Origin of the sequence: Pseudomonas sp. SF2 (assembly GCF_036858055.1) — a bacterium.
Taxonomy (GTDB): domain Bacteria; phylum Pseudomonadota; class Gammaproteobacteria; order Pseudomonadales; family Pseudomonadaceae; genus Aquipseudomonas.
The window spans coordinates 1-112,393 of the sequence record NZ_JAMBDI010000026.1; the positions used below are offsets into that span (position 1 = coordinate 1).

A 112,393-nucleotide genomic window follows, 5' to 3' on the forward strand; every position below is an offset into this window, starting at 1 on the left:
GCGGATCGCTTGCGATTTCAGTTATCTGTGCGACAGCGCAGCCCAAAGGGCTGGGCAATCTCCCACAGGTACAACGAAGATATCACGATCTGCGTGAGCTCTGTCGGAGCTGGCTTGCCGGCGATGGGCTGCGAAGCAGCCCCGGCAATCTCAAGCCTCGCTCATTTCTTCCAGCCGTCGCGGCACAGGCTCTTGCGATACACGCCCGCTCAACCCCACCCGCATGTCGTTGCCACTCGGCTGCTGATACAGGCTCAAGCCAAATTCCGGCAACACCGCTAGCAGGTAGTCGAAGATATCCCCCTGAATTCGCTCGTAATCCGCCCACACCGTGGTGGTGGTAAAGCAGTAGATCTCCAGCGGTACGCCCTCGGCGGTGGTCTGCATCTGCCGCACCATGCAGGTCATGTTCGGGTGCACGTTGGGGTGGTTCTTCAGGTAGGCCAGGGCAAACGCGCGGAAGGTGCCGATATTGGTGAGCTTGCGGCGGTTGGCCGACAGCTCGGCCACCGGCCCCATGGCCTCGTTCCAGCGCTGCAGTTCCTGGCGCTTGGCGGCCAGGTAGTCGGCCAGCAGGTGCACCTGGCTCAGGCGATGTTCCTCTTCGCGGGTGAGAAAGCGCACCCCGGCCGCATCGATGAACAGGCTGCGCTTGATGCGCCGGCCACCGGACTGCTGCATGCCGCGGTAGTTGCGGAACGACTCGCTCATCAGGCGCCAGGTAGGGATGGAGACGATGGTCTTGTCGAAGTTCTGCACCTTCACGGTGTGCAGGGTGATGTCCACCACGTCGCCATCGGCGCCCACCTGGGGCATCTCGATCCAGTCGCCCACATGCAGCATGTCGTTGCTGGTCAGCTGCACGCTGGCGACGAATGACAGCAGGGTGTCCTTGTACACCAACAGCAGCACCGCCGACATGGCACCCAGGCCCGACAGCAGCAACAGTGGCGAGCGGTCGATCAGGGTGGCGACGATGACGATGGCGGCGAAGATCCACAGCATCATCTTGGCCAGCTGCACGTAGCCCTTGATCGAGCGGGTGCGGGCGTGTTCGGTGCGGGCATAGATGTCGAGCAGGGCATCCAGCAGGCACGACAGCGCCATGGTCATGAACAGCAGGGTAAAGGCCAGAGCGACATTGCCGAGGAAGTGCTGGGCGGTGTCGGACAGCTCGGGCACCAGTTTCAGGCCGAACTGCAGCACCAGTGACGGCGTGGTCTGCGCCAGGCGGTGGAACACCTTGTTGTTGCGCAGGTCATCCAGCCACTTCAGCGCTGGCTGGCGGGCCAGCAGGCGGGCGCCATGCAGCACCAGGAAGCGCGCCAGGCGGCCGATGACCAGGGAAACCAGCAGCAGCACCGCCAGGCCGATGGCCGCGTGCAACATCGGATGTTGGTCAAGGGTGCCCCACAGGTCGAGGGAGTCACGCCAGATTCGTTGGATATCCATGGGCTTGCGTACAGTCTTGTTGCCAAACGAAGCGCCATTAGAGCGCGTATGGCGACAAAGTTGCCAAAAGAAATTCGGCTAAGGCGGCAGAAAACGTTACCCTATGCAACTGAATTTCCCGCACTTGCCTGAGGTTACCTCCGTGTTCTCCCAATTCGCCCTGCACGAACGCCTGCTTAAAGCCGTGGCCGAGCTTAACTTTGTCGAGCCAACCCCGGTGCAGGCCGCGGCCATCCCCCTGGCCCTGCAAGGGCGTGACCTGCGCGTGACCGCGCAGACCGGCAGCGGCAAGACCGCAGCCTTCGTGTTGCCGCTGCTCAACCGCCTGGTCGACCTGCGCGAGCGCCGCGTGGAGATCCGTGCGCTGATCCTGCTGCCGACCCGTGAACTGGCCCAGCAGACCCTCAAGCAGGTGCAGCTGTTCTCGCAGTTCACCTACATCAAGTCGGGTCTGGTCACCGGTGGTGAAGACTTCAAGGAACAGGCCGCCATGCTACGCAAGGTGCCGGACGTGCTGATCGGCACCCCGGGCCGCCTGCTGGAGCAGCTGAACGCCGGCAACCTCGACCTGTCCCACGTGCAGGTGCTGATCCTCGACGAAGCCGACCGCATGCTCGACATGGGCTTCGCCGAAGACATGGAGCGCCTGTGCAAGGAGTGCGAGAACCGCCAGCAGACCCTGCTGTTCTCTGCCACCACCGGTGGTGCGGCCCTGCGCGACATGATCGGCAAGGTGCTGAAAGACCCTGAGCACCTGATGCTCAACAGCGTTTCGCAGCTGGCCGAAGGCACCCGCCAGCAGATCATCACCGCCGACCACGACCAGCACAAAGAGCAGATCGTGCAGTGGCTGCTGGCCAACGAAACCTTCGACAAGGCGATCATCTTCACCAACACCCGCGCCCTGGCCGACCGTATCTACGGCCACCTGGTGGCCAAGGACGTGAAGGCCTTCGTGCTGCATGGCGAGAAGGACCAGAAGGACCGCAAGCTGGCCCTGGACCGCTTCAAGCAGGGCAGCTCCAAGGTGCTGGTAGCTACCGACGTGGCGGCCCGTGGCCTGGACATCGACGGCCTGGACCTGGTGATCAACTTCGACATGCCGCGCAGCGGTGACGAGTACGTGCACCGCGTGGGCCGTACCGGCCGCGCCGGTGGCGAAGGCCTGGCGATCTCGCTGATCACCCACAACGACTGGAACCTGATGTCGAGCATCGAGCGCTACCTCAAGCAGCAGTTCGAGCGCCGGGTAATCAAGGAAGTGAAGGGCACCTACAGCGGGCCGAAGAAGGTCAAGGCCTCGGGCAAGGCGGCGGGCAGCAAGAAGAAAAAGGTCGAGAAGAAGACCGGTGACAAGAAGGCAGCCGCCAAGCGCAAGCCAACCGCCAAGCCGAAGGCCAACGCACCGCTGGCCAGCGCCGACGGCCTGGCGCCGCTGAAGAAGCGCAAGCCTGCGGCTGAGTAACGCTCGGTAACGGTGTTAGCTTCTTCGCGGGTGAACCCGCTCCCACAGCGACCCTACAGGCTTCCAGGCCTGTGCGATCCCTGTGGGAGCGGGTTTACCCGCGAAGAGGCCAGCACAGGCGGCCACTATTCAGCCTTTTTCTCCGCCTCTTTCAACTCCTTGATCCGCTTGTCGATCAGCTGACACTTGTCGGGCAAATCCTTGCTCGCCGTCCCCAGCTCCATCCCTTGAAGCTCGTCATTGATCTCCTTGGCCTTCTGCGGGTTCTGCTCGGTCAACTGGGTGACCAACCCGGCCAGCTCTTCGCGTTTCTGCGTTGCTTCTTCCGGTGTGCAGGCCCAGGCGGGCAGGGCGCAGGACAGGGCAGTAGCACAGGCAATGGGCAGCAGCAGTTTCATCCTTCCTACCTCCGGCGGTGGTAATGCCCGGTGGAGGCATGTGCCTGGCCGTTAGTTCAGCGCCTTCGACCGGTGGCACTTCATGGTCAGCCTGTCCGCAGCCGGGCATCTGACCTAGCCTTGTGAGCCATTTGGCCAGGCCACTTCCCTCCAGGTTGTAATCCCTTTCCCAAAACCTCCTGAAGCTATTGAAGAGTGGGCGATCGCTCCCTAGCCTTGGCCTGGATCAGGAGGTATCGTATGTACAGATGTAAATACGGAGCGTCCCATGTTCTTTGAATGGGACGATGCCAAGAACCAGATAAACATCCGCAAGCACGGCATCGACTTCAGCGATGTTCCGGATATGTTCAATCACCCGATGCTGATTCGCCGCGATGACAATCCGGACCACGATGAGGAACGCTGGGTCTGCCTGGGCTGGCTGAAGTGTCTGATAGGCGTGGTCGTGTACACGGAAAGGCAGGGTGATGTCATTCGCATCATTTCTGCATGCAAAGCCACCAGATGGGAGGCCAAACATTATGACCAAAGCATCGAAAACTGACTGGAGTCGCCTGGCTCGACAGGACGACCAGGCTATTGATACCTCGGATATTCCTGAGCTGGATGAAAATTTCTTCCGAGAGGCCGAGCTGCGAGTTCCAGCCAAGCAGACGGTGACCATTCGCCTCGATTCCGATGTCCTCGCCTGGTTCAAAGAGCAGGGTAGTGGCTACCAGACCCGGATCAACCAGTTGCTGCGCCAGTACATGCAAGCGCAACAACGCCAGCGCTGAGATATTTCGGAACGCCGGGCAACCTCGACAGGTCCCAACCTGTGTACCCCTTCCGTCCACAGCAGGAGCCCGTAGCCATGAGCATCGCCTACGACTGGGACCTGATCGAGCGTTTGCTGCACGAGGTGCAGAACGGCGCCGGTCACAGCTTCACGCCACGCCCCTATGCCGAGCAGCACGCTGCGGCACTGGCCGCCAAGGGGGAGCCGGTGGGCGACCTGGACCACCTGAAAACCCGTGCCTGCGAGTACGAAAGGCTGCTGTTCGAACGTGGCTTTATCGAAACCCGGCCCGAAGAGGACGGTGGCAATGGCGAGAACTTCGTGCTGACCGAGCGCGGTTCGCGGCTGCTGAGCCTGATCGACAGCAGCATCCCCGGCTTCGAGCACCCGCGCCAGGTGCTGGACGAGCAGGAGGACGCGCTGGACGAAACCACCTTCGAGCAGGTGTCGGCGAAGGCGCAGATTGCCTGAGGTCGTTTTGAGGCTGGCAAGGGCGGCCATGGAAACCCGATAATCGGTAGTTCCTGAACACTGCCGAGCCCTTGCCCATGCCAATGACCACCGCAGAGGCCCGCCCATGAGCGCGGTCCGCAAGAACCCTGATGCCTTTGCCTTCCAGGTGATGCTGGGGCTGTGCCTGATCTGGGGCTGCCAGCAGGTGTTGATCAAGACCGCCGCTGTCGATATCGCGCCGGTGATGCAGGCGGCCTTGCGCAATGGCATCGCCGCCGTGCTGGTGGGCCTGATGCTGTGCTGGCGCGGGGGCTGGGAGCAGGTCGGCAGCACTTGGCGAGCCGGGGCGGTGGCGGGCGGGCTGTTCGGCCTGGAGTTCCTGTTCATTGCCGAGGGGCTGAAGCTGACCTCGGCGGCGCATATGTCGGTGTTCCTCTATACCGCGCCGGTGTTCACCGCGTTGGGCCTGCATTTCAGGTTGCCCAGCGAACGCCTGCGGCTGCTGCAATGGCTGGGGATTCTGCTGGCCTTCGGCGGCATTGCCATGGCATTTGCCGGCGGTATGTCGTTCGAGCACATGGATGGCCGCACCCTGTTGGGGGATGCGTTTGGCGTGATTGCCGGGCTGGCCTGGGGCGCGACCACGGTGGTGGTGCGTTGCTCGCGGCTGTCGGAAGCGCCGGCCACCCTGACCCTGTTCTATCAGTTGGCGGTGGGCTTTGCCGGCTTGCTGCTGATTGCCTTGCTCAGTGGGCAGATCGGCGCGGTGTCGTTTACACCGTTGGCGATGGGTAGCGTGCTGTTCCAGGGGATTGTGGTGTCGTTCATCAGCTACCTGACCTGGTTCTGGTTGCTGCGCAAGTACCTGGCGTCGAACCTGGCGGTATTTTCGTTCATCACCCCGCTGTTCGGGGTGACCTTTGGCGTGTTGCTGCTGGATGAGCCGCTGAGCCTGAACTTTGTGGTTGGCGCGTTGATGGTGCTGCTGGGGGTGATCCTGGTGAGTGCCGAGCCTTGGGTGAAGCAGCAACTGCGTAAGCTTGTTGGGTAATCTGTAGCCTGTGCCGGCCTCTTCGCGGGTAAACCCGCTCCCACAGGGGGGCGCGATCCTCAAGACCTGTGCAGTACCNNGAAGAGGCCGGCACAGGCAACTGCAATTCAGGATGCAGCCTTGGCCTGACAGGTGCTGCCCTGCGGTGCAGAGCCGGCAAACAGCACCAACCCCCCAGCCACCACCAACCCTCCCGCCGCCACCATCAGCGCCGGCTGCAGCCCGCCGCTGTAATGGCTGCTGAGCGCGGCCAGCAACGGCCCGCTCAACTGCCCCAGGGCAAAGCACGCCGTCAGCAGCCCGGCATTGCGCTGCGTGGCATGCGGCGCCAGCTCCCGCGAGCGCTGCATCACCAGCTGCATGCAGGCCAGGAACGGCCCGCCACACAGCACCACGCCCAACGCCAGCCCGACACCCCCGCCCATCAGGCAGGCCAGCACGCCCAGCCCCTGCAACCACAGGGTGGCGGTCAACCAGGTCGAGGTGCGGCCACCACGCCGCAGGCTCACCAGCAGCACCCCCAGCGCCGCCGCCAGGCCGAACGCCGGCCAGAACAGGTCGGCCAGCCACTGCCCGCGGAACTGTTGGTTGGCCATCTGCGACAGAAAGGTGGCCGGCAGGATGTAACCCACGCCATACAGCGCATAAACCAGCCCCAGGCGGCCGATGCCGACACTGCGCGTCGGGCCCTGGCCTGCAGCCGACGGCACCGGCGCCGCTTGCAGCGCCCGGGGCAGCCAAGGCCGGAGCGCCAGCAGCATCACCAGCGCGGCCACGGCATAGATCAGCCACAGTGCAGCCGAGCCCAGCCCCCACAAATGCGCCACCAGCGCCAGCAAACCCGTCAGCGCAATGCCCAGGCCGGGCCCGGCGAACACCAGGGCACCCAGGCGCTGGCGGTTGTTGGCATTGGCTACCTGCTGGCTGAGGCTGGTGATCATCACCAGTACCCAGGCGCTGGCCACGCCGGTGCCGAAGCGTAGCAGCAGGTGGCTCCAGAACCCGTCGGCGGCCCATGAGGCCAGGGTCAGCAGCACGCACAGCCACAGCCCGCCATGCAGGCGCAGGCGCACCTGGCCCGGCGCGCGGGCGAACATGGCGTCGACCGCGCCGATGAAGTAACCCAGGTAGTTGGCCGCTGCCACCAGCCCGGCGACCGTCAGGTCGAACTGGCCTTCGGCGATCAGTTGTGGCAGCTGCGGGGTAAGGGCGAAGCGGCCGATGCCCATGGCCATCATCAGCGCCACGGCGCTGGCCAGCAGTTGAATGAGTGGCGACATGGCAAGTCTCCTGCACGGATGTAAGCGATGGCTGGCAGGTTAGGGCGGTTTCTTTTTCAATAAAATTGAATAATTATGATCAAGTTGTTCTGTTTTGGAGAATGCCGTGGAATTCAGCCAGCTGCGTATCTTCCAGGCCGTGGCCGAGGAGGGTTCGGTCACCCGCGCCGCAGAGCGCCTGCATCGGGTGCCGTCGAACCTGTCGACGCGCTTGCGCCAGCTCGAAGAGCAGCTGGGTGTCGAGCTGTTCCTGCGCGAGCGCCAGCGCCTGCAGCTGTCGCCGGCGGGCAAGGTGCTGCTGGACTACGCCAGCCGCATGTCAGCCTTGCGCGACGAGGCGCTGGCCGCCGTGCGGGGTGGCCAACCGGCCGGGGACTTCGTGCTGGGGACCATGTACAGCACGGCAGCGACCCATTTGCCGGCGTTGCTGGCGCGTTATCATCAGGCCTACCCGGCGGTGAACCTGCAGGTGCGCGCCGCGCCCAGTGGCGAACTGCTGGAAGGCCTGCTCAACCACAGCCTGGACGCGGCCCTGGTGGACGGGCCGCCGAGCCTGGCGGGGCTGGATGGCGTGCCGTTGTGCGAGGAGGAGCTGGTGCTGATCACCAGCCCTGAGCATCCTGTGGTGCACACTGCCAAGGATGTGGCGGGCAAGGCGGTGTTCACCTTCCGTCAGGGCTGCTCGTACCGCATGCGTCTGGAGGCCTGGTATGCCCATGCCCATACGCCCATGGGCCGGCTGATGGAGATCGAGTCTTACCAGAGCATGCTGGCCTGCGTGATCGCCGGCGCGGGGGTGGCGATGATGGCCCGGTCGATGCTCGACAGCCTGCCCGGGCGCGACCGGGTGCGGGTGCACCAACTGCAGGCACCGTTCGATCAGGCGGTCACCTGGTTGATGTGGCGCCAGGGCATGCGCGGGGCGAATTTGCAGGCCTGGATCGACCTGCAACAAAGCGAAACGATTAACCAGTCGTCGGAATGCGCCGCTACGGCTTGATCCGTATCAAAATGGCCCGTATCTGTAGGTGTAGAGGCATGCGTAATACAGGACATAGGGCTATGATCTGTATGAAACATCGCAGGATTGAATTGCCGTGAGGCTGACCCGTCAAGGGGGCATTATGAATAAACCACTGTCCAACTGGCTCCACGACCTGGCTGTCGCCTTGGGGCTGATTCCACCACCCTTGCAGCCGGTGCCGATCCCGACTGATGAGGAGCAGCGCAAACGCCAACCGCGTCGTCGCTGATAAATACAAAGGCCGCTGCACCTGGGTGGGTGCAGCGGCCTTTTCGTGTCTGCCAGTTGTGTTGCCTGTACCGGCCTCATCGCGGGCTTGCCCGCGAAGAGGCCAGTTCAGGCTGTAGATCAGGCCAGTTTCACCGCCGCCACCGATTTACGCGACATCAGGCTAACGACCACAAAACTCACCAGGCCAACCGCCAGGCTGTAGTAGATCGGCGTATTGGCCTCCAGCCCATCCTTGAACATGAACAGCAGCGCGGTAGCGAAGCCCAGCGACATGCTGGCGATCGCCCCGGCGGTGGTAGCGCGTTTCCAGAAGATCGCCCCGATCAGCGGGATCAGCATGCCGCCGACCAGCAGGTTGTAGGCCAAAGTCAGGGCGTTGATCACATCGTTCACCATCAGGGCGATGCCCAGCACCACCAGCCCGGTGAGCAGGGTGAACAGGCGGCTGACGCCCAGGCTCGACTGCTTGCCGCCACGCAGCTTGGGCAGCAGGTCTTCGGTCAGGGTGGTCGACGCAGCCAGCAGGCCGGCGCTGGCGGTGGACATCATGGCGGCCAGCGCCGCTGCCATCAGCAGGCCACGGATGCCATCGGGCAGGGTGGTCTTGATCATCTCGGCAAAGGCATTGTTCGGGTTGGCCAGGTCGGGCATCAGCACGTGCGCAGCCATGCCGATCGTGGCGCAGGCCAGGCCGTACAGTACGCAGTACACACCGGCAGTGGTACCGGCACGCTGGCAGACCTTCTCGTCACGGGCAGTGAACACCCGCTGCCAGATGTCCTGGCCGATGAGGATGCCGAAGAAGTAGATCAGGAAGTAGGTGATGATGGTGTCCCAGCCAATGGTGGTCAGCTGGAAGCTGGCCGCCGGCAGCTTGGCCACCAGGGTGTCCCAGCCACCGGCCTTGTACAGGCACACTGGCAGCAGGATGAACATCAGGCCGACGGTCTTGATCACGAACTGGACGATGTCGGTCAGGGTCAGCGACCACATGCCGCCAATGGTCGAGTACAGCACCACCACACCACCACCCAGCAGCAGCGAGGCCCAGAACGGCAGGTCCAGCAGCACCTGCAATACGGTGGCCATGGCCAGGGTCGAGGTGACGCCGATCATCAGTGCGTAGGCCAGCATGATCACGGCGCTGGCCTGGCGTGCGGTCGGGTTGTAGCGCTGCTCCAGCACCTGGGTCACGGTGAAGATGCGCAGGCGCAGCAAGGGTTTGGCCAGGAACAGGTTGAGGGCGATGATGCCCAGGCCCAGGGCTGCGCACAGCCAGAAGCCGGAGATGCCGTGGACGTAGCCCAGGCGTACGGTGCCGACGGTAGACGCACCACCGAGCACGGTAGTGGCCATGGTGCCCATGTACAGGACCGGGCCGAGGTTGCGCCCGGCCACCAGGTAGTCCTCATGGGTTTTCGCGCGCCGCATGCCATACCAGCCAAGCCCGAGCATGCCGACGGTATAGATCATTACAACAATGATGTCCAAGGCCATTGGGGGTCTCCCGATTATCTTTATTATGGCGAGATCGACCACGCGGGCGGGTTCACGGCGCCCGGCGGTCTTGTCGTGTTGTTGGCGGGCCTCTGTGGCCCTCCCTCATGGCTCCTGCCGGGGTGTAGCGGTATTAACGACGCACTACGCCTGGTAGCACGCAGAGCATTTCGAACAACAGGTTGGCACCGAGCAGCGAGGTGTTGCCGGTGGTGTCGTAAGGCGGGGAGACTTCGACAAGGTCACAGCCGATCAGGTCCAGGCCGTGGCAGCCGCGAATGATCTCCATCGCCTGGATGGTGGTCAAGCCGCCGATTTCCGGGGTGCCGGTGCCTGGTGCCCAGGCCGGGTCGATGCCGTCGATGTCGAATGACAGGTACACCGGGCCACCGCCGACCTTTTCCCGCACTTCGGCCATCAGTGGCGCCAGCGACTTGTGCCAGCACTCTTCGGCCTGGACCACGCGGAAGCCCTGGCGGCGGCTCCAGTTGAAGTCATCGGCGGTGTAACCCTGGGCGCGCAGGCCGATCTGCACCACGCGCTCGCAATCGAGCAGGCCTTCTTCCACGGCGCGGCGGAAGGTGGTGCCGTGGGCGATCTTCTCGCCGAACATGTGGTCGTTGACGTCGGCATGGGCATCGATGTGCACCAGGCCGATCTTGCCGTGCTTCTTGTGCAGCGCGCGCAGGATCGGCAGGGTGATGGTGTGGTCGCCACCCAGGGTCAGCGGGATGACGTTGTGCTCGAGGATCTCGTCATACGCTTCTTCGATGATGCGCACTGCATCCAGCAGGTTGAAAGTGTTGATTGCCACGTCACCGATGTCGGCCACCGACAACGAGTCGAACGGTGCAGCCCCGGTGGCCATGTTGTACGGGCGGATCATCACCGATTCGGCGCGGATCTGCCGCGGGCCGAAGCGGGTGCCGGAGCGCAGCGAGGTGCCGATATCCAGTGGCACGCCGATGAACGCGGCGTCCAGGCCTTGGGCACTTTGCAGGTGGGGGAGGCGGAGCATGGTGGCGATGCCGCCGAAACGCGGCATTTCGTTGCCGCCCAGTGGTTGGTGGAGGATCTTGTCCACGGTGGGCCTCATCAGTCGGTCGATTGTTCTGTTTGTTCGAACCTGTGCCGCCGCGCGCCTTCCAGGAGTGGTCTTGTCGGCGGGCAGGGACATTTCGGCCAAGTCTGCTGAAGGTAGTGCCGGGGAAAAATCGCTACCGGCAAATACTTAGTTCAGGAATTTCTGAACTAAAGGCCGGCAGAGCGGTTAGACTGCGCGCACATACCCTTGCGGAACGTTGCACCATGGCCTCGACCCTGCCCGACCTGAAACTGCTGCGCATCTTCGTCAGCGTGGTGCGCCACCAGGGTTTCGCCAACGCCCAGCGCGAGCTGAACCTGTCGACCTCGGCCATCAGCACCTACATGAGCCAGCTGGAAGGCGCCCTGGGGATCGTGCTGTGCCACCGCGGCCGTGGCGGTTTCAGCCTGACCAGCAAGGGCGAGCTGTTCCATCAGGAGACCCTGCGCCTGCTGGCCGAGCTGGACGGTTTCGAGCAGTATGCAGCCGCCCTGAAGGGCGAGTTGCGTGGCACCCTCAACCTGGGAGTGATCGACTCCACCGTCGGTGACCGGGCCTTGCCGCTGGCCGAAGCCATCGGCGCCTACAGCCAGGAGCACCCGGCGGTGCACCTGCACCTGTCGGTGTCCAGCCCTTACGAGCTGCAGCTGGGCGTGCAGGACAACCGCCTGGACCTTGCCATCGGGGCGTTTTCCTCGCGCATGAGCGGGCTGCTTTACCAGCCGCTCTACCGTGAGCAGCACTGGCTGTACTGCAGCAGCCGCCACCCGTTGTATGCCGAACGGCGCATTCCCGAGCCGGTGGTGACCCAGCAGCGCATGGTCGGACGGGGCTACTGGAGCCAGGCCGAGCTGGCCCGGCATGGCTTCAAGCACAGCGCAGCGACGGTGGAGAGCATGGAAGCGCAATTGATCCTGATTCTCTCCGGGGCCTACATCGGCTACCTGCCCGAGCACTATGCCCAGGCCTGGGTCGACAAGGGCGACTTGCGCGTGCTGTCGCCGTCCACTTTCGGTTACCAGGCACCGTTCTCGCTGATCATTCGCCGCGGGCGCAGCCGCGAGCCGTTGATCCAGACTTTCCGCGACCTGCTCAAGAGTCAGCTCAACGTCGGCTGAGGTACGGCGCATGCCTGTATTTCGTCGGTGTGCGCTAAATAGTTGGCGCCGCTGACCGACAACATAATGGCGTCCTGCTATACATCACACTTGCGTGTGTTGATGACTATCTCCCTTTAATCCTGCAAGGATTGCCCAAGATGCGCATGAATTTGCCCGTCACTGAGCACGAAAGAACTTTTCCTAACGATCAACGCCTGATTTCCACTACGGACCTCAACAGCCGCATAACCTACTGCAACGACGCTTTCGTGGCGATCAGCGGGTTCACCTACGACGAGCTGGTCGGCCAACCCCATAACCTGGTGCGCCACCCGGACATGCCGCCAGCGGTGTTCGGCCACATGTGGGAAACCATCAAACAGGGCAAACCCTGGATGGGCGTGGTCAAGAACCGGGCGAAAAACGGCGATCACTACTGGGTCAGTGCCTATGTCACGGCCATCTACGAGCAGGGCCGTATCAGCGGCTACGAGTCGGTGCGCTCGGTGCCCACCCGCGAGCAGATCCGCCGCGCCGAGGCGTTGTACGCACGCTTGCGGGCCGGCCGCGCGGCGGTGCCGTGGGCGGCCCGGCTGGGGCATGGCCTGGGCCACGGGTGGCCCTTGATCGGTGCGGGCCTGCTGTCGGCGGCGGGCTACCTGTGGCTGCCGACTTATGCGGCGCTCGGGGTGCTGATGGCCAGCCTGCTGCTGGCCTGGTATCTGGTCGAGCACCGGCAGAACCAGGCCATCCGCCACACGCTGGCCGAGCATCCCAAGGCCTTCACCAGCCCGCTGGTGGCGCTGACCTACAGCGATAACCCGGGCCTGCAGGGCCAGCTCGACCTGGCCATCATCAGTGAGGAGGCACGCCTGCAAACGGCCTTGACCCGCCTGGTGGATGCCGGGGTCGGGGTGAAGTCGCGGGCGGCGCAGTCGTCCGACTTGTCCGATGCCCAGGCCCAGATGCTCGACCGCCAGCGCAACGAGACCGACCAGTCCGCCACTGCCATTGCGCAGATGGCGGCGACCATCCAGGAGGTTACCCACAACGTGCAGAGCACGGCGCACGCAGCGGGTGATGCCGACCAGCTGGCGCAGCAGGGCAGCGAGCTGGCCCTGCAGAGCCTGAAAGCCATGGGCAGCATGAGCGATGCCGTCAATGACATTGGCCAGGCGGTGAACGCCTTGGCCGAGCAGACCCAGTCGATCGGCAGCGTGGTCGATGTGATCACGTCGATTGCCGAGCAGACCAACCTGCTGGCGCTCAATGCCGCCATTGAAGCGGCACGCGCCGGCGAACAGGGGCGCGGGTTTGCCGTGGTGGCGGATGAGGTGCGTTCGTTGGCCCAGCGCACTCGTGCCTCGACCGAGGAAATCCATCACATCATCGCGTCGTTGCGCGCCGGGGCAGAGCGTGCGGTCAGTACGGCGAACCGTGGTGAGCAGATCTCGCGGGACAGCGTGCACAGTGTCGAGGCTGTGCAGGCGGCATTGAGCGGGATTGCCCAGGCGGTCAGCCGCATCACTGGCATGAGCCAGCAGATGGCGACGGCGTCGGAGCAGCAGAGCCATGTAGCCGAGGACATCAACCAGCAGATCGTGAGGATTGCCCAGCTGTGCGACCAGAGTGCCGGGCAGGCCAGGCAGGGCGCGGAAATCAGCCAGGACCTGGAGCGCATGGCAGAGTACCTGCATAGCTTGGCGGAGCGGTTCAACCGTTGAGATCGCAAGGGCTGCTTTGCAGCCCTTTCGCCCTGTAGGAGCGGGTTTACCCGCGATCACGGGCGAAGCCCGTGCCAGCCACCGCATTGCCTGCATCGCGGGCAAGCCCGCTCCTACAGGGCGAAAGGCCCGCAGAGCGGGCCCCGGTTCTGTGGCAAACTGTTCCCGCCAAGGAGAACCCCATGCCCAGACCCCGCTGCGAGCGCTGCCAGCGCCCGCTCGACCATTGCCTCTGCCCACTGATCCCCGCGCTCGACAGCCGCACCCGCGTCATCCTGCTGCAGCACCCCAGTGAAACCGCCCATGCCCTGAACACTGCCCGCCTGGCCGCCCTTGGCCTGAACAATGCCGAGTTGCGGGTAGGTGAGGTGTTCGATGACCTGAACGAACTGCTGGCTACCCCCGGTTACCGGCCGGCCCTGCTGTTCCCGGGTGACGACGCCCAGGTGCTGCAGGCCTATGGCGAGACGGAAGACAAACCCTTGCTGTTGATCGTGCCCGACGGTACCTGGCGCAAGGCGCGCAAGCTGCTGTACCTGAACCCGGTGCTGGTGGCGTTGCCGCGGGTGACGCTGGGGGCGGTCGCGCCTTCACGCTACCGGCTGCGCAAGGCGCCGGAGGCGGGGGCGCTGTCGACTATCGAGGCGGTGGTGGGGGCGCTCGATGCGCTGGAGCAACCGGCCTGCTTCGATGCGTTGCTGGCGCCGTTCGAGGCGTTGATCGAAGGGCAGATCAGGGCCATGGGCGAGGAGACGTTCCAGCGCAACCATGGCACCGAGTGAGCGCAAGGGGGCTGCTCTGCAGCCCTTTCGCGACACAAGGCCGTTCCCACAGTAGTTGATCCTCCTGTGGGAGTGGCCCCGGCTATCTCGAACCCGATCAACGCATCTCAGGCAAACGCGCCTCGGTGCGTACTTCGGTGGTAGCCAGCGCTTCCGGCGGCAGCGAAATACGCTGCTTGCTCAGCAGCTCACCCATGGTCGCCAGTACACGGTAGCGCGAGAACTCCTCGGTATAACGCACCTCGGTGTAGCGGCGGTCGGCGTTGTACAGCTCGTTTTCACTGTCGAGCAGGTCGAGCAGGGTGCGCTGGCCCAGGCCGAACTGGTCCTGGTAGGCGGCACGCACGCGCTTGGTGGTCTCGGCGTATTCACGCGCGGTTGGCAACTGCTTGCTGGCGTTGTTCATGGCGTTCCACGCCAGGCTCAGGTTCTCGGTCAGCTCACGCAGGGCGTTGTTGCGAATGTCCAGGGCCTGGTTGATCTTGTGCGCGTCGGACTGCAGGCGAGCCTTGTCGCTGCCACCACGGAACAGGTTGTAGTTCATTTCAACGCCAGCTTGCCAGTCGTTGTTGTTGTGGCCTTTCTCGCCGCCGGTGTTGTTGTTGGCACCAGTGGCCAGAATGGCGTCGAAGCGTGGGTAGAAGGTCGACTTGGCCACTTCGTATTGCTGCTCGGCAGCATTCACGTCAGCCTGGGCAGACTTGATGTACGGGTTGTTCTGGCGCATGCCGTCGCGGGCTTCATCGAGGGTGCCAGGCACCTCGCCCTTGATGGTCTGCGGGCTTTCCAGCTCGTCCGGCATACGGCCGACGACGCTGAAGAAGTTGGCCTCGGCGTCGGCCAGGTCGACTTCGGCGGTGTCCAGGTTGTTTTCTGCCAGGGCGCGACGTGCGCGGGACTGGTCAAGGTCGGCGGTGCTGCCGACACCGCGCTCGTTGCGCAGGCCAATCTGGTCGTTGACGCGCAGGTGGGCTTGCAGGTTGTTCCTGGCCAGGGCTACCAGTTCACGGCGTTTGAGCACTTCCAGGTACACCTCGACTGCACGCAGGGCGACATCCTGGGCGACGGCCTGGGTGTAGTAGGCGCGGGAGGTGGAGACCGCTTCGGTGCGGCCCACTTCATTCGCGGTGTTGAAGCCGTCGAAGATCATCTGCCGCAGGCGCAGTTCGGACTGGGTGTAGTTGAGGGTTTCCTTGTTGTGGTTGCCCTCGGCACGGGTAGTGGTGTTGTCCGAACGCTGGCGGCCATAGCCGGCGACCAAATCCACGGAAGGGTAGTAGCCACCACGCGCAAACTTCACATCTTCATCGGCCGACAGCTTGCTGTTGCGATTGGAGCTGACTTGCGGATGGTAGTCCACGGCGCTCTGGACAGCCTCTGTGATCGACATCGCCTGTACGTTGGCACTCGCCAGGGCCAACAGTAATGCACTGGTGATGGGGTTCAAAACGCGCATGGTACATCTCCCTGATCCTGGAATTGATCCTGCTGCTCGCCAAAAAAATGACGATAAAGTTACCGCGTATAGTGTTGCAGGTTTTTAACAACACAGCTAAGTACATTCAACGCGATAGATAAGAAGATTTCTTCATATCAAATTGCCATATAAGACATATATTGTCTAATTGGTTCGCGAAAAAAACACAGGCTGCGGCACCGTTAAAAGCCGTGAAAGCCAATGGATACAGGGTTCGTGCGCGGTTCCAGAACTATTTCGGATAAGAGAAATATCAGTTAGGCGAAATTGATATTTGGCGACAAAATATTGTCACTTTGGCTTCTGCAGAGTTTTCTGGCTGAGGATATACAGGCTTACCAGTACGGCGCTGGTCAACATGAAGGTGCGCGCCCAGAACAGCGGCACCAGATAGCACGACAGGCCGATGCTGGCCCACATCAGGCCGATGGCGTAGACCTTGCCCTTGAGGGGGATGCCTTCACCACTGAGGTAGTCGCGGATCCACGGCCCGAGCTTCGGGTGATGGACCAGCCAGTGGTGAAAGCGCGGCGAGCTGCGGGCAAAGCAGGCCGCCGCCAATAGCAGGAACGGGGTGGTGGGCAGTACCGGCAGGAAAATCCCCAACACCCCCAACGCGACGCTGAGCCAGCCGGTGGCCAGCAGCAGGTATCGCATAGGCGACTTAGTGGTGGCGTGGTTTGAGCAGCGCCGGCTTTTCGTCAGGGGCGTGCAGCAGCAGGAACAGCGCAGTCAGCGCTTCGGGGATCTGTACGATCATGTCGTCCTGCAGGTTGGCGTTGCTGGCGATATCGGCGAACTCTGGCTGCTCGTCGAACAGGCCCGAGCCGACCATGATCGGCAGCAGCATCTCGCTGACTTCTTCTTCGGCGTTCTCGAACCAGGCCTCTTCACGCAGGAATACGCCTTCCATGAAGCCGATGCACCAGCCGCGCAGGTCAGAATCGTCCGGCTCGTCGGTCAGGTCCAGGTCGCACGGCAGCTCGAACTCGTCGTCGCTGGCCAGCTGGCGGGCGATATGCGCCTTGAGCGCCACCAGGGTGGCTTCGATCTCGGTGCGCTGAGCGTCGCTGGCGTAGTGCGGCTCTTCGGCGAACAGGGCGTCGATCCATTCGCGCTCGGGCACTTCCTCGGCATTGATCGACAGGGCGGTGAGGTAGCCGTGGGCGGCGACATAGTCCAGCGCTTCTTCGTGCAGCTCGTCGGCGTCGAGGAAGGCTTGCAGGCGGGTCAGTTGCTCGGCGAAGGACATTACAGGGCTACCTTGGGGAATAAACGATACCGAATTCTAGCACCTTGCGACGGCGGCGGGGCAAAGGGAACGTCTATCGCCGTGGTGCCCTGCGCGGGGCGGTGCTGCGGTATACTCCGCGATTTTTCATCCAGGGGCAGGTTTTGCCGGCTGCCTGGCAAAAACCGCTTACGCATTTGGCGTGTGCGGGGCGGGTTTTTCGTCCAGCCTGTATCCAGGATGGTACGGCGATTTGTGGAGTTGCACATGCTCGAACAGGCTCAGCGCGTTCTCAAGGACGTCTTCGGCTACGACAGTTTCCGCGGGCGCCAGGCAGCGATCATCGACTGCGTGGCCAATGGCGGCGATGCCCTGGTGCTGATGCCTACCGGTGGCGGCAAGTCGTTGTGTTTCCAGGTGCCGGGGTTGTTGCGCCCAGGCCTGACGGTGGTGGTTTCGCCACTGATCGCGCTGATGGACGACCAGGTCGCCACGCTCGACGAACTCGGTGTGCCGGCTGCCGCGCTGAACTCCACGCTGACGCCGGAGCAGCAGCGTGACCTGGCCGGGCGCCTGCGCCGTGGCGAAGTGAAGATGCTGTACCTGGCGCCGGAGCGCCTGGTGCAGCCGCGCATGCTCGACTTCCTGCGCGACCTGGATATCGCGTTGTTCGCCATCGACGAGGCCCACTGCGTGTCGCAATGGGGCCACGATTTCCGCCCCGAATACCTGCAACTGGGCCAACTGGCCGAGCTGTTCCCGCATGTGCCGCGCATCGCGCTGACCGCCACTGCCGACATGCGCACCCGCGAAGAGATTGTCCAGCGCCTGCACCTGCAAGGCGCCGAGCGCTTCCTGTCGAGTTTCGACCGGCCCAACATCTTCTACCGCATCGTGCCCAAGGAGGCGCCGCGCAAGCAGCTGATGGCCTTCCTTGGTGAGCGCCGCGGCAACGCCGGCATCGTCTATTGCCTGTCACGCAAGAAGGTCGACGAAACTGCCGCCTTCCTCTGTGACCAGGGCTTCCCGGCGCTGCCGTATCACGCCGGCCTGGCTGCCGAGACGCGCGCGGCCAACCAGCACCGCTTCCTCAACGAGGAAGGGCTGATCATGGTCGCCACCATCGCCTTCGGCATGGGCATCGACAAGCCCAACGTGCGCTTTGTCGCCCACCTTGACCTGCCCAAGTCGCTCGAGGCGTACTACCAGGAGACCGGCCGTGCCGGCCGTGACGGGCTGCCGTCCGATGCCTGGATGGCCTACGGGCTGCAGGACATGGTGATGCTCAAGCAGATGCTGCAGAACTCCGAAGGTGACGAGCGCCACAAGCGCATCGAGCAGCACAAGCTCGACGCCATGCTGGCCCTGTGCGAAGAAACCCGCTGCCGCCGCCAGTCGCTGCTGGCCTATTTTGACGAAACCCTCGAGCAACCGTGCGGGCACTGCGACAACTGTGTCGACCAGGTGCAGACCTGGGACGCCACCGAGCCGGCCCGCCAGGCGCTGTCGGCGGTGTTCCGCACCGGTCAGCGCTACGGCGTTGGTCACCTGGTCGACGTGCTGCTGGGCAAGGACACCGAGAAGGTGCGCAATTTCGGCCACGAGAAGCTCTCGGTGTTTGGCGTCGGCAAAGGCCTGGCCGAGGTCGAGTGGCGTTCGCTGTTCCGCCAGCTGGTGGCACGCGGCCTGGTCGACATCGACCTGGAGGGTTACGGCGGCCTGCGCCTGTCCGACAGCTGCCGGCCGCTGCTGCGTGGCGAGGTGACCTTGCAGCTGCGCCGAGACCTCAAGCCACAGACTACCGCCAAGACTTCGTCGTCCAGTGGCGGCAGCCCGGCCAGCCAACTGGTGCGTGCCGAAGAGCGCGAGCTGTGGGAAGCACTGCGCACCCTGCGGCGCAAGCTGGCCGAGGAGCACAGTGTGCCGCCCTACGTCATCTTCCCCGACTCGACGTTGCTGGAGATGCTGCGCAGCCAGCCGGTCAGCCTCAGCGACATGGCCCAGGTCAGCGGCGTGGGGGCGCGCAAGCTGGAGCGTTATGGCCAGGCCTTCCTCGAGGTGCTGAACAACAGCGGCGGCACCGACGAGGCGCCGAAAGTGGTGCTGGACCTGCGCCACGAACTGGTCAGCCTGGCCCGCGCCGGGATGACCCCGGCGCAGATCGCCGGGCAGCTCAACTGCAGCGAGAAGAACGTCTACAGCCTGCTGGCCGAGGCGCTGGGCCGCCAGGAGCTGAGCCTGGAGCAGGCCCTGGACTTGCCGGAAGACCTGCTGATGGAAGTGCAGGATGCCTTCCTCGATGGCGAGGGCGAACTGCCACCGGTGTCGGCGATTGCGCCGCTGTTCGGGGCCCGGGTGCCGGAGGGCGTGCTCTACTGCGTGCGTGCGGCGCTGGCGGCCGAGTTCGAACTGTGAGTGGCGACAGGATCGAGGTCAGAACGGTTATCTGCTGACCTTCGTCATGTTTTTTGACGATTATCGAACATTCCAGGGTGCCCGAGCCTTGCCTCGTGGGACGGGCCATGGTTAGCTGCCTAATAATTAGATCTGTTCAATGAGTTGCTTATGCCCCTGACCGACAATCAACACCGCTTCGGCATGCAGCTGGCCCAGATGTCCCGCGGTTGGCGTGCCGAGCTGGACCGCCGCCTGGCCGGGCTCAACCTGTCCCAGGCGCGCTGGCTGGTGTTGCTGCACCTGGCCCGTTTCGAAGATGCCCCGACCCAGCGCGAGCTGGCCCAGAGCGTGGGTGTCGAAGGCCCGACCCTGGCGCGCCTGCTCGACAGCCTGGAAGCGCAGGGGCTGGTACGCCGGCAGGCGGTGCTGGAAGATCGGCGGGCGAAGAAGATTGTGCTGTGCCCGCCGGCCAAGCCGCTGATCGACCAGATCGAAACCATTGCCAATCAACTGCGGGTGGAGCTGTTCACCGGGGTGGACGAGGCGGAACTGCAGGTGTGCATGCGGGTGCATGCCAGGATCCTGGCCAACCTCGAAAAATCCTGAGGGGCCCTGGGGCCGCTTTGCGGCCTTCAAGTTGGCGCGGTCCCTGTGGGAGCGGCTTTAGCCGCGAACACCGGCGCAGCCGGTGCCATGCACCGCGTCGCCTGCTTCGCGGGTGAATCCGCTCCCACAGGGATCTCACCGGCCCTGAAAGCGATGAAGCCCTAGAAGGTATGCCCCAGGTTCAGGTACACCGCCTGCTCATGCGCACTGTTGGCCCCGTAACTCAGGTTCAATGGCCCCAGCGGCGTCTCCAGCCCCAGGAAGATGCTCGCCGCATTGATGTAGCCACTGTCGAATTCGTTATCGTTGTTCCACGCCCGCCCACGCTCCAGCGACCCGCCGATGTACAGCGGGAAGTCCAGCGGCACGTAGGCTCGTGGCGTCAGGCGGCGGTAGTAGACCATGCGCATCAGGCTCACGTTCTGCCCCGACACCGAGTCCTGGCGGAAGCCTGACAGCTCCCGCGCCCCGCCCAGCACGAAGCTCGATGTCACCACTTCGGTCTCATCCAGCGTGCGCCCGTAGCGCCCGCCCAGCACGAAGGTGTTCGGCCCGCTGCTGAGGGCCTTGTCCAGGTTGAACATCCACTGCCGGTAGTCCTGGTCGGAATCCAGCGACTGGTCATACTTGCGCAAGGTCAGGCCGATATCCTCGCCGCGGTGCGGGAAGTACACATTGTCGAGGGTGTCGAACGAGTACTTCAGCTCGTAGAAACCTTCGTTGAAACTGACCTTGGGCAGGTCCTGGTCGCCGATGCGCACCTCGGCCTCGCCCCAGGCCTTGCCCACGCCCAGGCGCACTTCACCGTTGGTGCCGATCTGCCGCCCCACGTTCAGGCCGAAGCCGTAACGCTCCAGGCGGTATTCGGCGACCGGGTCGTTGTCCAGGGTGGCTTCGATGTTTTGCGAACCGAAGTCCAGGTAGGGCGCGATGAAATAGCGCGAGCCCACGTCAAGCGGCTGGTAGAACTCGCTGTACAGTTCCTGCTGGTCGCCGATCTGGCCACGGGTCAGCCATTCGGCGCCGAGGCTGTTGATGCCGTTGACCCGGTAGCTGGCGCCCAGGTTGAAGGCGCTGTCGCCGCGCAGGTCGTCCGACAGGTTCAGGCCCAGGCGCAGGTAGTCGGTGCCACCGCGGCGGCCACGGGCGTTGATCACCAGGGTGTTGTCGTCACCCTTGTGCACCACGCGGTACTGCACCCGGTCGAAGTAGTCCAGGCCATACAGCGTGCCCATGTCGGTCTGCAGGCGGTCCAGCTCCAGCGGGGCATTGATGGGCTGGCGGATGTACGAGCGGATGACGTCGTCGCTGACCTTGGAGTCGTTCTCGATCCTGATCGCGGTGATCGTCGGCGTGCGTTGGCGTGGCGAACGGGCCACGGCCAGGCTGCTGTCGCCTTCGGGCTGGCGCAGGGCGAGCAGGCGCGGGTCGAGCAGGCGGGTGGCGCGGTAGCCGGCCTCGATCATTTCCCGGGCGCGGCCAAAATCGGTGACGCCGAAGGCGGTCAGCGGCGGCTGGATGAGGATGTCGTCACGGTGCAGGCTGGCCAGTTGTTCCTCCGAGTTGCGCCGGGTCATCAGGGTGATCGACTGGTTGAGCACGTCGACCACCGTGGCCAGCTGCTTGCGGTCACGCAGCGGGGTGCCGATGTCGACCACGATGGCCAGGTCCACACCCATTTCGCGGGCAACGTCCAGCGGGATGTTGTCGACCATGCCGCCGTCCACCAGCAGCCGGCCGTCCAGCTCGACCGGGGCGAACACCGCCGGGATCGACATGCTGGCGCGGATCACCTGGGGCAGGTGGCCACGGCGGAACACTACCTTTTCGCCGCTGGCGATGTCGGTGGCCACTGCGCGGAAGGGGATGGGCAGCTTGTCGAAGTCACGGGTGTCGGCGGTGTGCGCCAGCTTGCTTTCCAGTAGCAGCGCCAGGTTCTGGCCCTGGATCACGCCCAGCGGCAGGCCCAGGCTGCCGTCGTCGCGAAAACTGAGCTTCTGCTTGACCAGGAAGTCGCGGTCATCCTGCTTGCGCCGGAATGGCACGTCCTTGCGCGGCGGGGCATCGGACAGTGCCTGTTGCCAGTCGAGGGTGGTGGCGAGCTTTTCCAGCTCATCGACACTGTAGCCCGAGGCGTACAGGCCGCCGACCACTGCGCCCATGCTGGTGCCGGCGATGGCGTCGATGCGCACACCCTGTTCCTCCAGGGCCTTGAGCACTCCGATGTGGGCCAGGCCACGGGCCGCGCCACCCGACAGCACCAGGCCAACCTTGGGCCTGGCCGCTTCCGCGGCGAATACCGTGAGGGAGGTAAGGGTAAGCAGGAAACAGAACAGCAAACGGCGCATCGTGAGTCTCAAACCGTGGGCTAAAGACCGCTAGTATAAGCGGCCCCTCACCTGGAGATGCCTCACCATGGCCGACAGCAAACCGGAAATCGTCATCACATATTGCACCCAGTGCCAATGGCTGCTGCGTGCCGCCTGGCTGGCCCAGGAACTGCTCAGCACCTTCGCTGACGACCTTGGCCGAGTGGCGCTGGAGCCTGGCACCGGCGGTATCTTCCGCATCACCTGCAATGGTGTGCAGATCTGGGAGCGCAAGGCCGACGGGGGCTTCCCCGAGGCCAAGGTGCTGAAGCAGCGGGTGCGTGACCAGATCGACCCGCAACGCGACCTGGGCCACAACGACCGCTGAATCAGGCGCCCTCGGCCAGTGGCCGCTGCCTGGGCGGTTGCTCGGCGGCCAGGCGGCTGGACAGCACGATGGCGAAGATGATCAGTGCGCCGCCCAGCAGCATGCGCAAGGTCGGGGTTTCGGCGAACACCACCCAGGCCACGGCTATGCCGTAGACCGGTTCCATGGCGAACACCACGGCGGCGGTGCGCGCCTTGATCACCGACAGGCTGGCGACGAACAGGCTGTGTGCCACGCCGGTGCAGAAGATGCCGAGCAGGGCGATCCACAGCCAGTCCATGGTGGTTACGCCGGCCAGGTCCGGTGCTGCGAACGGCAGCAGGCACAAGCCCACCACCAGGTTCTGCCACAGCGCCGCCTGCACTGCGGGCAGGCGGCCGGAGCCGGCGCGGTTGGTGAGTGACAACAGGGAGAACAGCAGCCCCGACAGCAATGACCAGAGCAGGCCGCCGGTAGCTTCACTGGCCAGGTCGAATGCCGGTGTGACCAGCACCAGGCCAATGCTGACCAGCAATACCAGCACAGCCTCGTTGCGGCGGATGCGCTCGCGGAACAGCAGGCCTTCGAGGATCACGGTAAAGGCCGGGAAGCTGGCGAAGCCGAGGGTGGCGATGGCCACGCCGGCAACCTTTACCGCGATGAAGAAGCTGACCCAATGGCCGGCCAGCAGCACACCGCCGAGCAGCAGGCGGCGGGCGTCCTGGCCGCTCAGGCGTTGCCAGCCCGGCCCGGTCAGGCTGGCGAACAGGGCCAGGGCGAGCACGGCGAAGGCGGCGCGGCCGAAGACGATTATCACCGGGCTGGCGCTGGTAGCCAGTTTGCCGAAGACGCCGGTGAGGCCGAAGAACAGCGCGCCGATATGCAGGGCCCCGAGGGCGGTGCGGTGGTTCATGGGTGGTCCTTGCTCAAGATCTCTACTGGCTGTGCCGGCCCTTTCGCGGGTAAACCCGCTCCCACAGGTACTGCACAGGCTTTGAAAGCGGTGCAGTACCTGTGGGAGCGGGTTTACCCGCGAAAGGGCCGGCACAGGCAAAGTGTACAGGCACAGGCAAACGCGTTCTGTCGCAAGACTGGCGTCAATTGTCGCCAGACTCTCGCCGCAATGCCAACGGCGTACACCCGAACGCCCGCAACATCGCCGCCGAAAACGCACTCTGCGAGCTGTACCCCACCTGCGCCGCAATCTCGCCCATCGGTAGCAAGGTCTGCACCACCAGGCGCCGCGCCTTGAGCAAGCGCCGCTGGCGAATGTAGTCCATCGGCGTCATCCCGCACTCCGCAGTAAAGCGCGCATGCAGGCGGGCACTGGACAACCCGGCGATGCGCGCCAGGTCAGCCACTTGCAGCGGATAGGCGGCATGCTGCTCGATATGCGCATCGAAGGCAGCATAGGGCAGGCGCTGGCTGGCGCTGACCCTGGCGGCCGCCGTGGGGTTGAGGCTGGCCAGCAGCAGCGCTGCCCCTTGCCGGGCAATCAATGGGTCATGCATGGGGCTGGCCGCCAGCCAGTCCACCAGCTGCTGCTGGCGCTCATCCAGGCCCAGGGCGCCGGGGCGGTCGAGCAGACGGCGGCTGGCATCGGCATGTTCGCCCAGTTGCTCGCGCAACCAGTGGTCCCCGGGCACATCCAGCACCAGGCAATCGCTGCCGCCATCGCTGGCGCAGGTGTGATGGGCACCCGCCGGTACCACGATCAGCCCCTGCCGATCGATCCCGGCGCCATGCCCCTGCACCTCGAACTCCAGGCGGCCGCGCAGGCCGAACACCAGTTGCGGGTGTTCGTGGCTGTGGGCGATCAGGCTGTCGCGGTAATGGCGCAGCGAGAGGATCGGGCCGGCGGTCATGGGTAGCGTCGTCCTCGCAGGGCAGAAGCGCATTGTGCCTCATTCCCTGCAACCCATCACTCGTAACGGTTTTGCCACTGCGCTGTCATCCGCGCCTGCCAGTCTCCAGCAAACTGCGCCGGAGCCTGCCCATGACCCATGCCGAACTGTCCCGCCCCTCGCGCAAGCAACGCGTGCGTACCCTGTGGATTTCCGATGTGCATCTGGGCACCCGCGACTGCCAGGCCGAACACCTGTCGCAGTTCCTCAAGGGGTACCAGGCCGACCGCATCTACCTGGTGGGCGATATCATCGATGGCTGGAAGCTGCGCGGCGGTATCTACTGGCCACAAGCCCACACCAACGTGATCCGCCGGTTGCTGACCATGAGCAAGCGGGGCACCGAGGTGATCTACGTCACCGGCAACCATGACGAATTCCTGCGCCGTTACTCCAGGCTGATCCTCGGCAACATCCAACTGGTGGACGAGGCCGAGCACCTCACCGCCGATGGCCGCCGCCTGCTGGTGATCCATGGCGACCAGTTCGACGTGATTACCCGTTACCACCGCTGGCTGGCGTTCCTCGGTGACCGTGCCTACGAGTTCACCCTGGTGCTCAACCGCTGGCTCAACCACTGGCGTGCCCGCTATGGATACGGCTATTGGTCACTGTCGGCGTACCTGAAGCACAAGGTCAAAGGCGCGGTGAACTTCATCAGCGACTTCGAGGATGCCATTGCCCATGAGTGCACCCGCCGTGGTTTTCACGGGGTGGTGTGTGGGCATATCCACCATGCCGAGATTCGCCAGGTGGGGGAGGTGGAGTACCTCAATTGTGGGGATTGGGTGGAATCGTGCACGGCGCTGATCGAGCATTGGGATGGCACGATCGAGCTTTATCGGCTGGCGCAGGCGCAGGCGCGAGAGGCGCAGGCAGCAGCGGCGGTGCGCGAACAGGCGTAGGGCTTGAGGGCCCTGGGGCTGCAAAGCAGCCCCAAAAAATCTACAGGCTGATCTTGCCCAGCAGGATATCCCGAAACATCACGAAATCCCCTATCAGGCTGTACAGCGGATGGGTAAAGGTCGCTGGCCGGTTCTTTTCGAAAAAGAAATGCCCGACCCAGGCAAAGCCGTAGCCGAACACCGGCAAGGCCAGTAGCAGCAACCATTTGCCACTGCCAATGGTATAGGCCAGCAAAGCAATCACCAGGCTGGTGCCGACAAAGTGCAGGCGGCGACAGGTGGGGTTGCTGTGCTCCCCCAGGTAATAAGGGTAGAACTCGGCAAAACTGCGAAACTGCGCTGTGCGGTTCATGGCAGTGCTCCGGTATTAATACTTCTGGACAAGATGCACGGCGTGGAGCCTGATTCGAGTCTAGAGTGACTGGCGAGGCCTATCAGTGACAATAGGCGCCAATTGAATATCCGTGGGGTTCACCGCAGGAGCGGTCAGCATAAAATGCCTGTCATGAGCGAAAGAACCACGTCGGCCAGCTGGGCATCAGGGATCGTGAAGGCACTCGAACTGGAAGGGCTGGACTGCCGGGCCATGTTCAAGCAGCTGGGGCTGGATTTCGCTGCGCTCGACGACCCCGACGCGCGCTTCCCCCAGGACTCCATGACCCGCCTGTGGCAACTGGCGGTGGAACTGTCGGGCAACGAGGCCATAGGCCTGAACATGGCGCGGGTGGTGCGCCCGGCATCGTTCCATGTGGTGGGTTATGCGTTGATGTCCAGCCGCACCCTGGCCGAAGGCTTCGAGCGCCTGGTGCGTTACCAGCGCATCATCGCCGAGAGCTCCGACCTCAGCTTCTCTCTCGGCCCCGAGGGCTATTCGCTGATCCTGACCGTACATGGCGACCATCTGCCGCCGACCCGGCACAGTGCCGAAGCATCGCTGGCCTGTGCGCTGGCGCTGTGCAGCTGGCTCAGCGGTCGGCCGGTGCAACCGCGCCGGGTGCTGGTGCAGGGGCCGCAGCCAAAGAATATCGAGCCGTACAAAGCGGCGTTTCATTCGCCGCTGGTGTTTGGTGCGCCGCACGATGCGCTGGTGTTCGAGCGCGCCGACATGGAGGCACCGCTGCCCACCGCCAATGAAGCCATGGCCATCCTGCATGACCGCTTTGCCGGCGAATACCTGGCGCGTTTCTCGGAAAGCCGGGTCACCCACCGCGTGCGCCAGGTGCTGTGCCGTATCCTGCCGCAGGGCGAGCCCAAGCGCGAAACCCTGGCCCAGGCCCTGCACCTGTCGCAGCGCACTTTGCAGCGGCGGTTGCAGGAAGAAGGCACCAGCTTCCAGACCCTGCTCGATGACACCCGCCGCGAACTGGCCGAACAGTACCTGGCGCAGCCAGGCATGACCCTGATGGAGACCGCCTACCTGCTGGGCTTTGCCGACCCCAGCAACTTCTACCGGGCGTTCCGCCGCTGGTACGATGCCACGCCCGGTGAGTACCGCGCGCGTCTGGGCGCGGAGCCCGAGGTGGTCAGTGGCGCCAGAACGCCGGCATGCACAACACCAGCACCGTGATGATTTCCAGGCGGCCGAGCAGCATGCCGCTGGCGAGAATCCACTTGGCAGCGTCCGGCAGCGTGGCGTAGTTGCCCGACGGGCCGATCACTTCACCCAGGCCCGGGCCTACACCCGAGACCGTGCCGGCAGCGCCAGTCAGGGCGGTCATCCAGTCTACGCCAAGCAACGACAGCAGCAGCGCCATGACGCATATGGTAATGGCGAAGAAGAACGAGAAGGTCAGGATCGAACGCACGATTTCTTCGTCGAGGCGGTGGCCGTTGTACTTCTGCTTGATCACCGCGCGCGGGTGGATCAGCTGGTTGAGGCTGGCCTTGAGCAGGATGTAGGCGACCTGGAAGCGGAAGATCTTGATGCCACCTGCCGTCGAGCCGGAGCAGCCGCCGACGAAGCCCAGGTAGAAGAACAGCATCAGCGAGAAGTTGCCCCACAGGCTGTAGTCACCCAGGGCGAAACCGGTGGTGGTGACCACCGAGGTCACGTTCAGCGCCACGTGGCGCAGGGCATCGAGCCAGTGCAGATTGGTGGTGGCCCAGTACCAGGTGCCAAGCACCAGCCAGGTGGCCACCAGCATGCCCAGCAAACCTTGCACCTGCTGGTCGCGGATCAGTGCCTTGCGGTTGCCACGCAGGGTGGCCACGTAGAGGGTGAAGGGCAGGCTGCCGAGGATCATCACCACCACCGCGACCCAGTGCACGGCCGGGATATCCCACTTGGCCAGCGACTGGTCGGAGGTGGAAAACCCGCCAGTAGAGATCGCCGACATGGCGTGGTTGATTGCATCGAACGGGTTCATGCCGGCCCACCAGAAGCCCAGCGCGCCCAGGATCGAGAAGCCGACGTATACCCCCACGATCGACTTGGCGACCATGTGCGAGCGCGGCATGACCTTCTCCGAGCGGTCGGACGATTCGGTCTGGAACAGGCGCATGCCACCGATGCGCAGCAGCGGCAGGATCGCAACCGCCATGCCGATGAAGCCGATGCCGCCGAGCCAGTGCAGCATCGAACGCCACATCAGGATGCCTGGAGACATGTTATCGAGCCCGCTGAGCACGGTGGCACCGGTGGCGGTGATACCCGACATGCTTTCGAAGAAGGCGTCGGTGTAGCTGATGTGCTGGGTCAGCAGGAACGGCAGGGCGGCGAATACACACACCACCAGCCAGCTGCTGACGGTCAGCAGGTACATATCGCGCGGGCGCAGGTGCACATGCTCGGGGCGACCCTGAAGCACCAGGGCCAGGCCGGCGACAAAGGTGATCAGGCTCGACCAGAGGAACGACGGCATGTCACGGGTGCGTTCGAAGATCACCAGGGTCGCCATGGGCACTGCCATGCTGACGGCGAGGGTAATCAGGAAGATGCCGATGATGAAACCAATGATCCTTAAGGTCGGCAACGCCATGTGATCTGCTCTGACTCGAAACGGAAGGGCGCCATTCTACCTATGGGTCTGGTGATGTAAACGCTAGAATGGCCGCACATTTACCTGCCAGGAGGGTAGCCGATGGAGGCTCTCGACGCATTGCTCAACCGTGTTTCCGTGCCACGCCTGACCGACCCGGCGCCCAATGCCGCCCAGCGCGAGGCGCTGTTCCAGGCCGCCCTGCGCGCCCCGGACCACGGCCAGTTGCGGCCGTGGCGGTTCCTCACCATCGAAGGCCAGGGCCGCGAGAAGCTGGGGGAGCTGTTCGCCGAAGCGTTGCAGCACAAGGGGGATGCCAGCCAGGCTGCCCTGGACAAGGCCCGCGCCATGCCCCTGCGGGCGCCGTTGCTGATCGTGGTGATTGCCAAGCTGCAGGATCACTTCAAGGTGCCCAGGTCCGAGCAGCGGCTGGCGGCGGGCTGTGCGGCGCACGGCATCCTGATTGCGGCGCATGCGCAAGGTATCGGTGCGGTGTGGCGTACCGGGGACATGGCCTTCGATGCCCACGTGCACAAGGGCTTGGGGCTGGCCGAGAACGAGGAACTGATCGGTTACCTGTATGTTGGTACGCCGCTGACCGAGCCGCGTACGGCACCCATTCTGGAAACCGCTGATTTCGTCAGTGCCTGGGGCGAGTAACGCAGCCTTGGGCTGATTGCTTTATCAGGGCTGCTGGCCCTTTCGCGGGTAAACCCGCTCCCACAGGTGTGGCACAAATTTCAGGCCTTGCACAGTACCTGTGGGAGCGGGTTTACCCGCGAAGAGGCCAGAGGCCTTTACATTATCAACTGCCGGTTGCCTCAGTCACAGGCAACTCCAGCCGAGCTACAAATCCACCCTGCGGATGGTTCTCCAGCACCAGGCTGCCACCATGCCGCTCGGCCGCCTTGCGTGCAATCGCCAGCCCCAGCCCATGCCCCGGCGCGTCCTGCCCCGGCGCACGGAAGAACGGCTCGCCCAACTGCGCCAGGTGCTCCGCCGCTGCCCCAGGTCCATGGTCGCGCACGCTCAACACGATACGCTCCTGCTCGCGCACGGCGCTGATTTCGATCGGCTGGCCCGGCGGGTTGAAGCGCAGGGCGTTGCGTAGCAGGTTGTCCACGGCACGCTCGATCAGTGTGGGCCAACCCTGCAAGGTCAACCCAGGCTGTGCCTCCAGGCGCACGTCCTGCTCCGGTGCGCTGAGCTGGGCGTCCTTGCGCACGCTGCCGAGCAGGGCATTGAGGTCTACCGGTTCGGCGTGAGCCTGTTCGGCATCGACCCGCGCCAGGGCGAGGATTTCGCTGATCAGGTCTTCCAGGCGGTCACATTCACGAGTCAGGCGTGGCCACAGGGCTTCACGTTGCTCGGGCTCGGCGCGCTCGGCCAAGGCCAGGGCGATGCGCAACCTGGCCAGTGGTGAGCGCAGTTCATGGGACACATCGCGCAGCAACTGGCGCTGGCTGCCGATGGTGCTTTGCAGGCGCGCACCCATCTTGTTGAAGTCCTTGGCCAGCACGCCGAACTCGTCACGCCGCGCCGCCAGCTGCGCCAGGCTGTTCTGCTGGTAGGTGGTCTGGCCCAGGTCATGCACGGCGCTGCGCAGGCGGCTGAGCGGGCGGGTGATGGACAGGGTCACCAGCAGGCTGAACAGGGTCAGCACCACCAAAGCAATGCCCAGCGCACTGAGCGGCCACAACAGGCTTTCGCGGTGCCAGGCATCCAGCGCCGGGTGGGGGATGCGGTAGATCAGCAGGTAGGTCTCGCCGGTGTCGGGGCTGGTGTATTCCTCGGTCAGCCGGCGCCACGGCAGGCGCCGCTGGTCATTGTGCTGGCGTGCCTCGAAGGCCGCCGCACGGCGCGGGAAGGTGCCGGGCACCACGGCTTCGCCACTGTCATCGAGCACCTGCACGTCGATCTTGTAGCGGTCCTTGCGCCGTTCCAGGAAGTGCTGTGCCGAAGCCAGGCCTTCCTGCTCGTAATGCTTGGCCCACTTGCTGGCCAGGGTATTAAGGCCCGGGTGGCGGCTGAGGATCCAGGCGTCCTGGTTGAGCATATGGCCCAGCAGGATCGACAGGCCCGCAACCAGGGTGATGGCCAGCCAGAAACTGGCCAGGATGCGCCAGAACAGTGAACGCAAGTGCACCTCCTGCAAACGAGAAACGCCCGGCTCGCACTGAGGCGAGCCGGGCATCGGGCGGACAGCTTACTGGGCCTTGTTGCCTTTTTCAGCTTTCCAGGCCTGGAACTCCTGCCATTCTGCTTTCTGTGCGGCGCGTTCCTTCTGCAGTTCGTCGAACTTCTTCTGCTGCTCAGGCTTGAGCAGGGCACGGACCGCGCTGTCGGTCTTGTCGCGGTTGGCCTGCAGTTCGTCCTTCATCGCTTTCTGGTCGGCGGCCGGCAGCTTGGACAGGTAGCGCTCGGTGATGTCGCGGCGCTGTTTCATCTGCTCGCCCATCAGCTTGCCGATCTGCTGGCGCTGGTCACGGCTCAGGTCCAGTTGGTGGAAAGGCGCATCACCGCGATGATGCGGGCCGTCGTGGCGCGGGCCGCCTTCAGGCATGGCCATGGCCACGGTCGGCAGGGCGGCGGCGAACATCAGGGCGATAAGGGTCTTGCGCATGGTGTCTCTCCTTTACATAGGCCGGTGGTTACCGGATGAGCACAGTCTAGGGAGATCACCGTCAAGCGCGGTCAGCGGATGGTAAAGGCTCGGTAAAGATGTTCAGAGGCAGTAGTAATAGCCGCGGCTGCGCAGGGCGACGATGCGTGGCCGGCCATCGGCGTGGGGGCCGATCTTCTTGCGCAGGTTGCTGACGTGCATGTCCAGGCTGCGGTCGTACAGGGTCAGCTTGCGGCCCAGGCCGATCTGCGCCAGTTCCTGCTTGTCCAGCGGCTCGCCGGGTTGGCGCAGCAGGGCCTCGAGAATGCGGCTTTCGGACAGGGTCAGGGTCATTTCGCGGCCATCGATGCTGGCCACGCCACGAGCCGGGCTGTAGACCAGGTCGCCCAGTTCCACCTGGCTGGTGGTGGCGGTGGGGTGGCTGCGGCGCAGCACGGCACGCAGGCGAGCGGTGAGTTCACGCGGGTCGCAGGGTTTGGCCAGATAGTCATCGGCGCCCAGTTCCAGGCCGAGGATGCGGTCCAGCGGCTCGCCGCGGGCCGAGAGCATCAGCACCGGCAGCTCGGCATGCTCGCTGCGCAACTGCTTGAGCAGTTCCAGGCCACTGCCGTCGGGCAGCATCACGTCCAGCACCACGGCTGCCGGGGCATGCGTAGCCAGGGCCTGGCGGGCGCTCTGGCCATCGTGGCAGGCGCGCACGGTAAATCCCTCCTGGGTCAGCCAGCTGCCGAGCAGCTCGCACAGCTCCTGGTCATCATCAATCAGTAACAGCTCGCTCATGACTCACTCAATTCAACCATTGACGGCGGCTAAATCGGCCCGCCAGTGGCAAAGATACCGCAGACTGATGGCAACAGTATAACTGCTGGTACCGCGTGGCCTTCTTCGCGGGTAAACCCGCTCCCGCAGGGAAAGTGCAAGCTTGAAGCCTGCGCCGTCCCTGTGGGAGCGGGTTTACCCGCGAAGAAGCCCACGCGGTCTCAGATCAAGGCAGTACTTGCTTGAACGGCTTGACCACCACCTTGTCGTACACACCGGCCGCAATGTAAGGGTCGGCATCGGCCCAGGCCTGTGCCGCAGCCAGCGATTCGAACTCGGCAACGATCAGGCTACCGCTGAAACCCGCTTCGCCCGGGTCGTTGCTGTCGATGGCCGGGTGCGGGCCGGCCAGTACCACGCGGCCCTCGGCCTTCAGCTGCTGCAGGCGTTCGATGTGCGCCGGGCGGGCAGCCAGGCGCTTTTCCAGGGAGTTTGCGACGTCGCTGGCGATGATGGCGTAGAGCATGTCAATCCTTGGGTTTGGAGGTAGATGGGTCGTCGTGCAGGTGGCGCGACAGGTACACGCCCTGCGCCACGAGGAATATCACGGTCATGCCCAGGCTGCCGAACACCTTGAAGTCGACCCAGAAGTCCTGGAAGGTGAAGGCGACGAACAGGTTGGCCGCGCCGCAGAACAGGAAGAAGCCGATCCATGCCAGGTTCAGGCGGGCCCAGATGGCATCGGGCAGGCTCAGGGCGTGGCCCATGATGCGCTTGATCAGCACCCGGTCGCCGACGAAGTGGCTGCCGGCGAAGCCCAGGGCGAACAGCCAGTTCACCACCGGCGCCTTCCACTTGAGGAAGGTTTCGCTGTGGAAGGTCAGGGTCAGGCCGCCGAACACCAGGCAGGCCACCAGGGTCAGCCACTGGCCCTTTTCCAGCTTGCGCTGGCGCAGGAACAGCGCGCCGTAGACCACCAGCGAGCTGATGATCAGCATGGCCGTGGCGCTGTAGATACCACCGAATTCGAAGCTGTGGCCGGCGATTTCCATAGGGCGCGGGTCGAGCTTGTAGACGATGAAGAACAGCAGCAGCGGGATGAAATCGATGAATTGTTTCACAATGGCAGCCAGAATCGGGATGTGACGGCATAATAACAAACATCGATTCCAGCGAAAGCGCTCCTCCATGAATGTTGATCTGCACTGTCACAGCACGGCCTCCGACGGCGCCCTGTCGCCCTCGACACTGGTCGCCCGGGCCCATGAGCACGGGGTGCAAACGCTGGCACTGACCGACCATGACACCATCGAAGGCCTGCCCGAGGCGCGCCAGGCGTGCCGCGACAAGGGCATGCACTGGGTCAGCGGGGTGGAGCTGTCGTGCACCTGGGGTGGCGCGACCATCCATGTGCTGGGCTACGACTTCCCGCTCGACGCACCGCCCCTGCTGGCGGCGATCGAAGCGCTGCACCGTGGCCGCTGGTTGCGCGCCGAAGAAATCGACAAACGGCTGGCGGCCAAGGGCATGCCCGGTACCCTCGAAGGCGCCCGCGCCGTGCAGCACGAGCTGGGCGATAGCGGCAATGCGCCGGCGCGCCCGCATTTTGCCGAGTACCTGGTGCGTGCCGGGCACGTCAAGGACCGCGGCGAGGCGTTTCGCAAATGGCTGGGCGCCGGCAAGCTGGGGGACGTCAAGCAGCACTGGCCGACCCTCGATGAAACCGTCGCCACCCTGCGCCAGTCCAATGCCTGGGTGAGCCTGGCGCACCCCATGCACTACGATCTGACCCGCAGCAAGCGCAGAAGGCTGATTGCCGACTATATTCAGGCAGGCGGGCAGGCACTTGAAGTGGTCAACGGAATGATGCCAGCCGAGCAGGTGGGCACGATGTCCATCCTCACCCGTGAGTTCGGCCTGCTGGCAAGTGCCGGCAGTGACTTCCACGGCCCCGGCACCTGGGGCGAGATCGGTGCCTACCGGCCTTTGCCCGAGGACCTGCCACCTCTGTGGCGCCGATTCAGCCATGAACAGCCTTTGGCGGTATGAACAGGACGACTACGTGAGCCAATTTTTCCAGATTCATGCGGAGAATCCGCAGGTGCGCCTGATCAAACAGGCCGTCGAGATCATTCGCAAGGGTGGCGTGGTGGTGTATCCGACCGACTCGGCCTATGCCCTGGGGTGCCAGATCGGTAACAAGGCAGCGATCGAGCGGGTGCGCCGCCTGCGTGGCCTGGACAAGACCCACAACTTCACCCTGATGTGCTGCGACATGTCGCAGTTGGGGTTGTATGCCAAGGTCGACACTGGCACTTTCCGCCTGCTCAAGGCCCATGTGCCGGGGCCTTACACTTTCATTCTCAATGGTACCCGCGAGGTCCCGCGCCTGCTGCTGCACGAAAAGCGCCGCACCATCGGCCTGCGCGTGCCGGACCATGCCATCACCTTGGCCTTGCTGGCCGAGCTGGGCGAACCGCTGATGAGCGTGAGCCTGATCCTGCCAGGTGATGACGAGCCGATGACCGACCCTCACGAGATTCGCGAGCGCCTGGAGCATCATGTCGACCTGGTAATCGACGGCGGTTTCGGTGACCTCAAGGCATCGACCATCATTGACCTGTCCGGCGATGAACCGGAACTGGTCCGTGAAGGCTGCGGCGACCCCACGCCATTCCTGGTCAACGCGTGAGCCAGGTGGAAACGCCCGAGGCACCGGCCGAACAGGCCGAGACGCCTCGGCAGCTGCAACTGGCCCTGGTCTATGGCGAAGCCCTGACCGAGCTGCCGCTGGACCTGTACATCCCGCCGGACGCCCTGGAAGTCATCCTCGAAGCCTTCGAAGGCCCGCTGGACCTGTTGCTGTACCTGATCCGCAAGCAGAATATCGACATCCTCGACATCCCGGTGGCGGAAATCACCCGCCAGTACATGGGCTACGTGGAGCTGATGAAGAGCGTGCGCCTGGAGCTGGCCGCCGAGTACCTGGTGATGGCGGCCATGCTGGCCGAGATCAAGTCGCGCATGTTGCTGCCGCGCTCGGCCGACGTCGAGGAGGAGGAGGGTGACCCGCGCGCCGAACTGATCCGCCGCCTGCAGGAATACGAGCGCTTCAAGGCCGCCGCCGAAGGCATCGATGCGTTGCCACGGGTCGGCCGCGAGGTGGTGGTGCCGCGCCTGGAGGCGCCGCAGGCCAAGGTGCGCAAGCTGTTGCCCCAGGTCAGCCTGGAAGAGCTGCTGGTGTCGATGGCCGAGGTGATGCGCCGCAACGACCTGTTCGAAAGCCACCAGATCACCCGCGAGACCTTGTCCACCCGCGAGCGCATGAGCCAGGTGCTGGAACGCCTGAAAGGCGGCGGTTTCGTGCCATTCGTCGAGCTGTTCGTCGCCGAGGAGGGCAAGCTGGGTGTGGTGGTGACCTTCATGGCGATTCTTGAGCTGGTGAAGGAATCGCTGATCGAACTGGTGCAGAATGAACCTTTCGCCGCCATTCACGTGCGGCTCCGCCCGGCGCTTGTTGAAGAACCTGATGAACCTGAATGAACCCCGCGACCTGGCGTCGCTGATCGAAGCCTTTCTGCTGGCTTCGGGCAAGCCGCAATCCCTGGAGCGCCTGTACGAACTGTTCGAAGAGGCCGAGCGCCCCGAACCCAAGGTGTTCAAGCAGGCCCTGGAGGTGCTGGGCAAGTCGTGTAACGGCCGCGCTTTCGAGTTGAAGGAAGTGGCCAGCGGCTACCGCCTGCAAATTCGCGAGGACTATGCCCCTTGGGTCGGGCGCCTGTGGGAAGAGCGCCCGCAACGTTATTCACGTGCGCTGCTCGAGACTCTGGCCCTGATCGCCTATCGCCAGCCCATCACCCGGGGCGAAATCGAGGATGTGCGTGGCGTGGCGGTGAACAGCAACATCATCAAGACCCTGATGGAGCGCGAGTGGATCCGCGTGGTCGGCTACCGCGAAGTGCCCGGCCGGCCGGCGATGTTTGCCACCACCAAGGCGTTTCTTGACCACTTCAACCTCAAGAGCCTGGATGAGCTGCCGGCCTTGGCCGAGCTGCGCGAAATGGAGCCGGAGCCGCTGCTCGACCCGGACGATGCGCCGGTGCCGGCCCACTTGCAGGCGTTGGCCGATGCCAGCCTTGGGGAGGAGGAAGAGGTTGTTGAGCCGAAGGAGGAAACCAGCTTCCGAAGCTTGCTGGTGGAACTGGATGCCATGGAAGAAGGGCTGAAGACCGATTTTGATGATTTGCGTGAGGAAGAGCCTGAGGCCTCGGTGGAGGAAGAGGGCAAGTCACTGCCCTGATACCTTTGTTGTCTGTGCTGGCCTCTTCGCGGGCACGCCCGCTCCCACAGGGATATCACAGGTCCTGAGGGCTGCGCGGTACCTGTGGGAGCGGGCGAGCCCGCGAAAGGGCCGGAACCGGCAACACATCACCATTAGGCAGAAATCCCTCGCAAAGCCCACAAAACCCTCTACCCTCCAGTGCGTTCCCCCGCCGAACCGCGTATGATGCGCGGCCTTTTGGCGCGTTCGTCGCCAGAACCCTTATTTCATTCCTACACCGGGAGGTGCCCAGATGAGTGAGCAAGACCTGCAAGATACCGAAATCACCCCTCCATCCGGTGAAAAGCTGCAGAAAGTGCTGGCGCGCATCGGCGTTGGCTCGCGCCGTGACGTCGAAGCCTGGATCAGCCAGGGCCGCATCAAGGTCAACGGTGTCGAGGCCACCCTCGGCCAGCGCGTCGACCTGCACGACGCCATTGCCGTGGATGGCAAGCTGATCAAGCGCGAAGAGGCCGCCGAGGCCACCCGCCGGGTGATCATGTACAACAAGCCCGATGGCGAAATCTGCACCCGTGACGACCCGGAAGGCCGCCCGACCGTGTTCGACCGCCTGCCACGGCCCAAAGAAGGCCGCTGGATCAACATCGGCCGCCTCGACATCAACACCACCGGCCTGCTGCTGTTCACCACCGACGGTGAACTGGCCAACCGCCTGATGCACCCGTCCTACGAGATGGACCGTGAATACGCGGTACGTGTGCGGGGTGAGGTCGACGACGAGATGATCGAGCGCCTGAAGGCCGGCGTGATGCTGGAAGATGGTCCGGCCAAGTTTACCGACATCCAGAAAGCTCCCGGTGGCGAAGGCTTCAACCACTGGTACCACTGCGTGGTGATGGAAGGCCGTAACCGTGAAGTGCGTCGCCTGTGGGAGTCCCAGGGCATGGTGGTCAGCCGCCTGAAGCGCGTGCGTTTCGGCCCGGTGTTCCTCAACTCCGACCTGCCGATGGGCCGCTGGCGTGAAATGACCCAGGGCGAAATCGACATCCTCGCCGCTGAAGTGGGCCTGCAGCCGGTGGCGCTGCCAGCCATGAAGCTCAAGGCCAAGGACAAGATGGAGCGCCTGCAGCGCAAGTCCACCCGTCCGCTGGGCCGTGGCGAGCGCGTGCGCAACCTGCGCCCGGCTCACGAAGGCGCTGCAGCCGAGCAACGCCCGGCGCGCCAGCCGCGTGAAGAGTCTCCACGCAAGAGCGGCCGTGGCAGCACCGTGGCCGAGCGCCCGAGCGAGATGCGCAAGCGTCCGGGCAAGCCTGAAGGCGACAAGCCGGCAGGCCGTGGCCGCGGCAAGCCGCGTGGCTGATTGGCCTGTGCAGCAATGAGAAACCAGCCTTCGGGCTGGTTTTTTTATGCCTGTGAGAATTTGGGGGCTGCTGTGCAGCCCATCGCGACACAAGGCCGCTCCCACAATAAAACGCGTCACATGCGGGAGCGGCCGTGTGTCGCGAAAGGGTCGCAAAGCGGCCCCAAGATATTGAACAAAAAGAATTTTTCGGACGACTGGCAAGTTCTCGAACCACCCTGTAAAGAAATTTGTACATTTGTGGCCGAATTCAGCCCTGATTTCAGATTGATCCCGGCTGTGTAAACAAACCTTGCCGCCGCCAACGCGCCAAAGCCGCCGCCCCGCCCCCGCCCACCCTTGCCCAAACCCCCGCCCCACGGTGTTATAGCCGTCATTGCCGTGTGCAAAAGCCTGTCCACAGAGCCAGGCTGACAAAACAACAAATGGAGGCGCCATGTACGCCGATCACTCCGCCTTTCAAGGCCCACACCACAGGATCGCTGCGTTTTTTCCCAAGGAAACGATGCAACGCGTTGACGCCTGCGCGTTTGCAGGGGTATACAGTGCGCCGCGTTTTACCTGTGACTCCTTTGCGTACCGCGCACTCTTGATCACGCCTGGTTGACCCGCCCCGGCGGCACCTGAGGTCAAGAAACCCAAGGTAATCACCTTGCCCATTCCGCTGCGCCACGAGCGCGGTGGGTCCGATTCCGTCACAGATAAAAACAATGCAGGTGACTTCGTTCATGAGTGGACAAAACATGCATTCAGGCGAGCTCAAGCGGGGCCTGAAGAACCGCCATATCCAGTTGATCGCCCTCGGTGGTGCGATTGGTACCGGCCTGTTCCTCGGCTCGGCAGGCGTGATGAAATCCGCTGGCCCGTCGATGATCCTTGGCTACGCCATCTGCGGCTTCATCGCCTTCATGATCATGCGCCAGCTCGGCGAAATGATCGTCGAAGAGCCGGTGGCCGGCTCGTTCAGCCATTTCGCCCACACCTACTGGGGTGGTTTCGCCGGCTTCCTGTCAGGCTGGAACTGCTGGGTGCTGTACATCCTGGTGGGCATGTCGGAGCTTTCGGCGGTCGGCAAGTATGTTCACTACTGGTGGCCGGAGATCCCCACCTGGGTCACGGCGGCAGCGTTCTTCGTGCTGATCAACGCCATCAACCTGATGAACGTGAAGTTCTTCGGTGAGGCCGAGTTCTGGTTTGCCATCATCAAGGTGGTGGCCATCGTCAGCATGATCGGCCTGGGTGCCTACCTGCTGACCAGCGGCAGCGGCGGCCCTGAAGCCACCGTGGTCAACCTGTGGTCGCATGGCGGCTTCTTCCCCAACGGTGTCAGCGGGCTGGTGATGGCCCTGGCCTTCATCATGTTCTCCTTCGGTGGCCTGGAAATGCTCGGTTTCACCGCCGCCGAGGCCGACAAGCCGAAGACCGTGATTCCCAAGGCGATCAACCAGGTCATCTACCGTATCCTGATCTTCTATGTCGGTGCCCTGGTGGTGCTGCTGTCGCTGACCCCGTGGGACAACCTGGTCGCCAGCATCGATGCGTCCGGTGGCAGCTACGGCAGCAGCCCGTTCGTACAGGTGTTCTCGCTGCTGGGCAGTGACGTGGCCGCTCACCTGTTGAACTTCGTGGTCCTGACTGCGGCCCTGTCGGTGTACAACAGCGGCACCTACTGCAACGCCCGCATGCTGCTGGGCATGGCCGAACAAGGTGACGCCCCGGCGGCGCTGGCCAAGGTCGACAGCCGCGGTGTACCGGTGCGTTCGATCCTGGTGTCGGCAGCCGTGACCCTGATTGCCGTGCTGCTCAACTACCTGATGCCGTCGAATGCGCTGGAACTGCTGATGTCGCTGGTGGTGGCCACCCTGGTGATCAACTGGGCGATGATCAGCTACTCGCACCTGAAGTTCCGCCAGCACCTGGACCGCACCGGCCAGAAACCGCTGTTCAAGGCGCTGTGGTACCCCTATGGCAACTACATCTGCCTGGCGTTCGTGGTGCTGATCCTGGGCATCATGCTGATGATCCCGGGTATCCAGGTTTCCGTGTATGCAATCCCGGTGTGGCTGTTCGCCATGTTCGTGGCCTACATGATCAAGCCGCGTCGCAAGGCGCAGGCTGTTGGGGCGGCTGGTAGCGTGGCCCGATAAGGCGCTACAGCTAGCGTATGAAAAACCCGAAGTCAGGAACTGGCTTCGGGTTTTTTATTGCCTGTACCGGCCTCTTCGCGGGTAAACCCGCTCCCACAGGGATATCACCTGACCCGAGAGCAGCGCTACATCTGTGGGAGCGGGTTTACCCGCGAAGAGGCCGGCACAGCCAGAAATCAGATCTGCTCCAGCAACCAGCTACGAAACGCCCGCAGCGACGGCAACGCCTCATTCCTCGGCGGGTAGATCAGGTAATAACTGCGCTGGCTGGCAAATGCCCCCCCAGGGCTGTACAGCTCACCCTTGGCCAGTTCCTCCTCCACCAGTATGCGCGGCACCAGGCCGATGCCAATCCCGGCTCGTACCGCCTGGATCAGGTGCGAGGTCAGTTCGAAGCTCGGCCCCAGGCGCATCGCCCGGTGCGCCAGGCCATGGTGCGAGAACCACTCGCCCCAGGCATGCGGGTTGTTGGCCACATTCAGCAGCACCTCTTCACTGATGCGTGCCGGGCTCCAGCCCTGGCTGTCCGCGCCAGCCTCCGGCGGCAATATCACCACCAGTTCCTCGGCATGCAGCCGATGACAGACCAGCCCCGGCAGGTCGTGGCTGGCCACGCCGATGGCGGCGTCGATTTCGCTGGTGTCGAAGTTGATGGCTTCGATGCGTGAATGAATGTGCACCAGCATGCCCGGGTGGGCGCTGTAGAACGCATGCAGCCGTGGTAGCAGCCATTTCGAGCCGAAGGTGGGCAGGGTGGCCAGGCGCAAGGTGCCCACCCCCGACTGGTAGGCCAGTGCCTGCAAGGTGGCGCTGCGGATGCGCCCCAGTGCCTCGCTGAGCTCGCGCTGGTACAGGCGACCTACATCGGTCAGCTGCACCTGGCGCCCTTCGCGGCGGAACAGGGTCAGGCCCAGCTGCTGCTCCAGTGCCTGCACCTGGCGGCTGACCGCGCTCTGGGTCAGCGACAGCTCGGCGGCGGCGCGAGTGTAGCTTTCATGCCGGGCGGCGGCCTCGAAAGCCAGCAGCAGCGACATGGATGGGGTCAGGTGGCGGTAATTCATTCATGAAAGTCATCGATAGCGGCAGGATTATCCGTTTGCCCCTGAAGCGAAACTACAGGAACATTGGCTTATACGTCATCCCTGCATGTCATTATCCATGCCGGAACGACAGGAATCCCGTGATTAGCCAATATCAAGAGGCCATCCTTCGATGATCGCCCAGCTGCCGACCATTGCCCCGAGCGCCAATTACCCCGAATTCCTCGAAGCCTTGCGTAACAGCGGCTTCCGTGGCCAGATCAGTGCCGACTACGGCACCCGCACGGTGCTGGCCACCGACAACTCGATCTACCAGCGCTTGCCGCAGGCGGCGGTGTTCCCGCTGGACGCCGACGATGTGGCGCGGGTCGCCACGCTGATGGCCGAGGCGCGCTTCCAGCAGGTCAAGCTGACCCCGCGCGGCGGTGGCACCGGCACCAACGGCCAGTCGCTGACCGACGGTATCGTCGTCGACCTGTCGCGGCACATGAACAAGATCCTCGAAATCAACGTCGAGGAACGCTGGGTACGGGTACAGGCCGGTACGGTCAAGGACCAGCTCAACGCCGCGCTCAAGCCGCACGGGCTGTTCTTCGCCCCCGAGCTGTCCACTTCCAACCGCGCCACTGTCGGCGGCATGATCAACACCGATGCCAGCGGTCAGGGCAGCTGCACCTATGGCAAGACCCGTGACCACGTACTGGAACTGCACAGCGTGCTGCTCGGTGGCGAGCGCCTGCACAGCCTGCCGATCGACGATGCCGCGCTGGAACAGGCCTGTGCCGCGCCCGGCCGGGTCGGCGAGGTGTACCGCATGGCGCGCCAGATCCAGGAAACCCAGGCGGATCTCATCGAAACCACCTTCCCCAAGCTCAACCGTTGCCTGACCGGCTATGACCTGGCGCACCTGCGCGACGAGCAGGGCCGCTTCAACCTCAACAGCGTGCTGTGCGGTGCCGAGGGCTCGCTGGGCTATGTGGTCGAGGCCAAGCTCAATGTGCTGCCGATCCCCAAATATGCCGTGCTGGTCAACGTGCGCTACACCAGCTTCATGGATGCCCTGCGTGACGCCAATGCGCTGATGGCGCACAAGCCGCTGTCGATCGAGACCGTCGACTCCAAGGTGCTGATGCTGGCGATGAAGGACATCGTCTGGCACAGCGTCGCCGAGTACTTCCCGGCCGACCCCGAGCGCCCGACCCTGGGCATCAACCTGGTGGAGTTCTGCGGCGACGAGCCGGCCGAGGTCAATGCCAAGGTGCAGGCGTTCATCCAGCACCTGCAGAGCGACACCAGCGTCGAGCGCCTGGGCCACACCCTGGCCGAGGGTGCCGAAGCGGTAACCCGCGTCTATACCATGCGCAAGCGTTCGGTGGGCCTGCTGGGCAACGTCGAGGGTGAGGTACGCCCGCAACCGTTCGTGGAAGACACCGCGGTACCGCCAGAGCAACTGGCCGACTACATTGCCGACTTCCGTGCGCTGCTGGATGGCTACGGCCTGGCCTACGGCATGTTCGGCCACGTCGATGCCGGCGTGCTGCACGTACGCCCGGCGCTGGACATGAAGGACCCTGCCCAGGCCGCACTGGTCAAGCCGATTTCCGACGCCGTGGCGGCACTGACCAAAAGCTACGGAGGCTTGCTGTGGGGCGAGCACGGCAAGGGCCTGCGCTCGGAATACGTGCCGGAGTACTTCGGCGAGCTGTACCCGGCGCTGCAGCGCCTGAAGGGCGCTTTCGACCCGCACAACCAGCTCAACCCGGGCAAGATCTGCACCCCGTTGGGCAGTGCCGAGGGCCTGACCCCGGTCGATGGCGTGACCCTGCGCGGCGACCTCGACCGTACCATCGACGAGCGCGTGTGGCAGGACTTCGGCAGCGCCGTGCACTGTAACGGCAACGGCGCCTGCTACAACTACGACCCCAACGACGCCATGTGCCCGTCGTGGAAGGCCACCCGTGAACGCCAGCACTCGCCCAAGGGCCGCGCCTCGCTGATGCGCGAATGGCTGCGCCTGCAGGGCGAGGCGAACATCGACGTGCTGGCGGCAGCGCGCAACAAGGTGTCCTGGCTCAAGGGCCTGCCGGCGCGGCTGCGCAACAACCGCGCGCGCAGCCAGGGCCAGGAAGACTTCTCCCATGAGGTGTACGACGCCATGGCCGGCTGCCTGGCGTGCAAGTCGTGCGCCGGGCAGTGCCCGATCAAGGTCAACGTGCCGGACTTCCGCTCGCGCTTCCTCGAGCTGTACCACGGCCGCTACCAGCGCCCGTTGCGTGACTACCTGATCGGCTCGCTGGAGTTCACCATCCCGTACCTGGCCCATGCGCCCGGGCTGTACAACGCGGTGATGGGCTCGAAGTGGGTGAGCAAGCTGCTGGCCGACAAGGTCGGCATGGTCGACAGCCCGCTGATCAGCCGCTTCAACTTCCAGGCTACCCTGACCCGCTGCCGCGTCGGCGTGGCCAGCGTGCCGGCCCTGCGTGAACTGACCCCGGCCCAGCGCGAGCGCAGCATCGTGCTGGTGCAGGATGCCTTTACCCGTTACTTCGAGACGCCGCTGTTGTCGGCCTTCATCGACCTGGCGCACCGCCTGGGCCACCGGGTGTTCCTGGCGCCTTACAGCGCCAACGGCAAGCCGCTGCACGTGCAGGGCTTCCTCGGTGCGTTCGCCAAGGCGGCGATCCGCAACGCCACCCAGCTCAAGGCCCTGGCCGACTGCGGCGTGCCGCTGGTGGGCCTGGACCCGGCGATGACCCTGGTGTATCGCCAGGAGTACCAGAAAGTACCGGGCCTGGACGGTTGCCCGCAGGTGCTGTTGCCGCAGGAGTGGTTGATGGATGTGCTGCCGGAGCAGGCAGCGACCGCGCCGGGCAATTTCCGCCTGATGGCGCACTGCACCGAGAAGACCAACGTGCCGGCCAGCACCAGGCAGTGGGAGCAGGTGTTCGCTCGCCTGGGCCTGAAGCTGGTGACCGAGGCGACTGGCTGCTGCGGCATGTCCGGTACCTATGGGCACGAGGCGCGCAACCAGGACACCTCGCGGACCATCTTCGAGCAGTCGTGGGCGACCAAGCTGGACAAGGAAGGCGAGCCGCTGGCCACGGGCTACTCGTGCCGCAGCCAGGTCAAGCGCATGACCGAACGGCAGATGCGCCACCCGCTGGAAGTGGTGCTCCAGTACGCTCGGCGCTGACCTTCAGGGCCTCGGGGGCTGCCTTGCAGTCCTCCTGGTTTACGCCGTCCCTGTAGGAGCAGCCTTGCGCTGCGAAGAGGCCGGTAGAGCCAATAGGTTTTCTTCGGCAGTAATGGCCTCTTCGCAGCACAAGGCTGCTCCTACAAGTCCCGTGCATGCCTTGAAGATGATGCCTGCCGATACAGATACAGACTCAACACCAACCCACAAGCCGCCGCCGCCGCGGCAAACAGAAACATCGAAGCAAAACCGAACCCCGCCGCCACCGCGCCCACCAGCGGCCCGGTCACCCCCAGCGACAAATCGATGAACAGCGAATACGCCCCCACCGCCGCCCCGCGGTTGGCCGCCGACACCTGATTCACCGCCTCCACCCCCAGTGCCGGGAACACCAGCGAGAAGCCGAACCCGCTCAGCGCGGCCCCCGCCAAGGCCATTTCGGCGTTGGGCGCCAGCCACAACATCAGCAGCCCAAGCGTTTCCACCGACAGGCAGGCGATCGCCACCCGGAACCCGCCAATCCGGTTGATCAGGTTGCCGAACAGCAGTCGCGCGCTGATGAAGCTGGCGCCGAACAGGCTCAGGGTCAGCGCTGCATTGGCCCAGCCGTGGCTGGCGTAGTACAAGGTGATGAAGGTGGCGATGGTGCCAAAGCCGATCGAGCCCAGGGCCAGCCCCGAGCCGTGCGGGAACACCTTGCCCAGCACCCGCAGGAACGGCAGGCGCACGCCACTGACGATCGGCGCGGCTTGCCTGGGCCAGGCCAGCAGCAACCCGAGCGCACACAGCAGGATGATGCTCACGCCCATGCTCCACAGCCCCAGGCCCTTGACCATCAGCACGCCCAGCGGGGCGCCGATGGCCAGTGCGCCATAGCTGGCGATGCCGTTCCAGGAGATGACCTTGGCCGTGTTTTCAGCGCCCACCCGGCCAATGCCCCAGCCAATCGCACCGGAGCCCACCAGGCTTTCGGCACTGCCGAGCACCAGGCGGCCTAGCAGCAGGCAGGCCAGGCTCAGCCACGGCAGGTGGGTGAGGAAGGCGCAGGCCAGCATGAACACCCCGCTGAGCCCGCAGCCGGCCAGGCCATACATGACCGCCTTCTTGCTGCCGTGGTTGTCGATGATGCGGCTGGCGGTGGGGCGGCTGAGCAGGGTGGCGAGGTATTGCACGCTGATCACCAGGCCCGCGACCACGGCACTGAAGCCCAGATCGTTGTGCACATAGCCGGGCAATACGGCCAGCGGGATGCCGATGTTCAGGTAGCCGATGAAGGTGAAGAGGACGATGGAGACGACTTGCAGGGTGACCGCAAGGGGGCGCGGTGAGTGGGGCATGAGGGCCTACGTGGATTCTGGACGGTGTGAAAACGTGATGACGGGGGTGGCCCGCAGGTCAGCCGTTTTCACACAGTCGGGGGATGCGCGGTTATTCCTGGTCAGCGCTGGATTGATCGTCACCATCCTGCTCGACGGCAGTTGCCGGTTCGGCGTGAACGGTCACGGTTGGCTCTTCTGGGTTCAGGCTTGGGAAGGGAAGATTCGGGATTTCATGCATCTCGTCGTTCCTCGCAAGTGTGAGTGAAAAGTCTGCGCCAGGCGCGTTTGAAGCTTCGCAAAGCTGGGGCAGGATACACAAGTCTGGATGACAGTTTGGGTTTTTTACCGATCGTTTGTCGGTTTTGCGGGCGAACAGCGGACATTTTTCCTTCAAAAAACTGGGGCCGCTTCGCGCCCCTTCGCGGGCTTGCCCGCTCCCACAGTGATCGCGAAAATCAAGGATTACGCGGTCCCTGTGGGAGCGGGCAAGCCCGCGAAGGGGCGCGAAGCGGCCCCAATTCCCAAGCGGTTACTTGCGGCCTTCAGCCGTCTCCGCCACCTTGTCGGTGCGCGCGCACATGATGAAATCATTGCGGTGCAGGCCTTTGATCGAGTGGCTCCACCAGGTCACGGTGACCTTGCCCCACTCGGTCAGCAGGCCCGGGTGATGGCCTTCGGCCTCGGCGATCTCGCCCACGGCATTGGTGAACGCCAGGGCGTGCTTGAAGTTCTTGAACAGGAACACGCGCTCCAGCTCCATGTGGCCGTCACGTACTTCGATGTTCCAGTCCGGGATTTCGCGAATCAGCTCGGCCAGTTCTTCGTCGGTGACCTTTGGTGCGTCGGCGCGGCAGGCTTCGCAATGGGCTTGGTTCAAGGCATTCATGTGGTGTTTTCCGGTTCGAGTTGTTATCGGCAAGGTCGCTCAGGCAGCGACCTTGGGTGGAAACTTCGGTGCGTGCAGGCCCAGCTGCATGGCTTTGTGAACCATGCCCATGATGTCTTCGTGGGCCAGGTCGAACAGGCGCTTCATGTTCGGCAGTACGAAATACAGCGGCTGCAGGATATCGATGCGGTACGGTGTGCGCATGGCCTCGATCGGGTCGAAGGCCTGGTGCTCAGGCTCGCCAGACAGGCTGTAGACGGTCTCTTTTGGCGACGAAAGGATACCGCCACCATAGATCTTGCGGCCCTGCGCGGTTTCCATCAGGCCGAACTCGATGGTCATCCAGTACAGGCGCGCCAGGTATACGCGTTGTTCCTTGGTCGCGGCCAGGCCGAGCTTGCCATAGGTGTGGGTGAATTCGGCGAACCAGGGGTTGGTCAGCAGCGGGCAGTGGCCGAAAATCTCGTGGAAGATGTCGGGCTCTTGCAGGTAGTCCAGTTCTTCCGGGGTGCGGATGAAGGTGGCCACCGGGAAGCGCTTGCTGGCCAGCAGTTCGAAGAAGGTCTGGAAGGGGATCAGTGCCGGTACCCGGGCAACCTGCCAGCCGGTGGTGGCGCCCAGCACCTTGTTGATCTCGCCCAGTTGCGGAATGCGGTCATGGGGCAGCTTGAGCTGGTCGATGCCGTCCAGGTATTCCTGGCAAGCGCGGCCTTCGATCACTTTCAGCTGACGGGTGATCAGGGTGTTCCATACCGCATGCTCTTGCTGCGGGTAATCGATAAAACCATGCGCATCGGGCTCGCGTGCCACGTATTGCGTCTGTTTCATGTGGCTCTCCTGGTGAGGGCTTTTCTTGTTATGTGCAGGACATGCCTAAGGAATATCCCTTCGCTGGCCGCTTTGCACGGGGGGGGCCACTGGCGGGGTCGGCTACTGGGGGTGATTTCGTAACGATAATTTTACAAAAAGGCGCAGGTGTCGGAAAATCCGAGGCATCTGGCTGATGCTTCGGCTGTTTTTGTCAGCTTATCTTTACGACTTTTCCGCGCGATGTTGAAAAACATTGGCGCTTCGAGAGCCCTCATGCGTATCAAAGTGCATTGCCAGAACCGCATTGGCATCCTGCGCGACATCCTCAACCTGCTGGTGGAATACGGCATCAACGTGCTGCGCGGCGAGGTGGGTGGTGACCATGGCAACGCCATCTACCTGCATTGCCCGAACCTGATCAATTTGCAGTTCCAGGCGCTGCGGCCGAAGTTCGAGGCCATCGCCGGAGTGTTCGGCGTCAAGCGTGTGGGGCTGATGCCCAGCGAGCGTCGGCACATGGAGCTGAATGCGCTGCTGGGGGCGCTGGACTTCCCGGTGCTGTCGATCGACATGGGTGGCAGCATCGTCGCCGCCAACCGTGCCGCTGCGCAGCTGCTGGGGGTGCGGGTGGACGAGGTGCCAGGCATGCCGCTGGCGCGTTATGTGGAGGACTTCGACCTGCCAGAACTGGTGCGGGCCAACAAGTCGCGCATCAACGGCCTGCGCATCAAGGTCAAGGGTGATGTGTTCCTGGCCGATATCGCGCCGCTGCAGTCCGAGCACGACGACAGCGAGGCACTGGCCGGTGCAGTGTTGACCCTGCACCGCGCCGACCGTATCGGTGAGCGCATCTACAACGTGCGCAAGCAGGAGCTGCGCGGTTTCGACAGTATCTTCCAGAGTTCGCGGGTGATGGCGGCGGTGGTGCGTGAGGCGCGGCGCATGGCGCCGCTGGATGCGCCATTGCTGATCGAGGGTGAGACCGGCACCGGCAAGGAGTTGCTGGCGCGTGCCTGCCACTTGGCCAGCCCGCGCGGCCAGTCGCCGCTGATGGCACTCAATTGCGCCGGGTTGCCCGAGTCGATGGCCGAGACCGAGTTGTTCGGTTACGGCCCCGGGGCCTTCGAAGGGGCGCGGGCCGAGGGCAAGCTGGGGCTGCTGGAGCTGACCGCCGGTGGCACGCTGTTCCTTGACGGGGTAGGGGAGATGAGCCCGCGCCTGCAGGTAAAGCTGCTGCGTTTTCTGCAGGATGGCTGCTTCCGCCGCGTAGGCAGCGATGAAGAGGTGTACCTGGATGTGCGGGTGATCTGCGCGACCCAGGTGGATTTGTCCGAGTTGTGTGCCCGTGGCGAGTTTCGTCAGGACCTGTATCACCGGCTCAATGTGTTGTCGCTGCACATTCCGCCATTGCGCGAATGCATGGATGGCCTGGAAGGGCTGGTGCAGCACTTTCTCGATCAGGCCAGCCGGCAGATCGGCTGCGCCATGCCGCGCCTGGCGCCGGCAGCGATGGACAAACTCAGCCAGTACCATTGGCCGGGTAATGTCAGGCAGTTGGAAAACGTGTTGTTCCAGGCAGTTTCGTTATGCGAAGGCGGTGTGGTTAAAAGTGAACATATACGTTTGCCGGATTATGGCGTGCGTCAACCGCTGGGTGAGTTTTCGCTGGACGGGGATCTTTCGCAGATTGTCGGGCGCTTTGAAAAAGCGGTGCTGGAAAGTTTGATGGGGGAATTCCCGAGTAGTCGGGCTTTAGGGAAAAGACTGGGTGTTTCACATACCACGATTGCCAACAAGTTGAGAGATTATTCGTTGGGCAAGTCAGCGGATTAAGTAGTCGTTAATTAATAACCTGTTAATCAGTCGGTGGCTGCTTCGCGGGTAAACCCGCTCCCACAGGTATAGCGCTGGACTCAAGGCAGGCGCTGTTCCTGTGGGAGCGGGTTTACCCGCGAATGGGGCCCGCAGGGCCCCCAATTCACAAGGTGTCAGCCGTTGGAGCAGCCGTTCCCCATCACGCGGTATTCGAGAATGTGCTTCTGGCCCTTGGAGTCCTCGTAGGTCATGCGCGCTGGCACGACTTCGCACACATTGGGCACTTCGCTCATGGAAATGACGCGGGCAATGTCCAGGTGCTGCGAGTAACTGTACTGTTCAACCGGAATCTGCTCGGCATCTTTGGCTTCGCCGGCCATCGCCGCGCCGCAAAGACTGCCAAGTACCAATACCAGTAAAGCTTTCATTTTCTATTTACCTGTCTAAGGTCGTGAGGGGGCACGCGGCGCTTATGGCGCCGCGAGTATTGCTGGTTTTAACTATCGGGTTTGGATGGGGATTAACGTTGCCTTCGTGGGGGCTGTTACCAGTTGTTAATCGCCTTGCCGTTGCTGGCGAGGTGAATTTTATGGCTGGGGCCCAGGCTGAAACAGTGGCTCTTTTGATAAAGTGTTTTGACAGAATCTGTAACAATCCTCGGGCAAACGGCCCCATTTTTCCTCGTCAGGGCTGGAAGGCGCATTCCAGAGCGCTTTGTCAGAACGGGCGTACCAAATTACTACCAACGTCGAATGGTTTTTGTCGCTCTGGTACAGTTACAAACGGTTCCATACAAAAACAACTATTACACCGAGGTAACACAGATGAGTGCGGCTCCACTGTATCCCGTTCGTCCCGAGGTTGCGGCCACCACCCTGACCGACGAGGCCACCTACAAGGCCATGTACCAGAAATCGGTGATCAACCCGGACGGCTTCTGGCGCGAGCAGGCCCAGCGCATCGACTGGATCAAGCCGTTCACCAAGGTCAAGCAGACCTCCTTCGATGACCATCACGTCGATATCAAATGGTTCGCCGATGGCACTCTGAACGTGTCCTCCAACTGCCTGGACCGCCACCTCGAACAGCGCGGCGACCAGCTGGCCATCATCTGGGAAGGCGACGACCCTTCCGAGCACCGCAACATCACCTACCGCGAACTGCACGAGCAGGTCTGCAAGTTCGCCAACGCCCTGCGTGGCCAGGATGTGCACCGGGGTGACGTGGTCACCATCTATATGCCGATGATCCCCGAGGCCGTGGTCGCCATGCTGGCCTGTGCCCGTATCGGTGCTATCCATTCGGTGGTGTTCGGCGGCTTCTCGCCCGAGGCACTGGCCGGCCGTATCATCGACTGCAAGTCCAAGGTCGTGATCACCGCCGACGAAGGCGTGCGCGGCGGCCGACGTACCCCGCTAAAGGCCAACGTCGACCTGGCGCTGACCAACCCTGAAACCAACAGCGTGCAGAAAATCATCGTGTGCAAGCGCACCGGTGGCGACATTGCCTGGCACCAGCACCGTGACATCTGGTACGAAGACCTGATGAAAGTGGCCTCCAGCCACTGCGCGCCGAAAGAGATGGGTGCCGAGGAAGCGCTGTTCATCCTTTATACCTCCGGTTCCACCGGCAAGCCGAAGGGCGTGCTGCACACTACCGGTGGCTATCTGGTATATGCCGCGCTGACCCATGAGCGCGTGTTCGACTATCGCCCGGGCGAGGTGTACTGGTGCACCGCCGACGTGGGCTGGGTCACTGGCCACAGCTACATCGTCTACGGCCCGCTGGCCAATGGCGCCACCACCCTGCTGTTCGAGGGCGTGCCGAACTACCCGGACATCACCCGTGTGTCGAAGATCATCGACAAGCACAAGGTCAACATCCTGTACACCGCGCCAACCGCCATCCGCGCGATGATGGCCGAGGGCGAGGCTGCGGTTGCCGGTGCCGATGGCTCCAGCCTGCGTCTGCTTGGCTCGGTGGGTGAGCCGATCAACCCTGAAGCCTGGAACTGGTACTACAAGGCTGTGGGCAAGGAGCGTTGCCCGATCGTCGACACCTGGTGGCAGACCGAGACGGGCGGCATCCTGATCAGCCCGCTGCCGGGCGCTACCGGCCTCAAGCCGGGCTCGGCAACCCGTCCGTTCTTCGGCGTGGTGCCAGCGTTGGTGGACAACCTGGGCAACCTGATCGAAGGTGCCGCCGAGGGCAACCTGGTAATCCTCGATTCCTGGCCGGGGCAGTCGCGCTCGCTGTACGGCGACCACGACCGTTTCGTCGACACCTACTTCAAGACCTTCCGTGGCATGTACTTCACCGGCGACGGTGCGCGCCGCGACGAGGATGGCTACTACTGGATCACCGGCCGCGTGGATGACGTGCTGAACGTGTCCGGTCACCGCATGGGTACTGCCGAGATCGAAAGCGCCATGGTGGCGCATGCGAAAGTGGCCGAGGCGGCGGTGGTGGGTGTGCCGCACGACATCAAGGGGCAGGGTATCTATGTGTATGTCACCCTCAATGCCGGTGTCGAGGCCAGCGAGCAGTTGCGCCTGGAGCTGAAGAACTGGGTGCGCAAGGAAATCGGCCCGATCGCCTCGCCGGATGTGATCCAGTGGGCGCCGGGGCTGCCGAAGACTCGTTCGGGCAAGATCATGCGCCGCATCCTGCGCAAGATTGCCACGGGTGAGTACGGTGCCCTGGGCGACATCTCGACGCTGGCCGACCCGGGTGTGGTGCAGCACCTGATCGATACCCACAAGGCCATGAGCCTGGCTTCGGCCTGATAGCGAAGCAGGGCGCACGCTGAAGGCTTTGTGCGCTCCCACAGGGTAAGGCGTGTGCTGTACCTGTGAGATCAGCCAATAAGAACCCCGTCCGGGCAACCGGCGGGGTTTTTTGCTTTACTGTTACCCGACATTCATCGGTAACTGTTCTGTCACCGGCCCCGCACCCTATCGGGGCGCCAGGAAACAATTGCGGCCCGTTTCGGTGCGTTCCCGCAGCCATTTTTTGCAACACAGCACGCTGCACTTGCCGTACTACAAGGCTTTGCCAATAATAGGCCCGGGAATTGCTAGGTCTATAGGTTCTATTTCTTGCGCTTTTGCATATTTTGCAATGGCTGTCAACATTGCCCGCTGCGGTTTCAAGCGCTTCTGTAAGTAGTTGTCGCTTTGAAGAAATATCGACTACCGGGCTGTCGTTAAAATGCCACTCACTCGCTCGTGGTCTGCGGCCTTGGTCGAACCCTGCGCGGCTCGCGTTGTACCCATTCGCATATCGGGCAGCCGTTACCTGCCTTGTATTGCCCCGTACCGATGGAGTTACCTGATGAAGAAGCTCGCACTGCTTGGCGCCCTGGCGCTGTCCGTGTTTTCCCTGGTGTCGCAGGCCGATGAAAAGCCGCTGAAAATCGGCATCGAAGCCGCTTACCCACCCTTCGCCTTCAAGCAGCCAGACGGCAGCATCGCCGGTTTTGACTACGACATCGGCAACGCCCTGTGCGAAGAGATGAAAGCCAAGTGCACCTGGGTCGAGCAGGAGTTCGACGGCCTGATCCCGGCGCTGAAAGTGCGCAAGATCGACGCCATCCTGTCGTCCATGTCGATCACCGAAGACCGCAAGAAATCGGTCGACTTCACCAAGCGCTACTACCTGACCCCGGCGCGCCTGGTGATGAAGGAAGGCACCGCTGTCAGCGATAGCCTGGATGAACTCAAAGGCAAGAAGATTGGTGTGCAGCGCGGCTCGATCCATGACCGCTTCGCCAAGGAAGTGCTGGGCGCCAAAGGTGCGACCGTGGTTCCTTACGGCACCCAGAACGAAATCTACCTGGACGTTGCGGCTGGCCGCCTCGATGGCACCGTGGCTGACGCCACCCTGCTGGAAGACGGTTTCCTCAAGACCGACGCCGGCAAGGGCTTCGCCTTCGTAGGCCCGTCCTTCACCGACGCCAAGTACTTCGGTGACGGCATCGGCATTGCCGTGCGCAAGGGTGACAAGGCCAACGTCGACCGCATCAACGCGGCCATCGACGCCATCCGTGCCAACGGCAAGTACAAAGAAATCGAGAAAAAGTACTTCAACTTCGATATCTACGGTCCAGACTCGAACTAAGACGTCGGGTTTCACCTGTGCAATGGTGCAAACAGCAGAGGCTCTGAGGTTTGCACCATTTTTCATTCTCTAGGTCGAGGACCTCATCATGTTGAAAGGCTACGGGGCAGTCATCCTCGACGGGGCGTGGCTGACGCTTCAGCTCGCCCTGTCGTCGATGGCCCTGGCCATCGTGCTCGGCCTGATCGGTGTGGCGCTGCGCTTGTCGCCGGTGCGCTGGCTGGCCTGGCTGGGCGATCTGTATTCCACGGTGATTCGTGGCATTCCGGACCTGGTCCTGATCCTGCTGATCTTCTACGGCGGTCAGGACATCATCAACCGGGTGGCGCCGCTGCTCGGCTATGAAGACTACATCGACCTGAACCCGCTGATCGCGGGTATCGGTACCCTGGGCTTCATTTTTGGCGCCTACCTGTCGGAAACCTTCCGCGGTGCGTTCCTCGGTATTCCGAAAGGCCAGGCCGAAGCGGGCGTGGCGTACGGCATGAGCAACCGCCAGGTGTTCTTCCGCATCCAGGTGCCGCAAATGATTCGCCTGGCGATCCCGGGCTTCACCAACAACTGGCTGGTGCTGACCAAGGCCACCGCGCTGATCTCGGTGGTGGGCCTGCAGGACATGATGTTCAAGGCCAAGCAGGCGGCTGACGCCACCCGCGAGCCTTTCACCTTCTTCCTGGCGGTGGCGGCCCTGTACCTGGTGCTGACCAGCATCTCGCTGCTGGCCCTGAAGTATCTCGAGCGCCGCTACTCGGTGGGCGTCAAGGTGGCTGAACTATGATCTTCGACTACAACGTCGTCTGGGAGGCATTGCCGATGTACTTCGGCGGCCTGCTGACCACCCTCAAGCTGCTGGCGATTTCGCTGTTCTTCGGCCTGCTGGCGGCCATTCCGCTGGGCCTGATGCGGGTGTCCAGGCAGCCAGCGGTCAATTTCGTGGCGTGGCTGTACACCTACGTGATCCGCGGCACGCCAATGCTGGTGCAGCTGTTCCTGATCTACTACGGTCTGGCGCAGTTCGAGGCGGTGCGCGAAAGCTTCCTCTGGCCGCTGCTGTCCAGCGCTACCTTCTGCGCCTGCCTGGCATTCGGCATCAACACCAGCGCCTACACCGCCGAAATCATCGCCGGCAGCCTCAAGGCCACGCCCCATGGCGAAATCGAGGCGGCCAAGGCCATGGGCATGTCGCGCATGAAGATGTACCGGCGCATCCTGCTGCCGTCGGCCCTGCGCCGGGCGCTGCCGCAGTACAGCAACGAAGTGATCATGATGCTGCAGACCACCAGCCTGGCGTCGATCGTCACCCTGATCGACATCACTGGCGCTGCGCGCACGGTCAATGCCCAGTACTACCTGCCTTTCGAGGCCTACATCACGGCGGGCGTGTTCTACCTGTGCCTGACCTTCATCCTGGTGCGCCTGTTCAAGATGGCCGAACGCCGCTGGCTCGGCTACCTGGCGCCGCGCAAGCACTGACCGCTTTGTGAGAATCGACAGCATGTACAAACTCGAAGTCCAAGACCTGCACAAGCGCTACGGCAGCCATGAAGTGCTCAAGGGCGTGTCCCTGTCGGCCAAGGCAGGCGATGTCATCAGCATTATCGGCTCCAGCGGTTCGGGCAAGTCGACCTTCCTGCGCTGCATCAACCTGCTGGAGCAGCCGCACGCCGGCAAGATCCTGCTCAACAATGAAGAGTTGAAGCTGGTGCCGGGCAAGGACGGCGCGCTCAAGGCTGCCGACCCGCGTCAGCTGCAGCGCATGCGCTCGCGCCTGTCGATGGTTTTCCAGCACTTCAACCTGTGGTCGCACATGACTGCGCTGGAAAACATCATCGAAGCGCCGGTCCATGTGCTGGGCGTGAACCGCAAGGAGGCCCTGGAAAAGGCCGAGCACTACCTGGCCAAGGTTGGTGTCGCGCACCGCAAGGACGCCTTCCCTGGGCACATGTCCGGCGGTGAGCAGCAACGGGTGGCCATTGCCCGGGCGCTGGCCATGGAGCCGGAGGTCATGCTGTTCGACGAGCCGACCTCGGCGCTGGACCCGGAGCTGGTGGGCGATGTGCTCAAGGTGATGCAGGCGCTGGCCCAGGAAGGCCGCACCATGGTGGTGGTGACCCACGAAATGGGCTTTGCCCGCGAGGTGTCCAACCAGCTGGTGTTCCTGCACAAGGGCCTGGTGGAAGAAACCGGTTGCCCGCGCGAAGTGCTGGCCAACCCGCAGTCGGAGCGCCTGAAGCAGTTCCTCTCCGGCAGCCTGAAGTAAAAACTGCATTTTTGCACCAGAATAGGGCATGCTGCGCGGCGAGCGCAGCCTGACCCGGCGCACAGACTCGAACGACCTCAGGTTTCGGACCGCACCCTATGACCACCCAGCGAATCGGTTTTCTCATCTGGCCCAGCACCAGGCCCCTGACCCTGGCGCTGGCCGAGGAAGTGTTGCTGGTGGCGCAGCGGGTGCATCCGGAGGTGGCCTATGAACTGGTCTTCTTGCAGGCGGAGCCGGCGCAGGAGGGCAGCTGGCGTCTGCCGGGCGAGGCGTGGAATGGTCGCCTGGATGGGTGTCACAAGCTGTTTCTGGTGGCCGACGAGCCGCCATCGGCGGTGGGGGCGGCGTTGTCGGCGGCGCTCAAGCAGCTGGCGCGCAGTGGCTGCATGATCGGCGGCCTGTCGGCCGGGGTTTATCCCCTGGCAATGCTGGGCATGCTCGACGGTTACCGCGCTGCGGTGCACTGGCGCTGGCAGGATGATTTTGCCGAGCGCTTCCCCAAGGTCATCGCCACCAGCCACCTGTTCGACTGGGACCGCGATCGCCTGACTGCCTGTGGCGGCATGGCCGTGACCGACCTGCTGCTGGCGGTGCTGGCCCGTGACCATGGGGCGGAGCTGGCCGGGGCGGTGTCGGAGGAGCTGGTGGTCGAGCGCATCCGCGAGGGTGGCGAGCGCCAGCGCATTCCGCTGCAGAACCGCCTGGGTTCGAGCCATCCCAAGCTGACCCAGGCGGTGCTGCTGATGGAGGCCAACATCGAAGAACCGCTGACCACCGACGAAATTGCCCAGCACGTGTGCGTGTCGCGCCGGCAGCTGGAGCGCATCTTCAAGCAGTACCTGAACCGCGTGCCGAGCCAGTATTACCTGGAGCTGCGGCTGAACAAGGCGCGCCAGATGCTGATGCAGACCAGCAAGTCGATCATCCAGATCGGGCTGTCCTGCGGCTTCTCGTCGGGGCCGCATTTTTCCAGTGCCTACCGCAACTTCTTTGGCGCAACGCCGCGGGAAGACCGTAACCAGCGGCGCAGCAGCAGCCCGTTCGAACTGAGCTCGGCGCCTGCCGAAAAAGGCTGATATTTCCTTATCCTGTGCCGGCCCTTTCGCGGCTGAAGCCGCTCCCACAGGGGGCGCACAAGCTTCAAATCCTGCGCAGGTCGTGTGGGAGCGGGTTCACCCGCGAAGGGGCCAGTGCAGGCAGCACCATTTCTCTCGGGGCTGTGCGGTGTTTGAAACCTGTGCGGTCCATGTGGGAGCGGGCGTGCCCGCGAATGGGCCAGCACAGGCAACCACGCTTCTACATGTGAACACCCGTTCACCCAGCCCCCTCTCTCCCGTACACTGCGCGATTGCGACAGTGTTTGTCGCATTGCCGAAAGCCTTGTCAAAACTGGGTTTTGCGCTGTAACAAGTTGTCGCTTGGCCGCAAGGACAGGCGCGGATCAGTCCTTACAATCCCCCCATCGCTCGCCACTTCCAGGCCAGCGTTCCTCTTCAGGAGACTCAGATGTCCGTTGAGCAAGCCCCGGTGCAACGTGCCGATTTCGACCAGGTCATGGTCCCCAACTATTCTCCGGCGGCCTTCATTCCTGTGCGAGGCGAGGGTTCCCGTGTTTGGGACCAGTCAGGTCGCGAGCTGATCGACTTTGCCGGTGGCATCGCGGTCAACGCCCTGGGCCACTGCCACCCGGCACTGGTCAAGGCCCTGACCGAGCAGGCCAACACCCTCTGGCACGTATCCAACGTGTTCACCAACGAGCCGGCCCTGCGCCTGGCCCACAAGCTGGTGGACGCTACCTTTGCCGACCGTGCGTTCTTCTGCAACTCCGGCGCCGAATCCAACGAGGCCGCCTTCAAGCTGGCCCGTCGCGTTGCCCATGACCGCTTCGGCCCGGAAAAGCACGAAATCATCGCCACCGTGAACAGCTTCCACGGCCGTACCCTGTTCACCGTCAGCGTCGGTGGCCAGCCGAAGTACTCCGACGGCTTCGGCCCGAAGATCACCGGCATCAGCCATGTGCCGTACAACGACCTGGAAGCGCTGAAGGCACAGATTTCCGACAAGACCTGCGCCGTGGTGATCGAGCCGATCCAGGGCGAGAGCGGCGTGGTACCGGCCGACAAGGCCTACCTGGAAGGCGCGCGCAAACTGTGTGACGAACACAACGCCCTGCTGATCTTCGACGAAGTGCAGACCGGCGTGGGCCGTACCGGTTCGCTGTATGCCTACCAGCACTACGGCGTGACCCCGGACATCCTGACCAGCGCCAAGAGCCTGGGCGGCGGTTTCCCGATCGGCGCCATGCTGACCACCACCGAGCTGGCCAAGCACCTGGCTGTCGGCACCCACGGTACCACCTACGGCGGCAACCCGCTGGGCTGCGCCGTTGCCTGCGCGGTGCTGGACGTGGTCAATACTCCGGAAACCCTGGGCGGCATCAAGACCAAGCATGAGCGCTTCAAGGCCCGTCTGGAGCAGATCGGCCAGAAGTACAACCTGTTCAGCCAGGTGCGTGGCGTTGGCCTGCTGCTGGGCTGCGTGCTGACCGAGGCCTGGAAAGGCAAGGCCAAGGACGTGCTCAACGCTGCCGAGAAAGAAGGCGTGATGGTGCTGCAGGCCGGCCCGGACGTGGTCCGCTTCGCGCCAAGCCTGGTGGTTGAAGACGCCGACATCGATGAAGGCCTGGACCGCTTCGAGCGCGCCGTGGCTACCCTGACCCAGGGCTGATCCGCCTGCTGTCCCCTCACCGGCCACGGCGCAGGCTCAGCCCGTGCCTGGGCCGGTGATACCCGATTCCAGTGCAGGTGCCAATGCACCTGCCGTTTTTCCGTGCCGCCGTGAGCGGCCCGTATTCCAAAGGAGTGACACCATGCTGGTGATGCGCCCCGCGCAAATGGCTGATCTGAACGAAGTGCAGCGCATGGCTGCAGACAGCCCCATTGGTGTCACCTCGTTGCCGGACGACGCTGCTCGCCTGGGCGACAAGATCGCCGCTTCCGAGACTTCCTTCGCCGCCGAGGTCAGCTTCAACGGTGAAGAAAGCTACTTCTTCGTGCTCGAAGACAGCGAAACCGGCAAGCTGGCCGGCTGCTCGGCCATCGTCGCTTCGGCCGGCTATTCCGAGCCGTTCTACAGCTTTCGTAACGAGACCTTCGTGCATGCCTCGCGCGAGCTGAAGATCCACAACAAGATCCACGTGCTGTCGCTGTGTCACGACCTGACCGGCAACAGCCTGCTGACCAGCTTCTATGTGCTGCCGGAACTGGTGAACAGTGCCTGGGCCGAGCTCAATTCGCGTGGCCGCCTGCTGTTCATGGCCGCGCACCCGGAGCGTTTCGCCGACTCGGTGGTGACCGAGATCGTCGGCTACAGCGACGAACAGGGTGAATCGCCGTTCTGGGATGCCATCGGCCGCAACTTCTTCGACCTCAACTACGCCGACGCCGAGCGCCTGTGCGGCCTGAAGAGCCGCACCTTCCTCGCCGAGCTGATGCCGCACTACCCGATCTACGTACCGCTGCTGCCGGACCTGGCGCAAGAGGCCATGGGCCAGGTGCACCCGCGTGCGCAGATTACCTTCGACATCCTCATGCGCGAAGGCTTCGAGACCGAGCACTACATCGACATCTTCGACGGTGGCCCGACCCTGCATGCGCGTACTTCGGGTATCCGCTCGATCGCCCAGAGCCGGGTGGTGCCGGTGAAGATCGAGGACGCGCCGGTCAAGGGCGGGCGCCCATACCTGGTGTGCAACGGCCAGTTGCAGGACTACCGCGCAGTGCTGCTGGACCTGGACTGGGTGCCTGGCAAGCCGGTCAGCCTGAACCTGGCTGCCGCCGAGGCGCTGGGGGTGGGCGAGGGTGCCAGCGTGCGCCTGGTCGCGGTCTGAGGTCTGGCAACAGACGTTTGCGGATTGATGCGTTAGCAGAGTTTCGCGCCGGCTGCCGCCGTCGCACAAGGAGATAGCATGATCGTTCGTCCTGTACGCAGCAGCGATTTGCCTGCGTTGATCGAATTGGCACGCAGCACCGGGACCACCGGGCTGACCACGCTGCCGGCCAACGAAGAGCGCCTGGGGCATCGCGTTGGCTGGGCGGAAAAAAGCTTCCGTGGCGAAGCCGAGCGCGCCGACACCGACTACCTGTTCGTGCTGGAAAACGACGAAGGCCTGGTGGTTGGCATCAGTGCCATCGCCGGTGCCGTCGGCCTGCGCGAGCCCTGGTACAACTACCGGGTCGGCCTGACCGTCAGCGCCTCGCAGGAGCTGAAGATCTACCGCGAAATCCCCACCCTGTTCCTGGCCAACGACCTGACTGGCAACTCCGAACTGTGCTCGCTGTTCCTGCGCAGCGACTACCGCTCTGGCCTCAATGGCCGCCTGTTGTCGCGGGCGCGCATGCTGTTCATGGCCGAGTTCCCCGAGCTGTTCGGCAAGAAGATCATTGCCGAAATGCGCGGCATGTCCGACGAGCAGGGCCGCTCGCCGTTCTGGGAAAGCCTGGGCCGGCACTTCTTCAAGATGGAGTTCAGCCAGGCCGACTACCTCACCGGCGTGGGCAACAAGTCGTTCATTGCCGAGCTGATGCCGAAGTTCCCGCTGTATACCTGCTTCCTGTCCGAGGCAGCGCGCAACGTGATCGGCCGTGTGCACAAAGACACCGAGCCGGCGCTGGCGATGCTCAAGCAGGAAGGCTTCAACTACCAAGGCTACGTCGACATTTTCGATGCCGGCCCTGCCATCGAGTGCGACACCGACAAGATCCGCGCCGTACGCGAAAGCCAGACCCTGGTGCTGGCCGTGGGCACACCGGGCGATGACGCCACTCCTTACATCATTCACAACCGCAAGCGCGACGACTGCCGCATCACGGCTGCACCTGCGCGGTTGGCCGCCGGTACCCTGGTGGTCGACCCCTTGACGGCCAAGCGCCTGCGCATGGGTGCCGGCGACAACGTGCGCGCGGTGCCGCTGTCGGCAAGCCGGGAGGCCAAATAAATGACCACGCATTACATCGCAGGCAACTGGCAGGCCGGCCAGGGCGAAACCCTGCAGTCGCTCAACCCGGTGACGCAAGCTGTCGTATGGGAGGGGCAGGGCGCCGACGCCAGCCAGGTGGAGGCTGCCGTGCAGGCTGCGCGCCATGCCTTCCCGGCCTGGGCGCAGCTGAGCCTGGACGCGCGCATCGATGTGCTGGAGAAGTTCGCCTCGCAACTGAAGGCGCATGCCGAAGCGATGGCCCAGTGCATTGGCGAGGAAACCGGCAAGCCCCTGTGGGAGTCGGCGACCGAAGTCACCAGCATGATCAACAAGGTGGCGATCTCGGTGCAGAGCTATCGCGAGCGCACCGGCGAAAAGAGCGGCCCGCTGGCCGATGCCACGGCCGTGCTGCGGCACAAGCCCCACGGTGTGGTGGCGGTGTTCGGCCCGTACAACTTCCCTGGCCACCTGCCCAACGGCCATATCGTGCCGGCGCTGCTGGCGGGCAACTGCGTGGTGTTCAAGCCCAGTGAGCTGACGCCCAAGGTCGCCGAACTGACCGTCAATTGCTGGATTGCCGCCGGGCTGCCGGCGGGTGTGCTCAACCTGGTGCAGGGCGCGCGTGAAACCGGTGTGGCGCTGGCCGCCAACCCGGGTATCGATGGCCTGTTCTTCACCGGCTCCAGCCGCACCGGCAACCTGCTGCACCAGCAGTTCGCCGGCCGCCCGGACAAGATCCTGGCCCTGGAAATGGGTGGCAACAACCCGCTGGTGGTGGATGAGGTCAAGGACCTCGATGCGGCGGTGTACACCATTATCCAGTCGGCGTTCATTTCCGCCGGCCAGCGCTGCACCTGCGCCCGTCGTCTGCTGGTACCGCAAGGCGCCTGGGGCGATGCGCTGATCGCGCGGCTGGTCGAGGTGAGCAGATCCATCTCGGTCGGCGCGTTCGACCAGCAGCCGGCGCCGTTCATGGGCTCGGTGATTTCGCTGCAGGCGGCGCGGGCGCTGATTGCGGCCCAGGCCGAACTGGTCGCCAAGGGGGGCGTGAAACTGCTGGAAATGACCCAGCCGCAGGCCGACGCAGCACTGCTGACCCCAGGCATCGTCGATGTCACCGCTGTGGCCGAGCGCCCGGACGAAGAGTTCTTCGGCCCGCTGTTGCAGGTGATCCGCTACGCCGACTTCGATGCTGCCATCGATGAGGCCAACAACACCCAGTACGGCCTGGCCGCCGGCTTGCTGTCCGATTCCCGTGCCCGTTACCAGTACTTCTGGCTGCGCAGTCGCGCAGGCATCGTCAACTGGAACAAGCAACTGACCGGTGCCGCCAGCAGTGCGCCGTTCGGCGGCGTGGGTGCCAGTGGCAACCATCGCGCCAGCGCCTATTACGCGGCGGACTACTGCGCGTACCCCGTGGCTTCGCTGGAGACCGCCAGCCTTGCCTTGCCGGCAACCCTGACGCCGGGCGTCACCCTATAACAACAGGTCACGGAGCCTAGCCGATGAAATCCTACGAAGTGAATTTTGATGGCCTGGTGGGGCCTACCCACAACTATGGCGGCCTGTCCTACGGCAACGTGGCTTCGCAGAGCAACAGCCAACAGGCTTCCAACCCGCGCGAAGCTGCGCGCCAGGGCCTGGCGAAGATGAAAGCGCTGGCCGACATGGGCTTCAAGCAGGGCGTGCTGGCGCCGCAGGAGCGCCCGGACGTGGCCGCACTGCGCCGCCTGGGCTTCAGCGGCAGCGATGCCGAAGTGATCCAGCGCGCCGCCAGGGAGGCCATGCCATTGCTGGTGGCCAGCTGCTCGGCCTCGAGCATGTGGGTGGCCAACGCCGCCACGGTCAGCCCCAGTGCCGACACCGCCGACGGCCGCGTGCACTTCACTGCTGCCAACCTCAACTGCAAGTACCACCGCAGCATCGAGCACCCGACCACCAGCCGCGTGCTGGGTGCCATGTTCAGCAACGACAAACACTTTGCCCACCACGCAGCGCTGCCTGCCGTGGCGCAGTTCGGTGACGAGGGCGCAGCCAACCACACGCGCTTCTGCCGTGCGTACGGCGAGGCCGGCGTGGAGTTCTTCGTCTACGGCCGCAGTGCCTTCGACAGCCGCTTCCCGGCACCGCAGAAGTACCCGGCCCGGCAAACCCTGGAAGCCTCCCAGGCCGTGGCTCGGCTGCATGGCCTGAGCGATGACGGCGTGGTCTACGCTCAACAGAACCCGGCCGTGATCGACCAGGGCGTATTCCACAACGATGTGATTTCGGTGGGCAACGGCGAGGTGCTGTTCTACCACGAGGACGCGTTCCTCGAGACCGACGCGGTACTTGGCCAGCTGCGGGCTAAACTGGCCAGCAAGGGTGGCAACTTCCAGGCCATCTGCGTGCCGCGGGCAGCGGTGACGGTGGAGGACGCGGTGCGTTCCTACCTGTTCAACAGCCAGCTGCTCAGCCGCGACGACGGCTCCATGCTGCTGGTGGTGCCGGAAGAGTGCCGCAACAACGAGCGGGTCTGGGCCTACCTCGGCCAGCTGACCGCCCAGGGCGGCGCGGTGAAGGAGGTCAAGGTGTTCGACCTCAAGCAGAGCATGCAGAACGGCGGTGGGCCGGCTTGCCTGCGTTTGCGCGTGGCGTTGAAGGAAACGGAACTGGCAGCGGTCAACCAAGGCGTTATCATGACCGCCTCGCTGTACGACACCCTGGTGCAGTGGGTCGACAAGCACTACCGCGATCGCCTTGGCGAAGCGGACCTGGCCGACCCGCAGCTACTGGTGGAATGCCGTACGGCACTGGACGAATTGACCCAGATCCTGAAGTTGGGCTCGGTGTATCCGTTCCAACGCCAACCTTGAAGAGAGACTTTGCAATGACCGACGCCCTGCGCCTGATCCTCGAAGATGAAGACGGCACCCAGCTGGAAACTTCCTGCACCCGCTTTGCCGTGGTCTGGCAGGGCAAGGAAGTGTGGATTCAGCAGGATGGCCGTGGCCAGCTGCTGATCGGCGTGGATGTCGAGGAAGACGACACCGAGTACGCCAACCTGCTGTTGCGTCCGATGGCCACCAACCTGGTCAGCCTGCAGCTGGAAATGGAGCCGGCTGAAGTCGCTGAAGACGACGATCACGTCCATGGCCCTGACTGCGGCCACCACCACTAAGGAAGTCCCTATGCTCGCCCTTGGCAAATTGCTTGAGCTGACCCTCACCGATCACGAACCGGCCGAGAAGACCCAAGTGACACCCAAGGGCGCGCGTTTGCGCTGGCTGGGGGAGGGCGCGCTCGAAGTGCGCCCGGCCGAAAACGAGGATTGCGGGCTGGACTTGCTGTTGTCCGCCGGCATCCATGGCAACGAAACGGCACCGATCGAATTGCTCGAGCGGCTGCTGCATGGCGTGGCCAACGGCAAGATCCTACCCAAGGCGCGGGTGCTGTTCCTGTTCGGCAACCCGGCTGCGATCCGTAAGGGCGAGCGCTTCATCGAGCAGGACATCAACCGCCTGTTCAACGGGCGCCACGAGCTGTCCAGTGGCCTCGAGGCATTGCGTGCCGCCGAGCTGGAACAGTTCGCCCGGGTGTTCTTCAGCAAGCCGGGGCGCAGCCGCCTGCATTACGACCTGCATACTGCCATCCGAGGCTCGAAGATCGAGCAGTTCGCCTTGTACCCCTATAAAGAGGGGCGCAAGCACTCCCGTCGCGAGCTGGCACGCCTGGCGGCGGCGGGCATGGAGGCGGTGTTGTTGCAAAGCAAGTCTTCCATTACCTTCAGCGCCTTCACCTACGAGCAGCTCGAGGCCGAAGCCTTCACCCTGGAGCTGGGCAAGGCTCGACCGTTCGGCCAGAACGAGCTGGTCAACCTCGACAAGCTGGAAGCGCGGCTGATCCACATCATCGAAGACACCGAGCCGCAGGGCGAAAGCTCGCTGGATGGCCTGCAACTGTTCAGTGTCTCCCGCGAGATCATCAAGCACAGCGACAGCTTCCACCTGCACTTGCCGGCGGACATCGAGAATTTCTCCGAGCTGAGCAAGGGTTACCTGCTGGCCGAAGACCTGGCCGAAACACGCTGGGTGGTCGAGGAGGAAGGGGCACGCATCATCTTCCCCAACCCCAAGGTCAAGAATGGCCTCAGGGCGGGGATTCTGATCGTGCCCGACTCCGGTCAGCGACTAGGCTGAGCTTGCCGCAATGGCCGGGGCTTACGCCTGTGTGCGCAGCTCCAGTTGTAGCGCCTGCCGTAGCCCGTTTTCAGTGAAGTCGGGTGGATTGGTGTTCAGGGCGGTGCTGGTGTCGAATGTGAACTTGCAATCGGTAGGCAAGCCGATGCTCTGTAGCAGCAGGTTGTCCACCGGGTAAACGCCGTTTTTTCCTTGAACCTCTGTCTGGCCTGGAAAGACGGTTCCTGACACCGAGTTCCAGCCTTGGCACAGGCAGCGGTACAGGTCGAGTAGTGGCAGTTGCGCAGCGGTCGACCAGCCTGGGTTGTAGGCCAGGGTGCCACCGCTGTAACCCCAGCTGCTCTGGCTTTCATCGATGATGAAGTGGCCTTCGTCTTCATCCTCTTCATGATCGCTGGGTGTATAGGCGGTGAACTGGTGCCTGGAAGCTTCGATCACGCTGATCGGGTTCCCGGACTGCCCGGCTTTTTCATCCAGGCCCGCCAGCAGCGCCTGGCCGCAGGGGAGTTTGCGCAGTAGCTCCAGTGCGTCCTGAACCGCTTGCCGGAAATGGTCGCTACCTGTCACTCGGATGCCGACGTTGCCCAGGGACTGGTGTTCGGCCGCGACAGGTCTGGCCAGTTGCGCATCGTTTTCGGTATTGCGGTAGAGCTCTACCCTGGAAGATTCACGGCCAAGCAAGCGGTGCCCCGTAACGTTGACAACCGCGTTGCCTTTGTCGATGAGCACCGGGCCGCTACCCGCCACAATCTGGTGCGTGCCGGTGTGGGCATCGATGTGGACGATACCTGCGCCTGTCTCGATTTTGTTGCCGCTCCCTATCATGTCGATCAGCACCGTCTTCTTCACCTCCGGGGCGATGACAAGGTGGTGATTGCCATCCGTGAGGCGAATGGCAATGGCTTGAGCGGTATGCGCGGCGACCATGAATACTGCATCGTTGATGGTCACTTCCAGCAGGCATTCGCCAGGGGCGATACGTACCCGCTTTTTTTGCTCTTCCGGGCGCAGCACGCGCGGGGCCACGTTGAAGACCAGCAGCTCGCTGTTCTGTGTGTTGCGGTGATAGCGCCGCCCCAATGGATAGGTGCGCTCCAGGGTGATTCGCACATTGGTGTCAGCCTGGATGTACTTGACCTCGGTCTGCTGCTGAGGGTTCTTTTCATTGTCGAAAGCGGTCTGGGCGTAACCAGGTCGGCGAGCGTCGATGTAGTAGATCGGGTTCGGATTGGCCAGGATGGCCTTGTGGGGCAGCGGGTGTGGGTCCGAGTGGAGTTTGGACAGATCTGGCTCAGGCATCGTGTGCTCCGGAATCAGGGATGGGGGAGCATCCTCCCATCGCGCCCGGGGGCTCAGGTGTTGTTTATGTATAGCCTGCCTAACCCGTCAGGCTCGCTTTGCGGTGTTGGTCATGTCCATGAACGCCTTTTCATCCGCCGATTGCTGTTCTGGTGTACAAACACGCTGTATCTCCTGTTCAGGCTAGCTATAATGGCGCCCTTTGCCGTCGTTTCGTCGATTCGACGTATTAGCCCAAACGGCCGCCGTTTCCGTGGAAGAACCTATGAAAAGCGCAGAAATCCGTGAAGCCTTCCTTCGCTTCTTCGAAGAGCAGGGACATACCCGAGTCGCCTCCAGTTCGCTGATCCCGAACAACGACCCGACCCTGCTGTTCACCAACGCCGGCATGAACCAGTTCAAGGACTGCTTCCTCGGTGCGGAGAAGCGTGCCTACACCCGTGCCGTCAGCAGCCAGAAGTGCGTGCGCGCCGGTGGCAAGCACAACGACCTGGAAAACGTCGGTTACACCGCGCGCCACCACACCTTCTTCGAAATGCTGGGCAACTTCAGCTTCGGCGACTATTTCAAGCGCGACGCCATTACTTTCGCCTGGACCTTCCTGACTTCGGAAAAATGGCTGAACCTGCCCAAGGAAAAGCTCTGGGTCACCGTCTACGCCACTGACGACGAAGCCTACGATATCTGGACCAAGGAAGTCGGCGTGCCGGCCGAGCGCATGGTGCGCATCGGCGACAACAAGGGCGCTCCGTACGCCTCCGACAACTTCTGGACCATGGGCGACACCGGCCCGTGCGGCCCATGCACCGAGATCTTCTACGACCACGGCCCGGACATCTGGGGCGGCCCACCCGGCTCGCCGGAAGAAGACGGCGATCGCTACATCGAGATCTGGAACAACGTCTTCATGCAGTTCAACCGCACCGCCGACGGCGTGCTGCACCCGCTGCCAGCGCCGTCGGTGGACACCGGCATGGGCCTGGAGCGCGTCAGCGCCGTGCTGCAGCACGTGCACTCGAACTACGAGATCGACCTGTTCCAGAACCTGCTGGCGGCCGCGGCCAAGGCCATCGGTTGCAGCAATGACGGCCAGGCCTCGCTGAAAGTGGTCGCCGACCACATCCGTTCGTGCGGCTTCCTGATTGCCGACGGCGTGCTGCCGTCCAACGAAGGCCGTGGCTACGTGCTGCGCCGCATCATTCGCCGCGCCTGCCGCCACGGTAACAAGCTGGGCGCCAAAGGCAGCTTCTTCTACCAGATCGTTGCCGCGCTGGTTGCTGAAATGGGCGAGGCCTTCCCGGAACTGAACAGCCAGCAGGCGCACATCGAGCGCGTGCTCAAGGCTGAAGAAGAACAGTTCGCCAAGACCCTGGAGCAGGGCCTGCGCATCCTCGAGCAGGACCTGGCCCAGCTCAAGGGCGAAGTAGTGCCGGGCGACGTGGTGTTCAAGCTGTACGACACCTACGGTTTCCCGATGGACCTGACCGCCGACATCGCCCGCGAGCGCGAGCTGACCATCGACGAGGCCGGCTTCGAACGCGAGATGGACGCCCAGCGTGAGCGTGCCCGTTCTGCCAGCGCCTTCGGCATGGACTACAACAGCCTGGTCAAGGTCGACAGCGCCACCGAGTTCCTCGGCTACGATGCCACCGAAGGCCAGGGCAAGATCATCGCCCTGTACAAGGACGGCCAGGCCGTCGACCAGCTGGGCGAAGGCGAGCAAGGCGTGGTCGTGCTCGACCGCACGCCGTTCTACGCCGAGTCCGGTGGCCAGGTGGGTGACACCGGCTTCCTGCAGGCCGGTGCTGCGCGCTTCGACGTGCGCGACACCACCAAGACCGGCGGTGCCTTCCTGCACCACGGCGTGGTTGCCAGCGGTGCGCTGGTGATCGGTTCGCCAGTCGTGGCCAAGGTCGATGCCGACGTGCAGCACGCCACCTCGCTGAACCACTCCGCCACCCACCTGCTGCACGAAGCGCTGCGCCAGGTACTGGGCGAGCACGTACAGCAGAAAGGCTCGCTGGTCGACAGCCAGCGCCTGCGTTTCGACTTCAGCCACTTCGAGGCGGTGAAACCAGAGCAGATCAAGGCCCTGGAAGACATCGTCAACCGCGAAGTGCGCAAGAACACTGCGGTGGAAACCGAACTGACCGACATCGAAACCGCCAAGGCCAAGGGTGCCATGGCGCTGTTCGGCGAGAAGTACGGCGACACCGTGCGTGTGCTGAGCATGGGCGGCGATTTCTCGGTGGAGCTGTGCGGCGGTATCCACGCCAAGCGCACCGGTGACATCAGCCTGTTCAAGATCATCAGCGAAGGCGGCGTGGCTTCTGGCGTGCGCCGTATCGAAGCGGTCACCGGCGCGGCTGCGCTGGCCTACCTGAACGCTGCCGAAGAGCAGGTCAAGGAAGCCGCACAGCTGGTGAAGGGTAACCGCGACAACCTGATCGACAAGCTGTCGGCTGTGCTCGAGCGCAACCGCCAGCTGGAGAAGCAGCTGGAACAGCTGCAGGCCAAGGCCGCCAGCGCCGCCGGGGACGATCTCTCCAACGCGGCCGTTGAGGTCAAAGGCGCCAAGGTGCTCGCCGCCCGCCTGGATGGGCAGGACGGCAAGGCCCTGCTGGCGCTGGTCGATCAGCTGAAGAACAAGCTCGGCCATGCAGTGATCCTGCTGGGCAGCGAGCATGAGGGCAAGGTCGTGCTGGTGGCCGGTGTGACCAAGGACCTCTCCAGCCAACTCAAGGCTGGCGATCTGATGAAACAAGCCGCTGCGGCGGTGGGTGGCAAGGGCGGTGGCCGTCCGGACATGGCCCAGGGTGGTGGCGTCGACGTCGCTGCACTGGACCAGGCCCTGGCGCTGGCCGTGCCATTCGCAGAGCAGGGACTTTGAGATGAGGGGGCCGGCGGTCTAGTGGCCTGTACGGCGAATCCTGGCACTCGAATTTGGGTGCAAGAATTAGCCACACAGGCCACTCCTGCCGGCCTCTTCATGTTGGATTGTTTTTTGGGGCCCTGTATGGGCTGAGGCACCATTGAAATGGCGTTGATCGTACAGAAATTTGGCGGCACCTCTGTCGGTTCCATCGAGCGGATCGAGCAGGTAGCCGATAAGGTCAAGAAACACCGTGAGGCGGGCGACGACCTGGTGGTTGTGTTGTCGGCCATGAGCGGTGAAACCAATCGCCTGATCGACCTGGCCAAGCAGATCACCGATCAGCCGGTTCCGCGTGAACTGGACGTGATCGTGTCGACCGGTGAGCAGGTCACCATTGCCTTGCTGACCATGGCCTTGATCAAGCGTGGTGTGCCAGCGGTGTCCTACACCGGCAACCAGGTGCGCATTCTCACCGACAGCGCGCACAACAAGGCGCGCATCCTGCAGATCGACGACCAGAAGATTCGTGCCGACCTCAAGGAAGGCCGCGTGGTCGTGGTGGCGGGCTTCCAGGGCGTCGACGAGCACGGCAGCATCACCACCCTGGGCCGTGGCGGCTCCGACACCACGGGCGTGGCCCTGGCGGCTGCGCTGAAGGCTGACGAGTGCCAGATCTACACCGACGTCGATGGCGTCTACACCACCGACCCGCGCGTTGTGCCACAGGCCCAGCGCCTGGAGAAGATCACCTTCGAAGAGATGCTGGAAATGGCCAGCCTCGGTTCCAAGGTGCTGCAGATCCGTTCGGTGGAGTTCGCCGGCAAGTACAACGTTCCGCTGCGCGTGCTGCACAGCTTCAAGGAGGGTCCGGGTACCCTCATTACCATTGATGAAGAGGAATCCATGGAACAGCCGATCATTTCCGGTATCGCCTTCAACCGTGATGAAGCCAAGCTGACCATTCGCGGCGTGCCGGACACCCCGGGCGTGGCCTTCAAGATCCTCGGCCCGATCAGCGCCTCGAACATCGAGGTCGACATGATCGTGCAGAACGTTGCCCACGATAACACCACCGACTTCACCTTCACCGTACACCGCAACGAGTACGAGAAGGCGCAGAGCGTGCTGGAAAACACTGCCCGCGAAATCGGTGCCCGTGAAGTGATCGGCGACACCAAGATCGCCAAGGTTTCGATCGTCGGCGTCGGCATGCGTTCGCACGCCGGTGTTGCCAGCCGCATGTTCGAAGCCCTGGCCAAGGAGAGCATCAACATCCAGATGATCTCCACCTCCGAGATCAAGGTTTCGGTCGTGATCGAAGAGAAGTACCTGGAGCTGGCCGTACGCGCGCTGCACACCGCGTTCGAGCTCGACGCTCCGGCACGACAGAGCGAGTAATACGCTGCCTGGAAGGGCGCGGCTTGCCGCGCCCTTCGCGTTTCTGCTCGCCACGCAGGCCTGTCCTGCCCTGTGTGGCGATCAACCGGGCCCTGGTCGTCGTCCACGACCAGGCCGCGACACCCAAGACTGTTACCCCTGAATGTTTTGCGTAAGGAGAAAGCTATGTTGATTCTGACTCGTCGGTGCGCCGAGAGCCTGATCATTGGAGACGGCGAGATCACCGTGACGGTGCTCGGCGTCAAAGGCAACCAGGTGCGTATTGGCGTCAGTGCCCCGAAAGAAGTGGCTGTGCACCGCGAAGAAATCTACCTGCGGATCAAGAAAGAGAAGGACGAGGAGCCAAGCCTTTAATTTTTTTGAAGTTTTTTTCAAAAAAAGGGTTGCAAACGAGGAAGAGCCTGTTTAATATTCGCCTCGTGTTGCGGTGAGGTGGCCGAGTGGCCGAAGGCGCTCCCCTGCTAAGGGAGTATACCTCATAAGGGTATCGGGGGTTCGAATCCCCCCTTCACCGCCATTATTCGCTTAGGGCGCTGTAAACAGTAAGAACGCTAAGTAGTTGATTTTAAACGAAAAAGTTCTTGCAAAAATGTTTCAGCGACCTATAATGCGCGGCAAGACACGGACTCATAGCTCAGCTGGATAGAGTACTCGGCTACGAACCGAGCGGTCGGAGGTTCGAATCCTCCTGAGTCCGCCACTTTTGAAGTGGCTTTGCTTGCAAGGCTGCTTCAAACAACCAGTGGTAACCTGGTCTAAAACTACCATCGCGGACTCATAGCTCAGCTGGATAGAGTACTCGGCTACGAACCGAGCGGTCGCAGGTTCGAATCCTGCTGAGTCCGCCACTTTTTGAAGTGGCTCTGCTTGCAAAGGCGCTTCAACCAACCAGTGGTAACCTGGTCTAAAACTACCACCACGGACTCATAGCTCAGCTGGATAGAGTACTCGGCTACGAACCGAGCGGTCGGAGGTTCGAATCCTCCTGAGTCCGCCACACCCAATCAAGAAGCCCGCTCAATTGAGCGGGCTTTTTGTTTTTCTGCGCCAATGAATTGTTGGTGATGTCGATCTAAGCTCTTCTGTAGATTGAGCATGTGCCTTTGGGGGCTGCAAAGCAGCCCCAAGATCGATCAGGCACCGCATACACATCCAGGCACACAACAAATGTAACTTGACCGCCAGACCCGCCGTCGCACTGATAGCTTCGAGCGTTGTCCCAGCTTTATCACGCAAACGATTGTTCTGGCCAAAATTTTAAGCGATCTGACAGCTCTAGCAGTGTATGATTGCGCCCGTCAGCCCCGCCGGGGCTTGTGGAAAACCACCATGGACTTACCCAGTAGTTACTCGCTAACAAGATTCATACAGAAAGATCTGACCGATTGATTCTCCCGGCGTGCTCCGCTGCTGGGAGTGGAGTTCGCCTATGACTGAAGTAGAAGTAAAAAAAGCGCAGGAAAGCCTGCAGGACCGCCTGGCCCAGGTGGTCGAACTGCTGCAACGCCAGCGCGTGGTCGAAGACCTGACCCACCGTCAGGAGGGCGCCCACAACGACCTGGTGGAAAACCTGGTCCACCGCCAGAACCTCGTCGAGCTGCAGCGCAAACTCGATGACCTGCACCCCGCCGACATCGCCTACATCCTCGAAGCCTTGCCCCTGGAAGACCGCCTGACGGTCTGGCAGCTGGTGCGCTCGGATCGCGACGGCGACATCCTGCTGGAAGTGTCCGACGCCGTGCGGCAATCGCTGATCGCCGACATGGACGATCACGAGCTGCTCGCCGCCGCCAAGGAAATGGACGCCGACGAGCTGGCCGACCTGGCGCCTGAGCTGCCGCGTGACGTTGTTCACGAGCTGATGGAAACCCTCGATGCCCAGCAACGCGAGCGCGTGCGTTCGGCGCTGAGCTACGACGAGGAGCAGGTCGGTGCGCTGATGGACTTCGAGATGGTCACCATCCGCGAAGACGTCAGCCTGGAAGTGGTGTTGCGCTACCTGCGCCGCCTGAAAGAGCTGCCGAACCACACCGACAAACTGTTCGTGGTCGACTATGACGGCATCCTCAAGGGCGTATTGCCGATCAAGCGCCTGCTGGTCAACGACCCGGAGAAGAAGGTGGCGGAGGTCATGGCGACCGACCCGGTCTCCTTCCACCCCGAGGAAGATGCCTATGATGCGGCGCAGGCCTTCGAGCGTTATGACCTGGTGTCAGCGCCGGTTGTGGACAAGAACGAACGCCTGATCGGCCGCTTGACCATCGACGAAATGGTCGACCTGATTCGTGAAGAAAGCGAAAGCGAAGTGCTGAACATGGCCGGTTTGCGCGAGGAGGAAGATATCTTCGCCTCGGTCTGGCGTTCGCTGCGCAACCGCTGGGCCTGGCTGGCCATCAACCTGATTACCGCTTTCGTTGCGTCGCGAGTGATCGGCCTGTTCGAAGGTTCGATCGAGAAGCTGGTGGCACTGGCCGCGTTGATGCCGATCGTGGCGGGTATTGGTGGCAACTCCGGCAACCAGACCATCACCATGATCGTGCGTGCCATGGCGCTGGACCAGGTGTCGCCGGGCAACACCAGCCGCCTGATGCGCAAGGAGCTGGCGGTATCGCTGCTCAACGGCCTGATCTGGGGTGGGGTGATCGGTGCGGTGGCATTCTGGCTGTATGGCAGCTGGTCGTTGGGCCTGGTGATGACCGCGGCGATGACCTTGAACCTGCTGTTGGCAGCCTTGATGGGGGTGTTGATCCCGATGACGCTGACTCGTCTGGGGCGCGACCCGGCGATGGGGTCGAGTGTGATGATTACTGCCGTTACCGACAGCGGTGGCTTCTTCATCTTCCTCGGCCTGGCCACACTGTTCCTGCTGTAACCGATTAACTTCCAGACGCTGATGAGGTCTCTGTGGGAGCGGCCTTGTGTCGCGAAAGGGCTGCGAAGCAGCCCCGGATTTGTGCGGCGCTGCTGACATCGTGGGGCCGCTCTGCGGCCCTTTCGCGACACAAGGCCGCTCCCACGGAGATAGTGATCCCACAGCCGTGGTGAGCCCACAAAAAAGCCAGCTTACGCTGGCTTTTTCATGTTCGCTGCAAACCTCAGGAGGCGTCGGCGGCCATTTCCACATCGTGAGCGATGAGGGCAACCAGCGCGTTCTGCTGGCGGTGGGACAGTTGGCGGAAGCGTTGCAGCAACTCGCGTTCATGCAGGGACAGTTCGGGGCTGTCCAGACGCATGCTCAGCTCGTCACCCAACGCACCTTCCTGGATGAGGCTCTGTTCCAGGCGCGCGATGATCTCGGAGTTCATGCTGCGGTGATGGTTGCGCGCTACCTCGGCAATGCGCTCACGCATTCCGTCTGGCAGGCGGACGACGAACTTGTCAGCGGTGCGGCTCGAATAAATAGCCTGTTTCATTGGGCGCATATAAATTGACCGGATTTTGGTTCAGGGGAAGCGGTTCTCAAATTGGCCGCACGGGGTGGTAGTACGACCGTGACGACGACAAAATGTTCAACCGTCGGTGAAAAATGGATGCTCATCTTGCCTCATGGTCGCCGTTTCCTTGGCGTCAATTCTGTGACAAATAGTGAGCCGGATAAAGGCTTTATGCCAGTACCAATTATCAGAAATGAGTACTGGTTTGAAAAGTTTTACATGCGCCGGCTTGCCAAACTGTCAGACTTTTGCCGTCAAAAACTGGTAAAACGCAGCAAAAGGCCTGGAAAACCCCTAGAATGCGCCGGTTTCCCTTTCATAGAGCATAGTGGCTATGCAACATGACGCAAGCGACCGCCAAACAGGGATAGGCCGGTTGATATTTCTTATAGGACCGTCGGGGTCAGGGAAAGATTCCCTGATCGACGCTTCACGTGAGCGACTGGCCGCCGCCGGGGTGGAAGTCGCCCGTCGCGTTATTACCCGTTCGGCCGAAGCCAAGGGCGAAGCCGCCCATGGGGTCACGCCCGAGCAGTTCGAAACACTGCGCGCGCAGGGGGCGTTCGCCATGCATTGGCGTGCCAATGGCCTGGATTACGGTATTCCGCAACAGGTGGACCAGTGGTTGGCGGCGGGCAGGGCGGTACTGGTGAATGGTTCGCGGGCGTACCTGGCCGAGGCGCGCCAGCGTTACCCGAACCTGTTGGCAGTGCTGGTCGAGGTCAGGGCCGAGGTGCTGCGCGAGCGCTTGCTGGCCCGCGGCCGGGAAAGCGCAGAGGAAGTCGAGCAGCGCCTGGCACGTAATGACCGTTTGCAGGCGCTGGCCGATCCGTCGGTGCATGTGCTGGACAACTCCACCACCCTGGAAGCAGCGGTCGCGGCATTGTTCGCGCTGCTGCGTGATGAAGGTGTGTTGCCGCAGGTGTAGCATTGGCAGAAAAGGATTACGCGAAAAAGCCCGGTTGAGGCATGACAAATGCCAGCATGCTGGTTAACATGCTGGCCGTCCCGCTGTGCAGCGCTCGCTGTCGGCACTTGCGTCTCAGTAGCTCAATTGGATAGAGCATCCCCCTCCTAAGGGGAAGGTTGCAGGTTCAATTCCTGCCTGGGACGCCATTTCTCATCGCGTCTTCCTAGCCCCCCAAGTGCTTCAAAGCCCATAGCGCTCCCATGCCCACGATCAGCGTCAGCATCGTGCTGCGCGTACGCCACGCTACCAGCGCGGCCAGTATTGCTGCGGGTATCTGCGGGTTCATCCAGTCGAACCCCGCCAGCCGGTCAGGGAACACCACGGCCGGCAGTACCAATGCCGCCAGTACGCTGGCCGGCACATACGCCAGGGCACGGCGAAACAGTGGGGGGATGCGCAGCACCGTGTGCAGCTCGATGAACGACAGGCGGATGGCGAAGGTGCCCAGGCCGATCAGCATGAAGGTTATCCACTGGGTCGTTTCGCTCATGATGCTTCCTGCTCGGTGTTGGCTTCAGGCCCGGTTTGCTGTTTTTGCCAGCTTTCGATGGCCAGCCCGGCAATGATGCCGCCCAGCGCGCCGGTCAGCAGGCCCAGGTTGTAGGGCAGATTGGCTGCCAGTACCGCCAGCACGCCCCCGGTAAGCGCCGCACCGAGGGTGGCAGCATTACGAATACCAGGTATCAGCAATGCCAGGAACGACAACGGGATGGCGAAGCCCAGCGACCAGTCTTCAGGAATGCTCGCGCCCAGGTACATGCCCGCCAACACCGAGAGGTTCCAGCCGAAGAACATGGTGATTGCCGTACCGGCATAGTAGGGGTAGGCATACTGCCCCAGCCCACCCGAGCCCATCTTCAGTGTGCACAGGGCAAAGGACTGGTCTGACAGCATGTACGCCATGGGCCATTTGCGGTGACGTGGCAGCTGGCCCAGGTGCGGCGCAAGGCTGGCGCTGTACATCAGAAAGCGCAGGTTGATCACCAGCGCGGTGACCACCATGGTCACCGGCAGGGCGGCGCTTTGCATCAACTGCATCACCACCATCTGCGCCGAACCGGAGTAGAACAGCAGGGTCATGCCGATGGCATCGGCCGGCGACAGGCCCATGCCGATCGCCGTGACCCCGGTGATCAGGCCGAAGGGCACGATGCCGGAGGTCAACGGCAGGGCGCTGTGGACCCCCTGCCTGAACGCTTGGGTCCCGCTTGGATACGGCATTTGAGTTCCTTGAATGTACAGACGGTGCAACGGCGGTACCCCCCACGTTAATGCGTGTGAAAGTTGGACACAACGCTGCGGGGTGGCCGCTGTGGAAGAGGCGTCGTTGCAGTTGGCTTGAGCGCCCTCAAGCCCTGTGCAGTATCTGTGGGAGATGGCCCAGCCCTTTGGGCTGCGCTGTCGCGTAGATAACTGAAATTGCAGGCAATCCGCGTACCCTGTGGGAGCGGCTAAAGCCGCTCCCACAACGCCCCTGCCAATTCAATGAGTCATGTGCAGTTCAATGAGCGGGCGTGCCCGCGAACACCGGCAAAGCCGGTGCCATTCATCGCGGCGTCAGGCTTGAACTGTGCGCGCTGCCAGGTCCTGCTCATCCTCGGCGGTTTCCCGCGGGGCGGCCTGGGCGTTGATCTTCGCCTGAGTCTTTATCTCCACGTCTTCCTGCATGCGTTGGGCAAGCTGCTGGTCGATCTTTTTCCTCTGTTCGGGCGGCAAGGCGTTGTACTCGTCCTCGGTCAGGCCCAACTCACGCAACAGCTTCTCCTTGATCAACTCGCCCGGCGTCTTTTCCATGTAGTCGTGAAAGGCCTGGCGGGCGCTGCTGGTTTCTGTGGTCGCCACGTTACCCTGCTGGCTGGCGGCTGGCTCGGGGTTCTGCAGCTGTACCTTGAGCTTGGCAAAGGCTTCCTCGCGGGCGTCCTCGGCATCCTGCTGCGCAGTATTGCCCTGGCTGTTCTGTTGCGCCGTGGCATTGCCGGCGGCCACCGGCGGGCGGAACTGCGGTACATCGGCCAGGGTTTGCTCGTTGCTGGTGCGTTGTTGCTGATGCACTGTGGCCTGCCAGCCGAGGCCGGTGATGGCAATCGTCATGGGGTCCTCCTTGGAAAGGTGATTGGCAGGGTGGCGTGGCAAATGCCATGCCAGTCGTCAACACCGCGAAAACAGGGCGGTGGGGTATTCCGATGGCACCACGCTGGGCATATGCTTGCCCGTCAGAGGCATGACCTTGCCGCCTGCGGCAATGACCACCACTGTCGGCAGCCCCTTGATCGGAGCGCAGTTGCTGGGCATCAGGGAGAGCATCCATGAGTCAGGAAACCCGGCCGGTACCCGCCGGCTTCAGTGAGCAGCAGTTGCATACGCTGTTCGATTTGATCAGCGATGGTATCTGGGACTGGAATGCCAATACCGGCTACGTCTATCGCAACCCGGGCTGGTACGCCATGCTCGGCTACCCCAGCCACTCCATGGCCAACTCGGTGCTCACCTGGGAAAGCGTGATCCACCCGGAGGACTACCCGCGGGTAATGGCGCATTTCGAGGCGTACATCAATCAGCGCAATGAGCACTACCTGATCGAATACCGCTGTCGTTGCCACGATGGCAGCTACCTGTGGATCGAGGACAGCGGCTACATCATTGCCCATAACGAGGACGGCTCGGTGGCGCGCATGCTCGGTGCCCACCGCAATATCGACGCCAACAAGCGCCTGGTGGCGCAGCTGGAACAGAGAAACCAGTCCCTGGAAAGCCAGGTGGCCGAGCGCACCCGCGAGCTGTCCTGGGTGAACCAGCAGTTGCAGCGGCAACTGGACGAAAACCGCGAGCTGGCCGAGCGCGATGCGTTGACCCGCACTGCCAACCGCTATCGGTTGGAGAAGGCGCTGCAGCTGGAGTGCGAGCGTGCCCAGCGCTTCCGCCAGCCGTTGTCGCTGATAGCCATGGACCTGGACGACTTCAAACCGATCAACGACCGCTATGGCCATGCCCGTGGCGATGCGGCGCTGGTACGGGTGGTCGACAACCTGCATACCTGCCTGCGTGAGCTGGACCTGTTGGCGCGCTGGGGTGGTGACGAGTTCATCATCGTACTGCCGCAGACCTCGCTGGGTGAGGCGCTGGAGGTGGCAGCGCGCTTGCGCCAGGCGATGGCGCAGGTGGAGCCGGTGGGCGACTGCCGGTTGACCATGAGCTATGGCGTGGTGCAATGGGAGGAAGGGGAGGACCGGCATGCGCTGCTGGCGCGTGCCGACAAGGCGCTGTACCGGGCCAAGGGGAACGGCAAGAACGCGATAGCCCAATAGATCGCGATCATTGTGGGAGCGGGCGCGCCCGCGAACACCGTGTTGGGGGCTTCGCGGGCATGCCCGCTCCCACAGAGACCGCGGTGGTTTCAGGTTTTGTGTTGGACCGCCGTAAGGGCTGAATGAAAAAAGACCCGCGGCGCCTTGGGCGCAGCGGGCCAAATCGGCCTCGGCCGCTTCAGTGTCAGATATGCAGGGCGTGCCCAAGGGCGCGCAGTGCTGCTTCCTGTACCGCTTCACCCAGTGTCGGGTGGGCATGGATGGTGCCGGCCACATCCTCCAGGCAGGCGCCCATCTCCAGCGACTGGGCAAACGCCGTCGACAACTCGGAAACCGCTACGCCAACCGCCTGCCAACCCAGGATCAGGTGGTTGTCACGGCGCGCCACCACTCGCACGAAACCGCTTTTCGATTCCAGGCTCATGGCCCGGCCATTGGCGGCGAACGGGAACTGCGCGACGATGCAGTCCAGCCCTTGCTGGCTGGCTTGCTCCGGGGTCTTGCCGACCACTACCACTTCCGGGTCGGTGAAACACACCGCGGCAATTGCGCTGGGTTCGAAACGGCGTGCCTTGCCGGCGATGATCTCCGCGACCATTTCGCCCTGGGCCATGGCCCGGTGCGCCAGCATCGGTTCACCGGCCACGTCGCCGATGGCCCAGACGTTGCGCATGCTGGTCTGGCAGCGCTCGTCGATGGCGACGGCAGCGCCGTTCATCTTCAGGTCCAGGCACTCCAGGTTGAAACCTTGTGTGCGCGGCCGGCGGCCAACGGCCACCAGTACCTGGTCGGCTTCCAGGCGCAGTTGCCCGCCCTGGCCATCACGGGCCAGCAGGTAGCCGCCTTCGTAACCCTCGACGCTATGGCCCAGGTGCAGGGCGATACCCAGCTTCTTCAGCGATTCGGCCACCGGGGCGGTCAGCTCGCTGTCGTAGGTCGGCAGGATGCGCTCGCGCGCTTCCACCACGCTGACCCGCGCACCCAGCTTGCGGTAGGCGATGCCCAGCTCCAGGCCGATATAGCCGCCGCCCACCACCACCAGGTGCTGCGGCAGGGCTTTCGGCGCCAGGGCTTCGGTCGAGGAAATGATCGGCCCGCCCAGGGGCAGCATCGGCAGTTCGACACTGCTGGAGCCAGTGGCCAGCAACAGGTGCTCGCACTGGATACGCTGGCCATCGACCTCGACCTGCTTGCCGTCGAGCACCTTCGCCCAGCCATGGATCACCTTGACCCCGTGCTTTTTCAGCAGGGCGGCAACGCCAGTGGTCAGGCGGTCGACGATGCCGTCCTTCCAGGCCACGCTCTGGCCGATGTCCAGGCGCGGCGAAGCGACGCTGATGCCCAGCTCCGACGGCCCGGCAAAGCGCGAGGTCTGGTGAAACTGCTCGGCCACGTGGATCAGCGCCTTGGACGGGATGCAGCCGATGTTCAGGCAGGTACCGCCCAGTGCCTGGCCTTCCACCAGCACGGTGGGGATGCCCAGTTGCCCGGCGCGGATGGCAGCCACGTAGCCGCCAGGGCCGCCGCCGATGATCAACAGGGTAGTCTGGATAGTCTGTTGCATGCTCACTCCACGAACAGGCAGGCGGGTTGTTCGAGCAGGCCGCGCACGGCCTGGATGAACAGCGCGGCGTCCATGCCATCGACCACGCGGTGGTCGAACGAGCTGGACAGGTTCATCATCTTGCGCACCACGATCTGGCCGTCGATCACCACAGGCCGCTCGACCATGCGGTTGACGCCGACAATCGCCACTTCCGGGGTGTTGACCACCGGCGTGCTGACGATACCGCCCAGGGCACCCAGGCTGGTCAGGGTGATGGTCGAACCGGACAGCTCATCGCGGCTGGCCTTGTTGTTGCGGGCAGCGTTGGCCAGGCGGGCGATTTCGCCAGCATTGCTCCACAGGCTGCCTGCTTCGGCATGGCGCAGCACCGGCACCATCAGGCCGTTGTCACCTTGGGTGGCGATGCCCACATGCACCGCGCCATGGCGGGTGATGACCTGGGCTTCGTCGTCATAGGTGGCGTTGATCTGCGGGAAGTCGCGCAGCGCCACGACCAGTGCGCGCACCAGGAACGGCAGCAGGGTCAGCTTGCCGCGGCTGTCGCCGTGCTTGCTGTTGAGTTGCTGGCGCAGGGCCTCCAGCGCGGTGACGTCGATTTCTTCCACATAGCTGAAGTGCGCGACCCGGCGCTTGGCGTCCTGCATGCGCTGGGCGATCTTGCGGCGCAGGCCGATCACCGGCACCTGCTCGCTGTCGGTGCGCTTGGCATAGCCACTCGATGCTTGCCCGCCAGCGCTCTGCGGCTTGCTCATGAAGGCGTCGAGGTCTTCGTGGAGGATACGCCCGGCCGGGCCGCTACCATGCACGTAACGCAGTTCGATGCCGGCATCCAGGGCACGCTTGCGCACCGCCGGCGAGGCCAGCGGTTTGTCGCCCGGCTGGCGCGGCACGATCGGGGCTGCCTCGTGATTGACAGGCGCCTGGCACGCAGCCGGTCTGGCTTCCTTCTGCGGCTCTGGCTTGGTGGCCGCCGGGGCGGCAGGGGCTTCCACCTGCTTGGCTTGCGGTACATCCACGTGGTTGCCGCTGCCTTCCACTTCGATACGGATCAGCTCGCTGCCGACCGCCATCACTTCACCCGGCTGGCCACCCAGGGCCAGCACCTTGCCGCTGACCGGCGAAGGGATTTCCACGGTGGCCTTGTCGGTCATGACATCGGCCACCACCTGGTCTTCGGCGATCATGTCGCCGACCTTGACGAACCACTCGACCAACTCGACCTGCGCGATGCCTTCGCCAATGTCCGGCATCTTGATGACGTGCGTGCCCATTCAGACCTCCATGACCTTTTTCAATGCCGCACCTACCCGCGAAGGCCCTGGGAAGTAAGCCCATTCCTGTGCGTGAGGGTAGGGGGTGTCCCAGCCGGTGACGCGCTCGATCGGCGCCTCCAGGTGGTGGAAGCAGTGTTCCTGCACCAGTGACACCAGTTCGGCGCCGAAGCCGCAGGTACGGGTGGCTTCGTGTACCACCACGCAGCGGCCGGTCTTTTTCACCGACTCGACGATGGTGTCCAGGTCTAGCGGCCATAGGCTGCGCAGGTCGATCACTTCGGCGTCGACACCGGTTTCTTCGGCAGCCACCTGGGCCACGTACACCGTGGTGCCGTAGGTCAGCACGGTGACGTCATTGCCGGGGCGGGTAATGGCTGCCTTGTCCAGCGGCACGCTGTAGTAGCCATCGGGCACGGCGCTTTGCGGGTGCTTCGACCAGGGGGTGACAGGGCGGTCGTGGTGGCCGTCGAACGGGCCGTTGTACAGGCGCTTGGGTTCGAGGAAGATCACCGGGTCATCGCATTCGATCGAGGCGATCAGCAGGCCCTTGGCGTCATACGGGTTGGACGGCATGACAGTGCGCAGGCCGCACACCTGGGTGAACATCGCTTCCGGGCTCTGGCTGTGAGTCTGGCCGCCATAGATCCCGCCGCCGCAGGGCATGCGCAGGGTCAGCGGGGCGATGAATTCGCCGGCCGAACGGTAACGCAGGCGCGCCATCTCGGAAACGATCTGGTCGGAGGCCGGGTAGAAGTAGTCGGCAAACTGGATTTCCACCACCGGGCGCAGGCCGTAGGCCCCCATGCCCACGGCGGTGCCGACGATGCCGCTCTCGGAGATCGGCGCGTCGAACACGCGAGACTTGCCGTACTTGTTCTGCAGGCCTTCGGTGCAGCGGAACACGCCGCCAAAGTAACCGACGTCCTGGCCGTAGATCACCACATTGTCGTCGCGCTCGAGCATGACATCCATGGCCGAGCGCAGGGCCTGGATCATGGTCATGGTAGTGGTGGCCATGGCGGTTTCCGGGTTGATGCTGTTGTTGTGGTCGTTCATCTCAAACCCCCAGTTCCTGGCGTTGACGGCGCAGGTGGTCAGGCATTTCCTTGTACACGTCCTCGAACATCGAGGCGGCACTCGGGATGTGACCGTTGGCCAGGGTGCCGTACTGCTCGGCTTCCTTCTGCGCGGCGATCACCGCGGCTTCGAGCTCGGCAGTGGTGGCCTGGTGTTCTTCTTCGGACCAGTGGCCGATCTTGATCAGGTGCTGCTTCAGGCGGGCGATCGGGTCGCCCAGCGGGAAGTGGCTCCAGTCATCGGCCGGGCGGTACTTGGACGGGTCGTCCGAGGTCGAGTGCGGGCCGGCACGGTAGGTGACCCACTCGATCAGGCATGGGCCCAGGCCGCGACGGGCGCGTTCGGCGGCCCAGCGCGAGGCCGCGTACACAGCGACGAAGTCGTTGCCGTCAACCCGCAGCGAGGCGATGCCGCAACCCACGCCACGGCCGGCGAAGGTGGTCGACTCGCCACCGGCGATGGCCTGGAAGGTGGAGATCGCCCACTGGTTGTTGACCACGTTGAGGATCACCGGAGCGCGGTACACGTGGGCGAAGGTGAGGGCGGTGTGGAAGTCCGACTCGGCAGTGGCGCCGTCGCCGATCCACGCGGAGGCGATCTTGGTATCGCCCTTGATCGCCGAGGCCATGGCCCAGCCGACCGCCTGCACGAACTGGGTCGCCAGGTTGCCGCTGATGGTGAAGAAACCGGCCTCGCGCACCGAATACATGATCGGCAGCTGGCGGCCCTTGAGCGGGTCGCGCTCGTTGGACAGCAGCTGGCAGATCATCTCGACCAGCGACACGTCGCGGGCCATCAGGATGCTTTGCTGGCGGTAGGTGGGGAAGCACATGTCGGTGCGGTTCAGCGCCAGGGCCTGGCCGCTGCCGATGGCTTCTTCACCCAGGCTCTGCATGTAGAAGGACATCTTCTTCTGGCGCTGGGCGACCACCATGCGGCTGTCGAAAATCCGCGTCTTGAGCATGGCGCGCATGCCTTGGCGGAGAACTTGCGGGTCGATGTCTTCGGCCCATGGGCCTTGCGCGTTGCCTTGCTCGTCGAGCACGCGGACCAGGCTGTAGGCCAGGTCGGCGGTGTCGGCAGCATCGACGTCGACAGGGGGCTTGCGGGTTTGACCTGCATCGTTCAGGCGCAGGTAGGAGAAATCGGTCTGGCAGCCTGGCCGGCCGGTAGGCTCGGGCACATGCAAACGCAGGGGGGCGTACTCGTTCATGCTTTTTACGCTCGCTCGGGTATTTGTTTTTGTGAGCTCTGAAGCGGCCGCCGCTGAGTACCGGCTTGTGACTGGTAGGTCAGCGTCCCCTACATCTTAGTGGCCCGGCAGGAGAATTTTTCTCTCAAGTTGATTGCCTTTGCCGAGCGGGGCAGATAAACATTCCGTATAAACACAAAAAACCGGTGATTTTGTCTCATGCGCAAACTCGATCGTACCGATATCGGCATTCTCAACAGCCTGCAGGAAAATGCCCGCATCACCAACGCCGAGCTGGCCCGCTCGGTGAACCTGTCACCCACGCCCTGTTTCAACCGGGTGCGGGCCATGGAAGAACTGGGGGTGATCCGCCAGCAGGTGACTTTGCTGTCGCCCGAGGCGTTGGGGCTGGATGTGAACGTGTTCATCCATGTAAGCCTGGAAAAACAGGTGGAGCAGTCGTTGCACCGCTTCGAGGAAGAAATTGCCGAACGGCCCGAGGTGATGGAGTGCTATTTGATGACCGGCGACCCGGATTACCTGCTGCGGGTGTTGTTGCCGAGCATCCAGGCGCTGGAGCGTTTTCTCGATTACCTGACGCGGTTGCCGGGGGTGGCCAACATACGTTCGAGTTTTGCCCTCAAGCAGGTTCGCTACAAGACCGCCTTGCCACTGCCGGCCAATGGCATGACCTTGCGGGAATAGCTGTCTCCTGTGCCGGCCTCTTCGCGGGCTCGCCCGCTCCCACAGCGGTACCACTGCCCTCAAGGCCAGCGCGGTCCCTGTAGGAGCGGGCATGCCCGCGAAGAGAGCCACGCGGTATCGAGAGTGCTGCTTGATATTTTAAACACCCCCAGCCTATGTTGTTGTCAGCCGACCACAACAAGGACAAGCGTCATGAACACCGGGCACCTGCAGGGCATCGATGAAATCGAATGCGTCACTCCCGACCTCAACGGCGTCCCGCGCGGCAAGGTGATGACCGCCGAAGGCTTCCGCGAAGGCCGCCGCCTGCAGATGGCCCGGGGTGTGCTGCTGCAATGCATCATGGGCGGCTACCCGCCGGCTAAGTTCTACGGCAGCGACGACGGCGACCTGGCGCTGGTGCCTGACTCCGGCCAGGTCCACCGCCTGCCCTGGAGCGACGACGGCCGTGCCCTGGCGATCTGCGATGCCAACGAACTGGATGGCCGGCCTTCGGCATTGTCCACCCGGGGGCAGCTCAAAGCCGTGATCGCCCGCTATGCGGCGCTGGGCCTGGCGCCAGTGGTGGCGACCGAGTTGGAGTTCTTTGTCTTTGCTCCGAATACCGACCCGCAACAGCCGTTCCAGCCGCCCGTGGGCATCGACGGCCGCCGCGAGCTGGGCCATTCGGCGTTCAGTGTCAGCTCCAACAACGGCCTGCGCCCGTTCTTCAAGGAGGTGTACCGGTGCATGGTCGCGCTCGGCTTGCCGCGCGACACCTTCATGCACGAAATGGGCACCAGCCAGTTCGAGATCAATCTGCTGCACGGCGACCCGTTGCTGCTGGCCGACCAGACCTTGCTGTTCAAGCACCTGCTCAAGGAAGTGGCGCTCAAGCACGGCCTGACCGTGGTGTGCATGGCCAAACCGCTGGCACGCACGCCCGGCAGCTCCATGCACATTCACCAGAGCCTGGTGGAGGTGGGCAGCGGGCGTAATGTGTTCAGCGATGAGCAAGGTTTGCCGACCGAGACCTTCCACCATTTCATTGGCGGCCTGCAGGTGTGCATGGCCGACTTCACTGCGCTGTTCGCGCCCAATGTCAACTCCTACCAGCGGCTGTGCCACCCCTATGCCTCGCCGAACAATGCCTGCTGGTCCGAGGACAACCGTGCCGCAGGCCTGCGCATCCCGGCCAGCGCACCGGTGGCGCGGCGGGTCGAGAACCGCCTGCCCGGCGCCGACGCCAACCCGTACCTGGCCATCGCGGCCAGCCTGGCCGCCGGGCTGCACGGCATCGAGCAGCGCCTGCAGCCGTCGCCGGCCATCCAGGGTGAGTTCGAAGTGCCGGAGCACCTGAGCCTGCCGTGCACCCTGCATGCCGCACTGGAGCGGTTAAAGCGTAGCGCGCTGGCGCGGGAGCTGTTCGGCAGCGAGTTCATCGACGGCTATGTCGCCAGCAAGACCCTGGAGCTGAGTGATTTCTTCGACGAGATCACGCCGTGGGAGCGTCGGGTACTGGCGGCACAGGCCTGATCGCGACACGACCGACACCGGATACGCCCCCGCTGCACCAAATCGCTAGCGGGGGCCTGCGCCGGGCGTTTTTTCCCCTTATGCTTCTAGCACCCCGCCACCTGAACAGGGAGCTTTACGGGACCTATGCGAAATATATGGAAGCCGTTTCAGTCGTTGTATTTCGCCGCGCTGATGATGTTGATCGGCTCGGGCCTGCTCAGTACCTACCTGGCCCTGCGCCTGGCTGCCGACCATGTCGACAGCCTGTGGGTAGGTGCGTTGATGGCAGCCAACTACTTTGGCCTGGCGGTCGGCGGCAAGGTAGGCCACCGGTTGATTGGTCGGGTCGGGCACATACGCGCCTATGCCACCTGCGCCGGTATCGTCGGTGCGGCGGTGCTCGGCCATGGCCTGACCAGCTGGTTGCCGGCCTGGGTCGGGCTGCGGATGATCGTCGGCCTGGGGATGATGTGCCAGTACATGGTCATCGAGAGCTGGCTAAACGAGCAGGCCGATGTGAAGCACCGCGGCGCGGTGTTCAGCGGCTACATGATCGCCTCGTACCTGGGCTTGGTGCTCGGCCAGCTGATTCTGGTGGTGCACCCTCAGCTTGGCCTGGAGCTGCTGATGCTGGTGGCCATGTGTTTCACCCTGTGCCTGGTACCGGTCGCCATGACCCGGCGCATTCACCCGGCGCCGTTGCGCCCGGCACCAATGGAGCCGAAGTTCTTCATCAAGCGCGTGCCGCAGTCGCTCAGCACGGTGCTGGGCTCGGGGCTGATCGTCGGCTCGTTCTATGGCCTGGCGCCGTTGTACGCCGCCGGCCAGGGCATGACTACCGAGCAGGTCGGCCTGTTCATGGGTAGCTGCATTTTTGCCGGCCTGCTGGTGCAGTGGCCGCTGGGCTGGTTGTCCGACCGCTACGACCGGGCAGTGCTGATCCGCAGCGTGGCGGTAGGCCTGGCGCTGGCCTCGGCGCCGCTGGCGATACTGCCCAGCGTGCCTCTGGAGTTGCTGTTCGGCATAGGCTTTGTGATTTCGTTGCTGCAGTTCTGCCTGTACCCGCTGGCGGTGGCGTTTTCCAACGACCATGTGGAAAGCGAGCGACGGGTGTCGCTGACCGCGATGCTGCTGGTGACCTACGGCGTCGGCGCGTGCATCGGGCCGCTGGCCGCAGGCGTGCTGATGAAGGTGCTGGGCCCGCAGATGCTGTATGCCTTCTTCGTGTTCTTTGCCCTGGTGCTGGTGTGGCGCATTCGGCCGAAGGCGGTCACCGGGCTGCACCAGGTGCAGGATGCGCCGTTGGGCCACGTGGCCATGCCGGCGGCCGGTTCGCCGTTGTCGGCGGCGCTGGACCCACGGGTGGATGAGCAGACGGTGCAGGACATGATGCAGGCTCCGGTGGCGGCCGAAGATACCGAGGCGGAAGAGAAGGGGGCTGATAAGGCGCCTGAGCCGGAGGGTGAGGTAAGCAAATCGGTGTAAGCCTGTACCAGCCTCTTCGCGGGTAAACCCGCTCCCACAGGGGGTAACACCAACTCTGGGGGGCAGCGCATTACCTGTGGGAGCGGGTTCACCCGCGAAAGGGCCAGCACAGGAAAAGCACAAATGAAAACGCCACCTTGGCAGGTGGCGTTTTTGCATTCGGCCGACGATCATCGCTCGTTTTTGTCGAACCGCAGCTGTCAGGTGGCGCGGATGTCGCGCAGTTTGAAGCGTATCTTCTTCTTCTGAGCTTCCTTGTTCACGCTCACATAGTTGGCAAATGTAGAACTGACGGTCGCTCTTTTGCCGATTTCACCAGACGGAGAGACGGAGTCGTGCCTGTATGATTCTATCGACATCGCCTGGCCATACCTGTCCAGCAAATGAAACTCCACATTCTCCAAGGTTTTCAAATCGCCGTCCCATTCGCTCAGAGTCCGTATTCGCCAGCGTGGATCCGGGCCACGGGAGTTGGCCGCTGTCACATAATCCACAAGCCTGCCGACGACACCCAGCCCGTAAAGGCCCACCCACCCGGTAGTACTTGTCTGGACCAATGCGCCGGTATAGGCCCAACCCTCTGCAGCGCTGATGTGGTAGGACTTATCCCCGTCATGTTCACCTTGCAAGGTGAACGTAAACCTCATGGGCGAGAATTGGTCATGATTACTCGGGCATAGCCAGCCGTCCAGGCGTGGATTCAGGGTGGAGTCAACGACCCCGATAGTGCCTCGATCGGAACCCAGTTCTGCGGTGAAACTGTTAGCGTTCATGAAGCCTCCTGCTCAAAGGGCACCCGGTAGTGAGTGCGAGCAGGTACGATCGGCGCAGGGCTGTGCTCAAGGCAGCGGGAAGGTTTGCAGCGTGAGGGTAATGCGGTCAAAGGGAATGGGCGTTGCAATGACGCCCATCCACGGCAGGATCAGTAGTCGTCTTTGTCGAACCGCCGCGCTTCACGCTGCAGCTGGTACACAAAGCTCTCGACCTTGCGTTGCGCCTGCCCGGTGAGGTTATGGAAGCGCACGCCGGCAAAGGTGGTATTGATCCGCTCTTCATAGTGCAGGTGGCGCAGCTCGACCATGGTGTCGACCAGGCCCAGCGGGTTGCCCGCCTTGAAACGCTCGTACACCTGGCCCAGTTGCAGGCGATCCTCGACATTGCCTTCGAAGCGCAGTTTGCAGCCGGTGGCGGAGATGTCCAGCAGCTTGCCACGCAGGGCGCCGTTACCCTTGAGGTGGGCGCCATCGAGGATGATATCGACCAGCTGTGACAGCTTCAGCGCGGCGCGGAAGGCGTTGCGGCGCTGGTGGTAGGTCATCTCCTGGGGCATGGCGCCGCGGTAGCAGCGGTGGCCGTCGACTTCACTGATCTTCAACTCCTGGTTGCAGTCCCAGGCGATGCGTACGCCATCGTGGAAGCCTTCGACGCGGAAGTGTTCGCCGTTCTCGATGAATTTCTCACCGTCGCGCGGGATCATCTCGTCCAGCGCCAGGGTGTTGCTTTCACGGTCCACGTGCACCACGTAGCTCTGGAAACGCTGGCTGCGGTCATGGAAGGTGATGATCAGGGGGTCGTGGCTTTCCTGCAGCTGCCGCAAGTTGGCCGCAATCTCCAAAGGGGTGTTCAGCACCTTTGGCGGCTGCGGGGCATCGGATTCATTGAACACGGCTTATCGTTCTCCAGGCAAAAGCGACACACGCAATTAACGGCATTTTGCCAGTATGTTCCGTGCCTTGATAGAAAAAATCACACTTGGCTGAGGGCCCGTGGCTTGGCCAGCGGCGAGGTGCTGCCGCGGCTGTCGTAGAGCGACGGAGAATCGCCGCCCATGAGGATGCGGATCTGGTTGTTGGTGACGTGTTGCTGCACCTGGATGATCCGGCCATTGGTCTGATTGACCTGCTGGCAGCTGTCCATCAGTTGCGACAGCATGTCGAGCCGTTGCAGCATCGCTTCGCCATGGGGCGATTGCGCGGCCACCGCCTGCACACCGGCCCGATCGGCACTCAGGCCCAGGCTGCCGAGCAACTGGCTGCGGCGCTGGCCGTGCTGCTCGAGCAAGATGATCAACGACTGCTTGCGCGCCAGGATCTGCTCCAGCAGCGGCATGTCGCGGCCATGCAGGGCTATCGCTTCTTTTTGCAGAAGGTCCAGCAGTTCCTGCATCGGGGCAATGTCATCTTCGATCAGTTGCAGCAAGGTGGTGTCGTGCATGGCTAACTCTTGGCTTTTCTGGCGTCCGTGAAGTCAGCGCGCCGAACGGTCAGCGCTGGGCTTCGAAATCGAGCAGTTTGCTGGCGACCCGGCCGGCATCGACCTGGTAGCTGCCGTCGGCGATTGCCTGTTTCAACTGGGCCACACGGGCACTGTTGACCACCGGCTCGTCGCGCAGCTTGTCGCTGATCTTCTGCAACTGCTGGGCCTCTTGGCTGAGGTGTACCGCTTCTCCGCTGGCGCTGGTGGCGGTTGCCGCTTCCTGGCTGGCTGCCGGTTTTTCGGCGCTGCCGGGCGCGGTGTTGCCGCGCACGCCGCCCGTGACGGACGGAGAGTTATTCAAACGACTGAAGTCGATGACCATGATCAGAAACCTCTGGGTATTTGGACGCTTGCCTTGTTTTCGGCCAACCCGAAAGAAACTTTAGGCACAAATGCATAGCCGCCTGTCAGCAAGCTCGCGAACCCGTTTTCTGACACAGTTTAGGAAAAGCGGTTCCTTACCGCCAGCGCAAATCCGTGGGCTGGCTACATACTGACCTCGACCTGGCCGGGGCCGGTCACCCTGGCCTTGACCACCCGTTTGGAATTGAGGTTGCGCACCCGGATCTGCTCGCTCAGGCCACCCTTGCTCAGGGCTTCGCCTGGCATGCGCACGCTCAGGCTGCCACTGCGGGCGATGATCACCACGTGGTCGCCCTTGCGTACCACCTCGGCCTGTTCCAGGTGTTGCGGGGTGAGGACCTGGTCGATCACCGTGGGGCGCAGCATCTTCATGCCCACCGCCTGATCCAGTTCGGTCAGGAAACCTTGGCCCAGGGTGCCGACATCGCGCTCGCGCAGGGCCACGTCGCCTTCGCCCACCACGTTGTCGCGCTTGAGCGGGCGGGTCACCACCACCACGTCGCGGAACAGCCGCACGGTGGCCGGCACGAACACGGTCCACGGTGCCGAGCCTTCGCAGCGCACCTTTACCGTGACGCGGCCCAGCGGCTGGGCCGGGCTTTCCAGCGAGGCGTCCAGTTGCTGGCTGCACAGCGGCATGCGCAGGCGCGGGTCCAGCGGGTTGACCTGGATTTCGTAGCGGCCGGCGGTCTGGGTGGTGGCCAGGTAATCTTCAACGCTGAATTCAAGAAACCCTTGGGTGACACCGATAAGCTGTTCAGGCAAGGTAAACGCGTCCGCTACTGTGCGAACGCCGGGCAGCAACAGGCACAGCATCGCCAGCGAGCCAGTCAGCAGGCGTGTCAATCGTCGGGAAAATGTCGTTTTCGTGTACATGGCGCTCAAAAAAGCAAAGCCCGTGCCGACTCTCTACCTGAGTTGCAACGAAAGGCTGAAACATAAAGGAGTCTGGCATGGCAGGAGTGATGGATTCGGTCAACCAGCGCACGCAGCTGGTGGGGCAGAATCGCCTGGAATTGCTGCTGTTCCGCCTCAATGGTGAACAGCTATACGGCATCAACGTATTCAAGGTCAGGGAAGTGCTGCAATGCCCTGCGCTGACCCTGCTGCCCAAGGCGCACCCGGTGGTGCGTGGTGTCGCCAATATTCGCGGGGCGACCATCCCGATCCTCGACTTGTCGATGGCCACCGGGTTGCGGTCGCTGCAGGAAGACACGCGCAACAGCTTCGTGATCATCACCGAGTACAACACCAAGACCCAGGGCTTCCTGGTGCACTCGGTGGAGCGCATCGTCAACATGAACTGGGAAGAGATCCATCCGCCACCCAAGGGCACCGGCCGCGACCACTACCTGACCGCGGTCACCCGGGTGGATAACCGCATGGTCGAAATCATCGACGTGGAGAAGGTGCTGGCCGAAGTGGCGCCGTCGTCCGAGTCGGTGTCGGACGGGGTGATCGATGCCGAGGTGCAGGACAAGGCCGTGCTGCTGCGGGTGCTTACCGTCGACGATTCGTCGGTGGCGCGCAAGCAGGTCAGTCGCTGCCTGCAGACCGTGGGGGTCGAGGTGGTGGCGCTCAACGACGGCCGCCAGGCCCTGAACTACCTGCGCCAGCTGGTGGATGAGGGCAAGAAGCCGGAAGAAGAGTTCCTGATGATGATCTCGGACATTGAAATGCCGGAAATGGATGGCTATACGCTAACGGCAGAGATCCGCAGCGATCCGCGCATGCAAAAATTGCACATCTGCCTGCATACTTCGCTTTCCGGGGTGTTCAACCAGGCAATGGTCAAGAAGGTCGGTGCCGATGACTTCCTGGCCAAGTTCAAACCGGACGACCTGGCCCAGCGGGTGGTCGACCGGATCAAGGCAACGCATTGACGCGGCCGGGGGCAGGCCCCCGGCACCAGTGATTGAAAAGAGGCGGCAGTAGTGTCTACGGGTAATTTGGATTTCGAACAGTTCCGGGTATTCCTGGAGAAAGCCTGTGGCATCCTGCTGGGCGAGAATAAGCAGTACCTGGTTTCCAGCCGTCTCAACAAGCTGATGGAGCAACAGGGCATCAAGAGCCTGGGCGAGCTGGTGCAGCGCATCCAGGTCCAGCCGCGTGGCGGCTTGCGCGAGCAGGTGGTCGATGCCATGACCACCAACGAGACCCTGTGGTTTCGTGATACCTACCCGTTCGAGGTGCTGAAGAACAAGGTCATCCCCGAGTTCATCCGCAACAACCCCGGCCAGCGCCTGCGCATGTGGTCGGCGGCCTGTTCGTCGGGGCAGGAGCCGTATTCCATCTCGATGGCCATCGACGAGTTCGAGCGCAGCAACCTCGGCCAGTTGAAGATGGGGGCGCAGATCGTTGCCACCGACCTGTCCGGCACCATGCTGACCAACTGCAAGACCGGCGAATACGACAGCCTGGCGATTGCCCGCGGTTTGTCCCAGGAGCGCCTGCAGCGTTACTTCGACACCAAGGGGCCGGGGCGCTGGGCGGTCAAGCCGGCGATTCGCAGTCGCGTCGAGTTCCGCGCCTTCAACCTGCTCGACAGCTACGCCAGTCTGGGCAAGTTCGATGTGGTGTTCTGCCGCAACGTGCTGATCTACTTCTCGGCGCAGGTGAAGAAGGACATCCTGTTGCGCATTCACAGTACCTTGAAGCCAGGTGGGTATCTGTTCCTCGGGGCTTCCGAGGCGCTGAACGGGCTGCCGGACCATTACCAGATGGTGCAGTGCAGCCCGGGGATCATCTACCAGGCCAAGTAACCAAGAGGGCCGGCAGCGAAAGTTGCCGGCCTTTTTGTTTGTCTGTGCCGGCCTCTTCGCGGGCATGCCCGCTCCCACAGGAACCATGCAAACCTCAGGGTCGCACTCTACCTGTGGGAGCGGGCGCGCCCGCGAAGAGGCCGGCTCAGGCAAAATGCTGACGTCAATTTTTTGTTTTGCCGCTTTTGCCGCCCGGCAATTGCCGCTTTCGCCGCCCAAGGCGGAAGGCCTTTGCCGCTTTTCTGGCATCACTATGACAGCACTGCGCTCTGCAGGCCCGTATTTCCGGGCTTTTCGTTGGTTGGCATAGCCCTTGCTACACCTTGCCCAACGATATTCCGGTCAACCTCCGAAGGTTTCCCCGACATGAGCATCAGCTTCGACAAGGCGCTTGGTATCCACGAAAAGGCCCTGGGCTTCCGCGCCCAGCGCGCCGAAGTGCTGGCCAACAACATCGCCAACGCCGACACGCCCAACTACAAGGCGCGTGACATGGACTTCGCCTCGGTGCTCGCCGCCGAAAGCGACAAGCAGCAGAGCGGTGGCCGCTTCAGCCTCGAACGTACCAACAGCCGTCATATCGAGGCCGAGGGCCTGGCCATGGCCGACGATACCCTCAAGTACCGCACGCCAACGCAGCCGTCGATCGACCAGAACACCGTGGACGCGCAGATCGAGCAATCGAACTACACCGAAAACGCCGTCGGCTTCCAGGCCAGCTTCACCTTGCTCAACAGTAAATTCAAAGGGCTGGTTTCGGCCCTGCGGGGAGAATGACCATGTCCCTTTCCAGTGTCTTCAACATTGCCGGTAGCGGCATGAGTGCGCAGAACACGCGCCTGAACACCGTTGCTTCGAACATCGCCAACGCCGAGACCGTGTCCTCGAGCATCGACCAGACCTACCGCGCGCGCCACCCGGTGTTCGCCACCACCTTCCAGGACGCGCAGGCCGGCAGCAGCCAGTCGCTGTTCGAGGACCAGGGCGAGGCAGGGCAGGGCGTGCAGGTAAAAGGCATCGTCGAGGACCAGAGCACCCTGGAGGCCCGTTACGAGCCCAACCACCCGGCGGCGAACAAGGACGGCTACGTCTACTACCCGAACGTCAACGTGGTCGAGGAAATGGCTGACATGATCTCTGCCAGCCGCGCGTTCCAGACCAATGCCGAGCTGATGAACACGGCCAAGAGCATGATGCAGAAAGTTCTGACCCTGGGGCAGTGATAGGAAGCCAACATGACCACCACCAATTCCACAACCGAGGTCGGCAGCGCGTACCTGACCTCGCTGCAGAAGCAGACGTCGAAAACCGACAGCAGCACCGGCGCTGCCGGCAGCGCCCTGGGCAAGGATGCATTCCTGCAGCTGCTGGTTACCCAGATGAAGAACCAGAACCCGCTCGATCCGCAGGAAAACGGCGAGTTCGTGGCACAGCTGGCGCAGTTCAGCAGCCTCGAAAGCATGCAGTCGCTGAATGATTCGGTGACCTATATCGCGGCGGGGCTGCAGTCATCCCAGGCCCTGCAGGCGTCGTCGCTGGTCGGGCGCAATGTCATTGTCGAGACCAACAAGGCTGTGGTCGACACCAGCAAGGACATGAAAGGCACTGTCAACCTGACGTCGTCCAGCACTGCCACCTCGGTTGGTATCTACGACAAGGACGACAAACTGGTGCGCACCATCGACCTGGGTACGCAGAAAGCCGGCAAGATCGACTTTACCTGGGATGGCCTGAATGACGACGGCGAAGCCGTGGCGGCAGGTACCTATACCTTCAAGGCCACCGCTTCGATCGACGGCAAGGCCACCACCATGACCACCAACCTGCCGGCCTCGGTCACCAGTGTGACCATGGGTACCAACGGTTCGGAGATGACGCTCAACCTAGCTGGGCTGGGCAGTGTTGCGCTTTCCAAAATCCAAAGCATCGGCATCTAGGGCCTGAGCAAAACGACAGGAGTTACACATGTCTTTCAATATCGGCCTTAGCGGCCTCTATGCAGCAAACAAGGCCCTGAACGTAACTGGCAACAACATTGCCAACGTTGCCACCACCGGCTTCAAGTCGTCGCGTGCCGAGTTCGCCGACCAGTACTCCAACTCCGTGCGCGGCACCAGTGCCGGCAAGAACGTGGTGGGTACTGGCGTGAAGACTGCTGCCGTGTCGCAGATGTTCACCCCGGGCAACATCAATGGCACCGGCCAGGCGCTGGACATGGCCATCGATGGCAACGGCTTCTTCGTGATGAACGACAACGGCTCGAAGATCTACACCCGTGCCGGTGCGTTCTACAGCGACAAGGACGGTTACGTGGTCAGCTCGTCGGGCGCCAACCTGCAAGGTTATGCCGTGGATGCCAACGGCAAGATCATCCAGGGCGTGCTGACCAACCTGCAGATCGATACCTCGAACCTGACGCCGAACCCGACCGGAAAAATCTCCGAGAATGTCAACCTGAACTCCAGTGCTACCGCACCGGCCATTACGCCGTTCGATCCTGCCAATACCGGCAGCTACAACTACACGTTCAACACCGATGTGTACGACAGCCAGGGTAACGCGCACCAGTTGAACCAGTACTTCGTCAAGGATGCCGCCAGCAATTCCTGGACCATGTACACCACCATCGACGGTCGCAACCCCGCCGACCCGACCTCGACCACGCCACTGGCCAACAAGCTGCCGTTCAAGTCCGACGGCACCCTTGATACTGCTGCGATGACTGCAGGCCCGGTAGCCGGTGGCATGACCATCGCCGCCGACAAGACCTTCACCCTCGACAACTGGATTCCGGCACAGAAGAACGCTGCCGGCGTATGGAGCCCGAACGGCGCCACTGCCAACCTGGCCGGGGTGAACCTGGACATGCTCGGCACCACTCAGTACAACGCAGCAAGCGCCACCACCGCCAAGAGCCAGGATGGCTTCGCTACCGGCGAGTTGTCGGGTCTGACCATCGATCAAAGCGGCAACATGTTCGCCAACTTCACCAACGGCCAGGACAAGGTCATCGGCCAGGTGGCCATCGCCAACTTCGCCAACCTGCAGGGCCTGACCCCGGTTGGCGGTACCAGCTGGAAAGAGTCCTACGCCTCGGGCGTACCGGTGATCGGCGCCCCGGACACCGGCACCCTGGGCCAGATCACTGGCGGTGCGCTGGAAGATTCCAACGTCGACCTGACCGGCGAGCTGGTCAACCTGATCAAGGCGCAGAGCAACTACCAGGCCAACGCCAAGACCATCTCCACCGAAAGCACCATCATGCAGACCATCATCCAGATGACCTGATGGTTATTGGGGCCGCAAAGCGGCCCCAAATTCTCGAGGTCTCAACGCATGAAACGGCTAATGCTCACAGCCCTGCTGGCCATGGCCCTGCCACTCGCGGCCGCTCCCGCCCCGTTCTACCAATGGCAAAGCCTGGCTACCGGTCGCTACATGTGCTCGGCCAGCAGCCCGGGCGAAGGCTGGGTGCGCCATTCCGGCCCCTACAACAACGCCGCTTGCCGCACCTTCTGAGCAAACCCTTGCCGCAGACGGCAAACATCCGCCGACAAACTGACGTTTATTGCCTCTCACCACGCTGAAACCCCTGTAAACAAGGGCTTTCAGACTTGGTTCGATTATTGCTTTGAACCTGCGCAGTGACAGCGCGGCAGCTACGCGCAGAGGAGATACTGTGGACAAGTTGCTTTATGTGGCCATGACCGGTGCCAGCCAGAACGCGCTGGCGCAGAAGGCCCACGCCAACAACCTGGCGAACATTTCCACCAACGGTTTCCAGCGTGACCTGGAGCAGGCGCGCTCGATGCCGGTGTTCGGCGACAGCTTTCCGTCGCGCGCCTTTGCCATGACCGAGCGCCCGGCCACCGACTTCAGCGAAGGCCCGCTGGTCGAGACCGGTCGCGACCTGGACGTCGCGGTGACCGGCAAGGGCTTCATTGCCGTGCAGGCGCCAGATGGCAGCGAAGCCTACGTGCGTACCGGCAGCCTGAACATCGACGCCCTTGGCGTGCTGCGTGCCGGCAACGGCATGCCGGTGATCGGCAACGGTGGCCCGATCGCCATTCCACCGGAGCAGAAGGTGGAAGTGGGGGCCGACGGCACCATCAGCATTCGCTCCATGGGTGAAGACCCGCGGGTAATGGCCGAGGTCGACCGCATCAAGCTGGTCAATCCGGACACCAAAGGCCTGACCAAGGGCCTGGATGGCCTGATCCATACCCGCGACGGCCAGCCGGCCGCCGCCGACGTCAATGTCCGGGTGGTGTCGGGCTTCCTGGAAGGCAGCAACGTCAATGCCGTCGAGGAAATGACCTCGGTGCTGGCGCTGTCCCGCCAGTTCGAACTGCACGTCAAGATGATGAACACGGCCAAGGAAGGCGACGAAGCCATGGCTCGGGTTTTGCAAATCGGCTAATCACTTTTGAACGGGTGCCGTAAAACAGGCGCACGAGGAGAATCAACATGCTTCCGGCTCTTTGGGTCGCTAAAACCGGCCTGTCCGCCCAGGACACCAACCTGACGGTCATTTCCAACAACCTGGCCAACGTCTCGACCACCGGTTTCAAACGTGACCGTGCCGAGTTCCAGGACCTGCTGTATCAGATCCGTCGTCAGCCCGGCGCCCAGTCGACCCAGGACAGCGAGCTGCCCTCGGGCCTGCAGGTCGGTACCGGTGTGCGCATCGTTGGCACCCAGAAAAGCTTTGTCGCCGGTAGCCTGCAGACCACCGAAAACCCGCTGGACATGGCGGTCAACGGTCGTGGCTTCTTCCAGATCCTGCAGCCGGATGGCACGGTTTCGTACACCCGTGACGGTACCTTCCACCTGAACTCCGACGGCCAGATCGTCACCGCCAACGGTTACGCCCTGGAGCCTGCCATCGTCGTGCCGAACGATGCACAGACCTTCACCGTGGGCCAGGACGGCACCGTGTCGATCACCACCGCCGGCAACCCGGCAGCGCAGGTGATCGGCAACATCCAGACCGCCGACTTCATCAACCCGGCCGGCCTGCAGGCGATCGGCGACAACCTGTTCCTTGAGACCGCCGCCAGTGGCGCGCCGCAAGTCGGCACCCCGGGCCTGAACGGTTTCGGCACCACCCTGCAGCAGACCCTGGAAAACTCCAACGTCAGCACCGTGGAAGAGCTGGTGAACATGATCACTACCCAGCGTGCCTACGAGATGAACTCCAAGGTCATTTCCACCGCTGACCAGATGCTGTCGTTCGTCACTCAACAGCTCTAACCCAGTCACTCTGTTGCACCCGTGAGGTAAGCGTCATGAATCGTCTGTTGTCCGTTTTCGCCCTGGGGGGGGCGGTGTTGCTGGCAGGTTGCGTCGCGCCGACGCCCAAGCCCAACGACCCGTACTACGCGCCGGTACTGCCGCGCACCCCGTTGCCGGCAGCGGCCAACAACGGTTCGATCTACCAGGCCGGTTTCGAGCAGAACCTGTACAGCGACCGCAAGGCGTTCCGGGTGGGTGACATCATCACCATCACCCTCAACGAGCGCACATCGGCCAGCAAGAACGCCGGCTCGCAGATCCAGAAGAACAGCAACGCCAATATCGGCCTGACCTCGTTGTTTGGCAGCACGCCGAGCACCAACAACCCGTTCGGCAGTGGTGACCTGTCGCTGGAGGCCGGCTATAGCGGCGAGCGCGCCACCAAGGGCGACAGCAAGGCCACCCAGGGCAACACCCTGACCGGTTCCATTACCGTGACCGTGGCCGAAGTGCTGCCCAACGGCATCATCGCCGTGCGCGGCGAGAAGTGGCTGACCCTGAACACCGGCGAAGAGCTGGTGCGCATTGCCGGCATGATCCGCGCCGACGACATCGCCACCGACAACACCGTGCCGTCCACCCGTGTGGCCGATGCACGCATCACCTATTCCGGTACCGGCTCGTTCGCCGATGCCAGCCAGCCCGGGTGGCTGGACCGCTTCTTCATCAGCCCGCTTTGGCCTTTCTGAGTACGGATGACCATGTTCAACGTGAGGCAGCTGATTGCCGCAACCCTGCTTCTGTCCTGTGCCTTTGGCGCCCAGGCCGAGCGCCTGAAGGACATTGCCAGCATTTCTGGCGTGCGCTCCAACCAGCTGATCGGTTACGGCCTGGTGGTGGGGCTCAATGGTACGGGTGACCAGACCACCCAGACGCCGTTCACCCTGCAGACCTTCAACAACATGTTGTCGCAGTTCGGCATCAAGGTGCCGGCCGGCTCCGGCAACGTGCAGCTGAAAAACGTCGCGGCCGTGTCGGTGCATGCCGACCTGCCGGCGTTCGCCAAGCCAGGCCAGGTGGTGGACATTACCGTGTCCTCGATCGGTAACTCCAAGAGCCTGCGCGGCGGCAGCCTGCTGATGACCCCGCTCAAAGGTATCGACGGCAACGTCTATGCCGTGGCCCAGGGCAACCTGGTGGTGGGCGGCTTCGATGCCGAGGGCCGCGATGGTTCGAAAATCACCGTCAACGTTCCGTCGGCTGGTCGTATTCCTGGCGGTGCTACCGTCGAGCGTGCAGTGCCGAGCGGCTTCAACCAGGGCAACAGCCTGACCCTGAACCTCAACCGCCCCGACTTCACCACCGCCAAACGCATCGTCGACAAGGTCAACGACCTGCTCGGCCCAGGCGTGGCCCAGGCCGTGGACGGCGGTTCGGTGCGGGTCACTGCGCCGATGGACCCGAGCCAGCGCGTGGACTACCTGTCGATTCTCGAGAACCTCGAGATCGACCCGGGCCAGGCAGTGGCCAAGGTCATCATCAACTCGCGTACCGGCACCATCGTCATCGGCCAGAACGTCAAGGTGTCGCCGGCCGCGGTGACCCACGGCAGCCTGACCGTGACCATTACCGAAGACCCGATCGTCAGCCAGCCGGGGCCGTTCTCCAACGGCCAGACTGCCGTGGTGCCGCGCTCGCGGGTCAACGCCGAGCAGGAAGCCAAACCGATGTTCAAGTTCGGCCCGGGCACCACGCTGGATGAGATCGTCCGCGCGGTGAACCAGGTGGGCGCAGCGCCCAGCGACCTGATGGCCATCCTCGAAGCCCTGAAACAGGCCGGCGCCTTGCAGGCCGACCTGATCGTGATCTGAGGACGGCGCGGATGAACAGCAAAAGCCTGGTTTCCGGTAGCGTCGACAGCGGCGCCTACACCGACCTCAACCGCCTCAGCTCGCTGAAGGTGGGTGATCGCGACAGCGAAGCCAACGTGCGCAAGGTGGCCCAGGAGTTCGAATCGCTGTTCATCAGCGAAATGCTCAAGGCCTCGCGCAAGGCCAGCGACGTGCTGGCCGACGACAATCCGATGAACACCGAAACGGTGAAGCAGTACCGCGACATGTACGACCAGCAGCTGGCTGTGAGCATGTCCCGCGAAGGTGGCGGTATCGGCCTGCAGGACGTGCTGGTGCGCCAGCTGACCAAGGGCCGCAGCACATCCATCAATACCAGCCCGTTCCCGCGCGCCGAGGGCGGTGGCCCGGCGTTGTGGGGCAACAAGGTGGCGCAGCCGGTGCATGCCAATGATTCGGCAGCTACCCGCAACGACGTTGCCGCGCTCAACTCGCGGCGCCTGGCGTTGCCGAGCAAACTCACTGACCGCTTGCTGGCCGGCATCGTGCCGTCGGCGGCCACCACCAACAGCGCTGCCGTACCGGCCCGTGACGGCCAGCAGGTAGCCCAGGCCTTCGCCGTGCCGGACAACGGCCTGCGCATCCTCGGCCGCGCCGTGGCCCAGCCGCCACTGGCACCGAACAAGGCTTTCGCCGACAGTGACGAATTCGTCGCCACCATGCTGCCGATGGCCGAACAGGCCGCCAAACGCATTGGTATCGACCCGCGCTACCTGGTGGCCCAGGCCGCCCTGGAAACCGGTTGGGGCAAATCGGTAATGCGCAACACCGATGGCAGCAGCAGCCACAACCTGTTCGGCATCAAGGCCACCGGTAACTGGCAGGGCGAGCAGGCGCGGGCGATCACCAGCGAGTTCCGTGACGGCCAGTTCGTCAAGGAAACGGCGGCGTTCCGCAGCTACGACTCGTACCAGGACAGCTTCCACGACCTGGTAAGCCTGTTGCAGAGCAATTCCCGCTATCAAGATGCACTGGATTCGGCCGATAACCCTGAGCAGTTTGCAAGAGAGCTGCAAAAGGCAGGTTATGCGACCGACCCGGGCTATGCGAAGAAAATCATCAGCATCGCCCGGCAAATGCAAGCAACCCCGCAATACGCCATGGCTGGCAGAACCACGAATCTATAAAAGGACTAAATCATGTCGAGCCTGATTTCTATCGGCCTGAGTGGCCTGAGTGCCAGCCAGGCGGCATTGTCGGTAACCAGTAACAACATCGCCAACGCCGCAACCAGTGGCTATTCGCGCCAGCAGACGATTCAGGCAGCGGGCCCTTCGCACAACATCGGCGCGGGCTTCCTGGGTACCGGCACCACGCTGTCGGACGTGCGCCGCATCTACAGTGCCTACCTGGACAACCAGCTGCAGACCGCCACCTCGCTGCAGGCCGACTCGGTCGCCTTCCAGGACCAGATCACCACCGTCGACAAGCTGCTGGCCGACCGTGACACCGGTATCAGCTCGGTCCTTACCGCATTCTTCTCGGCCCTGCAGACCGCAGCGGCCAAGCCCGGTGACGTCGCCTCGCGGCAGTTGCTGCTGACCCAGGCGCAGACCTTGAGCAACCGCTTCAATGCGGTGTCCACCCAGCTGAGCCAGCAGAACGATGTGATCAACTCCCAGCTCGATACGCTGGCGGGACAAGTCAACAAGCTCACCGGCAGCATCGCCGAGTACAACAAGCAGATCGCCGCGGCCAGTGGCACCGGCAATACCCCCAACAGCCTGCTGGATGCGCGCAGCGAAGCCGTGCGTCAGCTCAACGAGCTGGTGGGTGTGACGGTGCAGGAGCGTGACGGCAACTACGACGTATACCTGGGCAGTGGCCAGTCGCTGGTCACCGGCAACAAGGCCAATACCCTGTCGGTGCAGCCGGGTGCTGCCGACAAGAGCCAGGCCAGCCTGCGCATCAACTACGAGTCGTTCAGCTCCGACGTGACCTCGGTGATTACCGGTGGCACCATCGGCGGCCTGTTGCGCTATCGCCAGGATGTGCTGACGCCGTCGATGAACGAGCTCGGCCGTGTCGCCCTGGTGGTGGCCGACAGCATCAACAGCCAGTTGGGCCAGGGCCTGGATGCCAACGGGCAGTTCGGCAGCTCGCTGTTCTCCAGCATCAACAGTGCCACCGCCATTGCCCAGCGCAGCCTGGCCTCGTCGAACAACAGCTCCGGCTCTGGCAACCTCGATGTGACCATTGCTGACAGTGGCAAGCTGACCACCTACGACTACGAGGTGAAGTTCACCAGCGCCAACCAGTACAGCGTGCGCCGTTCCGACGGCACCGACATGGGCACCTTCGACCTCAGCGCCGACCCGGCGCCGGTGATCGACGGCTTCAGCCTGTCGCTCAATGGCGGTGGCCTGGCGGCAGGGGACAGCTTCAAGGTGATCCCCACCCGTGCGGCAGCCGGCAGCATCACCACCACCCTCACCGATGCCAACAAGCTGGCTTTCGCCGGGCCGATCAGTGCCACGGCGGGCAGTGGCAATAGCGGCACCGGCACCATCACCCAGCCGACGCTGGGCGAATCGCTGGACATCTATGGCGGTGCCGATACCGCGCTGGTGCAGCAGGCGATTCGCGACTCGATGCCGGTGCGTGTGGTGTTCGACGCCGCCAGTGGCGGCTCCCAGGGCTACAAGCTGTACGATGCCAAAGGTACCCAGATAGGCACCGGCAGCGTGGTGCCAGGTACCGACAACAAACTGTCGGTGGCTGTGCCGATGCTCGATGCTGCTGGCAACCCGATTCTCGACGGCAGTGGCAACCCGCGCACCTTCGCGGTCGAGACCACCATCGGTGGCAGCCCGGCGGCCAACGACAGCTTCACCCTGTCGTTCAATGCCGACGGCAAGGCCGACAACCGCAATGCCACGGCGCTGCTGGGCCTGCAGACCAAGTCGACGGTGAACACCGGCTCTGGCGGCGGCACCAGCTTCACCTCGGCCTATGCCTCGCTGGTCGAGCGCGTGGGGGCCAAGGCCAACCAGGCCACCATCGACACCACGGCGACCCAGGCGGTGCTCAAGTCCGCCAGCGAAAGCCGCAGCGCGGTGTCCGGGGTGAACCTGGATGACGAGGCGGCCAGCCTGGTGAAATTCCAGCATTACTACACAGCGTCGTCGCAGATCATCAAGGCGGCGCAAGAAACCTTCAGCACCCTGATCAATGCCCTGTAAGGAGTAGAGTCTCGTGCGTATTTCCACCGCTCAGTTCTATGAGTCCAGCGCCAGCAGCTACTCCAAGAACTTCTCCAGCATGAACAAGACCAACGATCAGGTGACGTCGGGTATCCGCATCCAGACTGCGGCCGATGACCCGGTCGGCGCTGCGCGCCTGTTGCTGCTGCAACAGCAGCAGTCGCTGCTGGACCAGTACAGCAGCAACATCAATACGGTGAGCAATGCCCTGCTGCAGGAGGAGAGCGTGCTCTCCACCATCAACGATGCCATGCAGCGTGCCAGTGAGCTGGCAATCCGCGCCGGTGGTGCCGGGGTTACCGATTCCGACCGCGTGGCCATCAGCACCGAGCTGAAAGAGATCGAGGCAAACATTTTCGGCCTGCTCAACTCGCGCGATGCCAATGGCGACTACATGTTCGGCGGCTCCAAGAGCACCTCGCCGCCCTATGTGCGCAACTCCGACGGCACCTACAGCTACCACGGTGACCAGACCCAGTTGAGCCTGCAGGTGTCCGACACCCTGAACCTGGCGACCAACGACACCGGCTTCACCATCTTCGACTCGGCCAGCAACAAGAGCCGCACCCAGTCGACCCTGCTGGTGCCGGCCACCGACGATGGCGTGGTCGGGGTATCGCCAGGCCTGATGACCTCGAGCAGCAGCTACAACAACAGCTTCACTGCGGGCCAGCCGTACAAGCTGACCTTCACCAGTGCGACCCAGTACGTGATTACCGACGCCAATGGCAACGACGTCACTGCTGAAACCGCCACCAACGGTACCTTCGACAGCAAGACCGAAGGTGCCAACCGCATTGCCTTGCGTGGCGTGGAGTTCGAAATCACCGTCACCCTGGAGGAGGGCGCCGATGCCGATGCCGCCGTGGCGGGGCGTGAATTTTCCCTGGCGGCGCGTCCGGATTCGTTCAACACCACCCGCAGCGCAGGAAACACTTCCAGCGCCCAGGTCACCAGCAGCACCGTAACCGACCAGGCCGCCTATCGCAGCACCTTCCCCAGCAATGGTGCGGTGATCAAGTTCACCGGGCCGGGCAGCTACGAGTTCTACGCCCAGCCGATGACAGCCGATAGCAAGCCGGTAGCCACGGGCACCTTCACTGCGCCGGCGTTGACGGTGGCCGGTGTGACCTACCAGGTCTCCGGTTCGCCGCAGGCGGGTGACCAGTTTGCGGTCACGGCCAACACCCACCAGAACCAGAACGTGCTGGAAACCCTCAGTCAGCTGCGCGCGGCGCTGGACACGCCGGTGACCGGTATTGGCCAGGCCAATGCGTTGAAGGATTCGGTGGCTTCGGCAATCGCTAACCTGGCCAGCGCTCGTGAGCAAATTGACATCACTCGCGGTTCGATCGGTGCCCGTGGCAACTCGCTGGAGATCCAGCGCCAGGAGAACACCAGCCTGGGCCTGGCCAACAAGACTACCCAGAACGCCATCGGCAACACCGACATGTCCCAGGCGGCCATCACCCTGACCTTGCAGCAGGCCATGCTCGAAGCCTCGCAACTGGCCTTCTCGCGCATTTCTCAGCTGAGCCTGTTCAACAAGCTCTGATCGGTGGTTTAAAAAGATGGGGCTGCTTTGCAGCCCTTCGCGGGCGCGCCCGCTCCCACAGGAACTGCATGGGCCTCAAGCTCATGCCAAACCTGTGGGAGCGGGCGTGCCCGCGAAGGGGCGCAAAGCGGCCCCGCCTTTTTCCTGCCTGCGAAACGCCCAGTCCGCACACCCTCGCCACGGCTTTCGTAGCATTTCAATGTGACCAATGAGTCAAAACGGTCATCTTCCCTGTATTCTATGCAGCAGCTGTTGCAGCATTTTGTTACCGGTGCGCAGGCGAGCACTGCCTTCAACCCCCAGCGGTGACGTTCCGGTATTTGGCGCCCTCAATTCATCGAGTGGTGGTCTTTGGCTGTTTTCATTGGGAAGCCAGAATGATTGGCATCAAAAGCATTGCGAGTTACGTGCCCACCGCTGGCCTGGACAACTATGTCCAGGGTGCGAAGTTCGGCAAGGACGAAGAGTTCATGTTCGGCAAGATCGGCGCGTCGTTCCTGCCGCGCAAGGCCGCTGAACAGGAAACCTCCGACCTGTGCGTGGAAGCCGCCCAGGCGCTGTTCGCCAGCAACCCCGACCTCGACCCGCAATCGATCGATGCGCTGATCGTGGTCACCCAGAACGGTGACGAAGAAGGCCTGCCGCACACCGCCGCCATCGTCCAGAGCAAACTCGGCCTGTCCACCCGCGTGGCGGCGTTCGACGTGTCGCTGGGCTGCTCCGGCTACGTGTACGGCTTGTACGCCATCAAGGGCTTCATGGAAGCGGCAGGGCTGAAGAACGGCCTGCTGATCACCGCCGACCCGTATTCGAAGATCGTCGACCCGGAAGACCGCAACACCACCATGTTGTTCGGTGATGCGGCCACGGCCACCTGGATGGGTGAAAACGCGGTATGGAACCTGGGCCAGGCGCGCTTCGGCACCGACGGTTCCGGCGCCGAGCACCTCAAGGTCAGTGATGGCAAGTTCTTCATGAACGGCCGCCAGGTGTTCAACTTTGCCCTGGTCAAGGTGCCGGCGCACCTGCACGAACTGCTGGATGCCAGTGGCCTGAAGTCGTCGGATATCGACGCCTTCTGCATCCACCAGGGCAGTGCGGCGATTGTCGATGCCGTGGCCCGGCGTTTCGAAGAGGACCACCCGGAGAAGTTCGTGAAAGACATGCTGGAAACCGGCAATACCGTTTCCTCCAGCGTGCCGCTGCTGCTGCAGAAGCACATGCTCGACGGCAGCTGGAAGCGCGTGGCGATCAGCGGCTTTGGCGTGGGCCTGTCGTGGGGCTCGGCCATCCTGTACCGCGACTGATCCCTCAGCAGTCCAAAAAAAGCGCCCGGCGGCCACCGCCCGGCGCTTTTTTAATGCTCGAAAGAACATCGTGGCCGTTACACGGCTTCTGTGGGAGCGGGCATGCCCGCGAATACCGGCCAAGCCGGTGCCAGCCACCGAGTTGCCTTCTTCGCGGGCGCGCCCGCTCCCACAGGGGAGGGATGGTGCTACTGATATGGTATTTAGCCTGCTCTCGCACGGTTTTTGACGCCAATAAACCGCCCTTAAGCCCTTGATTTCTCTGGGCTGGCCTCGTGCCAGCATTTTTTTTTTAAAAAGGCCCTCAAGCAACCCGCGCACCCGACGATAACTATTACGAAGGTTCTCTAGGCCAATCCGGCGGTTGCCAAGGCCGGAAGCCGCAGTACCCATCCAACGAGGATTTCGTCATGGCTTTAACTGTAAACACCAACATTGCGTCGATCACTACTCAGGGCAACCTGACCAAGGCTAGCAACGCTCAGACCACTTCGATGCAGCGTCTGTCCTCGGGTCTGCGCATCAACAGCGCTAAAGACGACGCCGCCGGCCTGCAGATCGCCAACCGTCTGACCAGCCAGATCAACGGCCTGGGCCAGGCAGTGAAGAACGCCAACGACGGTATCTCCATTGCCCAGACCGCTGAAGGTGCAATGCAGGCTTCGACCGACATCCTGCAGAAAATGCGTACCCTGGCCCTGTCCTCGGCTACTGGCTCCCTGAGCGCCGACGACCGTAAGTCGAACAACGACGAATACCAGGCTCTGACTGCCGAACTGAACCGTATTTCCACCACCACCACCTTCGGTGGCCAGAAGCTGCTGGACGGCTCGTACGGCACCAAGGCCATCCAGGTCGGCGCCAACGCCAACGAAACCATCAACCTGTCGCTGGACAACGTTGCCGCTAGCAACATTGGTTCTCAGCAGATCAAGAGCACTGCGATCGCCCCAAGCGCGACCGGCCTGGCTGCTGGCAGCATGACTGTTACTGGTAACGGCCAGACCAAGACTGTTACTTACGCCGCAGGTGCTTCGGCCAAGACCATCGCAGCCGATCTGAATGGTTCGATTGGTGGTTTGACTGCAAGTGCAAGCACTGAAGTCAAGCTCGATGTTGGTGCTGCGACGCCTTCCAACTTCAAGCTGGCTGTCGGCAGCAGCGGTACTGTCGACTTCGTTGGTGTAACCGATCTGGCCAGCCTGGCCGACCAGTTGAAATCCAACGCTGCCAAGCTGGGTATCAGCGTCAACTATGATGAAGTGAACAAGAGCCTGAGCGTCAAGTCGGACACCGGCGAGAACCTGAGCTTCTCCGGTGCTGATGCCAACGCCCAAGCGAATATCCTGATCGGTGCCAAAGATGGCTCTGGCAACTTCGCTACCCCTGCTGCCCTGGGCGCTGCGGCCATCGTAGTCAACGGCCAGATCTCCCTGGACTCGGCTAAAGGCTACTCGCTGAGCGACGCTGGTACCGGTGTATCCGCCCTGTTCGGTAGCGCCACTGTTTCGTCGGCCAAGACCACTATCGCTCAAACCGACGTTACCGATGCCACCAATGCCCAGAACGCCCTGGCCGTTATCGACAAGGCCATCGGTTCGATCGACAGCGTCCGTTCGGGCCTGGGTGCTACCCAGAACCGTCTGCAAACCACCGTCGACAACCTGCAGAACATCCAGAAGAACTCCACCGCTGCCCGCTCCACCGTGCAGGACGTGGACTTCGCTTCGGAAACTGCCGAGCTGACCAAGCAGCAGACTCTGCAACAGGCTTCGACTGCAATCCTGTCGCAGGCTAACCAGCTGCCATCCTCGGTCCTGAAACTGCTCCAGTAATTCAGGCGCCTGAGTAAAGGGTGAAAGGGTGCGTTTACGTGCCCTTTCACCCTTTTTGACATGAGGAGTTCGAAACATGGACATGAGTGTCAAGCTGGGTCAGGTGTATCCCTCTACGTTGCCCCCGGCGCCTGTCGCTGATCGGGACCCGCTGGTGCCTGCCAAGGTGCAGGAGGCTGCGGCCCCCGAAAAAAAACAGCCACACTCGCGCGAAGACCTGGAAAAGGCAGTTGACGAGATCCGGGATTTCGTCCAGTCGAGCCAGCGTCAGCTGGATTTTTCCATTGATGATTCCACCGGTCGGGTCGTGGTCAAGGTGATTGCCACCCAGTCGGGAGAAGTGATCCGACAACTTCCGTCGGAAACGGCACTGAAGCTCGCCCAGAGCCTGAGTGAAGCCGGCAGCCTGCTGTTCGATGATCAGGTATAGGCTGGCATGATTTTTGTTGCTGTCGATTTTTTGATGGATTCATTCGCCAAGGATCCGGCAGCTACTGAACAAGGAGAGCAATGATGGCAGGTACAACAGTCAGCGGTATTGGCTCGGGCATCGATACCCAGGCGATCGTGGAATCCCTGGTGGCCGCGCAGAAGGCGCCGAAGCAGGCGCAGATCAATACCCAAACGCTGAAGGCAACCACCACGTTGTCCTCGATCGGCAAGATTCAGTCGGCCCTGGATGCCTTCCGCGGCGCTTTGACCAACATGACCGATAGCAATAGCTTCGGTGGTCTGAGCTTGAAATCCTCGGATGAGAAGGTTGCGACCGTGACCATGGGCACGGGGGCGGCTAACGGTTCGTTCTCGCTGGTGGTCAGCAAGCTTGCGACTGCCTCGAAAGTGTCGACCAAGGTTTATGCCGGCGGCGCCGGCTCGGTAGTCAATTCCGGCTCCACTCCGACCACCTTGAAGATCAGCCAGAGTGGCAAGGATTACGACCTCAGCGTTCCGCCGGGCGCGACACTGCAGCAGGTGCGGGACAGCATCAACAGCCAGTTCGGCGTGGCGGGCCTGAGTGCCAACGTGCTGACGGATGCCTCGGGCTCGCGTTTGATCATCACCTCGACCAAGATGGGTGTGGGTTCCGATATCACGCTTTCGGGAAATTCCGGCATCGATACCGGTTACACCGTCATCGATCCCCCCACCGATGCCGAGTACACGCTTGATGGCATTGCCATGAAGTCCAAGACCAATGACATCACTGATGCGGTCAGCGGCCTGAACATCAAGCTGGTCGGCACGTCTCCGAAAAACGCCACGAGCGGGGAGCTGACGCCCACCGTGCTCTCGCTGAGTACCAGCAGCACCGCGCTGAAGTCCGGCCTCAAAGGCTTCATCGATACCTACAATGCTTTGCTGACGGTGCTCAACACGGAAACCAAAGTCACCAAGAACGCCGATGGTTCCATGACCGCAGCAGCGCTGACGGGTGATGCGTCGATGCGTGCACTGATGACGTCCATTCGTGAAGAGCTCAATGCCGTATCCGGCAATGGCACGTTGAAGTCCCTTGCCGCGTTCGGCGTTACTTCGTCCCAGGACGGCGGCCTGCTGAGCCTGGACGACAAGAAGTGGGACAAGGCGGCTACCAGCAATGCGGCCGACCTGACCAGTATCTTCAATGGCAAGGACGGCCTGTTGGCGCGTTTGCAGAAGGTGACCGAGCCGTTTGCCAAGGCCAGCACCGGTACCCTTGCCGAGCGCTCCAAGACCCTGAGCGAGAGCCTGACCAAGCTCAAGACCGAACAGGACACCCTGGATGCGCGTATGGAAGCCCTGCAAAAGAGCTTGCAGGACAAGTACAACAACATGGATACCCTGGTCACCCAGCTGCGCCAGCAGCAGAACTCGGTGCTGAGTACCCTCAACGCGCTGAACAAAGCCAATAGCGACGATTAATCCGTGAACATTGCATGAAGTCCGGGCATGATGCCCGGCTTCATGTCATCGGCCGGTAAAGTTTTGCACCGCCTGCCCGATACAGGGAATATCACCCCTTTAAGTCTGCCCGTCACGAGGTCGCAAGATGAATCCCATGAGAGCCCTTCGTCAGTACCAGAAGGTCAATTCCCATGCCCAGATTTCCGAAGCCACGCCCCATCGCCTGGTGCAGATGCTGATGGAAGGCGGCCTCGATCGCATGGCCCAGGCCAAAGGCGCCATGGCGCGCGGCGACATCGCGGAGAAGGGCCTGATGCTCGGCAAGGCGATCGATATCATCATCGGCCTGCGCGATGGTTTGTCGCCTGAAAAAAGCGAAAACCCGGAGTATGTCGAGAAGCTCGACGCCCTGTATGTGTACATGACCAATCGCCTGATGCAGGCCAACGTCGACAACGATGCCGGCATCATCGATGAAGTTGCCCAGTTGCTGATTACCGTTAAAAGCGGTTGGGACGGGATCGCCGACGCCCAGCCCGCCAGCTGACGGCAAGGAGAATACCGTGAACGCACTGCAACGCCTCGATGACACCTGCGATGCCCTGATCGGCGCCTTGGGTGAGCGTGACTGGGATGCCATTGCCAAGCTGGATGTGGCCTGCCGTGCGTGCATCGACGAGGTGCTGAAAACCCATGCGATGGACCAGGCGTTGCTGCGCGAGAAGCTGGAAGGGGTGCTGCAGGTCTACCGTAGTCTGATCGATGTGACAACCGGTGAACGCCAGGCTATTGCCGAAGAGATGATGCAGATCAATCAGGCGAAAAATGCTTCGAAGGTTTACCATCTCTTCAGTTAAGATGCGCACAACTGAATGAAAGGCGCCATAAATTTGACTGTGCGGGCCTTTTTGACTTTACTAGTGGCTGTTTTCGAATTTCAGACGTCCGAACACTGACCATTCAGTCGGAATGATGTCGAGCACGCCTTCGGGCGCCGATATGACTAGGGAAGTTGCTATTGCATGTGGCGTGAAACCAAGATTCTGCTGATCGACGACGACAGCGCACGCCGCCGCGACCTGGCGGTGGTGCTGAACTTTCTCGGCGAAGAAAACCTCGCTTGCTCCAGCCAGGACTGGCAGCAAGTGGTCGAGCCGTTGTCTTCGAGTCGCGAAGTGCTGTGCGTGCTCATTGGCACTGTAAACGCTCCGGGCAATCTCCTTGGGCTCGTTAAGACAGTGGCAGGGTGGGATGAGTTCCTTCCAGTTCTGCTTTTAGGTGAAATTTCTTCTGCGGAGTTCCCGGAAGACCTTCGCCGCCGGGTGCTTTCCAATTTGGAAATGCCGCCAAGCTACAGCCAACTGCTGGATTCGCTGCACCGTGCCCAGGTCTATCGCGAGATGTACGACCAGGCGCGCGAGCGTGGGCGCCAGCGCGAACCCAACCTGTTCCGCAGCCTGGTTGGCACCAGTCGTGCCATCCAGCACGTGCGGCAGATGATGCAGCAGGTGGCCGATACCGATGCCAGCGTGCTGATCCTGGGTGAGTCCGGCACCGGCAAGGAAGTGGTTGCGCGCAACCTGCACTACCATTCCAAGCGCCGCGAAGCGCCATTCGTGCCGGTCAACTGCGGCGCGATCCCGGCCGAACTGCTGGAAAGCGAACTGTTCGGCCACGAGAAGGGCGCCTTTACCGGGGCGATCACCAGCCGTGCCGGGCGTTTCGAGCTGGCCAACGGCGGCACCCTGTTCCTCGACGAAATCGGCGACATGCCGTTGCCGATGCAGGTCAAGCTGCTGCGCGTGCTGCAGGAGCGTACCTTCGAGCGCGTGGGTAGCAACAAGACCCAGAGCATCGATGTGCGCATCATCGCCGCGACCCACAAGAACCTCGAGACCATGATCGAGGAGGGTACGTTCCGCGAAGACCTGTACTACCGCCTCAACGTGTTCCCCATCGAGATGGCGCCGCTGCGCGAGCGGGTGGAAGACATCCCGCTGCTGATGAACGAGCTGATCTCGCGCATGGAGCACGAGAAGCGCGGCTCCATCCGCTTCAACTCGGCATCGATCATGTCGCTGTGTCGCCATGGCTGGCCGGGCAACGTGCGCGAGCTGGCCAACCTGGTCGAGCGTATGGCGATCATGCACCCCTATGGGGTGATTGGCGTGTCCGAGCTGCCGAAGAAATTCCGTTACGTCGATGACGAAGACGAGCAGATGGTCGACAGCCTGCGCAGCGACCTGGAAGAGCGTGTGGCGATCAACGGCCATACGCCGAATTTCAGCGGCCACGCCATGCTGCCGCCTGAAGGCCTGGACCTGAAGGACTACCTGGGTAGCCTGGAGCAGGGCCTGATCCAGCAGGCGCTGGACGATGCCAACGGTATCGTTGCGCGCGCGGCTGAACGTTTGCGCATTCGTCGTACCACCCTGGTCGAGAAGATGCGCAAGTACGGCATGAGCCGTCAGGGTGGCGAGGAACAGGCGGAGGATTGACGGCCGGGCCGGGGTGTTCGGCTTGGTCTTGATGGCGCCTGTGAGATCGAGCGCCGCGCGGGCGGCGCTCGATTTGCGCCCCGCCACAAATCTCAAGCCATGCGTTAAATCCCCCATCTCCGGCACGGCTATTGCTACATCGCTGGCACCACACCGTTTTTATGACGGTCAGCCACGCGAGAGAGCAAGATGCCCCAGGCCGCCCACGTATCCCGAGCCCCCGTTCCGCAGGGGCGAACCCCGGTCGAGCAGGAAAGTCGCCAGGGTGTCGAGCAGGCCTTCGCCCTGTTCAATCAGGTATCCAGCCAGCTGAGCCAGTCCTACAGCCTGCTCGAAGCCCGGGTCAGCGAGCTCAAGGGTGAGCTGGCAGTGGTCAGCGCCCAGCGCATCGACGAACTTGGCGAAAAGGAACGCCTGGCCAACCGCCTGCAGAACCTGCTGGACCTGCTGCCCGGCGGGGTGATCGTGATAGATGGCCAGGGCTTGGTACGCGAAGCCAACCCGGCCGCCTGCGAATTGCTCGGCGAGCCGCTGGTTGGCCAGCTGTGGCGCCAGGTGATCGCCCGCAGCTTTGCCCCGCGCAAGGATGATGGTCACGAAGTCTCGCTGCGCGACGGTCGCCGTCTGTCCATTGCCACCCGCTCGCTGGATGCCGAGCCCGGCCAGTTGGTGCTGCTCAATGACCTGACCGAGACCCGCCGTCTGCAAGATCAGTTGGCCCGCCACGAGCGCCTGTCGTCGCTGGGGCGCATGGTCGCCTCGCTGGCGCACCAGATCCGCACGCCACTGTCGGCGGCCATGCTCTACGCCAGCCACCTGGCTGACCCTGAACAAGACCTGGGTGCGGAAACCCGCCAGCGCTTTGCCGGTACCCTGAAAGAGCGCCTGCACGAACTGGAGCACCAGGTGCGCGACATGCTGGTGTTCGCCCGTGGCGAGCTGCCGCTGGGTGATCGGGTCACGCCAAAAGCCCTGTTCCAGGCCTTGCAGCAAGCGGCTCAAGCGCATGTGCAAGGGCACGCGGTGCGCTGGCAGTGCGACAGCCACCTGGGTGAACTGCTGTGCAACCGCGACACCCTGGTCGGTGCCCTGCTCAACCTGATCGAAAATGCGCTGCAAGCCAGCGACGGCCCGGCGCGACTGAAAGTGCACCTGTTCCGCCGCGAGCGTAGCCTGCAGTTGTGCATCAGCGACGCCGGCAGTGGCATCGACGCAGACCTGCTCGGCCGCCTGGGTGAG

General features: G+C 63.0%; 106 protein-coding genes, 5 tRNA genes and 1 pseudogene (1 of these 112 cut by a window edge). 74 read left to right on the plus strand and 38 right to left on the minus strand.

All coding sequences use genetic code 11. The features are described 5' to 3' along the window. Positions 1-150: 150 nt before the first annotated feature. The gene (locus M2S36_RS16415) at positions 151-1,452 is read right to left on the minus strand and encodes a mechanosensitive ion channel family protein (protein ID WP_207830909.1); all 1,302 of its coding nucleotides are present in this window, start codon (positions 1,450-1,452) and stop codon (positions 151-153) included. Positions 1,453-1,555: 103 nt separating this feature from the next. On the opposite strand from M2S36_RS16415, the gene M2S36_RS16420 reads away from it, so the two are divergent. Next, positions 1,556-2,917, plus strand: coding sequence for a DEAD/DEAH box helicase (locus M2S36_RS16420; RefSeq protein ID WP_063912922.1), 1,362 nt, complete (start codon positions 1,556-1,558; stop codon positions 2,915-2,917). Positions 2,918-3,042: 125 nt separating this feature from the next. Here the strand turns inward: M2S36_RS16420 and M2S36_RS16425 are convergent, their stop codons facing one another. Then, positions 3,043-3,315, minus strand: a complete 273-nt coding sequence (locus tag M2S36_RS16425; protein ID WP_013973700.1) for a hypothetical protein — start codon at positions 3,313-3,315, stop codon at positions 3,043-3,045. Positions 3,316-3,583: 268 nt separating this feature from the next. On the opposite strand from M2S36_RS16425, the gene M2S36_RS16430 reads away from it, so the two are divergent. The 4 genes from M2S36_RS16430 (at position 3,584) to M2S36_RS16445 (ending at position 5,600) form a co-directional block, all read left to right on the plus strand. Further along, a complete protein-coding gene (locus tag M2S36_RS16430) occupies positions 3,584-3,862 on the plus strand; it encodes a BrnT family toxin (protein WP_207830913.1) in 279 nt (92 codons plus the stop codon). Beyond that, positions 3,840-4,094, plus strand: a complete 255-nt coding sequence (locus M2S36_RS16435; RefSeq protein ID WP_046614667.1) for a BrnA antitoxin family protein — start codon at positions 3,840-3,842, stop codon at positions 4,092-4,094. The genes M2S36_RS16430 and M2S36_RS16435 overlap by 23 nt, the downstream gene beginning before the upstream one ends. A gap of 77 nt (positions 4,095-4,171) precedes the next feature. Beyond that, complete coding sequence (locus M2S36_RS16440) at positions 4,172-4,567, plus strand: transcriptional regulator (protein ID WP_207830915.1); 396 nt, start codon at positions 4,172-4,174, stop codon at positions 4,565-4,567. Between the two features lie 106 nt (positions 4,568-4,673). Then, positions 4,674-5,600, plus strand: a complete 927-nt coding sequence (locus M2S36_RS16445; protein ID WP_207830917.1) for a DMT family transporter — start codon at positions 4,674-4,676, stop codon at positions 5,598-5,600. 107 nt (positions 5,601-5,707) lie between these two features. On the opposite strand, the gene M2S36_RS16450 is transcribed toward M2S36_RS16445, so the two are convergent. Beyond that, positions 5,708-6,880 (minus strand): MFS transporter, encoded by a 1,173-nt coding sequence (locus M2S36_RS16450; protein WP_207830920.1) that lies wholly within the window; start codon positions 6,878-6,880, stop codon positions 5,708-5,710. Positions 6,881-6,986: 106 nt separating this feature from the next. On the opposite strand from M2S36_RS16450, the gene ptrR reads away from it, so the two are divergent. Together ptrR and M2S36_RS16460 are read left to right on the plus strand one after the other, a co-directional pair. Next, positions 6,987-7,880 (plus strand): putrescine utilization regulator PtrR, encoded by an 894-nt coding sequence (ptrR, locus tag M2S36_RS16455; RefSeq protein ID WP_333957478.1) that lies wholly within the window; start codon positions 6,987-6,989, stop codon positions 7,878-7,880. Positions 7,881-8,004: 124 nt separating this feature from the next. Then, positions 8,005-8,133 (plus strand): PA1414 family protein, encoded by a 129-nt coding sequence (locus tag M2S36_RS16460; RefSeq protein WP_009683677.1) that lies wholly within the window; start codon positions 8,005-8,007, stop codon positions 8,131-8,133. A 119-nt stretch (positions 8,134-8,252) separates the two neighbouring features. Here M2S36_RS16460 and M2S36_RS16465 read toward each other — a convergent pair whose 3' ends face one another. Together M2S36_RS16465 and speB are read right to left on the minus strand one after the other, a co-directional pair. After that, positions 8,253-9,632, minus strand: coding sequence for a sodium:solute symporter (locus M2S36_RS16465; protein WP_207830924.1), 1,380 nt, complete (start codon positions 9,630-9,632; stop codon positions 8,253-8,255). Between the two features lie 133 nt (positions 9,633-9,765). Beyond that, a complete protein-coding gene (speB, locus tag M2S36_RS16470) occupies positions 9,766-10,716 on the minus strand; it encodes an agmatinase (RefSeq protein WP_063912914.1) in 951 nt (316 codons plus the stop codon). Positions 10,717-10,940: 224 nt separating this feature from the next. Here speB and M2S36_RS16475 point away from each other — a divergent pair, with 224 nt between their 5' ends. The 3 genes from M2S36_RS16475 (at position 10,941) to M2S36_RS16485 (ending at position 14,322) form a co-directional block, all read left to right on the plus strand. Continuing rightward, on the plus strand, positions 10,941-11,834 hold the full coding sequence (locus M2S36_RS16475; RefSeq protein WP_063912913.1) for a LysR family transcriptional regulator: 894 nt from the start codon (positions 10,941-10,943) through the stop codon (positions 11,832-11,834). Positions 11,835-11,974: 140 nt separating this feature from the next. Continuing rightward, complete coding sequence (locus tag M2S36_RS16480) at positions 11,975-13,540, plus strand: methyl-accepting chemotaxis protein (protein ID WP_207830927.1); 1,566 nt, start codon at positions 11,975-11,977, stop codon at positions 13,538-13,540. Between the two features lie 182 nt (positions 13,541-13,722). Then, entirely contained in the window at positions 13,723-14,322 is a 600-nt protein-coding gene (locus M2S36_RS16485) for a tRNA-uridine aminocarboxypropyltransferase (RefSeq protein WP_233687554.1), read from the plus strand. Positions 14,323-14,419: 97 nt separating this feature from the next. Here M2S36_RS16485 and M2S36_RS16490 read toward each other — a convergent pair whose 3' ends face one another. From M2S36_RS16490 to M2S36_RS16500, 3 genes are all read right to left on the minus strand, one after another. Next, positions 14,420-15,778, minus strand: a complete 1,359-nt coding sequence (locus tag M2S36_RS16490; RefSeq protein ID WP_207830932.1) for a TolC family outer membrane protein — start codon at positions 15,776-15,778, stop codon at positions 14,420-14,422. Between the two features lie 312 nt (positions 15,779-16,090). After that, positions 16,091-16,456, minus strand: a complete 366-nt coding sequence (locus tag M2S36_RS16495; protein ID WP_207830934.1) for a YbaN family protein — start codon at positions 16,454-16,456, stop codon at positions 16,091-16,093. Between the two features lie 7 nt (positions 16,457-16,463). Next, complete coding sequence (locus M2S36_RS16500; RefSeq protein WP_025340148.1) at positions 16,464-17,051, minus strand: YecA/YgfB family protein; 588 nt, start codon at positions 17,049-17,051, stop codon at positions 16,464-16,466. A 246-nt stretch (positions 17,052-17,297) separates the two neighbouring features. Between M2S36_RS16500 and recQ the strand changes: the two genes are divergently transcribed. Next, positions 17,298-19,445, plus strand: coding sequence for a DNA helicase RecQ (gene recQ / locus M2S36_RS16505; protein ID WP_207830937.1), 2,148 nt, complete (start codon positions 17,298-17,300; stop codon positions 19,443-19,445). A 150-nt stretch (positions 19,446-19,595) separates the two neighbouring features. Next, a complete protein-coding gene (locus tag M2S36_RS16510; RefSeq protein ID WP_207830940.1) occupies positions 19,596-20,033 on the plus strand; it encodes a MarR family transcriptional regulator in 438 nt (145 codons plus the stop codon). A gap of 161 nt (positions 20,034-20,194) precedes the next feature. On the opposite strand, the gene M2S36_RS16515 is transcribed toward M2S36_RS16510, so the two are convergent. After that, entirely contained in the window at positions 20,195-22,381 is a 2,187-nt protein-coding gene (locus tag M2S36_RS16515; RefSeq protein WP_207830942.1) for a patatin-like phospholipase family protein, read from the minus strand. A gap of 67 nt (positions 22,382-22,448) precedes the next feature. Between M2S36_RS16515 and M2S36_RS16520 the strand changes: the two genes are divergently transcribed. Continuing rightward, complete coding sequence (locus M2S36_RS16520; protein WP_003259082.1) at positions 22,449-22,730, plus strand: SelT/SelW/SelH family protein; 282 nt, start codon at positions 22,449-22,451, stop codon at positions 22,728-22,730. 1 nt (position 22,731) lies between these two features. On the opposite strand, the gene M2S36_RS16525 is transcribed toward M2S36_RS16520, so the two are convergent. Further along, entirely contained in the window at positions 22,732-23,622 is an 891-nt protein-coding gene (locus M2S36_RS16525) for a DMT family transporter (RefSeq protein ID WP_207830944.1), read from the minus strand. Between the two features lie 184 nt (positions 23,623-23,806). After that, positions 23,807-24,574, minus strand: a complete 768-nt coding sequence (locus tag M2S36_RS16530; RefSeq protein ID WP_207830946.1) for a helix-turn-helix transcriptional regulator — start codon at positions 24,572-24,574, stop codon at positions 23,807-23,809. Positions 24,575-24,705: 131 nt separating this feature from the next. Between M2S36_RS16530 and M2S36_RS16535 the strand changes: the two genes are divergently transcribed. Then, a complete protein-coding gene (locus M2S36_RS16535; protein ID WP_207830947.1) occupies positions 24,706-25,518 on the plus strand; it encodes a UDP-2,3-diacylglucosamine diphosphatase in 813 nt (270 codons plus the stop codon). A gap of 40 nt (positions 25,519-25,558) precedes the next feature. Here M2S36_RS16535 and M2S36_RS16540 read toward each other — a convergent pair whose 3' ends face one another. After that, positions 25,559-25,870, minus strand: coding sequence for a DUF962 domain-containing protein (locus tag M2S36_RS16540; protein WP_015271286.1), 312 nt, complete (start codon positions 25,868-25,870; stop codon positions 25,559-25,561). Between the two features lie 153 nt (positions 25,871-26,023). Here M2S36_RS16540 and M2S36_RS16545 point away from each other — a divergent pair, with 153 nt between their 5' ends. Further along, the gene (locus tag M2S36_RS16545) at positions 26,024-27,085 is read left to right on the plus strand and encodes an AraC family transcriptional regulator (protein WP_233693737.1); all 1,062 of its coding nucleotides are present in this window, start codon (positions 26,024-26,026) and stop codon (positions 27,083-27,085) included. Here M2S36_RS16545 and M2S36_RS16550 read toward each other — a convergent pair. Next, on the minus strand, positions 27,042-28,496 hold the full coding sequence (locus M2S36_RS16550) for a TrkH family potassium uptake protein (RefSeq protein ID WP_207830951.1): 1,455 nt from the start codon (positions 28,494-28,496) through the stop codon (positions 27,042-27,044). The two genes, M2S36_RS16545 and M2S36_RS16550, sit on opposite strands and share 44 nt — an antisense overlap. A 102-nt stretch (positions 28,497-28,598) precedes the next feature. Here M2S36_RS16550 and M2S36_RS16555 point away from each other — a divergent pair, with 102 nt between their 5' ends. Beyond that, positions 28,599-29,156: an NAD(P)H nitroreductase gene (locus tag M2S36_RS16555; RefSeq protein WP_207830955.1), complete on the plus strand. Its 558-nt coding sequence runs from the start codon at positions 28,599-28,601 to the stop codon at positions 29,154-29,156. 145 nt (positions 29,157-29,301) lie between these two features. On the opposite strand, the gene M2S36_RS16560 is transcribed toward M2S36_RS16555, so the two are convergent. From M2S36_RS16560 to M2S36_RS16580, 5 genes are all read right to left on the minus strand, one after another. After that, complete coding sequence (locus M2S36_RS16560) at positions 29,302-30,642, minus strand: sensor histidine kinase (RefSeq protein WP_207830975.1); 1,341 nt, start codon at positions 30,640-30,642, stop codon at positions 29,302-29,304. A 60-nt stretch (positions 30,643-30,702) separates the two neighbouring features. Continuing rightward, positions 30,703-31,119 (minus strand): Spy/CpxP family protein refolding chaperone, encoded by a 417-nt coding sequence (locus M2S36_RS16565; RefSeq protein WP_025340137.1) that lies wholly within the window; start codon positions 31,117-31,119, stop codon positions 30,703-30,705. 102 nt (positions 31,120-31,221) lie between these two features. Then, complete coding sequence (locus M2S36_RS16570) at positions 31,222-31,899, minus strand: response regulator transcription factor (protein WP_025340136.1); 678 nt, start codon at positions 31,897-31,899, stop codon at positions 31,222-31,224. A gap of 205 nt (positions 31,900-32,104) precedes the next feature. Continuing rightward, positions 32,105-32,404 (minus strand): YciI family protein, encoded by a 300-nt coding sequence (locus M2S36_RS16575; RefSeq protein WP_012273585.1) that lies wholly within the window; start codon positions 32,402-32,404, stop codon positions 32,105-32,107. 1 nt (position 32,405) lies between these two features. After that, the gene (locus M2S36_RS16580; RefSeq protein ID WP_207830956.1) at positions 32,406-32,999 is read right to left on the minus strand and encodes a septation protein A; all 594 of its coding nucleotides are present in this window, start codon (positions 32,997-32,999) and stop codon (positions 32,406-32,408) included. 67 nt (positions 33,000-33,066) lie between these two features. Here M2S36_RS16580 and M2S36_RS16585 point away from each other — a divergent pair, with 67 nt between their 5' ends. The 6 genes and pseudogenes from M2S36_RS16585 to M2S36_RS16610 form a co-directional block, all read left to right on the plus strand. After that, positions 33,067-33,927 (plus strand): PHP domain-containing protein, encoded by an 861-nt coding sequence (locus tag M2S36_RS16585; protein ID WP_063912899.1) that lies wholly within the window; start codon positions 33,067-33,069, stop codon positions 33,925-33,927. Positions 33,928-33,940: 13 nt separating this feature from the next. After that, positions 33,941-34,570 (plus strand): L-threonylcarbamoyladenylate synthase, encoded by a 630-nt coding sequence (locus tag M2S36_RS16590; RefSeq protein WP_207830960.1) that lies wholly within the window; start codon positions 33,941-33,943, stop codon positions 34,568-34,570. A 125-nt stretch (positions 34,571-34,695) separates the two neighbouring features. Continuing rightward, positions 34,696-35,421: a segregation and condensation protein A gene (locus M2S36_RS16595; RefSeq protein ID WP_333957486.1), complete on the plus strand. Its 726-nt coding sequence runs from the start codon at positions 34,696-34,698 to the stop codon at positions 35,419-35,421. Continuing rightward, positions 35,408-36,178 carry an SMC-Scp complex subunit ScpB gene (gene scpB, locus M2S36_RS16600; RefSeq protein WP_207830963.1) on the plus strand — a complete coding sequence of 257 codons (771 nt, stop codon included), beginning with the start codon at positions 35,408-35,410 and terminating at the stop codon, positions 36,176-36,178. The genes M2S36_RS16595 and scpB overlap by 14 nt, the downstream gene beginning before the upstream one ends. Before the next feature lie 274 nt (positions 36,179-36,452). Then, on the plus strand, positions 36,453-37,520 hold the full coding sequence (rluB, locus tag M2S36_RS16605; protein ID WP_207830965.1) for a 23S rRNA pseudouridine(2605) synthase RluB: 1,068 nt from the start codon (positions 36,453-36,455) through the stop codon (positions 37,518-37,520). A 728-nt stretch (positions 37,521-38,248) separates the two neighbouring features. Beyond that, positions 38,249-39,616: pseudogene (locus tag M2S36_RS16610) on the plus strand (amino acid permease); the annotation flags it as partial. Between the two features lie 227 nt (positions 39,617-39,843). On the opposite strand, the gene M2S36_RS16615 reads toward M2S36_RS16610, so the two are convergent. Further along, positions 39,844-40,728, minus strand: coding sequence for a LysR substrate-binding domain-containing protein (locus M2S36_RS16615; protein ID WP_207829551.1), 885 nt, complete (start codon positions 40,726-40,728; stop codon positions 39,844-39,846). Between the two features lie 151 nt (positions 40,729-40,879). Here M2S36_RS16615 and ydiJ point away from each other — a divergent pair, with 151 nt between their 5' ends. After that, a complete protein-coding gene (gene ydiJ / locus M2S36_RS16620; RefSeq protein WP_233693733.1) occupies positions 40,880-43,900 on the plus strand; it encodes a D-2-hydroxyglutarate dehydrogenase YdiJ in 3,021 nt (1,006 codons plus the stop codon). A gap of 140 nt (positions 43,901-44,040) precedes the next feature. Here ydiJ and M2S36_RS16625 read toward each other — a convergent pair whose 3' ends face one another. The 4 genes from M2S36_RS16625 to phhA all read right to left on the minus strand — a co-directional run bounded on the left by M2S36_RS16625 (position 44,041) and on the right by phhA (position 46,933). Continuing rightward, positions 44,041-45,237: an MFS transporter gene (locus M2S36_RS16625; protein ID WP_207829555.1), complete on the minus strand. Its 1,197-nt coding sequence runs from the start codon at positions 45,235-45,237 to the stop codon at positions 44,041-44,043. A gap of 91 nt (positions 45,238-45,328) precedes the next feature. Next, the gene (locus M2S36_RS16630; RefSeq protein WP_256202935.1) at positions 45,329-45,457 is read right to left on the minus strand and encodes a hypothetical protein; all 129 of its coding nucleotides are present in this window, start codon (positions 45,455-45,457) and stop codon (positions 45,329-45,331) included. A gap of 291 nt (positions 45,458-45,748) precedes the next feature. Beyond that, positions 45,749-46,105, minus strand: a complete 357-nt coding sequence (locus M2S36_RS16635; RefSeq protein WP_003254532.1) for a 4a-hydroxytetrahydrobiopterin dehydratase — start codon at positions 46,103-46,105, stop codon at positions 45,749-45,751. A 39-nt stretch (positions 46,106-46,144) separates the two neighbouring features. After that, positions 46,145-46,933 carry a phenylalanine 4-monooxygenase gene (gene phhA / locus M2S36_RS16640; RefSeq protein ID WP_003260109.1) on the minus strand — a complete coding sequence of 263 codons (789 nt, stop codon included), beginning with the start codon at positions 46,931-46,933 and terminating at the stop codon, positions 46,145-46,147. 255 nt (positions 46,934-47,188) lie between these two features. Between phhA and M2S36_RS16645 the strand changes: the two genes are divergently transcribed. Beyond that, on the plus strand, positions 47,189-48,748 hold the full coding sequence (locus M2S36_RS16645) for a sigma-54-dependent transcriptional regulator (RefSeq protein WP_233687559.1): 1,560 nt from the start codon (positions 47,189-47,191) through the stop codon (positions 48,746-48,748). A 155-nt stretch (positions 48,749-48,903) separates the two neighbouring features. On the opposite strand, the gene M2S36_RS16650 is transcribed toward M2S36_RS16645, so the two are convergent. Further along, the gene (locus M2S36_RS16650) at positions 48,904-49,158 is read right to left on the minus strand and encodes a DUF2790 domain-containing protein (protein WP_003260110.1); all 255 of its coding nucleotides are present in this window, start codon (positions 49,156-49,158) and stop codon (positions 48,904-48,906) included. 396 nt (positions 49,159-49,554) lie between these two features. Here M2S36_RS16650 and acs point away from each other — a divergent pair, with 396 nt between their 5' ends. The 13 genes from acs (at position 49,555) to astE (ending at position 64,268) form a co-directional block, all read left to right on the plus strand. After that, positions 49,555-51,516: an acetate--CoA ligase gene (gene acs, locus M2S36_RS16655; RefSeq protein WP_207829557.1), complete on the plus strand. Its 1,962-nt coding sequence runs from the start codon at positions 49,555-49,557 to the stop codon at positions 51,514-51,516. A gap of 547 nt (positions 51,517-52,063) precedes the next feature. Further along, entirely contained in the window at positions 52,064-52,849 is a 786-nt protein-coding gene (locus M2S36_RS16660) for an ABC transporter substrate-binding protein (RefSeq protein ID WP_075045965.1), read from the plus strand. 88 nt (positions 52,850-52,937) lie between these two features. Further along, on the plus strand, positions 52,938-53,627 hold the full coding sequence (locus tag M2S36_RS16665) for an ABC transporter permease (RefSeq protein WP_003260113.1): 690 nt from the start codon (positions 52,938-52,940) through the stop codon (positions 53,625-53,627). Beyond that, on the plus strand, positions 53,624-54,322 hold the full coding sequence (locus tag M2S36_RS16670) for an ABC transporter permease (RefSeq protein ID WP_063912889.1): 699 nt from the start codon (positions 53,624-53,626) through the stop codon (positions 54,320-54,322). The genes M2S36_RS16665 and M2S36_RS16670 overlap by 4 nt, the downstream gene beginning before the upstream one ends. Positions 54,323-54,344: 22 nt before the next feature. Further along, a complete protein-coding gene (locus M2S36_RS16675) occupies positions 54,345-55,109 on the plus strand; it encodes an ABC transporter ATP-binding protein (RefSeq protein ID WP_025340127.1) in 765 nt (254 codons plus the stop codon). Positions 55,110-55,207: 98 nt separating this feature from the next. Continuing rightward, complete coding sequence (gene argR / locus M2S36_RS16680; RefSeq protein WP_207829567.1) at positions 55,208-56,188, plus strand: transcriptional regulator ArgR; 981 nt, start codon at positions 55,208-55,210, stop codon at positions 56,186-56,188. A gap of 430 nt (positions 56,189-56,618) precedes the next feature. Beyond that, a complete protein-coding gene (locus M2S36_RS16685) occupies positions 56,619-57,839 on the plus strand; it encodes an aspartate aminotransferase family protein (protein ID WP_207829570.1) in 1,221 nt (406 codons plus the stop codon). Between the two features lie 142 nt (positions 57,840-57,981). Next, on the plus strand, positions 57,982-59,001 hold the full coding sequence (aruF, locus tag M2S36_RS16690) for an arginine/ornithine succinyltransferase subunit alpha (RefSeq protein ID WP_063912886.1): 1,020 nt from the start codon (positions 57,982-57,984) through the stop codon (positions 58,999-59,001). A gap of 78 nt (positions 59,002-59,079) precedes the next feature. After that, positions 59,080-60,108, plus strand: coding sequence for an arginine N-succinyltransferase (gene astA / locus M2S36_RS16695; RefSeq protein WP_063912885.1), 1,029 nt, complete (start codon positions 59,080-59,082; stop codon positions 60,106-60,108). Next, complete coding sequence (gene astD, locus M2S36_RS16700) at positions 60,109-61,572, plus strand: succinylglutamate-semialdehyde dehydrogenase (RefSeq protein WP_333957480.1); 1,464 nt, start codon at positions 60,109-60,111, stop codon at positions 61,570-61,572. Positions 61,573-61,595: 23 nt separating this feature from the next. Further along, positions 61,596-62,945, plus strand: coding sequence for an N-succinylarginine dihydrolase (astB, locus tag M2S36_RS16705; protein ID WP_063912883.1), 1,350 nt, complete (start codon positions 61,596-61,598; stop codon positions 62,943-62,945). Positions 62,946-62,959: 14 nt separating this feature from the next. Beyond that, positions 62,960-63,250, plus strand: coding sequence for a hypothetical protein (locus tag M2S36_RS16710; RefSeq protein WP_063912882.1), 291 nt, complete (start codon positions 62,960-62,962; stop codon positions 63,248-63,250). Positions 63,251-63,260: 10 nt separating this feature from the next. Then, the gene (gene astE, locus M2S36_RS16715) at positions 63,261-64,268 is read left to right on the plus strand and encodes a succinylglutamate desuccinylase (protein WP_207830131.1); all 1,008 of its coding nucleotides are present in this window, start codon (positions 63,261-63,263) and stop codon (positions 64,266-64,268) included. Positions 64,269-64,289: 21 nt separating this feature from the next. Here astE and M2S36_RS16720 read toward each other — a convergent pair whose 3' ends face one another. Next, positions 64,290-65,378 carry a M91 family zinc metallopeptidase gene (locus M2S36_RS16720; RefSeq protein ID WP_233687561.1) on the minus strand — a complete coding sequence of 363 codons (1,089 nt, stop codon included), beginning with the start codon at positions 65,376-65,378 and terminating at the stop codon, positions 64,290-64,292. 454 nt (positions 65,379-65,832) lie between these two features. On the opposite strand from M2S36_RS16720, the gene alaS reads away from it, so the two are divergent. The 8 genes from alaS to mgtE all read left to right on the plus strand — a co-directional run bounded on the left by alaS (position 65,833) and on the right by mgtE (position 72,712). Next, a complete protein-coding gene (alaS, locus tag M2S36_RS16725) occupies positions 65,833-68,457 on the plus strand; it encodes an alanine--tRNA ligase (protein ID WP_207829579.1) in 2,625 nt (874 codons plus the stop codon). A gap of 147 nt (positions 68,458-68,604) precedes the next feature. Further along, complete coding sequence (locus M2S36_RS16730) at positions 68,605-69,840, plus strand: aspartate kinase (protein WP_013973645.1); 1,236 nt, start codon at positions 68,605-68,607, stop codon at positions 69,838-69,840. Between the two features lie 165 nt (positions 69,841-70,005). Next, the gene (gene csrA, locus M2S36_RS16735; RefSeq protein WP_003254503.1) at positions 70,006-70,194 is read left to right on the plus strand and encodes a carbon storage regulator CsrA; all 189 of its coding nucleotides are present in this window, start codon (positions 70,006-70,008) and stop codon (positions 70,192-70,194) included. A gap of 72 nt (positions 70,195-70,266) precedes the next feature. After that, positions 70,267-70,357: transfer RNA gene (locus M2S36_RS16740), tRNA-Ser, on the plus strand. A gap of 106 nt (positions 70,358-70,463) precedes the next feature. Beyond that, positions 70,464-70,540, plus strand: a tRNA-Arg gene (locus M2S36_RS16745). Between the two features lie 71 nt (positions 70,541-70,611). Continuing rightward, positions 70,612-70,688: transfer RNA gene (locus M2S36_RS16750), tRNA-Arg, on the plus strand. A 72-nt stretch (positions 70,689-70,760) separates the two neighbouring features. After that, positions 70,761-70,837 (plus strand) — tRNA-Arg (locus M2S36_RS16755). 432 nt (positions 70,838-71,269) lie between these two features. Further along, on the plus strand, positions 71,270-72,712 hold the full coding sequence (gene mgtE / locus M2S36_RS16760) for a magnesium transporter (protein WP_025340118.1): 1,443 nt from the start codon (positions 71,270-71,272) through the stop codon (positions 72,710-72,712). Positions 72,713-72,935: 223 nt separating this feature from the next. Here mgtE and M2S36_RS16765 read toward each other — a convergent pair whose 3' ends face one another. Beyond that, complete coding sequence (locus tag M2S36_RS16765; RefSeq protein WP_003254499.1) at positions 72,936-73,262, minus strand: Arc family DNA-binding protein; 327 nt, start codon at positions 73,260-73,262, stop codon at positions 72,936-72,938. Between the two features lie 69 nt (positions 73,263-73,331). Between M2S36_RS16765 and M2S36_RS16770 the strand changes: the two genes are divergently transcribed. The 3 genes from M2S36_RS16770 (at position 73,332) to M2S36_RS16780 (ending at position 74,390) form a co-directional block, all read left to right on the plus strand. Beyond that, positions 73,332-73,619, plus strand: coding sequence for a hypothetical protein (locus M2S36_RS16770; RefSeq protein ID WP_207830141.1), 288 nt, complete (start codon positions 73,332-73,334; stop codon positions 73,617-73,619). Beyond that, positions 73,609-74,202, plus strand: a complete 594-nt coding sequence (gene phnN / locus M2S36_RS16775; RefSeq protein WP_333957481.1) for a phosphonate metabolism protein/1,5-bisphosphokinase (PRPP-forming) PhnN — start codon at positions 73,609-73,611, stop codon at positions 74,200-74,202. Before M2S36_RS16770 ends, phnN begins: the two co-directional genes overlap by 11 nt. Before the next feature lie 111 nt (positions 74,203-74,313). Next, positions 74,314-74,390 (plus strand) — tRNA-Arg (locus tag M2S36_RS16780). Positions 74,391-74,407: 17 nt separating this feature from the next. Here M2S36_RS16780 and M2S36_RS16785 read toward each other — a convergent pair. From M2S36_RS16785 to M2S36_RS16795, 3 genes are all read right to left on the minus strand, one after another. Further along, positions 74,408-74,734, minus strand: coding sequence for an AzlD domain-containing protein (locus tag M2S36_RS16785; protein WP_233687563.1), 327 nt, complete (start codon positions 74,732-74,734; stop codon positions 74,408-74,410). Beyond that, positions 74,731-75,465, minus strand: coding sequence for an AzlC family ABC transporter permease (locus M2S36_RS16790; RefSeq protein WP_233687564.1), 735 nt, complete (start codon positions 75,463-75,465; stop codon positions 74,731-74,733). Before M2S36_RS16790 ends, M2S36_RS16785 begins: the two co-directional genes overlap by 4 nt. A gap of 336 nt (positions 75,466-75,801) precedes the next feature. Beyond that, the gene (locus tag M2S36_RS16795; protein WP_333957482.1) at positions 75,802-76,335 is read right to left on the minus strand and encodes a hypothetical protein; all 534 of its coding nucleotides are present in this window, start codon (positions 76,333-76,335) and stop codon (positions 75,802-75,804) included. 215 nt (positions 76,336-76,550) lie between these two features. On the opposite strand from M2S36_RS16795, the gene M2S36_RS16800 reads away from it, so the two are divergent. After that, positions 76,551-77,549: a sensor domain-containing diguanylate cyclase gene (locus M2S36_RS16800; protein ID WP_233687566.1), complete on the plus strand. Its 999-nt coding sequence runs from the start codon at positions 76,551-76,553 to the stop codon at positions 77,547-77,549. 184 nt (positions 77,550-77,733) lie between these two features. On the opposite strand, the gene lpdA is transcribed toward M2S36_RS16800, so the two are convergent. Genes lpdA through M2S36_RS16820 form a run of 4 tightly spaced genes read right to left on the minus strand, consistent with a single transcriptional unit; the run spans position 77,734 to position 82,680 of the window. Next, positions 77,734-79,113 (minus strand): dihydrolipoyl dehydrogenase, encoded by a 1,380-nt coding sequence (lpdA, locus tag M2S36_RS16805; protein ID WP_063912873.1) that lies wholly within the window; start codon positions 79,111-79,113, stop codon positions 77,734-77,736. Positions 79,114-79,115: 2 nt separating this feature from the next. Beyond that, entirely contained in the window at positions 79,116-80,387 is a 1,272-nt protein-coding gene (locus tag M2S36_RS16810; protein ID WP_063912872.1) for a dihydrolipoamide acetyltransferase family protein, read from the minus strand. Further along, positions 80,388-81,446, minus strand: a complete 1,059-nt coding sequence (locus tag M2S36_RS16815) for an alpha-ketoacid dehydrogenase subunit beta (RefSeq protein WP_013973637.1) — start codon at positions 81,444-81,446, stop codon at positions 80,388-80,390. A gap of 1 nt (position 81,447) precedes the next feature. Further along, positions 81,448-82,680, minus strand: coding sequence for a 3-methyl-2-oxobutanoate dehydrogenase (2-methylpropanoyl-transferring) subunit alpha (locus tag M2S36_RS16820; protein WP_233687567.1), 1,233 nt, complete (start codon positions 82,678-82,680; stop codon positions 81,448-81,450). A 198-nt stretch (positions 82,681-82,878) separates the two neighbouring features. Here M2S36_RS16820 and bkdR point away from each other — a divergent pair, with 198 nt between their 5' ends. From bkdR to M2S36_RS16835, 3 genes are all read left to right on the plus strand, one after another. After that, entirely contained in the window at positions 82,879-83,364 is a 486-nt protein-coding gene (gene bkdR / locus M2S36_RS16825; protein ID WP_012273540.1) for a Bkd operon transcriptional regulator BkdR, read from the plus strand. A gap of 273 nt (positions 83,365-83,637) precedes the next feature. Further along, positions 83,638-84,879 (plus strand): glutamine synthetase family protein, encoded by a 1,242-nt coding sequence (locus tag M2S36_RS16830; RefSeq protein ID WP_333957487.1) that lies wholly within the window; start codon positions 83,638-83,640, stop codon positions 84,877-84,879. Positions 84,880-85,005: 126 nt separating this feature from the next. After that, positions 85,006-86,346, plus strand: coding sequence for an MFS transporter (locus M2S36_RS16835; RefSeq protein WP_063912867.1), 1,341 nt, complete (start codon positions 85,006-85,008; stop codon positions 86,344-86,346). A 200-nt stretch (positions 86,347-86,546) separates the two neighbouring features. Here the strand turns inward: M2S36_RS16835 and M2S36_RS16840 are convergent, their stop codons facing one another. From M2S36_RS16840 to flgA, 5 genes are all read right to left on the minus strand, one after another. Further along, entirely contained in the window at positions 86,547-87,119 is a 573-nt protein-coding gene (locus tag M2S36_RS16840; RefSeq protein ID WP_333957483.1) for a hypothetical protein, read from the minus strand. A 149-nt stretch (positions 87,120-87,268) separates the two neighbouring features. After that, the gene (locus M2S36_RS16845; protein ID WP_207829625.1) at positions 87,269-88,012 is read right to left on the minus strand and encodes a flagellar brake protein; all 744 of its coding nucleotides are present in this window, start codon (positions 88,010-88,012) and stop codon (positions 87,269-87,271) included. Between the two features lie 80 nt (positions 88,013-88,092). Next, positions 88,093-88,560 (minus strand): flagella synthesis protein FlgN, encoded by a 468-nt coding sequence (locus tag M2S36_RS16850; protein ID WP_207829627.1) that lies wholly within the window; start codon positions 88,558-88,560, stop codon positions 88,093-88,095. Between the two features lie 49 nt (positions 88,561-88,609). Then, positions 88,610-88,924 carry a flagellar biosynthesis anti-sigma factor FlgM gene (flgM, locus tag M2S36_RS16855; RefSeq protein ID WP_063912863.1) on the minus strand — a complete coding sequence of 105 codons (315 nt, stop codon included), beginning with the start codon at positions 88,922-88,924 and terminating at the stop codon, positions 88,610-88,612. A 164-nt stretch (positions 88,925-89,088) separates the two neighbouring features. Continuing rightward, positions 89,089-89,841, minus strand: coding sequence for a flagellar basal body P-ring formation chaperone FlgA (flgA, locus tag M2S36_RS16860; RefSeq protein ID WP_207829642.1), 753 nt, complete (start codon positions 89,839-89,841; stop codon positions 89,089-89,091). Positions 89,842-89,918: 77 nt separating this feature from the next. Between flgA and M2S36_RS16865 the strand changes: the two genes are divergently transcribed. From M2S36_RS16865 to M2S36_RS16970, 22 genes are all read left to right on the plus strand, one after another. Next, positions 89,919-90,848 carry a chemotaxis protein CheV gene (locus tag M2S36_RS16865; protein ID WP_207829652.1) on the plus strand — a complete coding sequence of 310 codons (930 nt, stop codon included), beginning with the start codon at positions 89,919-89,921 and terminating at the stop codon, positions 90,846-90,848. A 51-nt stretch (positions 90,849-90,899) separates the two neighbouring features. After that, a complete protein-coding gene (gene cheR, locus M2S36_RS16870; RefSeq protein WP_233687569.1) occupies positions 90,900-91,727 on the plus strand; it encodes a protein-glutamate O-methyltransferase CheR in 828 nt (275 codons plus the stop codon). 366 nt (positions 91,728-92,093) lie between these two features. Continuing rightward, a complete protein-coding gene (gene flgB / locus M2S36_RS16875; RefSeq protein WP_063912859.1) occupies positions 92,094-92,504 on the plus strand; it encodes a flagellar basal body rod protein FlgB in 411 nt (136 codons plus the stop codon). A gap of 2 nt (positions 92,505-92,506) precedes the next feature. Further along, entirely contained in the window at positions 92,507-92,950 is a 444-nt protein-coding gene (gene flgC, locus M2S36_RS16880; protein ID WP_024087485.1) for a flagellar basal body rod protein FlgC, read from the plus strand. Positions 92,951-92,962: 12 nt separating this feature from the next. Further along, on the plus strand, positions 92,963-93,664 hold the full coding sequence (gene flgD / locus M2S36_RS16885; protein ID WP_207829660.1) for a flagellar hook assembly protein FlgD: 702 nt from the start codon (positions 92,963-92,965) through the stop codon (positions 93,662-93,664). 28 nt (positions 93,665-93,692) lie between these two features. After that, a complete protein-coding gene (gene flgE, locus M2S36_RS16890) occupies positions 93,693-95,015 on the plus strand; it encodes a flagellar hook protein FlgE (RefSeq protein WP_207829663.1) in 1,323 nt (440 codons plus the stop codon). A gap of 60 nt (positions 95,016-95,075) precedes the next feature. After that, the gene (locus M2S36_RS16895; protein ID WP_371106056.1) at positions 95,076-95,246 is read left to right on the plus strand and encodes a hypothetical protein; all 171 of its coding nucleotides are present in this window, start codon (positions 95,076-95,078) and stop codon (positions 95,244-95,246) included. A gap of 160 nt (positions 95,247-95,406) precedes the next feature. Next, a complete protein-coding gene (gene flgF / locus M2S36_RS16900; RefSeq protein ID WP_233687571.1) occupies positions 95,407-96,147 on the plus strand; it encodes a flagellar basal-body rod protein FlgF in 741 nt (246 codons plus the stop codon). 47 nt (positions 96,148-96,194) lie between these two features. Next, positions 96,195-96,980 (plus strand): flagellar basal-body rod protein FlgG, encoded by a 786-nt coding sequence (gene flgG / locus M2S36_RS16905; RefSeq protein ID WP_013973621.1) that lies wholly within the window; start codon positions 96,195-96,197, stop codon positions 96,978-96,980. 35 nt (positions 96,981-97,015) lie between these two features. After that, the gene (flgH, locus tag M2S36_RS16910) at positions 97,016-97,711 is read left to right on the plus strand and encodes a flagellar basal body L-ring protein FlgH (RefSeq protein WP_013973620.1); all 696 of its coding nucleotides are present in this window, start codon (positions 97,016-97,018) and stop codon (positions 97,709-97,711) included. A 12-nt stretch (positions 97,712-97,723) separates the two neighbouring features. Beyond that, positions 97,724-98,833: a flagellar basal body P-ring protein FlgI gene (locus M2S36_RS16915; RefSeq protein WP_015271237.1), complete on the plus strand. Its 1,110-nt coding sequence runs from the start codon at positions 97,724-97,726 to the stop codon at positions 98,831-98,833. Between the two features lie 11 nt (positions 98,834-98,844). Beyond that, positions 98,845-99,999 carry a flagellar assembly peptidoglycan hydrolase FlgJ gene (flgJ, locus tag M2S36_RS16920; RefSeq protein ID WP_233687572.1) on the plus strand — a complete coding sequence of 385 codons (1,155 nt, stop codon included), beginning with the start codon at positions 98,845-98,847 and terminating at the stop codon, positions 99,997-99,999. Positions 100,000-100,011: 12 nt separating this feature from the next. Further along, positions 100,012-102,054 carry a flagellar hook-associated protein FlgK gene (gene flgK / locus M2S36_RS16925; RefSeq protein WP_207829691.1) on the plus strand — a complete coding sequence of 681 codons (2,043 nt, stop codon included), beginning with the start codon at positions 100,012-100,014 and terminating at the stop codon, positions 102,052-102,054. A gap of 13 nt (positions 102,055-102,067) precedes the next feature. Beyond that, the gene (locus M2S36_RS16930) at positions 102,068-103,630 is read left to right on the plus strand and encodes a flagellar hook-associated protein 3 (RefSeq protein ID WP_207829705.1); all 1,563 of its coding nucleotides are present in this window, start codon (positions 102,068-102,070) and stop codon (positions 103,628-103,630) included. Positions 103,631-104,007: 377 nt separating this feature from the next. Then, positions 104,008-104,937, plus strand: coding sequence for a ketoacyl-ACP synthase III (locus tag M2S36_RS16935; protein WP_025340093.1), 930 nt, complete (start codon positions 104,008-104,010; stop codon positions 104,935-104,937). 410 nt (positions 104,938-105,347) lie between these two features. Continuing rightward, positions 105,348-106,772 carry a flagellin N-terminal helical domain-containing protein gene (locus M2S36_RS16940; RefSeq protein ID WP_333957484.1) on the plus strand — a complete coding sequence of 475 codons (1,425 nt, stop codon included), beginning with the start codon at positions 105,348-105,350 and terminating at the stop codon, positions 106,770-106,772. 76 nt (positions 106,773-106,848) lie between these two features. After that, a complete protein-coding gene (locus M2S36_RS16945) occupies positions 106,849-107,202 on the plus strand; it encodes a flagellar protein FlaG (protein WP_207829721.1) in 354 nt (117 codons plus the stop codon). A gap of 83 nt (positions 107,203-107,285) precedes the next feature. Beyond that, positions 107,286-108,674, plus strand: a complete 1,389-nt coding sequence (fliD, locus tag M2S36_RS16950) for a flagellar filament capping protein FliD (protein ID WP_207829731.1) — start codon at positions 107,286-107,288, stop codon at positions 108,672-108,674. Positions 108,675-108,801: 127 nt separating this feature from the next. Further along, positions 108,802-109,203: a flagellar export chaperone FliS gene (fliS, locus tag M2S36_RS16955; protein ID WP_061304368.1), complete on the plus strand. Its 402-nt coding sequence runs from the start codon at positions 108,802-108,804 to the stop codon at positions 109,201-109,203. Positions 109,204-109,219: 16 nt separating this feature from the next. Next, positions 109,220-109,513 (plus strand): flagellar protein FliT, encoded by a 294-nt coding sequence (locus M2S36_RS16960; protein ID WP_207829733.1) that lies wholly within the window; start codon positions 109,220-109,222, stop codon positions 109,511-109,513. 165 nt (positions 109,514-109,678) lie between these two features. Next, positions 109,679-111,154, plus strand: a complete 1,476-nt coding sequence (gene fleQ, locus M2S36_RS16965) for a transcriptional regulator FleQ (RefSeq protein ID WP_063912846.1) — start codon at positions 109,679-109,681, stop codon at positions 111,152-111,154. Positions 111,155-111,343: 189 nt separating this feature from the next. Then, positions 111,344-112,393: the 5' portion of a sensor histidine kinase gene (locus tag M2S36_RS16970; protein ID WP_207829744.1), read on the plus strand. 168 nt of this gene lie beyond the right edge of the window; 1,050 of the gene's 1,218 nt are visible here — the first part of the coding sequence; its start codon is at positions 111,344-111,346; its stop codon lies beyond the right edge, outside the window.

What these genes read in the sequence shown, in the direction of transcription:
- fleQ (WP_063912846.1), top strand. Translation starts at nt 109,679, where the DNA reads ATGTGGCGTGAAACCAAGATTCTGCTGATCGACGACGACAGCGCACGC.
- M2S36_RS16830 (WP_333957487.1), top strand. Translation starts at nt 83,638, where the DNA reads ATGACCGCCGAAGGCTTCCGCGAAGGCCGCCGCCTGCAGATGGCCCGG.
- M2S36_RS16685 (WP_207829570.1), top strand. Translation starts at nt 56,619, where the DNA reads ATGTCCGTTGAGCAAGCCCCGGTGCAACGTGCCGATTTCGACCAGGTC.
- flgA (WP_207829642.1), bottom strand. Translation starts at nt 89,841, where the DNA reads ATGTACACGAAAACGACATTTTCCCGACGATTGACACGCCTGCTGACT.
- fliD (WP_207829731.1), top strand. Translation starts at nt 107,286, where the DNA reads ATGGCAGGTACAACAGTCAGCGGTATTGGCTCGGGCATCGATACCCAG.
- M2S36_RS16815 (WP_013973637.1), bottom strand. Translation starts at nt 81,446, where the DNA reads ATGAACGACCACAACAACAGCATCAACCCGGAAACCGCCATGGCCACC.
- M2S36_RS16765 (WP_003254499.1), bottom strand. Translation starts at nt 73,262, where the DNA reads ATGCGCCCAATGAAACAGGCTATTTATTCGAGCCGCACCGCTGACAAG.
- M2S36_RS16460 (WP_009683677.1), top strand. Translation starts at nt 8,005, where the DNA reads ATGAATAAACCACTGTCCAACTGGCTCCACGACCTGGCTGTCGCCTTG.
- csrA (WP_003254503.1), top strand. Translation starts at nt 70,006, where the DNA reads ATGTTGATTCTGACTCGTCGGTGCGCCGAGAGCCTGATCATTGGAGAC.
- flgK (WP_207829691.1), top strand. Translation starts at nt 100,012, where the DNA reads ATGTCGAGCCTGATTTCTATCGGCCTGAGTGGCCTGAGTGCCAGCCAG.
- M2S36_RS16820 (WP_233687567.1), bottom strand. Translation starts at nt 82,680, where the DNA reads ATGAACGAGTACGCCCCCCTGCGTTTGCATGTGCCCGAGCCTACCGGC.
- M2S36_RS16575 (WP_012273585.1), bottom strand. Translation starts at nt 32,404, where the DNA reads ATGCTCTACGCCATCATCGCCAGCGACGTCGCAAACTCCCTGGAAAAG.
- M2S36_RS16945 (WP_207829721.1), top strand. Translation starts at nt 106,849, where the DNA reads ATGGACATGAGTGTCAAGCTGGGTCAGGTGTATCCCTCTACGTTGCCC.
- M2S36_RS16675 (WP_025340127.1), top strand. Translation starts at nt 54,345, where the DNA reads ATGTACAAACTCGAAGTCCAAGACCTGCACAAGCGCTACGGCAGCCAT.
- M2S36_RS16625 (WP_207829555.1), bottom strand. Translation starts at nt 45,237, where the DNA reads ATGCCCCACTCACCGCGCCCCCTTGCGGTCACCCTGCAAGTCGTCTCC.
- M2S36_RS16710 (WP_063912882.1), top strand. Translation starts at nt 62,960, where the DNA reads ATGACCGACGCCCTGCGCCTGATCCTCGAAGATGAAGACGGCACCCAG.
- flgE (WP_207829663.1), top strand. Translation starts at nt 93,693, where the DNA reads ATGTCTTTCAATATCGGCCTTAGCGGCCTCTATGCAGCAAACAAGGCC.
- M2S36_RS16440 (WP_207830915.1), top strand. Translation starts at nt 4,172, where the DNA reads ATGAGCATCGCCTACGACTGGGACCTGATCGAGCGTTTGCTGCACGAG.
- alaS (WP_207829579.1), top strand. Translation starts at nt 65,833, where the DNA reads ATGAAAAGCGCAGAAATCCGTGAAGCCTTCCTTCGCTTCTTCGAAGAG.
- M2S36_RS16445 (WP_207830917.1), top strand. Translation starts at nt 4,674, where the DNA reads ATGAGCGCGGTCCGCAAGAACCCTGATGCCTTTGCCTTCCAGGTGATG.
- M2S36_RS16570 (WP_025340136.1), bottom strand. Translation starts at nt 31,899, where the DNA reads ATGAGCGAGCTGTTACTGATTGATGATGACCAGGAGCTGTGCGAGCTG.
- M2S36_RS16500 (WP_025340148.1), bottom strand. Translation starts at nt 17,051, where the DNA reads ATGTCCTTCGCCGAGCAACTGACCCGCCTGCAAGCCTTCCTCGACGCC.
- M2S36_RS16465 (WP_207830924.1), bottom strand. Translation starts at nt 9,632, where the DNA reads ATGGCCTTGGACATCATTGTTGTAATGATCTATACCGTCGGCATGCTC.
- flgJ (WP_233687572.1), top strand. Translation starts at nt 98,845, where the DNA reads ATGAACAGCAAAAGCCTGGTTTCCGGTAGCGTCGACAGCGGCGCCTAC.
- M2S36_RS16585 (WP_063912899.1), top strand. Translation starts at nt 33,067, where the DNA reads ATGAATGTTGATCTGCACTGTCACAGCACGGCCTCCGACGGCGCCCTG.
- M2S36_RS16435 (WP_046614667.1), top strand. Translation starts at nt 3,840, where the DNA reads ATGACCAAAGCATCGAAAACTGACTGGAGTCGCCTGGCTCGACAGGAC.
- M2S36_RS16645 (WP_233687559.1), top strand. Translation starts at nt 47,189, where the DNA reads ATGCGTATCAAAGTGCATTGCCAGAACCGCATTGGCATCCTGCGCGAC.
- argR (WP_207829567.1), top strand. Translation starts at nt 55,208, where the DNA reads ATGACCACCCAGCGAATCGGTTTTCTCATCTGGCCCAGCACCAGGCCC.
- M2S36_RS16915 (WP_015271237.1), top strand. Translation starts at nt 97,724, where the DNA reads ATGTTCAACGTGAGGCAGCTGATTGCCGCAACCCTGCTTCTGTCCTGT.
- M2S36_RS16670 (WP_063912889.1), top strand. Translation starts at nt 53,624, where the DNA reads ATGATCTTCGACTACAACGTCGTCTGGGAGGCATTGCCGATGTACTTC.
- astD (WP_333957480.1), top strand. Translation starts at nt 60,109, where the DNA reads ATGACCACGCATTACATCGCAGGCAACTGGCAGGCCGGCCAGGGCGAA.
- phhA (WP_003260109.1), bottom strand. Translation starts at nt 46,933, where the DNA reads ATGAAACAGACGCAATACGTGGCACGCGAGCCCGATGCGCATGGTTTT.
- recQ (WP_207830937.1), top strand. Translation starts at nt 17,298, where the DNA reads ATGCTCGAACAGGCTCAGCGCGTTCTCAAGGACGTCTTCGGCTACGAC.
- M2S36_RS16895 (WP_371106056.1), top strand. Translation starts at nt 95,076, where the DNA reads ATGCTCACAGCCCTGCTGGCCATGGCCCTGCCACTCGCGGCCGCTCCC.
- astB (WP_063912883.1), top strand. Translation starts at nt 61,596, where the DNA reads ATGAAATCCTACGAAGTGAATTTTGATGGCCTGGTGGGGCCTACCCAC.
- M2S36_RS16535 (WP_207830947.1), top strand. Translation starts at nt 24,706, where the DNA reads ATGACCCATGCCGAACTGTCCCGCCCCTCGCGCAAGCAACGCGTGCGT.
- M2S36_RS16490 (WP_207830932.1), bottom strand. Translation starts at nt 15,778, where the DNA reads ATGCGCGTTTTGAACCCCATCACCAGTGCATTACTGTTGGCCCTGGCG.
- M2S36_RS16450 (WP_207830920.1), bottom strand. Translation starts at nt 6,880, where the DNA reads ATGTCGCCACTCATTCAACTGCTGGCCAGCGCCGTGGCGCTGATGATG.
- flgH (WP_013973620.1), top strand. Translation starts at nt 97,016, where the DNA reads ATGAATCGTCTGTTGTCCGTTTTCGCCCTGGGGGGGGCGGTGTTGCTG.
- M2S36_RS16540 (WP_015271286.1), bottom strand. Translation starts at nt 25,870, where the DNA reads ATGAACCGCACAGCGCAGTTTCGCAGTTTTGCCGAGTTCTACCCTTAT.
- M2S36_RS16615 (WP_207829551.1), bottom strand. Translation starts at nt 40,728, where the DNA reads ATGAATTACCGCCACCTGACCCCATCCATGTCGCTGCTGCTGGCTTTC.
- flgD (WP_207829660.1), top strand. Translation starts at nt 92,963, where the DNA reads ATGACCACCACCAATTCCACAACCGAGGTCGGCAGCGCGTACCTGACC.
- M2S36_RS16865 (WP_207829652.1), top strand. Translation starts at nt 89,919, where the DNA reads ATGGCAGGAGTGATGGATTCGGTCAACCAGCGCACGCAGCTGGTGGGG.
- phnN (WP_333957481.1), top strand. Translation starts at nt 73,609, where the DNA reads ATGCAACATGACGCAAGCGACCGCCAAACAGGGATAGGCCGGTTGATA.
- astA (WP_063912885.1), top strand. Translation starts at nt 59,080, where the DNA reads ATGATCGTTCGTCCTGTACGCAGCAGCGATTTGCCTGCGTTGATCGAA.
- M2S36_RS16935 (WP_025340093.1), top strand. Translation starts at nt 104,008, where the DNA reads ATGATTGGCATCAAAAGCATTGCGAGTTACGTGCCCACCGCTGGCCTG.
- flgG (WP_013973621.1), top strand. Translation starts at nt 96,195, where the DNA reads ATGCTTCCGGCTCTTTGGGTCGCTAAAACCGGCCTGTCCGCCCAGGAC.
- rluB (WP_207830965.1), top strand. Translation starts at nt 36,453, where the DNA reads ATGAGTGAGCAAGACCTGCAAGATACCGAAATCACCCCTCCATCCGGT.
- M2S36_RS16850 (WP_207829627.1), bottom strand. Translation starts at nt 88,560, where the DNA reads ATGCACGACACCACCTTGCTGCAACTGATCGAAGATGACATTGCCCCG.
- M2S36_RS16650 (WP_003260110.1), bottom strand. Translation starts at nt 49,158, where the DNA reads ATGAAAGCTTTACTGGTATTGGTACTTGGCAGTCTTTGCGGCGCGGCG.
- M2S36_RS16840 (WP_333957483.1), bottom strand. Translation starts at nt 87,119, where the DNA reads ATGAACGCTAACAGTTTCACCGCAGAACTGGGTTCCGATCGAGGCACT.
- M2S36_RS16430 (WP_207830913.1), top strand. Translation starts at nt 3,584, where the DNA reads ATGTTCTTTGAATGGGACGATGCCAAGAACCAGATAAACATCCGCAAG.
- M2S36_RS16495 (WP_207830934.1), bottom strand. Translation starts at nt 16,456, where the DNA reads ATGCGATACCTGCTGCTGGCCACCGGCTGGCTCAGCGTCGCGTTGGGG.
- M2S36_RS16565 (WP_025340137.1), bottom strand. Translation starts at nt 31,119, where the DNA reads ATGCGCAAGACCCTTATCGCCCTGATGTTCGCCGCCGCCCTGCCGACC.
- lpdA (WP_063912873.1), bottom strand. Translation starts at nt 79,113, where the DNA reads ATGCAACAGACTATCCAGACTACCCTGTTGATCATCGGCGGCGGCCCT.
- M2S36_RS16425 (WP_013973700.1), bottom strand. Translation starts at nt 3,315, where the DNA reads ATGAAACTGCTGCTGCCCATTGCCTGTGCTACTGCCCTGTCCTGCGCC.
- M2S36_RS16730 (WP_013973645.1), top strand. Translation starts at nt 68,605, where the DNA reads ATGGCGTTGATCGTACAGAAATTTGGCGGCACCTCTGTCGGTTCCATC.
- acs (WP_207829557.1), top strand. Translation starts at nt 49,555, where the DNA reads ATGAGTGCGGCTCCACTGTATCCCGTTCGTCCCGAGGTTGCGGCCACC.
- flgC (WP_024087485.1), top strand. Translation starts at nt 92,507, where the DNA reads ATGTCCCTTTCCAGTGTCTTCAACATTGCCGGTAGCGGCATGAGTGCG.
- astE (WP_207830131.1), top strand. Translation starts at nt 63,261, where the DNA reads ATGCTCGCCCTTGGCAAATTGCTTGAGCTGACCCTCACCGATCACGAA.
- flgM (WP_063912863.1), bottom strand. Translation starts at nt 88,924, where the DNA reads ATGGTCATCGACTTCAGTCGTTTGAATAACTCTCCGTCCGTCACGGGC.
- M2S36_RS16545 (WP_233693737.1), top strand. Translation starts at nt 26,024, where the DNA reads ATGAGCGAAAGAACCACGTCGGCCAGCTGGGCATCAGGGATCGTGAAG.
- M2S36_RS16800 (WP_233687566.1), top strand. Translation starts at nt 76,551, where the DNA reads ATGAGTCAGGAAACCCGGCCGGTACCCGCCGGCTTCAGTGAGCAGCAG.
- M2S36_RS16785 (WP_233687563.1), bottom strand. Translation starts at nt 74,734, where the DNA reads ATGAGCGAAACGACCCAGTGGATAACCTTCATGCTGATCGGCCTGGGC.
- M2S36_RS16630 (WP_256202935.1), bottom strand. Translation starts at nt 45,457, where the DNA reads ATGCATGAAATCCCGAATCTTCCCTTCCCAAGCCTGAACCCAGAAGAG.
- mgtE (WP_025340118.1), top strand. Translation starts at nt 71,270, where the DNA reads ATGACTGAAGTAGAAGTAAAAAAAGCGCAGGAAAGCCTGCAGGACCGC.
- M2S36_RS16835 (WP_063912867.1), top strand. Translation starts at nt 85,006, where the DNA reads ATGCGAAATATATGGAAGCCGTTTCAGTCGTTGTATTTCGCCGCGCTG.
- M2S36_RS16480 (WP_207830927.1), top strand. Translation starts at nt 11,975, where the DNA reads ATGCGCATGAATTTGCCCGTCACTGAGCACGAAAGAACTTTTCCTAAC.
- M2S36_RS16520 (WP_003259082.1), top strand. Translation starts at nt 22,449, where the DNA reads ATGGCCGACAGCAAACCGGAAATCGTCATCACATATTGCACCCAGTGC.
- ydiJ (WP_233693733.1), top strand. Translation starts at nt 40,880, where the DNA reads ATGATCGCCCAGCTGCCGACCATTGCCCCGAGCGCCAATTACCCCGAA.
- M2S36_RS16415 (WP_207830909.1), bottom strand. Translation starts at nt 1,452, where the DNA reads ATGGATATCCAACGAATCTGGCGTGACTCCCTCGACCTGTGGGGCACC.
- M2S36_RS16420 (WP_063912922.1), top strand. Translation starts at nt 1,556, where the DNA reads ATGCAACTGAATTTCCCGCACTTGCCTGAGGTTACCTCCGTGTTCTCC.
- M2S36_RS16550 (WP_207830951.1), bottom strand. Translation starts at nt 28,496, where the DNA reads ATGGCGTTGCCGACCTTAAGGATCATTGGTTTCATCATCGGCATCTTC.
- M2S36_RS16635 (WP_003254532.1), bottom strand. Translation starts at nt 46,105, where the DNA reads ATGAATGCCTTGAACCAAGCCCATTGCGAAGCCTGCCGCGCCGACGCA.
- M2S36_RS16485 (WP_233687554.1), top strand. Translation starts at nt 13,723, where the DNA reads ATGCCCAGACCCCGCTGCGAGCGCTGCCAGCGCCCGCTCGACCATTGC.
- M2S36_RS16665 (WP_003260113.1), top strand. Translation starts at nt 52,938, where the DNA reads ATGTTGAAAGGCTACGGGGCAGTCATCCTCGACGGGGCGTGGCTGACG.
- M2S36_RS16530 (WP_207830946.1), bottom strand. Translation starts at nt 24,574, where the DNA reads ATGACCGCCGGCCCGATCCTCTCGCTGCGCCATTACCGCGACAGCCTG.
- M2S36_RS16525 (WP_207830944.1), bottom strand. Translation starts at nt 23,622, where the DNA reads ATGAACCACCGCACCGCCCTCGGGGCCCTGCATATCGGCGCGCTGTTC.
- scpB (WP_207830963.1), top strand. Translation starts at nt 35,408, where the DNA reads ATGAACCTGAATGAACCCCGCGACCTGGCGTCGCTGATCGAAGCCTTT.
- M2S36_RS16795 (WP_333957482.1), bottom strand. Translation starts at nt 76,335, where the DNA reads ATGACGATTGCCATCACCGGCCTCGGCTGGCAGGCCACAGTGCATCAG.
- M2S36_RS16790 (WP_233687564.1), bottom strand. Translation starts at nt 75,465, where the DNA reads ATGCCGTATCCAAGCGGGACCCAAGCGTTCAGGCAGGGGGTCCACAGC.
- flgB (WP_063912859.1), top strand. Translation starts at nt 92,094, where the DNA reads ATGAGCATCAGCTTCGACAAGGCGCTTGGTATCCACGAAAAGGCCCTG.
- M2S36_RS16660 (WP_075045965.1), top strand. Translation starts at nt 52,064, where the DNA reads ATGAAGAAGCTCGCACTGCTTGGCGCCCTGGCGCTGTCCGTGTTTTCC.
- M2S36_RS16510 (WP_207830940.1), top strand. Translation starts at nt 19,596, where the DNA reads ATGCCCCTGACCGACAATCAACACCGCTTCGGCATGCAGCTGGCCCAG.
- bkdR (WP_012273540.1), top strand. Translation starts at nt 82,879, where the DNA reads ATGCGCAAACTCGATCGTACCGATATCGGCATTCTCAACAGCCTGCAG.
- aruF (WP_063912886.1), top strand. Translation starts at nt 57,982, where the DNA reads ATGCTGGTGATGCGCCCCGCGCAAATGGCTGATCTGAACGAAGTGCAG.
- fliS (WP_061304368.1), top strand. Translation starts at nt 108,802, where the DNA reads ATGAATCCCATGAGAGCCCTTCGTCAGTACCAGAAGGTCAATTCCCAT.
- M2S36_RS16475 (WP_063912913.1), top strand. Translation starts at nt 10,941, where the DNA reads ATGGCCTCGACCCTGCCCGACCTGAAACTGCTGCGCATCTTCGTCAGC.
- M2S36_RS16515 (WP_207830942.1), bottom strand. Translation starts at nt 22,381, where the DNA reads ATGCGCCGTTTGCTGTTCTGTTTCCTGCTTACCCTTACCTCCCTCACG.
- M2S36_RS16940 (WP_333957484.1), top strand. Translation starts at nt 105,348, where the DNA reads ATGGCTTTAACTGTAAACACCAACATTGCGTCGATCACTACTCAGGGC.
- M2S36_RS16810 (WP_063912872.1), bottom strand. Translation starts at nt 80,387, where the DNA reads ATGGGCACGCACGTCATCAAGATGCCGGACATTGGCGAAGGCATCGCG.
- M2S36_RS16555 (WP_207830955.1), top strand. Translation starts at nt 28,599, where the DNA reads ATGGAGGCTCTCGACGCATTGCTCAACCGTGTTTCCGTGCCACGCCTG.